Annotated in this window: 79 protein-coding genes, 6 tRNA genes, 1 rRNA gene, 2 other RNA genes and 1 pseudogene; 25 read left to right on the top strand and 64 right to left on the bottom strand. The window is 43.7% G+C overall.

What is annotated here, in order from left to right:
- The 10 genes from NT111_00700 to pheS form a co-directional block, all read right to left on the bottom strand.
- Window positions 1-1,418 (bottom strand): 16S ribosomal RNA (locus NT111_00700).
- 270 nt (window positions 1,419-1,688) lie between these two features.
- Window positions 1,689-2,528, bottom strand: coding sequence for a divergent PAP2 family protein (locus tag NT111_00695; protein MCX6804529.1), 840 nt, complete (start codon window positions 2,526-2,528; stop codon window positions 1,689-1,691).
- 59 nt (window positions 2,529-2,587) lie between these two features.
- Window positions 2,588-3,154, bottom strand: a complete 567-nt coding sequence (locus NT111_00690; protein MCX6804528.1) for a hypothetical protein — start codon at window positions 3,152-3,154, stop codon at window positions 2,588-2,590.
- Between the two features lie 92 nt (window positions 3,155-3,246).
- Window positions 3,247-5,769 carry a DNA gyrase subunit A gene (gene gyrA / locus NT111_00685; protein MCX6804527.1) on the bottom strand — a complete coding sequence of 841 codons (2,523 nt, stop codon included), beginning with the start codon at window positions 5,767-5,769 and terminating at the stop codon, window positions 3,247-3,249.
- Window positions 5,770-5,779: 10 nt separating this feature from the next.
- The gene (gene gyrB, locus NT111_00680) at window positions 5,780-7,843 is read right to left on the bottom strand and encodes a DNA topoisomerase (ATP-hydrolyzing) subunit B (GenBank protein ID MCX6804526.1); all 2,064 of its coding nucleotides are present in this window, start codon (window positions 7,841-7,843) and stop codon (window positions 5,780-5,782) included.
- 166 nt (window positions 7,844-8,009) lie between these two features.
- Window positions 8,010-10,493, bottom strand: a complete 2,484-nt coding sequence (locus NT111_00675; GenBank protein MCX6804525.1) for a type IV secretion system DNA-binding domain-containing protein — start codon at window positions 10,491-10,493, stop codon at window positions 8,010-8,012.
- Window positions 10,494-10,502: 9 nt separating this feature from the next.
- A complete protein-coding gene (locus tag NT111_00670) occupies window positions 10,503-10,919 on the bottom strand; it encodes a hypothetical protein (protein MCX6804524.1) in 417 nt (138 codons plus the stop codon).
- 45 nt (window positions 10,920-10,964) lie between these two features.
- Window positions 10,965-12,431 (bottom strand): peptidoglycan binding domain-containing protein, encoded by a 1,467-nt coding sequence (locus NT111_00665; protein MCX6804523.1) that lies wholly within the window; start codon window positions 12,429-12,431, stop codon window positions 10,965-10,967.
- A gap of 35 nt (window positions 12,432-12,466) precedes the next feature.
- A complete protein-coding gene (locus tag NT111_00660; GenBank protein MCX6804522.1) occupies window positions 12,467-15,115 on the bottom strand; it encodes a phenylalanine--tRNA ligase beta subunit-related protein in 2,649 nt (882 codons plus the stop codon).
- On the bottom strand, window positions 15,115-16,101 hold the full coding sequence (gene pheS, locus NT111_00655; protein ID MCX6804521.1) for a phenylalanine--tRNA ligase subunit alpha: 987 nt from the start codon (window positions 16,099-16,101) through the stop codon (window positions 15,115-15,117). The genes NT111_00660 and pheS overlap by 1 nt, the downstream gene beginning before the upstream one ends.
- Window positions 16,102-16,356: 255 nt before the next feature.
- Between pheS and NT111_00650 the strand changes: the two genes are divergently transcribed.
- Entirely contained in the window at window positions 16,357-16,506 is a 150-nt protein-coding gene (locus NT111_00650; GenBank protein MCX6804520.1) for a hypothetical protein, read from the top strand.
- Window positions 16,507-17,535: 1,029 nt separating this feature from the next.
- On the opposite strand, the gene trpS is transcribed toward NT111_00650, so the two are convergent.
- From trpS to NT111_00625, 5 genes are all read right to left on the bottom strand, one after another.
- Window positions 17,536-18,519: a tryptophan--tRNA ligase gene (trpS, locus tag NT111_00645; protein ID MCX6804519.1), complete on the bottom strand. Its 984-nt coding sequence runs from the start codon at window positions 18,517-18,519 to the stop codon at window positions 17,536-17,538.
- 24 nt (window positions 18,520-18,543) lie between these two features.
- Entirely contained in the window at window positions 18,544-19,614 is a 1,071-nt protein-coding gene (locus NT111_00640; GenBank protein MCX6804518.1) for a DNA recombination protein RmuC, read from the bottom strand.
- Between the two features lie 212 nt (window positions 19,615-19,826).
- On the bottom strand, window positions 19,827-20,171 hold the full coding sequence (locus NT111_00635; GenBank protein MCX6804517.1) for a hypothetical protein: 345 nt from the start codon (window positions 20,169-20,171) through the stop codon (window positions 19,827-19,829).
- A gap of 25 nt (window positions 20,172-20,196) precedes the next feature.
- On the bottom strand, window positions 20,197-20,679 hold the full coding sequence (locus NT111_00630; GenBank protein MCX6804516.1) for a hypothetical protein: 483 nt from the start codon (window positions 20,677-20,679) through the stop codon (window positions 20,197-20,199).
- Entirely contained in the window at window positions 20,676-23,522 is a 2,847-nt protein-coding gene (locus NT111_00625) for an ATP-dependent DNA helicase (GenBank protein ID MCX6804515.1), read from the bottom strand. Before NT111_00625 ends, NT111_00630 begins: the two co-directional genes overlap by 4 nt.
- Before the next feature lie 33 nt (window positions 23,523-23,555).
- Between NT111_00625 and NT111_00620 the strand changes: the two genes are divergently transcribed.
- A complete protein-coding gene (locus tag NT111_00620) occupies window positions 23,556-25,556 on the top strand; it encodes a hypothetical protein (protein MCX6804514.1) in 2,001 nt (666 codons plus the stop codon).
- A 12-nt stretch (window positions 25,557-25,568) separates the two neighbouring features.
- On the opposite strand, the gene argS is transcribed toward NT111_00620, so the two are convergent.
- Window positions 25,569-27,182: an arginine--tRNA ligase gene (gene argS / locus NT111_00615; protein ID MCX6804513.1), complete on the bottom strand. Its 1,614-nt coding sequence runs from the start codon at window positions 27,180-27,182 to the stop codon at window positions 25,569-25,571.
- Between the two features lie 49 nt (window positions 27,183-27,231).
- Between argS and smpB the strand changes: the two genes are divergently transcribed.
- The 3 genes from smpB (at window position 27,232) to NT111_00600 (ending at window position 35,082) form a co-directional block, all read left to right on the top strand.
- Window positions 27,232-27,678, top strand: a complete 447-nt coding sequence (gene smpB, locus NT111_00610; protein MCX6804512.1) for an SsrA-binding protein SmpB — start codon at window positions 27,232-27,234, stop codon at window positions 27,676-27,678.
- A gap of 139 nt (window positions 27,679-27,817) precedes the next feature.
- A complete protein-coding gene (locus tag NT111_00605) occupies window positions 27,818-28,813 on the top strand; it encodes a fructose-bisphosphate aldolase class I (protein MCX6804511.1) in 996 nt (331 codons plus the stop codon).
- A 320-nt stretch (window positions 28,814-29,133) separates the two neighbouring features.
- On the top strand, window positions 29,134-35,082 hold the full coding sequence (locus NT111_00600; protein ID MCX6804510.1) for a BspA family leucine-rich repeat surface protein: 5,949 nt from the start codon (window positions 29,134-29,136) through the stop codon (window positions 35,080-35,082).
- Window positions 35,083-35,318: 236 nt separating this feature from the next.
- On the opposite strand, the gene ssrA is transcribed toward NT111_00600, so the two are convergent.
- The 3 genes from ssrA to NT111_00585 form a co-directional block, all read right to left on the bottom strand.
- Window positions 35,319-35,712, bottom strand: a transfer-messenger RNA (tmRNA) gene (gene ssrA, locus NT111_00595).
- 45 nt (window positions 35,713-35,757) lie between these two features.
- Window positions 35,758-37,002 carry an MFS transporter gene (locus NT111_00590; protein MCX6804509.1) on the bottom strand — a complete coding sequence of 415 codons (1,245 nt, stop codon included), beginning with the start codon at window positions 37,000-37,002 and terminating at the stop codon, window positions 35,758-35,760.
- A gap of 53 nt (window positions 37,003-37,055) precedes the next feature.
- Window positions 37,056-37,847, bottom strand: a complete 792-nt coding sequence (locus NT111_00585) for an alpha/beta hydrolase (protein MCX6804508.1) — start codon at window positions 37,845-37,847, stop codon at window positions 37,056-37,058.
- A gap of 53 nt (window positions 37,848-37,900) precedes the next feature.
- Here NT111_00585 and NT111_00580 point away from each other — a divergent pair, with 53 nt between their 5' ends.
- The 6 genes from NT111_00580 (at window position 37,901) to NT111_00555 (ending at window position 45,348) form a co-directional block, all read left to right on the top strand.
- Complete coding sequence (locus tag NT111_00580; GenBank protein ID MCX6804507.1) at window positions 37,901-39,076, top strand: glycosyltransferase; 1,176 nt, start codon at window positions 37,901-37,903, stop codon at window positions 39,074-39,076.
- Between the two features lie 3 nt (window positions 39,077-39,079).
- Window positions 39,080-40,246: a glycosyltransferase gene (locus NT111_00575; GenBank protein MCX6804506.1), complete on the top strand. Its 1,167-nt coding sequence runs from the start codon at window positions 39,080-39,082 to the stop codon at window positions 40,244-40,246.
- Window positions 40,247-40,309: 63 nt separating this feature from the next.
- Window positions 40,310-41,338 (top strand): glycosyltransferase, encoded by a 1,029-nt coding sequence (locus NT111_00570; protein MCX6804505.1) that lies wholly within the window; start codon window positions 40,310-40,312, stop codon window positions 41,336-41,338.
- Window positions 41,335-42,579 (top strand): glycosyltransferase, encoded by a 1,245-nt coding sequence (locus NT111_00565; GenBank protein MCX6804504.1) that lies wholly within the window; start codon window positions 41,335-41,337, stop codon window positions 42,577-42,579. The genes NT111_00570 and NT111_00565 overlap by 4 nt, the downstream gene beginning before the upstream one ends.
- A 33-nt stretch (window positions 42,580-42,612) precedes the next feature.
- On the top strand, window positions 42,613-43,707 hold the full coding sequence (locus NT111_00560) for a hypothetical protein (GenBank protein MCX6804503.1): 1,095 nt from the start codon (window positions 42,613-42,615) through the stop codon (window positions 43,705-43,707).
- A 144-nt stretch (window positions 43,708-43,851) separates the two neighbouring features.
- On the top strand, window positions 43,852-45,348 hold the full coding sequence (locus NT111_00555) for a YifB family Mg chelatase-like AAA ATPase (protein MCX6804502.1): 1,497 nt from the start codon (window positions 43,852-43,854) through the stop codon (window positions 45,346-45,348).
- A gap of 5 nt (window positions 45,349-45,353) precedes the next feature.
- On the opposite strand, the gene NT111_00550 is transcribed toward NT111_00555, so the two are convergent.
- Window positions 45,354-45,665: a hypothetical protein gene (locus tag NT111_00550; protein MCX6804501.1), complete on the bottom strand. Its 312-nt coding sequence runs from the start codon at window positions 45,663-45,665 to the stop codon at window positions 45,354-45,356.
- A gap of 105 nt (window positions 45,666-45,770) precedes the next feature.
- On the opposite strand from NT111_00550, the gene NT111_00545 reads away from it, so the two are divergent.
- From NT111_00545 to rplT, 6 genes are all read left to right on the top strand, one after another.
- Window positions 45,771-46,232, top strand: a complete 462-nt coding sequence (locus tag NT111_00545) for a DUF4446 family protein (protein ID MCX6804500.1) — start codon at window positions 45,771-45,773, stop codon at window positions 46,230-46,232.
- Window positions 46,233-46,235: 3 nt separating this feature from the next.
- A complete protein-coding gene (locus tag NT111_00540; GenBank protein ID MCX6804499.1) occupies window positions 46,236-46,595 on the top strand; it encodes a polymer-forming cytoskeletal protein in 360 nt (119 codons plus the stop codon).
- Window positions 46,596-46,598: 3 nt separating this feature from the next.
- Complete coding sequence (locus NT111_00535) at window positions 46,599-47,393, top strand: hypothetical protein (protein ID MCX6804498.1); 795 nt, start codon at window positions 46,599-46,601, stop codon at window positions 47,391-47,393.
- 81 nt (window positions 47,394-47,474) lie between these two features.
- A complete protein-coding gene (gene infC / locus NT111_00530; protein MCX6804497.1) occupies window positions 47,475-48,044 on the top strand; it encodes a translation initiation factor IF-3 in 570 nt (189 codons plus the stop codon).
- Window positions 48,031-48,225 (top strand): 50S ribosomal protein L35, encoded by a 195-nt coding sequence (gene rpmI / locus NT111_00525; protein ID MCX6804496.1) that lies wholly within the window; start codon window positions 48,031-48,033, stop codon window positions 48,223-48,225. Before infC ends, rpmI begins: the two co-directional genes overlap by 14 nt.
- 1 nt (window position 48,226) lies before the next feature.
- The gene (gene rplT / locus NT111_00520) at window positions 48,227-48,568 is read left to right on the top strand and encodes a 50S ribosomal protein L20 (protein ID MCX6804495.1); all 342 of its coding nucleotides are present in this window, start codon (window positions 48,227-48,229) and stop codon (window positions 48,566-48,568) included.
- 30 nt (window positions 48,569-48,598) lie between these two features.
- On the opposite strand, the gene NT111_00515 is transcribed toward rplT, so the two are convergent.
- From NT111_00515 to NT111_00460, 12 genes are all read right to left on the bottom strand, one after another.
- Window positions 48,599-49,840 (bottom strand): ABC transporter permease, encoded by a 1,242-nt coding sequence (locus tag NT111_00515; protein ID MCX6804494.1) that lies wholly within the window; start codon window positions 49,838-49,840, stop codon window positions 48,599-48,601.
- Window positions 49,837-50,538 (bottom strand): ABC transporter ATP-binding protein, encoded by a 702-nt coding sequence (locus NT111_00510; protein MCX6804493.1) that lies wholly within the window; start codon window positions 50,536-50,538, stop codon window positions 49,837-49,839. The genes NT111_00515 and NT111_00510 overlap by 4 nt, the downstream gene beginning before the upstream one ends.
- On the bottom strand, window positions 50,525-51,691 hold the full coding sequence (locus NT111_00505; GenBank protein ID MCX6804492.1) for a DUF4012 domain-containing protein: 1,167 nt from the start codon (window positions 51,689-51,691) through the stop codon (window positions 50,525-50,527). The genes NT111_00510 and NT111_00505 overlap by 14 nt, the downstream gene beginning before the upstream one ends.
- Window positions 51,654-51,893, bottom strand: coding sequence for a hypothetical protein (locus NT111_00500; GenBank protein ID MCX6804491.1), 240 nt, complete (start codon window positions 51,891-51,893; stop codon window positions 51,654-51,656). Before NT111_00500 ends, NT111_00505 begins: the two co-directional genes overlap by 38 nt.
- Window positions 51,865-52,998 (bottom strand): glycosyltransferase, encoded by a 1,134-nt coding sequence (locus tag NT111_00495; GenBank protein ID MCX6804490.1) that lies wholly within the window; start codon window positions 52,996-52,998, stop codon window positions 51,865-51,867. Before NT111_00495 ends, NT111_00500 begins: the two co-directional genes overlap by 29 nt.
- Window positions 52,988-54,409: a sugar transferase gene (locus tag NT111_00490; protein MCX6804489.1), complete on the bottom strand. Its 1,422-nt coding sequence runs from the start codon at window positions 54,407-54,409 to the stop codon at window positions 52,988-52,990. The genes NT111_00495 and NT111_00490 overlap by 11 nt, the downstream gene beginning before the upstream one ends.
- A gap of 65 nt (window positions 54,410-54,474) precedes the next feature.
- Window positions 54,475-54,879, bottom strand: an RNA gene (gene rnpB / locus NT111_00485) — RNase P RNA component class A.
- A gap of 36 nt (window positions 54,880-54,915) precedes the next feature.
- Window positions 54,916-55,314 (bottom strand): ribonuclease HI family protein, encoded by a 399-nt coding sequence (locus tag NT111_00480; GenBank protein MCX6804488.1) that lies wholly within the window; start codon window positions 55,312-55,314, stop codon window positions 54,916-54,918.
- Between the two features lies 1 nt (window position 55,315).
- Window positions 55,316-56,104, bottom strand: coding sequence for an undecaprenyl-diphosphate phosphatase (locus NT111_00475; protein MCX6804487.1), 789 nt, complete (start codon window positions 56,102-56,104; stop codon window positions 55,316-55,318).
- Complete coding sequence (locus NT111_00470; protein ID MCX6804486.1) at window positions 56,101-56,517, bottom strand: HIT family protein; 417 nt, start codon at window positions 56,515-56,517, stop codon at window positions 56,101-56,103. The genes NT111_00475 and NT111_00470 overlap by 4 nt, the downstream gene beginning before the upstream one ends.
- Window positions 56,518-56,522: 5 nt before the next feature.
- Window positions 56,523-58,925, bottom strand: a complete 2,403-nt coding sequence (locus NT111_00465; protein ID MCX6804485.1) for an ATP-dependent Clp protease ATP-binding subunit — start codon at window positions 58,923-58,925, stop codon at window positions 56,523-56,525.
- Window positions 58,922-59,281 carry a hypothetical protein gene (locus NT111_00460; protein ID MCX6804484.1) on the bottom strand — a complete coding sequence of 120 codons (360 nt, stop codon included), beginning with the start codon at window positions 59,279-59,281 and terminating at the stop codon, window positions 58,922-58,924. Before NT111_00460 ends, NT111_00465 begins: the two co-directional genes overlap by 4 nt.
- 61 nt (window positions 59,282-59,342) lie before the next feature.
- Between NT111_00460 and NT111_00455 the strand changes: the two genes are divergently transcribed.
- Together NT111_00455 and NT111_00450 are read left to right on the top strand one after the other, a co-directional pair.
- Window positions 59,343-59,418, top strand: a tRNA-Pro gene (locus NT111_00455).
- A 261-nt stretch (window positions 59,419-59,679) separates the two neighbouring features.
- On the top strand, window positions 59,680-60,276 hold the full coding sequence (locus tag NT111_00450) for a hypothetical protein (protein ID MCX6804483.1): 597 nt from the start codon (window positions 59,680-59,682) through the stop codon (window positions 60,274-60,276).
- A 220-nt stretch (window positions 60,277-60,496) separates the two neighbouring features.
- Here the strand turns inward: NT111_00450 and NT111_00445 are convergent, their stop codons facing one another.
- Complete coding sequence (locus tag NT111_00445; GenBank protein MCX6804482.1) at window positions 60,497-61,126, bottom strand: site-2 protease family protein; 630 nt, start codon at window positions 61,124-61,126, stop codon at window positions 60,497-60,499.
- A 92-nt stretch (window positions 61,127-61,218) separates the two neighbouring features.
- Here NT111_00445 and rpmB point away from each other — a divergent pair, with 92 nt between their 5' ends.
- A complete protein-coding gene (gene rpmB, locus NT111_00440; protein ID MCX6804481.1) occupies window positions 61,219-61,443 on the top strand; it encodes a 50S ribosomal protein L28 in 225 nt (74 codons plus the stop codon).
- 86 nt (window positions 61,444-61,529) lie between these two features.
- On the opposite strand, the gene NT111_00435 is transcribed toward rpmB, so the two are convergent.
- The 12 genes from NT111_00435 to NT111_00380 form a co-directional block, all read right to left on the bottom strand.
- Complete coding sequence (locus tag NT111_00435) at window positions 61,530-62,057, bottom strand: MBL fold metallo-hydrolase (protein ID MCX6804480.1); 528 nt, start codon at window positions 62,055-62,057, stop codon at window positions 61,530-61,532.
- Between the two features lie 34 nt (window positions 62,058-62,091).
- Window positions 62,092-63,135 (bottom strand): AI-2E family transporter, encoded by a 1,044-nt coding sequence (locus tag NT111_00430; protein MCX6804479.1) that lies wholly within the window; start codon window positions 63,133-63,135, stop codon window positions 62,092-62,094.
- A gap of 62 nt (window positions 63,136-63,197) precedes the next feature.
- Window positions 63,198-63,854 (bottom strand): winged helix-turn-helix domain-containing protein, encoded by a 657-nt coding sequence (locus tag NT111_00425; protein ID MCX6804478.1) that lies wholly within the window; start codon window positions 63,852-63,854, stop codon window positions 63,198-63,200.
- Window positions 63,855-63,961: 107 nt separating this feature from the next.
- Window positions 63,962-64,678 carry a glutamine amidotransferase gene (locus NT111_00420; protein MCX6804477.1) on the bottom strand — a complete coding sequence of 239 codons (717 nt, stop codon included), beginning with the start codon at window positions 64,676-64,678 and terminating at the stop codon, window positions 63,962-63,964.
- Window positions 64,675-66,051, bottom strand: a complete 1,377-nt coding sequence (locus NT111_00415; protein MCX6804476.1) for a MurT ligase domain-containing protein — start codon at window positions 66,049-66,051, stop codon at window positions 64,675-64,677. The genes NT111_00420 and NT111_00415 overlap by 4 nt, the downstream gene beginning before the upstream one ends.
- A gap of 19 nt (window positions 66,052-66,070) precedes the next feature.
- Entirely contained in the window at window positions 66,071-66,931 is an 861-nt protein-coding gene (miaA, locus tag NT111_00410; GenBank protein MCX6804475.1) for a tRNA (adenosine(37)-N6)-dimethylallyltransferase MiaA, read from the bottom strand.
- A complete protein-coding gene (locus NT111_00405; protein ID MCX6804474.1) occupies window positions 66,932-67,207 on the bottom strand; it encodes a His/Gly/Thr/Pro-type tRNA ligase C-terminal domain-containing protein in 276 nt (91 codons plus the stop codon). It abuts the gene before it with no gap.
- 19 nt (window positions 67,208-67,226) lie between these two features.
- Window positions 67,227-68,696: a threonine--tRNA ligase gene (thrS, locus tag NT111_00400; protein ID MCX6804473.1), complete on the bottom strand. Its 1,470-nt coding sequence runs from the start codon at window positions 68,694-68,696 to the stop codon at window positions 67,227-67,229.
- 202 nt (window positions 68,697-68,898) lie between these two features.
- Window positions 68,899-69,630: a polyphenol oxidase family protein gene (locus tag NT111_00395; protein ID MCX6804472.1), complete on the bottom strand. Its 732-nt coding sequence runs from the start codon at window positions 69,628-69,630 to the stop codon at window positions 68,899-68,901.
- Window positions 69,623-70,504: a UTP--glucose-1-phosphate uridylyltransferase gene (locus tag NT111_00390; protein MCX6804471.1), complete on the bottom strand. Its 882-nt coding sequence runs from the start codon at window positions 70,502-70,504 to the stop codon at window positions 69,623-69,625. The genes NT111_00395 and NT111_00390 overlap by 8 nt, the downstream gene beginning before the upstream one ends.
- A gap of 18 nt (window positions 70,505-70,522) precedes the next feature.
- Window positions 70,523-70,599, bottom strand: a tRNA-Val gene (locus NT111_00385).
- 80 nt (window positions 70,600-70,679) lie between these two features.
- Complete coding sequence (locus tag NT111_00380) at window positions 70,680-71,957, bottom strand: hypothetical protein (GenBank protein ID MCX6804470.1); 1,278 nt, start codon at window positions 71,955-71,957, stop codon at window positions 70,680-70,682.
- Window positions 71,958-72,194: 237 nt separating this feature from the next.
- Between NT111_00380 and NT111_00375 the strand changes: the two genes are divergently transcribed.
- Window positions 72,195-72,548, top strand: coding sequence for a hypothetical protein (locus NT111_00375; protein ID MCX6804469.1), 354 nt, complete (start codon window positions 72,195-72,197; stop codon window positions 72,546-72,548).
- Between the two features lie 54 nt (window positions 72,549-72,602).
- Here NT111_00375 and NT111_00370 read toward each other — a convergent pair whose 3' ends face one another.
- The 8 genes from NT111_00370 to NT111_00335 all read right to left on the bottom strand — a co-directional run bounded on the left by NT111_00370 (window position 72,603) and on the right by NT111_00335 (window position 77,632).
- The gene (locus NT111_00370) at window positions 72,603-73,319 is read right to left on the bottom strand and encodes a 50S ribosomal protein L25 (GenBank protein MCX6804468.1); all 717 of its coding nucleotides are present in this window, start codon (window positions 73,317-73,319) and stop codon (window positions 72,603-72,605) included.
- A gap of 10 nt (window positions 73,320-73,329) precedes the next feature.
- Complete coding sequence (locus NT111_00365) at window positions 73,330-73,683, bottom strand: hypothetical protein (GenBank protein ID MCX6804467.1); 354 nt, start codon at window positions 73,681-73,683, stop codon at window positions 73,330-73,332.
- 82 nt (window positions 73,684-73,765) lie between these two features.
- Window positions 73,766-74,824: an MraY family glycosyltransferase gene (locus tag NT111_00360; GenBank protein ID MCX6804466.1), complete on the bottom strand. Its 1,059-nt coding sequence runs from the start codon at window positions 74,822-74,824 to the stop codon at window positions 73,766-73,768.
- Window positions 74,821-76,518: a glycosyltransferase family 2 protein gene (locus NT111_00355; protein ID MCX6804465.1), complete on the bottom strand. Its 1,698-nt coding sequence runs from the start codon at window positions 76,516-76,518 to the stop codon at window positions 74,821-74,823. The genes NT111_00360 and NT111_00355 overlap by 4 nt, the downstream gene beginning before the upstream one ends.
- Entirely contained in the window at window positions 76,505-76,891 is a 387-nt protein-coding gene (locus tag NT111_00350) for a hypothetical protein (GenBank protein ID MCX6804464.1), read from the bottom strand. The genes NT111_00355 and NT111_00350 overlap by 14 nt, the downstream gene beginning before the upstream one ends.
- A gap of 49 nt (window positions 76,892-76,940) precedes the next feature.
- Window positions 76,941-77,016 (bottom strand) — tRNA-Thr (locus tag NT111_00345).
- A 1-nt stretch (window position 77,017) separates the two neighbouring features.
- Window positions 77,018-77,091 (bottom strand) — tRNA-Gly (locus NT111_00340).
- A gap of 169 nt (window positions 77,092-77,260) precedes the next feature.
- Window positions 77,261-77,632, bottom strand: a complete 372-nt coding sequence (locus NT111_00335; protein ID MCX6804463.1) for a hypothetical protein — start codon at window positions 77,630-77,632, stop codon at window positions 77,261-77,263.
- Window positions 77,633-77,737: 105 nt separating this feature from the next.
- On the opposite strand from NT111_00335, the gene NT111_00330 reads away from it, so the two are divergent.
- Window positions 77,738-77,813: transfer RNA gene (locus NT111_00330), tRNA-Asp, on the top strand.
- A 60-nt stretch (window positions 77,814-77,873) separates the two neighbouring features.
- Here the strand turns inward: NT111_00330 and NT111_00325 are convergent.
- The 4 genes from NT111_00325 to NT111_00310 form a co-directional block, all read right to left on the bottom strand.
- On the bottom strand, window positions 77,874-78,485 hold the full coding sequence (locus tag NT111_00325) for a vitamin K epoxide reductase family protein (GenBank protein MCX6804462.1): 612 nt from the start codon (window positions 78,483-78,485) through the stop codon (window positions 77,874-77,876).
- A gap of 11 nt (window positions 78,486-78,496) precedes the next feature.
- The gene (locus NT111_00320) at window positions 78,497-79,585 is read right to left on the bottom strand and encodes a peptidylprolyl isomerase (GenBank protein ID MCX6804461.1); all 1,089 of its coding nucleotides are present in this window, start codon (window positions 79,583-79,585) and stop codon (window positions 78,497-78,499) included.
- A gap of 40 nt (window positions 79,586-79,625) precedes the next feature.
- Window positions 79,626-80,186, bottom strand: coding sequence for a PH domain-containing protein (locus tag NT111_00315; protein ID MCX6804460.1), 561 nt, complete (start codon window positions 80,184-80,186; stop codon window positions 79,626-79,628).
- An 89-nt stretch (window positions 80,187-80,275) separates the two neighbouring features.
- Entirely contained in the window at window positions 80,276-80,764 is a 489-nt protein-coding gene (locus NT111_00310) for a hypothetical protein (GenBank protein MCX6804459.1), read from the bottom strand.
- 31 nt (window positions 80,765-80,795) lie between these two features.
- On the opposite strand from NT111_00310, the gene NT111_00305 reads away from it, so the two are divergent.
- Both NT111_00305 and NT111_00300 read left to right on the top strand, forming a co-directional pair.
- A tRNA-Arg gene (locus tag NT111_00305) sits at window positions 80,796-80,871 on the top strand.
- A 377-nt stretch (window positions 80,872-81,248) separates the two neighbouring features.
- Window positions 81,249-81,458 carry a hypothetical protein gene (locus tag NT111_00300; protein ID MCX6804458.1) on the top strand — a complete coding sequence of 70 codons (210 nt, stop codon included), beginning with the start codon at window positions 81,249-81,251 and terminating at the stop codon, window positions 81,456-81,458.
- A 76-nt stretch (window positions 81,459-81,534) separates the two neighbouring features.
- On the opposite strand, the gene ndk is transcribed toward NT111_00300, so the two are convergent.
- From ndk to mnmG, 4 genes and pseudogenes are all read right to left on the bottom strand, one after another.
- Window positions 81,535-81,990 (bottom strand): nucleoside-diphosphate kinase, encoded by a 456-nt coding sequence (gene ndk / locus NT111_00295; protein MCX6804457.1) that lies wholly within the window; start codon window positions 81,988-81,990, stop codon window positions 81,535-81,537.
- A gap of 26 nt (window positions 81,991-82,016) precedes the next feature.
- Entirely contained in the window at window positions 82,017-83,306 is a 1,290-nt protein-coding gene (locus NT111_00290) for a pitrilysin family protein (protein ID MCX6804456.1), read from the bottom strand.
- Window positions 83,303-83,965, bottom strand: coding sequence for a VTT domain-containing protein (locus NT111_00285; protein MCX6804455.1), 663 nt, complete (start codon window positions 83,963-83,965; stop codon window positions 83,303-83,305). The genes NT111_00290 and NT111_00285 overlap by 4 nt, the downstream gene beginning before the upstream one ends.
- A gap of 18 nt (window positions 83,966-83,983) precedes the next feature.
- Window positions 83,984-85,833: pseudogene (gene mnmG, locus NT111_00280) on the bottom strand (tRNA uridine-5-carboxymethylaminomethyl(34) synthesis enzyme MnmG).
- 87 nt (window positions 85,834-85,920) lie between these two features.
- On the opposite strand from mnmG, the gene NT111_00275 reads away from it, so the two are divergent.
- A complete protein-coding gene (locus NT111_00275) occupies window positions 85,921-86,835 on the top strand; it encodes a tyrosine-type recombinase/integrase (GenBank protein ID MCX6804454.1) in 915 nt (304 codons plus the stop codon).
- Window positions 86,836-86,872: 37 nt separating this feature from the next.
- Here the strand turns inward: NT111_00275 and NT111_00270 are convergent, their stop codons facing one another.
- From NT111_00270 to NT111_00260, 3 genes are all read right to left on the bottom strand, one after another.
- The gene (locus NT111_00270; GenBank protein ID MCX6804453.1) at window positions 86,873-88,006 is read right to left on the bottom strand and encodes a hypothetical protein; all 1,134 of its coding nucleotides are present in this window, start codon (window positions 88,004-88,006) and stop codon (window positions 86,873-86,875) included.
- Between the two features lie 34 nt (window positions 88,007-88,040).
- Complete coding sequence (locus NT111_00265) at window positions 88,041-88,652, bottom strand: prepilin-type N-terminal cleavage/methylation domain-containing protein (GenBank protein MCX6804452.1); 612 nt, start codon at window positions 88,650-88,652, stop codon at window positions 88,041-88,043.
- Window positions 88,649-89,043, bottom strand: a 395-nt coding sequence (locus NT111_00260) for a hypothetical protein (protein MCX6804451.1), incomplete at its 5' end; no start/stop codon positions are given. The genes NT111_00265 and NT111_00260, both read right to left, overlap by 4 nt.

Below are 89,043 nucleotides of genomic sequence, written 5' to 3'. Positions count from 1 at the left end.
GGTGATCCATCCGCACCTTCCGGTACGGATACCTTGTTACGACTTAGCCCCAGTCGCTGGTCTCACCTTAGGGATCAATATTGATCACTTCGGGTGCTCCCAACTCCCGTGACTTGACGGGCGGTGTGTACAAGACCCGAGAACGTATTCACGGCGGCATTCTGATCCACCATTACTAGCAATTCCAACTTCATGAGGGCGAGTTTCAGCCCTCAATCCGAACTGAGGCCGCTTTTGATGCGATTCGCTCCGCCTTACGGCTTGGCAAGCGCGTTGTAACGGCCATTGTAGGACGTGTGTAGCCCGAGGTGTAAGGGCCATGCTGACCAGACGTCATCCCCACCTTCCTCCTGGTTAACCCAGGCGGTCTCGCAAGACATAATAACTTACGACGAGGGTTGCGCTCGTTGCGGGACTTAACCCAACATCTCACGACACGAGCTGACGACGGCCATGCAGCACCTGTCACCAGGTTCCCGAAGGCACATCTAGCTTTCGCTTGATTTCCTGGGATGTCAAACCTCGGTAAGGTTCTTCGCTTAGCGTCGAATTAAACCACATCCCCATACTGTTAGTGATCATCGTTTACGGCGTGGACTACCGGGGTATCTAATCCCGTTCGCTCCCCACGCTTTCGTTCCTGAGCGTCAGCAATAGCCCAGCAAGCTGCCTTCGCCATTGGTGTTCCTTCTGATATCTACGGATGTCACTCCTACACCAGAAATTCCACTTGCCTCTACTATGCTCTAGTCATGTAGTTTTGGACACAGTCCATGTGGTTGAGCCACAGGATTTCACATCCAACTTACAAAACCGCCTACGAACGCTTTACGCCCAGTAATTCCGAATAACGCTTGGACCCTACGTATTACCGCGGCTGCTGGCACGTAGTTAGCCGGTCCTTATTCTACAGGTACCGTCATAATCTTCCCTGTTAAAAGCAGTTTACACTCCGAAAAGCGTCTTCCTGCACGCGGCATCGCTCCATCAGGGTTGCCCCCATTGTGGAATATTCCTCACTGCTGCCTCCCGTAGGAGTCTGGGCCGTATCTCAGTCCCAGTGTGGCTGATCATCCTCTCAAACCAGCTAAACATCGTAGCCTTGGTGAGCTTTTACCTCACCAACAAGCTAATGTTACGCAGGCCCCTCCCGAAGCGCGAAAGCTTTCCTCCGAATAAATCGGAGTATATGGGGTATTAGCCACCCTTTCGGATAGTTATCCCCCTCTTCGGGGCAGGTTCCAACGTGTTACTCACCCGTCCGCCACTAAAAAGTAGAGATTAGACGATAGATGTTAGAGATTCGAATGAACCGAAATTCTAACATCTAAAATCTAAAAACTAAATTTCCGTTCGACTTGCATGTGTTAGGCGTGCCGCCAGCGTTCATCCTGAGCCAGGATCAAACTCTCCAAAAAAGAGTTGCTGACTTAAAAGCCAGTCGATACTCTCACTAAAGAGCTGTATCTTGGGTTGCTACATTTTTACAAAAACGTAGCCAAAAAGAAATTAACGAGTTGTTGTTCTAGCACTATTTACTTCTCAAGTTACTTTGCCCCTTAGCGTTAAAATAAAATCAGCTGACAAAATAACTGTCTGCTGTTTTTATTTAATAGCCCGCTATTGATAGAAAGCAAAAACTGTTTAGAATTTTACAGGTTATTAACAGCTATGTCAACAGTTCGACATCAGCGCTTTTTGCCTGCTTTCTTGAGCCAGGCATTTTTTCTATAGTTTATATTTTCTGAATCAAAACGAGCAACCCTGCCGACATTAAGCCAGCGCCAGGCGATGATCAATACTGCTATCAACCAGACAGATAGAATAGCACATACTAGCCAGCGTTGGCCATAGACAGCTATGGACTCCTTAGCAAGCAGGCCAGCAAGCATAATTAGCAGGCCAAAAAGTATATTTACACACAGTAAATACCTGGAAAGCTGAAGGGTATTTTTATTGCGCTTGAGTTTTTTACGTCGCGATATATATGCTATGGCTGTTAACGCGACCATGGATGCGCCAAGTGAATAGATGGCGTATATTTCGAATGTGGATGCGGTGGAGGTCAACCATTTTATTATTGGGTCTAGCTGGTCGAGGCTAAAGAGCATAGCAACTAGCCCGCCAAGGATTGCACCTACAATAACTTCAAGGGGCTGATGTCCTAATATCTCTCTAAGCCTGTTGTAGTCATCTGGCTTGCGAAGAGTCCCGTTATTGGTCATCTCTTCAATAAGCCTATTGATTGTCTTAGCCTGCTCGCCAGAGCTCCTACGCACGCCAAAACTATCATACATAACTATGCCGGCGAGTATAGCCGTGACACCGAATAGGGGGCTGCTTATACCCTGATGATAAAATGTATAGCCCGCCAATGAACAGACCACAGCTGAGTGCGCAGATGGCATACCACCTGACGCATAAAGATACTTAAAGTCGGCATCCCCTTTGATTATTTCGATAGAGACCTTAATACCCTGAGCTATAACCCAGGCTAGCAAGGGCACATAAAGATATGGTGTAATCAAGATATATTCCTCGTTTATTTAATATTAATTCTAAACTGATATTAGTTCAGCGTCCACTGCTAGTTGGGTTTAAAACTAAATACCATGCCATAATGATAGCCAGGCAGATTTAGAATTCTCTTAAAAACCATGCCGCAGCTATTCATTAGCTTTAGAGCATCTTCCTTAGTCACTCTACGCTCCATTTTGGGGCCAACTGACTGGAATTTACTATCCCAGTCTATTAGCACTATCTCGCTGTCGGCTTTAAGGTATTGGCCTAAGGCCAAGCAGAACGAATCAGGCTTTAGGGTATTGGATAGGAGATTGGTGAGCAAGATTGTGTCAATTGTTCCTGGGGGAATTGTGCCGCCACTTATCAAGTCAGCCAAGAGCTCAAACTTGATGTTTTTATTGTTCGAATACTGGGAAAATTTTTCGAAGGATTCATCATTGGGCCCCGCAATATACACAGTGCCGTTTGGCAGTACCTTTTTAAGTAAGCTGGGCGCAAAAAGACCAATCGGCATCCCGAGCTCTAAGACATTACTTCCAGGCCTTATATCTAAGCCATCGATTACCCGAGAAGGGCTCATGAAGTAATTAGCGACTTTTGAACGAAATTTTTTAGGTAAGGCTTGTAGCATTTAGACCCCTTTCTATTCAACTACATCATACTATATTTATGGCCCAAAATCCAAAAAAATAATGATTCACCTAGGTAGATTCGGGTCACATTTTAGCTGGTTTCATCTTCTTCGAGCTCTTGCTCTTTAGGCAATAAAGCAATCGAGGCGATTTGATCTCCTGAAGCCATGCGCATTATCCTTACTCCTTGTGTGGACCTGCCGATAACTGGTATTTGACTTAGCTTAAGTCTTATAACCTGGCCCTGCTTAGAAATCATTAGTACATCTCCTTCTCTATTCGGGATGATTCTGACATCCACTGCTCTACCAGTCTTAGCAGTAACTACCCCTGCCTTAATGCCGACGCCACCTCTGTTGTGTGGTGAAAACTGGCCACTTTTAGTTATCTTGCCGTAACCGTTCTCCATTATAACTAGCATCAAATTATTGTCTTCCGTAAGAACATCCATGCCCACCACGACATCCTCCTTCCGAAGCCTTATCCCTCTTACGCCCCTAGTGGCTCGCCCCATAGACCTGGCGTCGGACTCACTAAACCTTATCGCCTGAGCCATTGAAGTGGATATTATAATGTCATCCTCGCCTGTGGTTTTCTTAACCCAACTTAGCCTGTCCCCCTCATCGAGCTTTATAGCGACAATACCACTTTGGCGAATATTAGTTAGGTCCGCCAGGGCTGTTTTCTTGACTGTACCATTGATCGTAGTCATAAACAGATATTTCGCTGGGTCATCTTTGTGCATAGTCACTAGTGAGGTAACCCTTTCCTCAGGGCTTAGGCTCAGGACATTCATAATAGACTGGCCTTTTGCTATTCTGCTAGCTGGAGGTATCTCATAGCCCTTAATTTTAAAGACTCTACCTAGCGTCGTGAAGAATAGTAAGGTGTCGTGGGTCTGTGCCTGAACAACATGCTCCACGACATCTTCCTCCTTAGTGGTCATGCCCATCTTACCCTTGCCGCCTCTTCCTTGCGCTCGATACTCACTAGCGATTATTCGCTTGATATAATTACCTTTAGTTAATGTAACCACCACCTCTTCATCCGGGATAAGATCCTCATCGCTAAAGTTGCCGATGGCTTTTTTGATAATTTGAGTTCTTCGTTTGTCTCCATATTTTTCCTTTATCTCGACCAGTTCTTCACGGATAACTTTCAAAATATTAGCTTCATCGCTTAGGATCTTCTGGAGTTCTTTAATGAGTTTCTGAAGCTCATTATATTCATCTTCTATCCTCTTGCGCTCAAGCCCTGCCAGAGTTCGTAACTGCATGGAAAGAATCGCATTGGCCTGGATTTCGGTGAGCTTAAAGATGCTTATAAGGTTCTGGCGAGCCTCATCCTGCGTATCGGATTCTCTAATGGTAGAAATTACCTTGTCTATTTGATCTAAGGCGATCCTGAGCCCCTCGAGAATATGGGCTCGGTCCTTGGCGCGTTGCAATTCATATTCCGTTCGGCGTCGAACCACGACTCGCCTATGGTCCAAGTAGTGCCTCAGTACCATCTCTAGATTAAGTATTCGAGGCTGGATCCCTTCAACCAACGCCAGCATATTAACATGAAATGCTGTTTGCATAGGAGTTAGCTTATAAAGCTGGTTGAGGATCTTATTGGCGTAGGCATCCTTTTTTAGTTCTATAACTATTCTTACTTCCTCCTTGGCAGACTCATCCCGCAGGTCGGAAATACCAACCACTCGCTTATCTTTTACTAGATCTGCTATCTTCTCTACTAAGCTAGCCTTATTAGTCTGATAGGGGACTTCCGTGATTATAATCTTTTCGCGGCCCTTTTTATCCTCTTGTATCTCTGCTACAGCGCGCATTGTAATACTACCCCGGCCAGTACCATATGCTTGAGCTATGCTTCCGTCGTCGAATATAACTCCGCCCGTAGGGAAATCGGGACCCTTAACAATCTTGGTAAGGTCTGCTAGTACGGCCTCGGGATTATCAATAATGTATATAACTGCGTCAACAACTTCCACTAAATTATGAGTGGGGATGTTTGTGGCCATCCCTACGGCGATTCCCTGGACACCATTAAGCAAGAGATTTGGAACCTTAGCAGGCAATACCTTGGGCTCACGCTGAGAGCCATCATAATTGGGCATAAAATCTACCGTATTCTTATCTATATCAACCAGCATCTCCTCGGAAAATTTAGTCATTCTTGCTTCTGTATATCGCATGGCAGCAGCCCCATCGCCGTCCATACTACCGAAGTTTCCTTGGCCATCAACCAACTGGTAGCGCATGCTAAAATTCTGCGCCATTCTGACCATGGAATCATAAATTGCAACATCGCCATGGGGATGATACTTTCCTATTACTTCACCCACTACGGTTGCCGACTTACGGTATTTACCCGAAGGCTTAAGGCCGAGTGTATGCATAGAATAGAGGATTCGTCTATGGACAGGCTTGAGGCCGTCCCTGACATCTGGAAGCGCACGCGAGACTATTACACTCATAGCGTAATCAAGATAGCTCTGTTCCATTTCGGACTCTACCGTCTTAGGAGCAATTAGCCCAAATTCAGTTTTTTGGGGTGTGAAATTATTATCATCGAAATCTTTGATTGGTTCTGGTTTGATTGTATTATCCATGGCTTCCTTTTTATATATCCAAGTTACTTACGCTTTTAGCATGGGTCTGGATAAAGTTCTTGCGTGGGGCAACTTCCTCTCCCATCAGTTTATTAAATATTGCATCGGCTTTCTCGGCGTCTGCGACAGTAACCTTTAATAGTATTCTGTTTTCAGGGTCCATGGTCGTCTCCCAAAGCTGATCTGCATTCATCTCGCCGAGGCCTTTATACCTTTGGATATTGATTCCTGCTTTCTTGAGTGGATTCTCTGCTAATTCGTCCTGATTCTCATTCTCGGCACCTGTCACATCCTCGGCCAACCGCGCAAGATCTTGAGCTGTTTCGGCGCTGGGCTTTTGCTCTTTGGTGGCAAGCTTTTTGGCTTTGTCGTCAGATGCTTCCTTAATTGAAGCCATAATATCATTTATAAGTGAGTCGCGCTCTCGGTCGGAATAAGCATAGCTGGACTTCTTGCCCTTAGACACCTTAAATAGGGGAGGCTGAGCAATATAAATATGCCCGCCCTCTATTAGCTGTGGAAAGTGCCTAAAAAAGAGGGTTAAAAGTAGCGTCCTAATGTGTGCTCCATCCACATCTGCATCGGTCATGATTATAACCCTATTGTACCTAAGCCTGGATATATCAAAAGTTTCTCCGATACCTGTACCCAAGGCAATGATTAGATTCTTTACCTCGTTATTGGCGAGCATCCTATCCAGCCTTGCGCGTTCAACATTAAGTATCTTCCCCCTCAAGGGCAAGATCGCTTGAAAGTTGCGGTCTCTACCTTGCTTGGCAGAACCACCAGCCGAATCTCCCTCGACTATATAGACCTCGGTTTTTTTCATGTCTCTGCTACTACAATCCGATAGTTTGCCCGGAAGAGTCATACCTTCTAGAGCTCCTTTTCGGATGACACTATCCCTGGCTGCTCGAGCTGCCAATCTAGCCCTAGCACTCAATAGACCTTTACCAATTACTTTCTTGGCCTCATTTGGATTTTCTTCAAGGTAATAGCTAAGGTACTCATTTAAAACCTTCTCGACAATGGCACGCATTTCTGGATTACCTAGCTTGGCCTTAGTCTGGCCTTCGAATTGAGGATCGGGTAACTTTACGGAAACTATCGCCGTTAGCCCCTCACGAACATCATCCCCTGTAAGATTTTCGTCTTTCTCCTTAATTAAGCTGTTTTTACGGGCATACTCGTTGACCACTCTTGTTAGGGCCGACCTAAAGCCAATCAAGTGGGTGCCACCCTCTGGGTTAAATATATTATTAGCGAATGCTTTAAGTTGTTCGTTAAAGCTATTACAATACTGGATCGCAATCTCCACCACGACATCATCTACCTTTTTCTCTACATAGAAAGTGGGCTCATTAAGGACCTCTTTACCCTTATTGAGGTGCTCCACATAACTCCTAATTCCCCCTTCAAAATAAAACCCATAACTCTTGTCGGTTCGTTCATCCTTAATATTTACATGCACACCCTTGGTCAGGTAGGCCTGATGTCGCAGATAGTCCAAAACTGTTTTATAGCTAAACTCCGTTGTCTCAAATATACTATCGTCGGCTTTAAAACTTATAGAAGTACCTCGTTTGTCGGTCTTGCCTATCTTTTTAATACCCGACACTGGCACGCCAACTCTATACATCTGCTCATACTCGGTACCATCTTTCCATATAGTTGCCTTAAGATCGGTTGATAGGGCATTAACTACGCTGATTCCGACTCCATGCAAACCGCCCGAAACTTTATAGCCGCCGCCACCGAACTTGCCTCCAGCATGTAATACGGTTAGAACTGTTTCAAGAGCAGACTTGCCGGTTGTTTTATGCTTGTCTACGGGTATACCCCTTCCATCATCGGTTACTGTTACCCATCCATTCTCATGCAAAACCACCTCTACAGAAGTTGCCTCTCCTGCTAGCGCTTCATCGATTGAATTGTTCACGATTTCCCAAACTAAATGATGTAGGCCTTCTATCCCAGTGCCACCAATGTACATCCCAGGGCGCTTACGAACAGGCTCAAGGCCTTCTAGAACTTGTATCTGCTCTGCATTGTACTTCTGTTTACTAATGGCCATTTTACTTGTTGCAACCTCCGTTAGGGTAAATAAATAATAAGCCTTTATAAGCTCATTTAATACCTATTATAGGTGATTAAAAGTACACAATCAATCTATTTATTACGACTAGAGCTTTATCATGGTTCTAAGAATATTGCCGACGGACAAAAATCGGGTGAAGGATTTAACTAGATTTAGTTGATTGAAGGGGTTTACTGGCTTGAGGGTCTTTAGCTTCCTTCGAAGACAAGCTCTCCATTATTTCTTTATTGACTTGTTCGCGCGGCTTAGCATAGCGTTCTCTGGATATTTTCCTCATTTCATCGAGAAGCTCTGGCTTCGGCTTACCTAGAGGGGGCATTATCTCCTTCATTGAGAAAGGCACTGTGGGTACTCCTTTGGAAATAATTTTGGTGGCAGCGAAATGGTTGGGGATAGAGACTAAATCTGGAGCTTCGAAGGCGGGCGAGAACTGTTTTACTAAAAACTCTGCATCGTCAGGTCCAACCCTAAAACCTATCATTGATCCAACATTACCAAAAACTGAGTCCCGAACCTTCTCGTCGAGCTGCGATATAAATTGATTGGCCATAAACATATTGAGCCTGTACTTTCGAGCTTCTGACAAAATAGTTGCTATTGAGTCTGTTGAGTAATTTTGGAACTCATCGATGTATACGCTGAAGTCTTTCCTTTCGTTTTCAGGGATATCGGCCCTACTCATAGCTGCCATTTGGAACTTTATTATAAACATGATGCCAAGAAGCTGTGAGTTGATGTCGCCAAGCAAACCTTTGGAGAGATTTACAAATAGCAATTTCTGACTATCCATAATTTCCCTCAGATCGAAGGCGGATTTTTTTTGCCCAACTATATTACGCATAATCTCATTATTGGAAAAGGCGCCAAACTTAGACACAAACCAGCCCAACATTTCAGACTTAGAATGTGCATCAGTTTGGGCCATCTCCCCGAGCCAAAAATCCTGGATAACAGGGTCTTTTACATGTTTAAACTTTTTCTTTAAATATTCATCATCGGTAAAAACCTTGGGAACCTCAATAAATGTTCCACCTTCTGGGTCTGCCATTACTGTCAAAGCGGCATTCCTAAACCAAGCTTCAAATCTTGGCCCCATGAACCCCTGCTTATTGGGGTCGTATATTTTGTAAAGCATCGAGATTGCTTCCTGGACTAGAAAATCCTTCATCTCTGGATGCGCTGGGTCAAACTCCATAATATTCCAACCCATAGGGTACTTAGTATCGCCGGGGTTAAAATAAACAACATCTTTGGCTCTTTCGGGTGGTACCATAGCCATAAGCTCCTCTGCTGTGTCGCCGTGAGGGTCAATAAAGGCCACACCCTTACCTGCATGCATATCCTGCACTATACAATTTCTTAAAAATAAGGACTTACCTGTGCCGGTCTGCCCGATAATGTAAAAATGACGGCGGCGGTCCTCATCCGAGAGTCTTATGACCTCTTCATTGCCTTGATATATATTCGTACCCAATATCATGCCTTCAGTACTCATACCAGCGGGCGCGGGAATTTCCTTCATTCCTTTGCGCTCGATGTTGGCAGATATCTCTATTGTTTCGCTTGGTAGGTGGAATACTGTGGCAAGCTCTACGGAGTTTAGGACTGTTTTTTTATTATTAACAGGAAAATATCGAAAAATAAAATCTGTGGCAAGCTTTTCGGTATCTTTGGCTGATTTGTAGACAAAGGCGTTGGAGTTATTAAGAGCTAGCTGGGCAAAACCAAGCTTAATACTATCGATGATGACTCTTGAATTAGCCTCCGTATCAGAGCTAGCAATGACTCTAATGCATGTTTCAAATATTGGGAATTTAGATTTATCCTCAATTAATTCACTCTTTTTTTGATCGATCGAATCTGGTTGCTTGCTATCTGCAGACTTGGGATCCTGAGAAGTTCCGCTAAATGGTGCCTTGGCAATGTCGCCTGCAACAGCCATAAATTGCTCCCCGCCCTTCTTTTTATTTGGGTTTAGTAGCCTCTTAGATTCTCGCCGTGCTCTTTTTAGCCACTTTGAGCCCGACGGCCTAATGAGTATCTGGACACCAGCCCCTTCATTTTCGCCTAAACTCGATAGGCCAGACAGTAGACCCGCAAAAGAATCCTGCTCGCTCATTTGGTATGTATTGATAGGGTAGTAGCTAGACTTCCTAAGCTGGAACTCTCCACCGCTGCAGCCGCCTATCTTAGACGCTTTAGAGAAAAAATTAGCATCTTCCTTTTGCTCTATCTGTACACCGGGGTACCCAGAGGTAATGGCCTTTTTAACTGGGGTAAGTAAACTAGCTGGGACAGATAAATAAAAATAGACTTGCTTGCCGACAGCTATTATTTCAAAGCCTACATAGCGCTGACCATGCAATAAGGATTTTTTAGATGAAATACCCGAGAGCAAACGATATACCCCTTCTGCTTTTGATATATTCTCCTTAATGGCTTCCCTGTTATCCCGACTATCTTTGCTAAGCTCCTGAGGCGGGATATTTATTAAAAGAGGGACCAGCTTGAGGCTTCTTTCGACATCCTTTGATTTGCGCTCCTTGGTGACATATAATGCCAAGCCACCGGCGAGTAAGGATAATATAATTATTACTAAGGCAAGTATTACTAGCTCAAGTACCATGTTTTCTTTCTATTTAACATCCAGACCAAACCTCTTTTTAAGGTATGCCCTACTTAGGGCATGGTATGCTTCGTCTTGATAAAAAGGGTCGGAACTAGTTTTATCGACTATCTCATCGGCTTTTTCTACCCACCCTGGTTCGATTTTGTCGTTGTCTTCAGCAGGCATACTCAATAAAGAATCATTGAAGCTGCCAGATGAATCCTTAGTATCCACTGGCTTAGGATTCTGACTGTCTGTGGTGGCGTCGTCATCATCACTAGAAGTTGCCGGTAGAGATGAATGAGCCCTACTGCTGGCTGGCGGGGAAGCCGCCAGCTCTGGCGAGGTCGCATCATTTGCCTCGGTTGCCTTACCTGGCTGCTCGCTGGGTATGTTGGGTGCTTTTGCTTCCGCTGAGGATGGCGTTATTATATCTGGCTGCATGGTTTTATTATAGCAGTTATACTTATAGCTAACTAGGATATTTGGCTAGTTGTGAACTTGAACTGGGGTACCAATCTCCGACCAACCATACAAGAATGCCGCCGAACTCTTTGGCATGTTAACACAGCCGTGGCTCCCTCCGTAGTAATAATCCTGGCCACCAAAGCTATTTCGCCAGTCAGCGTCATGAAGGCCATACCCACCATAAAATGGCATCCAATAATCGACAAAAACATTATAATCCCAGCCGTAAGGCCGGCCATTAAGGTACCTACTCCGCTCCTTAGCATAAATGCTAAATAACCCTGTAACAGTCGGGAAGCCTTGCCCGGTGGCACCGCTTGTTATGTAGCTACTAAATACCACTTGGCTGCCCTGGTATGCCCAGAGTCTTTGGCTGGACAGGTTGACTTCAATATACTTACCTTGCCCGCTGTAAGTCCTATTAGTCTCGGTTTGGAAAGGGATCGCTTGGGATGTCAGATTCACACCAACTACAGCGTTGTCTAGCCCGGAAAATATTTGCTCCATAGCAATATCCATCGCAATTGTCTTACCATTAACCCCTTCTTGTTCTACCGTAGCTACACCGTTATTTATCTGGATCTTCTTATTTTTGGGAGCCAGATAGACCTGATCTGCTATAGACTGCAGGTAGCCCTTAATCTGGTCTTTTGAAACATCGATACTAATATTGAGGGTGCCATCTTCATTTTTTATAAGGCTAGGCACAAGCCAGTAGCCAATAGTTACTCGGTCGGGCGTAAATTCCTTACCTTCATACTGTAAAGATATTTTTCTAGACAATAAATCGTCGGCCCTAGCCTTGGCTGGCTGAGCATCACGAGCCAAGAAGGATGCCCTCACTAGCTTGGGATCAAGGTGCAGGTTTTGGTCCTTACCGTCTGCTACGGAATTTCTAATAAGTTCAGTGAGGGCTTTTTGGTCTACTTGGTACCCATCCACACTATCAACTACTTCCGCTTTACCTTCAACAACCTTTATTGATGCATTAATTGGCTCTTTGCCGGCTGAAGCAACGATATTAGAAGTAAATAACTTGAGCTGATCGTCATTTAGCTGGTACGAATAGCCTATTTGGCCTTCTTTGGTCGATTCAACTAGGCCTATAACGGGTAGGGGACTAGAGCGACCAATCCCGTAGGCGATATCCAGCGTCGCCTCAGAATCATACCTAGCTCCCAGTTCTGTCCCTGTGGCCCTAAACACCTTATCGCCAACTTTAATATCAAAACTTCTATCAGACTTTATATCTGAGAGCACCTTTCTGGCTTGTTGACGCGTCTTAAAGCTTAGATCTACCCCAGATACAGATACTCCAGGGAATATAACCCCCTCTGTAAAGGCCGATATTATAAGATTTGAGGCCACGAAAGATATAAAAAACCCTAAGGTAATAAACCATAGCCTAGATGCTGCAGAAGGTTTTTGGCCTGACTTCGATAAGCTCCTTGGAAGGCTTAGAAAGTGTGAATGGGGTTTTGGGTTCATACCATTTTATTATACCCGAATAAGCAGTGCTTTTACTATAGTACTTGTGCTTGGGGAATTTTACCCAATAATTTTATACAGGTGCTTAAATGCTGGGTAATTTCCTCGGAGCTGGGGTTTGGCCCGAGATCGAACTCGACGCCAATAGTGACCCTTTTTCGGGATTGAGATAGTAATATTTCATTCTGGAACTCCCCCTGGTACACTATTGAGTAAGCACTGTTATCGATGACATTTCTAATATCTGTATATAGAGTTTCGGCTTTGACCTCTACAGTTATGTCCTTTTTAACTAATTGATATGGGATTATTTCTTTAGCCAGAATATTCCGCCGATCCCCGATTAGTTTAGCCACCTCAATCTCGATAAATGAAACCTCCTTGCTAACCCCGAATAAGCTAGCGATTGCTGGTGATACCTGACCAAAACTGCCAAGACCCTTGGAAATCTTAGCCGCTCTACCGGAAATATAAATATCATTTTTGGGCATTCTAGATACTTTGTTACTCAACTTATACCAGCCCAATAAAGAGTCCAAAACACCTTTGATTCTAAGGGTGGTGGATTCCCCCCAAATACAAACAGCCAGCACCCACTTTTCATCAAACCCATTACTATGTTTTGTATAGACTCGGCTAATCTCGAATATTCCGCCAGTTTTATAAGCTGAGTTCTTAGCAACTGCTCGGAGATGGCTTGCCAATAGACCTGTCCTCAGATAATCTTGCTCGCTGCTTAGTGGGTTTTCAATTTGCAAGAACTCATCGCTATTAGAATTGGTATTTTTAATATCCATTTTTGAAACAAAGGAGTAAGTCATTACCTCATTGAGACCATAGGCAGCCAATTTTATTCTTAAGCTCATTAATTCAGGTAAAATTTGGTGACTGGAGCTGTCAGTGGGCGGTATATTTGGAAGGCTTTCAGGCATTGCTGAGTAACCCACGGATTTGGCTATTTCCTCGAAAATGTCTACTTCGCCAATGATATCATCACGCCACCAGGGCACCTGTATGCTAATAATATGATTAAAATTGTCCATGTACCTACGAGCACCGAGATAGTTTAGGGACTTAGTAATGCTAGATACCGGCACTATTGAAATCTCAGGCTTGCCGTCAGCTTGGCACAGAACTTTACCCCTACCCAAATAAATCCCGAGACTGCTCTTTTTAGGATCAGAATTATCCTTCGAGAAAAGCAAATCTCCTACCTTTAGCCCTACTGATGGTACCTCCATGCCTTCGGCCAAAATATTCTCTGATACTTCTCCTAGTATGAAACCAGCATCTCGGTAAATTGATTTAGCAATTTTTATAATACTAGTTTCTATGAGATTCTCGCTCTGAGAGTACTTACTAATCTGTTTCGCAAAAGAAAAGTGACGGGTAGCAAACCCCCTTTTGGTAAGAATATTCTCTACCTGCTTTCCATCTAGCTTATAGCCCAAAAAGATTTCCGCCTTCCTAAGCCTCATGCCCAGATGAGTGACAGTGGACTCTGACATAATCTGCTCGGAGATATCTCCAATTACTTCGGCCCCACAAATATCCTTCAGAAGCTGAACTATCCTAGAAAGAGCTAAGCGGGGGAGGGGGAGTGGAAGACCTTTTTCAAACCTAGAGGAAGCTTCTGTCCGAATTTTATGATTAAGCGCGCTCCTCCTAACTGCAGTTTTGTCTAAGCTGGCGACCTCAATTAAAAGCTCCTTGGAAGCATCCGTGGTTTCTGCTCTTTTGGCGCCCACTACACCAGCAAGGCCAATTACCCCCATTTCATCGGCGATTACAATATCGTTCTTGGATAATATAAATTCTTTTCCATCAAGAGTGGTGAGTGCCTCTTTACTTTTGGCTGATCTGATTTCAATTGACCCTACAATCTTGTTGGCATCGTAAGCATGTGATGGCTGACCATACTCTAGCATCACAAAATTTGTGATATCGACAGCTGGGTTGATACTTTTGATACCAGAAGACACCAAGTTATCCACAAGCCATTTAGGACTCTCGGTATTTGCTTTCACGGCTACCCTTGCAAGATACATCGCTTTGCACTCTACTTTTGTTTTGACTTTTAAGGATTTAATGTCTTGGCACACAATATCATCAAAATAAGGCTCCTTTAGTTCGTTATTTTCATCAACGGCCGATATTTCCCTTGCCAGGCCGATATATGACATATAGTCCCATCGGTTAGAAGGTGTCTTTATGTCCAGGATATCACCTAATTTGTCTATGTCGCACAATGACTTGCCAAGCGGTAGGCTAGGGTCGAGCGATATTATTCCGCTATGGTCATTTCCTCGTTCAAGTTCTAGCTCCGAGCAAAGCATCCCACTTGAAGCTTGGCCTCTTATCGCAGTTCGTTCTATCACATCTCCTGATGGCAATGTTGTACCGACCTGAGCCAGTGCGACTATCATGCCAATTTCTAGGTTATTTGCCCCACAGACGATTTCTACTATTCCGCTACCAATATCCACAGACACCAGGCTCAGCCTGTCCGCATTGGGATGTTTACTATAGCTGACTACACGAGCAGTTATAATTTTGTTATCCAGCGAATCGGCATACAATATCTCATCTACTTCAACCTCCGTACGGTCTAGTATACTAACCATGTCTTGAGTCTTAAGTGGTTTACCTAAGTATGAATTTATTAAATCAACGCTTACTTTCATCAGAACTGCTCCAAATATTCTAGTCGTGGCCGCCATAACTGTCGCAGGTCAGAGATCCCATATTTGATCGCTGCAATCCTTTCAACTCCCCAGCCAAATGCGAACCCGCTATACACCTCGGGATCAATACCACCGTTGCGAAGGATATTTGGGTGCACCATCCCAGCACCGCCGAGCTCTAGCCACTTGCCTCGATATTTAGCATCTACCTCGACTGACGGCTCAGTGTAAGGAAAGTAACTTGCCCTAAATCTGATTTCTGTTTCAGGGCCCAACTGGCGTTTAACTATCTGTAGCAGCGTACCTTTTAAGTCAGCCATACTTACATCCTTACCTACTACTAGACCCTCTATCTGGTTAAAGAGCCACGAATGCGTCGAATCCTCATTCTCGTTCCTAAAGACCTTCCCAGGAACGATTATCTTGAAAGGTGGCTTATTATCGTTCATGAACCTAACCTGCATACCAGAAGTATGGGTTCTTGGGAGTAACTTGCGATCGCTGTTTAATATATAGAATGTATCTTGCATCTCCCTGGCAGGATGTTCTTGTGGCATATTGAGGGCCTCGAAATTAAACCAGTCAGTTTCTATCTCTTGGCTATCTACTATCGCAAACCCCATATCAGAAAATATTTGATATGTCTCTGCGAGTACAAGAGATGATGGATGCAGGTGGCCAATACTTACGGAATCGGACAAGGCTAAGCCTGGGCGCGATATGTCAATTGGGTCATAGATGCTAGTAGACTTCATCTCCTTTTCCATTTTATCAAGTACCTGTTCAATACTTTTTTTAAGGGAGTTTAGCTCGGCGCCAGCACTGGCTCTGGCTTTAGGGTTTAGGCCAGGCAGTGAAGACATCCCGGCAGACAACGCACTGCCTTTGCCTAGATATTGTGATCTTAAGAGCTGTAGACTCGCAAGAGTCGTAATAGCTTTACAGTCGGAATCAAGGGCTTTTAATATTTCACTACTATCAAGCATTAGGTATTTGTCCTTCTAGTTCTAAAGTATATCTCGACTAGTGCTATGGTTAGTAAAAATAAGATTATATCTCTCCAAGAAAGACTACGCAAGCTAGAAAGCGCCAACAGAATTGTCACTGAAAAACCCACCAAAAACCCTGTCCGAATACTAGAATAAAGGCTCTTTAGAATATTGCCAGAATACTTAGCCCTCCTGGATGCTATTGCATAAGAGGAGATTGATACCGCAGAGGAAACCAGCAAGAGTACATTTATGAACCAAAAGGTGACACCACCTGGCCCAAGACTGGTGGGGTTAGTTTTAACTAAAGAAATCACAAATATTACAGAAGTTGTGATGAGTAACAAAACTAGTAATGACCTTAATATAGTAGACTGTGTTTTTGAATTCATAAATACTTAATTAGATAGATAACATTATCTCATAGCTGGTTTTTATCGTACAGGGTATAAATATATTATCCAAAATAGAACACAAAATAAAAATATGTGAATACATTTTTCAAGAGGGCCCTCTTGAACTCTGAATCGAACAACTATTTTATACCAATTCTTCGAACAAAATAATTATAGAATGTTGGCCGTATAAAAGTTATCCACAGTAGGGATATTTATTCACTTAAAACTCTTATGCCGTTGCGCTGGATGCTTTATAACGCAAACCCCGCACTCACCGGCCCTAAATACTCTACTTTTGGGCTTATGTTGTATTTGCTACATTAAAAGGCAGTAATATACTGCTACTTAAGTTCTTAAGAGTCCACTAACCTATTTAACTATCAATAATGCATGCTTAGCTTTAGTATCTGCAAAAAACCTTACTCCTATTTGCTTATATATAAAAAACCACCTCCCTGAGTGGGTGGCGGCATGTATGGCGAATAAATCAAATGGTTACGGGCCGATTCAAATGCCCTTAGAGTTTAGAAACAAAATTGGCATGTATCGGCCCGAGGTGCGTCCTTAGCCGGAGGCTAAAGGCGCTGAAAAGTTACAATCGTGTCTTTTTTATTGGTTACTTGGTACGAATTTACGATTGTGGCTCCCCAACCATCACTACGGTGCCCAATCAGGACTTTATTCTTAGCTTGTAAGTGCAAAGTCCTGACTGGGTTCCTTCGGTTACTGGCCTACCTCCTTTTTTACCTTAATATCTGACGGTAGACTAACCCTGTGACAGTAAGGAAGTTCTGGTACAAAAAACAAGGGGGTTGCCCTTTGTATCCAGAATTTCCTTACCGTGTAATGCTTGTGGCTCTAAAAACGAGAACTGGCTCACAAGCTATGGTGGTTTGGTTATGTTGTGTGGCATATTTAACTTTTTTGTTTTTAATGAACTAGAATAACTCTAGTATAGCATGCTGCTTATGCTTATGTCAACGATAATATCTAAGTTCCTGTCTTTCTACTCTGTTGAAAGATGTTATAATTATTACAACAAGCCTATTTTACTTTTAACTTCATCTAGTTTTTTATTGGCTATTTTAGAAGCTTTTGTGTTTCCGGCACCCACTATAGCCATCAAGCCGGCTTCATCAGATCTATACTTTCTGAATTTAGACTGGAGGTCAACTAAATTATCACGGACAAGCTCCCCTAGATCTTTTTTGAACTCTCCATAGCCTTTAGACGCATAACGCTTCTCTACATCAGCTATATTTGCATCTGTGAATCCTACATAGATATCTATCAGATTAGAAATTCCTGGCTTGCTCTTAGGATCGTACTTTATTTTATCGTCTGAGTCTGTAACTGCCCTCATAAACTTCTTTATTACTGATTTTGGGTCCTCTGATAAGGCTATAGTGCTATCTGGGTGCTCACTCTTACTCATTTTATAGCGTGGGTCATCAAGGCCTTTAATCCTATTGCCGGAGCTCTGTACTATGGCCTTTGGCACAACAAATGTATCTCCATAAATATTATTAAATCTACTGGCTATATGCCTAGTTAGCTCGATATGCTGGGTTTGGTCTTCCCCTACGGGGACTTCATCCGTACTGTATAGCAATATATCTGCTGCCATGAGCACTGGATAATTTAGTAGCCCGGCCAGCTGCCCCTCGGGTCCTAGCTTGGTTGATTTGTCCTTATACTCAGTCATACGGCCTAGCTCCCCCATTGTCACGAAGTTTTCTAGTATCCAGAAGAGCTCAGCGTGAGCTGACACCATAGATTGGACTAGGATAATTGAATGCTTTGGATCTACACCAACAGCCAGTAGCCAAGCAACCAAGTCCAGAGTTCTAACTTTTAGCTGGGCGGGGTCCTGCCTAACCGTTAAGGCATGTAAATTAGGGATAAAAAATATACTTCTGTTGACTTCTTGATCTTTTGGCCAATGTTTCATGGCGCCAATATAGTTGCCAATTGTCATTTCCCCGGTTGGTTTAAGCCCTGATAGTACTGTCTTCATAATTGCATTATACAACACTACGGTCTAATCATCGATATTTGGCTTGTCTAGCATGGCTGGCTCAACTACATCCTGGGTGCCCGCAATATTCACTACATCCTTGTCTACCTTCTTTAGTTCCTTGTGAGCGTTATTGTAATGGTTGACTGTTGTCCCAAGTGAATTGCCTATTTTGTGCATGAACTGCTCATAGCTCTTGATATGTCTTCCGAGCATCCCAACCCGCTTTTGTATTTCTTTAGCCTGATCCTCTATCTGTAAGCTCCTGAGCCCCTGGAGGACGGTCTGAAGATACGCCATAAAGGTTGTTGGGCTCACGATGATAACTTTTTTGTCCTGAAAAGCATACTCGATGAGGTCTCTGGCAGCGGTATCAGCACTACCAATCTTATTTATTAGCAGATCGTTGTAGATTGCCTCCGAAGGAATGAACATAAAAGCGAAATCCATTGTGTTCTCGGATGGCCTAATGTATTTACTTGTTTCATCTATTCTAGCTTTAAGATCATGCTTAAACCGCTTTATCAGAAGCTCCTTACGCTCTTTGTTCTTCTCCTCTATCAAGCGATTATAGTTTTCTAGGCTGAATTTTGAATCTATGGGCAACATCTTATCTTTTTCAAGGAATATTACCGCATCCACGATATCACCATCTTTGAATTTGTACTGCAGCTTATAGCGCCCAGCAGGCAGTACATTATCTAGGACAGTTTGCAAATAATACTCGCCGAGTACCCCCCTTTGCTTAGGGTTTTGCAGGACATTTTGCAGCGTCTTTAGTTCATCGGCTACATCTACGACGCGCTTGTTGGTTTCATCAAGCTTAGTGAGCCTCTCGGTTACATCAGCGATAATCTTGTGAGATTCAGTCATCTGCTTTTGCACACTCTGCTGCATAGCTGAATTATTCTTGTCTATCCTGTCGTTAAGGTGTGATTGGGATTGGTTGATCAGCTGCGAAATACCCTGTATATCTTGCTTGAGCATGCCAACGGTGTCGGAGCTTATGCCATTATTTTTTGTAATAAGTAAGTATATAACAGCTCCGATAGCGAGCAAAAGCACAATAAACATAATTATCAGTAGTGTGGTCATGTTGTCCTCCTTTAATAATATTATAGCATAGGAACTTTTACGAACACAATACGAAAAGGCTATAAGAAATATTGGTGTGTTCAACTAAGTAGTTCATTAATTATGTCTATTTACTGATCTTATATCCCTGGTAAATAATGCTCTGCTGATCGAGTAGACAAGCCTAACGATGCATAGAATCAATGCTATAGCATGGGTGGTATGTAAGGATCTTATTTTTTGATACCGCGAAGGTAGGACACTGCTGCTGCTGCCAAAAACCCAATACTACCAAACATCAGCCCGGTTTGCGCATATATAATAATCAAAAAAGCGTTATCACTAGGGGTTTCGGTGCCAACATATATAAATTTATATACAAAGAAGCGAATTAGTTGCATAAGAGCGAGACATAAAAGTGAATAAGCTATATATTTTCGGGTTTTGGTTCTAATTAGGCCCTGCAAAGTAGAGATCAATATCTGCTTGCTAGGCCTCTTTGCTAGTCCGGTGCGAGTCTTGGCTATGTTGACCCTACCGGATCTTCTTACCACTTTTCTGGATGTTTTTTTGCTCATGGCTACTATTCTACTCTTTTTTAAGCTATATTCTAGTTAACCACCAGGCTAATCTCTTAGTTCTTTTAGCGCGAACTGGCCTAGGCTCGAAGTATCTTGTGAGTATTTCCGCCCAATTAGCCTTAAGCCATTTCTTTTGCATTAAATACATCTCTTCTAGGCCCCTTTCTGCAAATTCCTTGCGAATAATTCCTCCGCTATGTGGATGCAGGTGCTTTTGTTCGTGTGGGGAGTTAAATCCGTGAGCATAATGAGTCAGCTCGTGGACAATAGTGGCTATAATTACATATTCTGGTACATCTAGATCCATAAATATACGATTAACTATTATTACTGATGTTTTTGGGTCTTGCCTATCTAACCCTATCGATCCGAGTCTTCGTCTAGCTATCCTGCCATACTTGATATGCACATTATTGATTCTCTGGACATCGCTAAAGTAATTAGCCCATATATTATCTAGTAAGCTCTCTAGCCATTGTTGATCTCTAGGGCTATCTAAGATCATAGTAACAGTTTGTTAAAATCAATTGAACTCTGACCTTTATCTTCAAAATGCATATTTTTTATGCCATTAACAGCCTGGGTAATCAGCCCAATGGTCTTTTCGTGATCAATTTTATCAGTCTTTGCTACGACCAGATCTTCCACAAACTCCAAACTGACTGAAGATACAGGCTTTTGTTGTAATTTTTCCCACGATAGGGCGTATATTCCCAGCTGCACGCTGTCTTTTAGCTTTTTATCCGCAGATTTCTGATCCTTGACCCTTGATGTTTTAAAATCTCTGATCTCTAGGCCCGATGGAGTATTTAAGACAATATCGTAGCGGCCAGATATTACCGTCTTGATGTCTGTCAGCTGTAGTTCAAATGGCTGCTCTATAGCTATTGGCATGAGTTTATCACTCTTATGATGTTCAATGTAATTAGTAATGGCAGTCCGGCCAGTCTCATAGAGTGTTGCCTCGTGATCAGCCGACACAAAACCCTCGCTCTTCCAGGCCAGACGATATACATCAAGCACATCTGCAATCGATATTTTACGAGATTTTAGCCTAAATTTATAATAATGCTCGAGTGCGGCATGCACGCTGGACCCATATACCAGCGTATGAAATGGCCCCTTGGGTAGTTGCAGTACATGAAACAACCAAAACTCCTTTGGGGACCTTAGGTAGTCATGCACTTGGTTAGTCGTTAAATACAGCCAATCGCCCTTGTAAAAGCGGCCTAACATGGAATCTTTGTTAACGACCTTATTTATTGGCTCAAATGAGTTAATCAATTCGGCCATTTCTATCTGAGCCCCAACCTTAATTAGCCCAAGTTGCCAGTTTGGGCCATGGGACTCTGCTATGAATCGTGAAGGCTTCCTGGGGCGCTTACCGCCGCCATCAGTTGCAAAACTCATCTCAACCCCCATCCTTGCCCTTGTTAGGCCTACATAGAACAGCCTGCGCTCTTCATCATAATGATCCCCGTCTGCCTTAGGGAGTATAGAATCGGGGAACTTAACTGCTTCTGGCTTGCGATATGTCGGGAATGATTGCTCGACGAGCTCTGGCATAAACACATGATCAAACTCCAGTCCCTTTGCTTTATGTATAGTCATGACCTGAACTCCTTGAGTATCGAGAGGCGAGATATCACTCATAACATCTGCCGAAGAAGACTTTATCTCTTCTAGGTAGCTGCACAATTCCACCAAACTCGGATTGGCTGATGCTAGCTCGAATTGCTTAATTAGCTTAAAAAAATCTGTCATATATTGGATGCCTAATGCCGAATCTACCGATTCTTCGGCGTCTTTTATTAAATCTCTAAGGAAGCCGTCTGATTTTACGGCAATAAAAAGTACCTCGCCGGCACTATATTCAGACAAAAGCTCCCGCCATTGTGTTATTTTATCAATAACACTAATAGCCCAGGGTGTATCTTCTGATTCAGTCAGCACCTCTAGAAGGGTCTTATTTTGTCTTCTGGCAACTGCAGCTAAATCAATAATTTCGTGCTTATTTGGAGCCTTAAAGAACCCACTTATCAATAACTGGAACAGAGAAGAACTATCGTTAGGGTCGCAGATGGTGTTGGTTAGAGCGACCAATATTTTAACTTTTTGCTGATCAAAAAGCTCTACATCTTGATGGACATAATAAGGGATATTTTTCTTTTGAAGCCCCAATATGTAAGCTTTAAGCTGAGTATTTGTTCTTAATAATATCGCAATATTATTTTGTTCGGAGGAGGTCTTTATGAGATTCTCGATATTATTTACAACACCCTCTACTTCTAGCATCTTATTGCTATACTGATGCACTCTAACGGTTGCATCAGGATGATTATGGCCTCTGAGCTGCTTATTAATATTCTCTGTCACTTCTAGCCTACGAGGATTGTTATTTTGAATTAGCCTATAGCCTGAATCGAGGATGTTTTGCCCACTTCTGAAGTTGTCCTTAAGGACCACTAGCTCACTATCTGGATACTTAGTTCTGAAATTGAGGATATTTTTGACTGTTGCCCCTCTGAAGCTATAAATCGCCTGGTCGTCGTCCCCTACGGCCATGATATTATTATGAGTCGACAATATACTACTTATTATCTCCATCTGAATGATGTTTGTATCTTGAAATTCATCTACCAGAATGTATTTATACCTCTTGGCTAGTTCATTTTTAATCTCAGGCTTAGAATCTAATAAATGTTGTAGTTTTATCAATAAATCACCGAAATCTAAGCTGTTCTTGACCTCGCAAAGCATACTATATTTACTATATATTTCAGCTAGATCAGCTAGGGCTTCGCCCTTATTTAGCTCGCCGTCGTCGGTCAATTTTTCAATCATTAATTTAAAACTTTTAGCGCTAATACCTTCATCTTTTAATCTCGAAATAGAACTCTTGATAGCCTTTATGAACGCAAACGGATGGTATTGAGGGCTAAAGTAGCTATACTCCACGCTGGATAAAACCTCTTGAAAGATTATGGTCTGCTGGAAATCACTGAGCACCTGAAATTCTGGGCTGACCCCGGCGTCTAATGCGAATTCTCGCATAATTCTTTCGGCAAGGGCGTGAAAAGTCATTATTTGAGTATCGATATAGCCATAAGGTAGAAGCTCATCGACTCTTTGCTGCATTTCGCTAGAAGCCTTCTCGGTAAAAGTCAGTGCCAGCACCTCCTCCGCTTTGGCATTTCCTGACAATATTAGCCTGGCAATCCTTTGCGTGATGACGGCCGTCTTGCCTGTCCCTGCACCTGCCACAACAAGTATTGGCCCCTTTTCATGGTTAATTGCCTGAAGCTGTTCGGGCGTAAATTTAATTGGTAGTTGCTCGTTGCTTTTCATTATGTGCCTTTATCATACCTTAAGCCCTGCAAAATGGTACAATATTATCATAAAAAGAGAGCCATCATTAAGCCCACCGAAATCTCCAGTCAGCACATACAGTACAATTACCTACCAAAGAAGATGAACAGATCTATTGGAGAGTCTTTTGTGATTGGATTTGAGCCAAGCGAGGAAATGGCATCTAGCTTTGGGAGTCTTTATCTTTCATTCGAATACAACCCCAATGACAAGCGAGTTAACCTCGAAAGCATCGTTCAGGGATTAGGTAAGGCATTTTACGAGAGCGGTATTCAAACCAGCTTCGAAAGGCGCTTTAGAATGTGCCTACGAGCTCTTAACGAGCTAATTACCGAGTCTAAGGGGGAATACAATATTGGCATTATCGCTACTCATAACGGCCGCGTGCTATTCGCTAATGCCGGTAAAATGCTCATGCTACTCTTTAGAAAGTCAGTTGCGACCAGCTTAGGGCTTAAAATACCAGAGAGGCTGTTCGGCCAGGTTGGAGAGGGCTCAATAAGGTCTGGCGACACCCTGCTGATGGCCAGTAGTGCAATATCTAAAAGCCTGGATAAAAAACAGCTTGCTTCTTTTTCGTCGCAGCAAAAAATCAACAACTCTAAGGAATCGATCCTGCAGGCGTTAGATTTAGCTGAAGATATTTGCTACAGCTTCATACTAATCAGGGTTAACGGAACAGACCCAAAAGAAGAGCTTACGCCGCCAAATGTAGCAACGATCTCAAAAGACAAGCTTAGTTCGGCCTTTTTTGGATTAGCTAATGGCCTCAAGTCTGGCAGAAACTATGCCAAGAAGTCTATCAATAAAACGGCAGCTTCGACAAGACATCAAGTAGTACCTGCTATTTCGGGTAAGGTCAAAAAAGGCTGGACAGCTATATGGACTAAATACATAAATCCAAACCCGAAACAAGCATTTATCGTTGTATCTATTACTATAATAACTCTCTGCCTTCTTGGTCTGGGGGCTTCGTCCATGCTCAAAACAGCCGACTCATCTGGCAAGGTACTTGAGGACGCTATAGTAGTTATCTCGTCAGCTGAGGCTGAATTAGCTAAGAACAATCGAGGTTCTGCAAAAAGTACTTCCAATAAGGCTAAGGAGTTGCTTGATTCCATTAGCGACACCGACAGGTCGAAAATAGATTCTCGAGCCTCGGTCGATAAAAACCAGCCGAGCTTTAGCTTGGTAGCTCTAAGGTTAGAGAGTTTGATCGACAAAATAGATAGCATTACCAGGATTCCCACAGATAACGGCTTCCCAATCCCCCAGCGGCAGCTATCCTCCATAACTTGGGCTTCATCGGCTCTAACTGGGATAGACCCATCAGTGGGCTCTGTGGTAGAAATAAACCCGCTTTTAGGCGACCCTGCTGTACGGGCCAGCGAACGGGATCTTATTGGGTCTTCTGCCGCGGACAGCATGGGTGGAGTCGGCATTATAATGCTCGGTAAATCTAGCCTATGGCAATACGCTTTTGCTGACGGCCTGCAGCAGCTTAAGTCTGACTCTCTGCCAAATTCAGTTGATGTCGCCAGCTACCTTGGCAACTTATACCTACTTAGCCCCGAAGAGAACCAAGTTATCAGATACACCAAATCTGGGACTAAGCTGGCCGCCAAAACAAGCTTGCTAAAGAATCTACCATCTGGCAGCCTGAATAATGCCAGCTCTTTTATCGTTAATGGCAACATTTTTATCACGCAAGGAGACCGCATAAGGCTCTTTGAACAAGGCTCGGAGCGTGATTTTAAGATTAACAATCTACCGGAAGGCTTCGGGGAACTTAACAGTATCTATTACAATCAAGAGGCCGGCTATTTCTTAGTACTAGGTTCATCAAGAGACAAGATAGCACTGCTATCAGCCGACTCAGATTCGGCAAGTTTTGTCAGATCCTACGCACTTTCAGGTAATCTACCAATCAATTCGTTTACTATGGGCCCCAATAGCTCCCAATTATTTATAAATACTGATAACAAAATATTGACTTATAAGATAGAAAAATAGTAGTTTTTTTTACTACATCTTTTCCAGTAGGTCTACCCCAAGGATAGAGAATATAGATTCATAAGCTCGTTTGAATCTAGCTATTATGAATAGTTTTTGAGCAGCCTTAGTAGAGCTCAGTACTCTATCCTGCTCATAGTACTCATGGAATGATTTGGCTATTTCTACGGTGTGATGCAGAAGCTGATGGACTTTGTGGGAGCTAGTTATTTCCAGTAGTATTTCTGGCAACTTAGAAAGCTCAACTGCTATATGCTTCTCGCAGTCAGTTAGCGAGTAACCTTTTAGTGATGTAGCAACCTCAACACCCTCTTTTTGGGCTTTTTCTTCAATAGAGCAGGCTCTAGCGTATGCGTAAAGCGAATAATACACAGGGTTTTTGGAGCTATGTTGGCTTATGAGATCAATATCAAAATCCATGTGAGTATTAGTGTCTCGCATAGCAAAATAGAATCTAGCGGCCTCTGTCGGAACTGTATCGAGAAAGTCATCCAATAAAACATAATTGCCTTTTCTTTTACTCATCTTAAATTCTTTACCGGCCCTAATAAGTCTGATTGTCTGGGTCGATAGCTCACTAAAACCGCTATGGCCAAGAGCTTTAAGGGTATTAAGTAGCCTAATTGATTGGCCGTGGTGATCGGGGCCGACTATTGTTATGGTCTCATTGAACCCTCTTTCCTCTAGCCTTTCAAGTTGGTAGGCGATGTCTTTTAGGAAATAGCTATGGCCGTCGTCGTATGACCTAACCAGTACTTCATCCTGCTTAAGGCCAACCTTGGAGCCATCAAGCCATAATGCTCCATCCTTGTGTTTGCTTAGGCCTGCGTCTTCAAGTCGGTTAAGTGTTTTTTGTATGTCTGGCCTGCCCTCAGAATAGATAGAATCGAATTTAACCCCTAATCGAGCCAAATCAGGCTTAATATACTGTTCTAGGATTAGTTTGGCTGCTTTTAGGCCTATTTGGCTGGGCTCCGCAGTCGTTACTAGATCAGGGCTACCTATTTCTGTTGTAATAATATCAGCAATAATACTGATATACTCACCTCGGTATAGCTCACTAGCGATCTCTTCGGAGAACTTCTTGCCTAATGACTGTTGCACTGCTCTGCCTAGTGAAACTATCTGGTTACCACCGTCATTTAGATAATATTCTCTTGAGACCAAGTAGCCCTGAGATGAGAATATATTAGAAAGTATATCGCCGTAGTAACCTTGCCAGGCATTTGTAAGTACTAGAGGCCCTGTAGGGTTAGCGGAGATAAATTCCAGCTGAATTTTTGAACCATGGCCCTTCTTGGAAAAGCCAAAGTCTTTACCTATACTTGCAAGGTAATCTACCCATATTTCCTGCTTTAATGTGGCATTTATAAAGCCCGGCGGCAGATACTCGGCGCTAACAATATCTTTACAGTTTGAGAGGGCGGCTACGATAGGTGCTGCAGCCACTTCTGGGCTAATCCCTTCGTCTTTTGCCAGTCTGAAGGCTACATTGGTACTAAAATCGCCAAACTTTGGACTACAACGGCTAACGCTGAGTTCTACATCCGACTTACCATAGGACTTATAGCTAGCCCCCATAGCTACAATCAGCGCTTCAGTAAACTTATCTTGTGGATTGTTCATAATGCTAGCTATTATATCCTATGGCCGCTCTTTGAGCTATAATCTAGCTATGAAGGTATTAGCAACCAATCGTCGGGCTCGCCACGACTACGAACTTAAAGAAAGATTTGAGGCTGGCTTAGTGTTGTCGGGGGCTGAAGTAAAAAGCATTAAGGCTGGCCATATCGACCTAAAGGGCAGCTATATAAGCTTTAAATCAGGTGAAGCTTACCTGGTGAACGCCCATGTAAGCCCTTACAAGCAGGCTGGCAATGACGAGAACTATAATCCTTTGGTTGATCGTAAGCTGCTTCTCCATAAGAAGGAAATCGAAAAAATCATTGAAGATGCTCGCTCACAGCACCTAAGCGTCGTTCCCACTGCAATTGGTATAGTTAGGGGCCGAATTAAGCTTGAAATTGCCATGGCTAGAGGCAAAAAGCTCTATGACAAACGCGAGACTAAAAAGCGTCAGTCTATGCTCCGAGATGCAAAACTAGACGGCCCTAAGCAATAATATATTTGTTCAATAATTTTTTTACGATCTGTTGAGCTGATGATATAGTACATACTAAAGGTGCTTAAGCATTGAACTTATGTAGTGTTTTTTGCCTTTTACTATTGCATGAAAAGGCTAATAGTCTTATGCTTTAACTATGAAGCAATCGTTACAACTTATAACCTCACAGCTAATGGCCAGCCCTAAGGGCCTTCTGGCAGCCGATGAAAGCACTAGTTCTTGCTGTAAGCGTTTCGATAGCGTTAAGATTGACTGCACAGATGAGTCTAGGCGCCAGTGGCGCGAATTATTGTGCATGTCGCCCAATGTTGGGCACTACATTTCTGGTGTAATACTCTACGACGAGACCATAAGGCAGTCTACGGATAATGGGGTCAAGATAACCCAGCTACTTGCTGATAACGGCGTTATTCCAGGTATAAAGGTGGACACGGGACTCGTTTTGATGAATAATTTTGAACCCGAAACTATCACCGAGGGTCTAGATGGGTTAGCTGCTCGGCTTGCAGAATATTACGCCATGGGTGCCAGATTCACTAAGTGGCGTAGCGCGTTTACGATTGATAGCAAACTCCCTACCCTGCCCGCGATTAGGGCCAATATGACGATAATGGCTAGATATGCATCAATTGTTCAGGCGGCCGGGATGGTGCCTATCGTGGAGCCTGAAGTGATGTATGCAGGTAAGCATTCCATAGCAGATTCTGCCAAAACTCTCGAGACAGTCCTTAGGATACTGTTTGAGCAACTAGAGTCTTTTAGGGTGGATCTATCTGGTTTGATACTCAAAACTAGCATGGTGCTGGCTGGTAGTGAAAGTAAAGTCAGCCGTCCAGAAGAAGTTGCTGCCTATACCTTAAAAGTTCTCAACACGGTGGTCCCGCAAGCCGTTGCTGGGATAGTATTCTTATCTGGAGGCCAAGAACCCGAGCAAGCCACCAAGAACCTTAACGCTATTGGACTTTCTGGCGAGCAACCTTGGCCTATCTCCTATAGCTACTCTAGGGCGGTCCAAGACCCAGTCATCAGGATCTGGAGAGGCAAGTCTGAAAATACTAAAAAGGCTCAGGCTAAATTCTCTCAATTGCTAGCGCAAAATAGTGCAGCTCGTAATGGCGAATACGCGCAGTAGTACTTTTTCTACAATAAAAATAAAAAAAGTCTAAAAAAGCTGTTGACAGCACCCAAGCGCAAGCGTTATTATAGTATCAGTGCTGCACACATAAATTACTCAAAAACAAAAACAAAGACTTCCGAACAGGTTAGCAAGCGCCCAGGGCCCATGCTAGCCTGTTTTTTTATGTAAAAATATTTCGTTAATATTGGTCTGAGTTTAATAATGATTAATATTATTTGTATCCACTTACCTACTCTTTATTAATATCCCCTATAAACACTTGTGCTTGATAGCCTCTTGATGATAATATATTAACTAATTAGTAAAAAATAAAAATGCTCACCAAAATCAAAAAACATTCAGATAGCCTCACCAGACCATTAGCAATAATTGCTCTGTTTTTAGTCTTTATAGCCCTTTTGGCAGATGGCTTGTTTTATACTAAGCTGGCTCAAGCTGCACCTAGCGATCATTTTGTCATATCCTGGAAAACAGATAACCCTGGAACTTCAGGGCCAGACACAATTGAGATACCGACTGTTGGTGGTGGCTACAACTATGATATTGATTGGGATAATGATGGGGTTTTTGACCAGTTTGGCCAGGTGGGCAATGTATCTCACACTTTTGGGGCCCCGGGCAGCTACACTATTCGCATAAAAGGCAATTTCCCAGCAATATTTTTTAATGGTGGTGGCGATGCGCAAAAACTACTATCCGTCGACCAATGGGGAACAATAGCTTGGGGCTCTATGTCAAATGCGTTTCAGGGTGCCAGTAACCTCCAGATCAATGCTGCAGACTCCCCCGACCTATCTGCAGTCAGCTCCACCTCAAACATGTTCCGAGATGCTACTAGCTTAAACCAACCACTTGCAAGCTGGAATGTGGCAAATATTACGGATATGAGCGATATGTTTACTAATGCCAGTATTTTTAATCAGCCCCTAGGCAGCTGGAATGTAGCCAATGTTACAAATATGAATGGAATGTTTAATGGAGCCGTTAATTTTAATCAGCCTCTAGGCGGCTGGAATGTGGCCAATGTTACAGATATGAGTGGAATGTTTGGGGGTGATCTACTAAGTGTCGTTAATTACGACTCGATTCTTACATCCTGGAGTGCCCAAATCTTGCAGCTCAGCGTACCGCTAGATGCTGGCTTTAGCAAATACTGCGCAGCTACCGCTAGAGCCAGCATCGTATCTAGCTACAGCTGGTCTATTGCAGATAGCGGGCTAGACAGCAGCTGCCCGAGTATGTCGCTTACAACGACGCCCCCGACTGGCGTAACTAGCAGCTATGGCGTACTAAACGGTGCCATAAACTCCAGCTCCAACCCAATCACCAACCGAGGATTTGAGATTGGTACAGATACCAGCTATGGCACCACTATTAATGTAGTTGCAGATATTATATTCTCAGCAAAGTTTGGCATAAATGGCTCAGCCCCCGGACAATTTGACAACCCTTCTGGTTCGGCGACAGATGCTGCTGGAAACATCTATGTGGCAGATAACGGGAATAATAGGATCCAGGTATTTAATAGTGCTGGGGCCTATCTCAGCAGCTTCGGAAGCTTCGGCTCAGCCGACGGACTACTTAACTCACCTACTGGGGTTGCCCTGGATTCTGCAGGAAATATCTATGTGGTAGATAGTGGTAATAACCGAATCCAAGAGTTCGATTCCTTAGGGTCTTATGTAGCAAAGGTTGGTATATTTGGATCAGCAGATGGCCAGTTCGACAGCCCAAGATCAATAGCCTATGACAATTCATCTGGCAATGTCTTTGTAACCGACACTGGCAATAATCGAGTTCAGGCCTTTGATACTTCTGGCAGTCTGGCGTTCCAGGGTAAATTTGGCTCACTCGGTTTTAATAATGGTCAATTCAATACTCCCCTTGGCATTACTTCGAGCGGGAGCAGCCTATTTATAGCTGACAGTGGCAACAATAGAGTTCAGGTATTTGATCCCGTAACCCTGCTATTTGTATCTACATGGGGGGTATTTGGCAACAACCCTAGCCAGCTTAACTCTCCCAAAGAAATAGCCTTCGAACTCCCAAACTCTGTTTATGTCTCAGACTCTAACGATCGAGTCCAAAAGTTCTCAATCGATGGCATTTACAATACTACCTTTGGCGCGAATGGGACTAACGATGGTGAATTTAATGACCCTGGCGGCATTGTAGTTGGCAACAGCGGAATGCTATATATTGCAGACTCGGGCAATGACAGGGTTCAAATTTTTAGTACATCATCCGCCATCACGGCTAGTAGCTTTAGCCTGCCTGGGCCACTGAACTGTTCTACGGAGTACCATTTTAGAGTTTATGGTACCAATTTTGATGGGACATTTTACGGTGGGGATCAAAGCTTTACGACTGATGAGTGCTTAATTATTAGCACTGACCCAGCGAGTAGCATAGGAGGTAATTCGGCCCAACTTAATGGCACCATCAGCCCCTCGGCCAGTCCAGCCAAGTTTAGAGGTTTTGTATATGGCCTCACGACCAGCTATGGTGACTATGCTATAGATTCTTTTGAAACTGGCAATTACCAGTCACAGTTCGGCTCATCTGGAAGCGGCGACGGGCAGCTATCCTCCCCAGGAGGTGCCAACATAGATTCCAATGGGAATATCTATATAGCTGATACAGCCAACAATAGGATTCAAATATTTAATTCTTCCGGTAACTATCTTTCGCAATTTGGGAGCCTAGGTAGTGCCAATGGCCAGTTCAATGCGCCGTTAGATGTCTCGGTGCAGCCCACAAGTGGGAATATTATGGTATCGGATACTGGCAATAATAGGATCCAAATATTTAATTCTTCGGGTACCTACCTTTCGCAATTTGGAAGCCTTGGTAGTGCCGATGGGCAGTTCAATGCACCATCCGGACTACAGGCCCTGGATACTCAAATTATAGTCGCTGATACCAATAATAATCGTTTACAGTTTTTTGATGGCTCCACCTTCGTACACCTTGTAAGTTATGGGGTATTTGGTTCTGGTGATGGACAATTTAATTCCCCCAGAGATGTATTAATCTCGGAAGGAGATTTAGGTCTGCCATTTATTTATGTTTTGGATAGCGGCAACAGTCGAGTCCAGATTATTGGCTTTAATTCATCAGGCCTAATTTATGTGTCTGATTTTGGCTCGCCAGGCTCTGGAGACGGCCAACTTAACTCCCCTAGCTCGCTGGCATTTGTTTCGGGGGCGTCATTTAATCTATTCGCTGGCGGTATAGCAGTGGCAGACACGGGCAATAATCGGGTCCAGAGATTCGATTATTTTGGCAGATACACCAGCCAGTTCGGATCAATAGGGTCTGGATTGGGGCAACTAGATGCACCTTCTGGAATATTAGGATACGACGAGAACACCAATGGTGGTGATATTTTTGTAATTGATAGAAACAACGACCGTGTAGAAAGCTTTAGCTCATTTGGGGACTACCCAGCGGGCCCTTATTCTCAGCAGCTTGTGAATCTCCCCTGCAACACCACTTACCATTATGCCGCTTCAGCCTCTACCGGCACAGGTACCAGCTTCGGCCAAGACAGAACCTTCACCACAAGTAGTTGTGACATGAACATAATGACAGACCCAGCCAGCAACACCACAGTCAGCTCCTCGGATTTAAATGGGACTATATCCTATTCGGGGGATGCTATCACGGCCAGAGGCTTCCAGTGGGGCACTAGCTCGAGCTATGGCAATGTGTTATCCAGCCCGGCGCCTTCAAATATTACTCCTAGCAACTTAACCCAGTGGGGCGAACAAGGTACTAATGACGGCCAGTTCAATGGGCCCGTCAAGATTGGCACCGATTCTATAGGTAACACCTATGTGGCTGATGCCGGTAATAATAGAATACAAAAATTCAATAGTAACGGAGGCTACCTGACACAATGGGGTGTAAATGGATCCTTGCCAGGAGAATTCGATATACCAATTGGGGTGGCGGTTGATTCCAGTGATAATGTCTATGTAGTCGATAGCGGAAATTACAGAATACAAAAATTCAATAGTAGCGGAGTATTCATATCCACCTGGGGCATACAAGGGGTCAACCCTAGTGAGTTCGAGGAACCAATAAATATCACCATAGATAGCCTCGACAACATATATATCTTAGATCTCGGATCAGCCACCCCAAGGATACAAAAATTTAGTAATACGGGAGTTTATATCACCGAGTGGTCTGCCCAGTTCGGCATCGGTATCACTTCTGATTCATCAAATAACATCTATACCTCTTCCATAGTGGACTCCGCCATTTACAAATATAGTAGTAGCGGCGTACTTTTGAGCCAATTTGGCAGCTTTGGAACTGCTAATGGGCAATTTATAGTCCCATTAGGCATTAGCGTTGATAATACTGGGCGGCTGTATGTATTAGATTTGCTTCGCAACGATATCCAAGTATTTGATGGTAGTGGTAACTATATTAGTAAATTCACTACAAGTAATAACCCACTCATATTTAGTGAGCAGCTAATATTATCGCCAATTACTCTACATATATCAGATAATAATGATCTTTACCTGTCTCAGTCATTTATAAACAGGGTACAAAAATTAAATCTACTAAGCTCATTCCAGACCTCCCCATATTCCCTGCCTATTTCTGGGTTATCGGGATGCACTATCTACCACTACCGCGCCTATGGCATTAACCCCACCGGTACCTTCTTCGGCTCTGATCAGGCCCTTACCACAGGTAACTGTCCGCCTGATCCGGGGCCAGGGCCGGGACCAGGACCAGGACCGGGACCAGGACCAGGGCCAGGGCCGGGGCCAGGGCCAGGGCCGGGGCCAGCCACCACTACCGGGGGCTTGGCGATAATACCAGGTATCACGACAGAGACAGACGCGGCTCTGCCGGTAGAGCCAGAATCTACAGATAGACTTCTCAAGATATTGCGCGGTGTGCCCCGCGGCCTAGTTATTGCTATCCCCTATTTGCTGATATTACTACTACTTCTTTTAGCAATACTTTACGCCATCCAGGCCTACAGAGAATATAGATCAACAGAGCGCTATAATAAACTAATACTTAAGATTCAAAATATCCAATTTGCTAGCAAGAACTTTGTAGCCCTAACAAGCCACTACCTAAATACCCCACTCGGAATAATGCAGCTTAGTGCCGAACTACTCGTATCGGTAAAGGCTATAAGTTTAGCTAAGTCTGAGGCAATAGATAGCCTACTTAATAAAGTCTCTGGGAGCATACACCAGCTCCTCTCCAGTAATAACCAAGAAAATGAGAGGCTAATGAGCACTATTAGCTCGGCTCGGCTCGGCGCCGAGGTTAGGTCTGCTAGCTTTAACCCACTTGTTTGGGTTCCGATAATAATTTCCGGGCTGCTTATTGTTGCTCAGTACCTGCTATTTAGCAGGGCCAATATCTACCAAGTAGAGATAGGTAGTTTAGCGGTACAAATTGGTCTTTTTGCCATTTGCATACTACTGATATTGCTGGCCTGGCGCAGCCTCGTACGCAACAAATACGCACGCATTAATCGAGCTAAACTGTTAGAAGCCGAGCAGCATTTAGCGAAAATAAAGTCTGATTTTATCACCAAAACGATAGATATTCTTGATGGAGAGATAGCGCAGCTGAAATCACTTTCTTCCGATTTTACCCATTCTAAGCAAGCCGAGCCTTTCTTAAGAGGCTTAGTGATGCTATCAGATGTCGAAAAGTCGCTTATACTTCTTAGTCAATATACTAATGTTAAAAGCAATGATGTCATAAAAAGCGCTGGTGTTGAGGAGATCATTGCTAATGTCCTATCAAGGCAAGCCGATGCAATTAGATCTAGCAACATCACAATTAGCAAGCAGGTCTCTGATGGATTAATGGCAAATATAGATAAATCGGCGCTAATCCTGCTTATCGGATCGGCCTTAAATAATGCGATTAAATTTAGCAAGACTGATGGTAAGGTATCCATCCAAGCAACAGCTAAAGCTGGTGGTATCAAGATTACGGTATCGGATAATGGTGCTGGAATTGCCAAGGACAAAATAGATCAGCTAATGATGCCTTTTGCACGCGCAACAGATGCTCTTCATTACGACTATGAAGGTTTGGGGCTAGGGCTATATTTAGACAGAATAATTCTTGATCAGATAAATGGTTCTATTAATATTTCGTCAAACTTGAACAAAGGGACTAAGGTTGTAATGTATATCCCCCGCGGAGATCTGAAAGATGATGCAAATTACCCAGTCAGCACTTTAGCCAATAAGCAGCCCCAATAGTGCTAACCCTGTAGCCAAATAGACTCCAATTGGCTTGCATGAAGAAAGTCCACCTTAACCTAAGAAGCAATCTTTACTCAGAGTAGTGTGTTGGCCCCCTAAAGTGTTTTTAATTACAAAAGGTAACTATAAAGCCCCTAGCACCGAAGATGTGCCAATAAGGCTGTTGATACATCATAATCCTTGTTGATTAATGCATATCAAAAAAGACCTCCGAATTATTCGAAAGTCCCTTTTGGTGGAGCTGGAGGGAATCGCACCCTCGTCCGCCAAACTTTTATAATATGATATCTACGAGTGTAGCTAATCTGAATATTGTTTTTAAAGTTCCAGGGCATCAAGATTAGCACAATAAACCTGGCGCTTATCCTACTGTTTAGTCTTAGGTAGTACCAGTAAGGAATACTACTGCAGCCCGGTAAATGGCATCGAAATCCCCCTACCAGGCATTGAGGGTTCGATGGCTAATGACAATTAAGCATAAGCTGGAGCGAGAGATGGTGCAGAAACTGCATTCACCAAACGCGATACAAACGATTTTGCATTTGTAGTTTCGAGAACAGCTAACGTGTATTCTCAACCCGACTCGCAATCATATTTCAAGATTCAACGTCGAAGCTTGTCAGCCCCAAGTAAAATAATTATAACATATTTACTAGTAAAGTACTAGTGCTACTACCTGTCTACCAGCTCGTGCTTCTTAAGGGCTGAGAACTGATATACTCCAAATAAAGCTATAAACCCTGCTGCGAATATCATAACTGAAGCAGGGCTAACTAGATCTGCGGTGATCCCTGCTAACAGCACTGGTAATGAGGCCGCCAGATTCATCATCATATTGAGTGTGCCAAATATCTTACCTCGCTCCTCATCTGTAGAATGGACTTGCAATAGAGTCTGAGCCGAAACTCCTACCAGGGCATTCGCAAACCCCAAGCCGAGTGATAGAGTCACCACAATCCCAGTATAAAAAGGTATCCCCTTGAATCGACCGATCAAACCTATCCCAGCAAGTGATATGACTGCCAGAACTATACCAAAATTTATTAGCTTGGCTTTATGGACCTTACCCAGCACCTGCCCCACCAATACTGCCCCTACCACCATACCAACGGCCGCTGGGACAATTAATTTATAGCTAACACTGGCTAGGCTTTGATCGAAAAGTATTATGGCCAAGCCGGGGGCAACCACAGCTATAATCCCAATCATCATTTGGCCTATCGTAAGGTTGCCAATTGGGAACAACAAACCAGGTGTTCGCAAAATCTTGTCAGCTGTCTGCCTGATGGTAATAAAGACCTCGTGGTTTATTGAGCTAAAGTTGAGGCCTTTTTGCTTAGCTTTTAGCTTCGGAAGGCCTAGACTTAGAAGACCCGAAAACACAAAGGCTATTGATGTGACCCAATACACCGAGTTTGCTCCCCAGGCTGAAATAATTGGGCCTGCTAAGCTATAGCCGAGTATAAAAGAACTATAAAGCGTAAACAAAAATAGAGAATTTGCGGATACCAAATCCGACTTCTTTACTAGCCTGGGTAGTGCGGCTGCTTCAGCAGGGGTGAAGAACTGTGAGAAGGTAGAAATGGCAAAGACCGTTAGATATACGAATATCAAATTTGACTCAAACATCAGGAAGAATAGAACCAAGATAGCCCTAGCTATGTTGGTAACCACCATTACTTTCTTTCGGTCTAGGTGATCTACATAGGCCCCAGCCAAAACAGCAAAAATTATAGATGGCACCCCAAAAGCCAAAATCAGCAGGCTAACTGAAATATTTGCAAAATTAGTATTAGCCGACAGCTCGTAAACCCTAATAATCAGTGCAAAGTTAAGCAAATTGGCAGCTAGCTGAGATGTCAGCTGAGCCAGCCAGATTTTAACAAAGTTAATGTTTTTAAATAATGATGAATACATAATGGTATGGTTGACTACAATCTTATCACTATCTTAGTGAATTGGCATAAAGCTTAAGGCTCTATCCACCCCCTTACCAATGCGCTAACTCTTTCTGGATACTCGAGGGGGATCAAGTGCCCTCCTCCTTTATAGGGCACCACGGATATTTTGCTATTTTTAATCTCCGATTCAATACCATTGAGCTTGGCAAAGGAGTCGATATCCCCATAAACTAAAAGGGTTGGCTGCTTGAGCTCATTAAGGCGGCTGCGCAGATCGAATTCTCGCAAACTCTCCACGGCTTCTACCATCACTCGCTTCTCAAAACTGGTCTCTTCATGGTAGCCTTGCTTCTGCAATGCCTTTACGCGCTCACGATCTGAGGTCTTATAAAGCACTAAGCCCGTAACAAATACTGCAATCTTTCCAAGCAGAAAGAAATTTACGATTGGCCTCGGGAAGTATTTAATAAAAGCGTACATCGATCCAAAAGCTAGGTTTGTCGGGGTGTTTTTGTAGCCGGGGTATGGGGCTATAGTGACCATCTTGGGGACAACCTTAGGGCCCGCCAGCCTAGCTAGCTCGACGGCTACATTGCCGCCGTAAGAATGGCCTACCACCAAGAACTTATTGATATCTCGCTTGTGCATAAAATCTAAAAGAGCCTTGGCATATGTTTCGATCCCATGAAGATTCATTAAATCACTTTGTCCATGACCAGGCATGTCTGGCAGAAACCAGTGATAGTCACTCATACTACGAGCGATATCTATCATCCCTCTATGGGTTCCCTTTAGGCCGTGTATGAATAATATCGGCAGCTTTCGTTGGTTTTTGATTTTATTTTCTTTGTAATAAATCATACTTTTGAGATTATGTTTTAATTATTTATCTGACATTTGATATAATATCACAAATGAAGATTCTAATTGTATCGGAGACATACCATCCTCGTAAAGATGGTATTGCCACTTTCATAAAGCACCTGGCGGAAGGCCTGGCCCAGAAAGGCCATAAGGTCTATATTTGGGTGCCTGGCAAAAAAATTACATCATATCTCGAGAGTAATGGCAATCTGACAATTTACAGAGAAAAATCCTTAGAACTACTATTCTATCCTGGCCTAAGGGTCAGCTACTGGCCCTTCCAGAATGCCGAAAAACTGATTCGCACCATAAACCCAGACTTGATACATATCCAGGATCCCTTTCTTCTAGGAGTAACAGCCCTATTTATCGCTAATAAATACAAGGTGCCTGTGGTAACCACCAGCCATATTATGCCCGAAAACATCCTAATGAACATCAGGCTACCTAAGAAAGTTAGTAGCAAAATGGAAAAGTTTTTCTGGCAATACTTGATTTGGTTCCACAATAAAGCAGATATAGTTACCGCCCCCACGCTGACGGCTCTTAACCTGCTTGAAGACCGAAATCTTAAAAAACTTGGCAGCCCGATAACCAATGGCGTAAACACCAAAATATTTAACCCAAGCAAAAAAAGGCCATCGATACTAAATAAATTTAGAATACCAAAAGATAGGGTAAAACTAATATTCATCGGCAGGATAGATGGTGAAAAACGCATCGATGTTATCGTCAGGGGCTTTGCAGAATCTCTTAGGCAGCAGCATAATGTCCATTTGATAATAGCCGGAACTGGTAAGTACCTAAATGAATTACAGGCCCTAAGTGTTCAACTCGGTATAGAAGATAACCTAACCTTTACGGGTTTTGTAAAAGAGTCCGATAAGCCCCACCTGCTTGCTAGCTGCGATATATTTGTAATTGCCTCTCCGGCAGAGCTCCAGAGCATCGCCACTCTCGAGGCTATGAGCAGTGGGCTTCCTGTTGTGGCGGTAGATAAAATAGCCTTAAGAGAGCTTTGCGATGATGGGGTTAATGGGTATATGTTCAAGGAGAATGACCATATTGATCTATCCAGGCAGCTCTTAAAGCTAATCAAAAATAGGCCTAAGCGTGTTAAATACGGTGCTAAGAGCCGCGAAATAGTAGAACAGAATCATGATATCAACACTAGTTTAAATAGCTACCTAGAAATATATAAAAAAATTCAGATTGGTAAAGAATAATTTATGAGGGTTCTGCTAGTTACAGAGTCTTATTGGCCTAACCCTGATGGGGGTGCGCAATTTACCCGTAGACTTGTGCAGGGGCTATGTAGTGATGGTAATTCTGTTTCGGTCTGGGCACCAGGCCGCAAACTCCATAGCTTCAAACAAAAAGACAAAATATCTATAATATACCGAGAGAAATCTATACCGTTTCTGCTGCACCTAGAATCTAGAATGAGCTTTTTCCCATTTTTTAGATCTAGGAGAATATTTGAGGAAAGCAAACCAGATGTGATCCATATTCATTTCCCCACCCTAATGGGCCTGCTGAGTATTGGGGCAGCCCGGAGAAGAGGTATCCCGATCATCGCTACAAACCACTTTATGCCTGAGAACTTGTTATATAATCTAGGCTTAAAGCCTAGGCACTTTGCCTATAAATCGCTCGATGCAATTTGCTGGCAATACATCCGATGGTACTACAAAAAAGTAGACTTCCTAACTTCACCGACCCCTACAGCTATCAATCTTCTGCGCAAACATAATGTAAAAGGCCCTATGCGGGCTATAAGTAACGGCGTAGATGTGGCTAGCTACTCCAAGGCCACTGCAAGTAAAGCCAGGATTAGATACAATATACCGTCGAACCGGCCAGTAGTTCTCTATTTTGGAAGAGTCGATAAGGAAAAGAATATAGATGTGATAGTAAGGGCTGCAGCGGAGGCAATGCTCAATTCAGATCTACATTTAGTGATTGCGGGACGAGGCAATGATGAATCAAGACTTAAGAAGCTAGCCAAAAAGCTCAACATTTACGAAAAATCTACTTTTACTGGATATGTCCCAGATTTAATAAAAGCTAGCCTTATTAAGGCTGGCAGCGTATTTGTTATAAGCTCCCCATCGGAGTTACAAAGCATTGTATCCCTAGAAGCTATGAGCTGCTCTAAGCCAATTATAGCGGCTAATAGCACCGCCCTACCGGAGCTGGTTGACTCTGGTGTAAATGGCTACTTGTTTAAGCCTGGAAATAGCCATGACTTGGCTGTAAAAATATCCAAGCTAACATCCAGCCAGGCGCGAATGGATAAATTTGGCCGAGCTAGCTTGCTCAAGGTAACCTCCAGGCACTCTAACCGAGCAACATTAGACCAATTCGAGGAAATTTACAGATTAGTTATAAAGTAATTTATAAATAAATTCGTTTAGGTAGTGCCCGATGAGGATAAAAATGTAATAATAGACTGTATTATGAATAAAAAATACACCATTAATGTAATTTCCGACAGTGCATTCACAGTGCAGGGGCATGGCGTCCACACAGCTTATACCGAACACCTCGCAGGCCTGAAAAAGTACACGCCAGAGTTCGAGGTACATACCAACCAAAAAAACTTTAAGGCCGATATAATACATGTACACACTGTCGGTTTTTATGGAATAAGATTCTTGCTATCAAGGGGCAGCATCAAGTTTGTTTCTGCACATGTTGTGCCTGATTCTTTTATTGGTAGCCTAGTCGGTGCCAGGTTATGGTACCCCTTAGCTAAACTATACCTCCGGTGGTTCTATAACCGTGCCGATGGAATATTCGCCGTTAGCCAAGAAGTAGAAGACCAGCTCAAAAAATTGGGCGTTAAAAAACCCACCTATGTTGTGCCCAACATGATTGAAACTTCTGATTATGCCAATACTCCGGCCAAAAAAGCTGCTGCTCGCAAACTTCTAAAGATTAGCAAGGATAAATTTGTAATAGTCTGTAATGGCCAAGTCCAGCCCCGAAAAAGAGTCGACAGCTTCATGGCTTGCGCAAAGAGCTTGCCGAATATGGAATTTATTTGGGTCGGTGGCATACCTTTTAAGCACGCTGCCGCTAACTACTCTGAAATGCAAAAAATGATGAGTAATGCTCCCGCTAATGTTCACTTTACAGGAGTTATTAAGCACGAGGATGTTACAGCATACTATCAGGCTTCTGATTTATTTTTCCTTCCCTCAGAACAAGAAACTTTTGGAATCGTAATTATTGAAGGTGCAGCCGCAGGCCTGCCTGTACTTTTAAGAAATAACGATCAATACCGCCTCACCTTCAAAGACTGGTATGAAGAGGCCTCTAATGATAGCGGATTTGTGCGAACCATCAAAAAACTCGCCAGCGACAAGGTATTCTATAGTAGATCTCAAGACAAGGCCAAACACATTGCTCAGGCCTATGACACCAAAACAGTTATGAAAAATATAGAAAAAATATACCTCAGCTTCCTGGATAAAAATATATGAAGATAGGGTTTTTTACTGACAGGTACTACCCACAAGTAGATGGAGTAGCTGTATCGGTGGATCTCTTCGCCAGAGAACTAATTAAGCTGGGCCATGAAGTGGTAATATTTTGCCCTGAATCCCCGAATCGCGATAAGCCAGACCCAGATTATATAGTGCGTTTCAGATCATTCCCTAGTATCTGGTATGAAGACCACCGCGACACCATGCCCTTCACCTCGACAATAATCAAAGAGGTCAAATCTCATAATCTCGATATAATCCATATACACACCCCTGCTCAAGTCGGGATGCTTGGTATGAGAATTGCAAAAGACGATGATATCCCTACCGTCGTAACCCACCATACAGACATAGACCAGTACGCTAAGATTTACAAGAAAATAATGCTAGGTATTCTCGTTGGAATACTATTAGCGCCTGCGCTCATGAAGTCAGCCGATAAATATAAAGAATTAATCCCGAGCCTTAAGCCTAGCAAGTCCCTCAAGAAATGGAACCGAAAGTTAATCGTGGAGAGTGTTGGATTGTTTTATAAAAACTGCAGCATGGTGATAGTCCCCTCAGAAAAGATGGAAAAATCTCTTAACGATTACGGTAAATTCGACAGTGTACATGTGCTACCAACGGGCATAGATCTGGAAGAGACTAAAATTGAAACAAATTTTAAACCTAGGAAAGTCTTTAATGTTGAGGATGACGACCCTCTACTACTTTTTGTTGGTCGCCTGGGTAAAGAGAAGAATATTCAGCTAATAATCAAGAGTATGCCCAAGATTATTGACAAAAATCCCAATGCAAAGCTGATGGTGGTTGGTGATGGCCCCTACAGTGGCGATCTGAAGGACCTGGCTTCAGAACTTAATCTAACTGAAAATATAATATTCACCGGGATGCTTGATCGCGACAAGACATTTGCCTGCTTTAAGGCAGCTGACATATTCTGTTTTGCATCCATGACCGACACTCAGGGCTTAGTCCTAAATGAAGCCGCGATAGAGCGTAAGCCGATAATATTCATTGATGCGGATATATCTCCTCTGGCCAAGGACAAAATTACAGGAATCCAGGCCAAAAACACCATTAGAAGCTTTTCAGAATCATGCACTAAGCTAATTAATAGCCCTGTCCTGGCAAGAAAATACGGCCAGACGGCTCATAAGCTAGCGATGTCTATGACTATAGAAAAACAGACAAAAAAGCTAGTAGCTTTATACAGCCAACTTTATCGATTAATATAGCCTTTACACTCAAAGATTGATAACATAAGAGGTATGAATAAAGCTAAAAGTAGCCCTAAATCGGCCCAACACCTACATAGGCCCGTCAAGGCCCCTGCTCAACCCCTGAAGTCCGGCTACGATGATTCATTCGTAGACTATGTTACTTGCGAGATTAACACCGATAAAATCAACCCCGGTGACGCATGGCAGTGCAAACCTATGTTTTTGGATATAGGGGGAATCCAGACTGAAATCAGGCGCGACTACCTGTTTGATGAATATGTCATAATATCGCCCGGAAGAGGCAAGCGACCATACGATACTAAGAAAAATCGCCATCCGCTGATCGAGACTGCCGAAAGCCCTAGACTAGATCTTGAAAAGGAGGTCTATACTCTCAAGGGTGGGCAAGACTGGCTGGTGAAGGTGGTTGCCAATCGCTTCCCAGCGCTTACTAAGGATAACTCTGGCGCATATGGCTCCCAAGAGATAGTAGTCGACACCCCTCTGGCCAATGTAGCTTTTGCTCACCTGTCTTTAGCCCAAATTAAAAGAGTCCTCCAGGTCTATCAGCTTCGGATAACAGAGTTAATGCAAGACAAAGATATTGCCTATGTTCTAGTATTTAAAAACGATGGCTTTGAAGCAGGGGCAAGTCTTGCTCATGCCCACTCTCAAATATTTGCCCTACCGATTGTGCCTAAAAGATACATTGAGCGCTCCAGAGAAATCGAGCAGTACTATACTGATAAAAAAAAGCAACCTATTGAAGATATAATTAGCTATGAAAAAGCCCAGAACAAACGCATTGTTGCGGAGGATGAGCACTTTATTGTAATTTGCCCCTATGCATCGCAGTACCCCTTCGAGGTATGGCTAATTCCTAAGCAACATGCCACTACTTTTGATCAGCTGAATACTTCTCAAATCGAGTCTTGCGCTAAATACTTAAAAACTTTAACATCCAAGCTGACCGATTCGCAAATAAGTTATAACTTATTCATAGAAAATGGAACTAGCCCTCACTACCGGTGTGCAATCAAAATATATGGACGAAGTAGCATATGGGGTGGTCTGGAGGTCTCCACGGGCATAGTTATTAACACCGTACCGCCAGAGTCTGCTGCCAAGTGGTACGCTAGCTAAGCGCAGCCTATTTACTGAACGCTTTGGCTCTATACCCAGCCTAACAACTCCTAATCTCTGACTAATAATTACCAAAAATGTATATTAGGCTTGATTTTCGCTTTTTGTTTGTATAATATGGTTATAAACAAGGGGGTTTAAATTATGTTAGCTAAGGTAAATACTGTTTCAAATATCGGATTAGATAGCCAATTAATTCAAGTGGAGGCGGATATGAGCAACGGTCTACCCGGCTTTATAGTCGTTGGTCTGGCAAACAAGGCTGTCGACGAAGCAAAAGAGCGAGTTCGCTCAGCAATAAAGAATTCCAATCTTAATTTGCCGCCAAGGAAAATTACTTTAAACTTGGCACCTGCCGATATGCCTAAAAATGGCTCGGGCTTTGATTTAGCCATGGCGGTAAGTCTTTTGTGGGCTAGCAAGCAGGTAGCGACCATAGCGCAGTCCTCGGCCTTTCTTGGAGAGCTCGGGTTAGATGGCTCAACTAGAGCCATACCGGGAGCCTTGGCGGCTTCTCAGGCCTGTCAGGCCAATGGAATAACTGAGCTGTATGTGTCGGCAGATGTCGCTACCCAGGCGGCGCTAGTAGAAGGGATTACCATCTATCCAGTAAGTTCACTCCATGAGCTCTACAGGCACCTAATCGGCGAATCAACCATCACTCCATTGCCAACTACCAAAATCTGCTCCTCTACGACAACCGCAGAGGTTGATTTATCAGAAATCTATGGCCAATACCAGGCAAAGCGAGCTGTCGAAATCGCAGCAAGCGGTAATCATAATATCCTAATGAGTGGGCCTCCAGGGTCCGGCAAGTCGATGCTAGCCAAGGCACTAGTTGGTTTGCTACCCGCGCCTAGCTATGAAGAATCTATTGAGATCACCAAGATTCACAGCGTTGCTGGTCAATCTTGTGACGATATCGTGTCTTCTAGGCCCTATCGAAACCCACACCATACTGCCAGCAATATTGCACTTATAGGTGGTGGCCAATGGCCAAGACCCGGCGAAATTAGCCTAGCCCACCGTGGCGTTCTGTTTCTAGATGAGCTGCCAGAATTTGCCCGTAATGTACTAGAAGTTCTTAGGCAGCCGCTAGAGGAAGGCAAGGTAACTATCTCTAGAGCCGCCACCTCCCAAAGCTACCCCGCCAGGTTCTTGCTAGTGGCCGCCCAAAATCCCTGCCCCTGTGGTTATGCGGGCGATCAAGACATGAGTTGTACTTGCAGCCCATCTCAGGTTCAGAGATATGGCAGCAAAATATCTGGGCCGCTCCTAGACAGGCTAGACCTCGTGGTAAATTTAGTAAGAGTAAAAAAGTCACAACTCCTAGAGGCCCCTGTAGCTGAATCTTCCTCGGATGTCGCAAAAAGGGTGTCCAGAGCCAGAGATCTGCAATCGAAGCGATTTGAATCAGAAAAAATAACCACTAATAACGAGATGAATAATAAGCAAATCCTGAAGTTCTGCCAGCTCGACACTAAAGCTATAGGCCTGCTTGACCAAGCAATAAACAACCTCAAATTATCGGCGCGTGCCTACATGAGAGTGCTTAAGGTCGGGCGCACTATTGCAGATCTAGATGCGTCTAACGATATCGGTGCGAGGCACATTGCAGAAGCCCTACAGTATCGGGTCTAGAGCCTCTAGATGTTGATCTTGATTATGCCATAAAATGATTTTGCCACCGATTCATTGCGCATCGCCAAAAATAGCACAATAAAAATTGCGAATATTAGCCCCGTGAGAAACAGACTGTACTTCACATCCGCCATTATAGGATTGTCGCTATAGGCTTCTAATTTTTTAGGCACTTCGGCTTTTTGGACAGCTGGTACTGTATCGGATTTAGATGATATCGATGTATCGCCAGAGCTAGCCTTGGCTTGTGTTGTATTATTTACTACGAGCTTACTATGCTTACGGGCTTTCTTAGTGTGTTTCTTGCGTTTAGACATTATATTTTGCCTCCTTGTCTTAGGATATATTGTAATCCCAGAATGATAAGTTGCCAAGTGCTGGCTGTCGATCTATAATCGGTACTAAGAAGGAAAGAGCTAAATATGCAATATATTTTTATACTGTTTTTTATATCCGCTGGGCTGTCTGGCTACACTCTATGGCAGCAGATTGAGCTAAGAAACAAATATGGGCAGTTTCTTAAGGGGGCTGAAGCCAAGCAAATTGAAGAGCTTATCAAAAACTACTCCTCTGATGTAGATAAATCTTTATCCCAAATAGATGAGTTGGCGGGCTTTGCCGCTAAGCTACATAAAACTCAGCAGCTTGCACTCTCTAGGGTTGCATTAGTACGCTTCAACCCATTTGGAGATACCGGCGGAGACCAAAGCTTCTGTATTGCTCTTTTGGATCACTCCAATAGCGGGCTAGTTATTTCAGCAGTCCATGCCAGATCAGGAACAAGGGTATACGCCAAAGATGTTGTAAGTGGTGAGTCTCAGCACCATCTCTCCAAAGAAGAGAATGAGGCGTTAAGGCAGGCATCAATTAAGAAGATTAAATAGCATATGTTCGGTAGATTAAAAAAGGGTCATATTTCCGATTTAGTAGGCTACGCTGGCTTTATGATTGGGGCTGGGATAGATGCTGTTGGAGATATCAAGACTGATGAAGATGTTTATATAGATGGCAACTTCAAAGGCTCAATTGTAACAATTGGGGTTGTAGAGCTCGATAAAAACTCGACTTTTACAGGTACTATAAGTAGTCGAGCTACCAATATTGAAGGCCGAGCTAAGGCAGATATCTTGGCGAGTGATAACATCTATATATCAGGTTGCGGTCAGCTATCTGGTAGCGCTAAATCTAAAAATATCAGCGTTGACAGTGGTGCACTTTTAGATGCCAAATTAACGGCTGGAAATTAGCCAGTGTATTTATATCTTAAAAACACCAGTTCCGGCTCCCCCATCTCCGAGGAAGTAGATAAGGATATCGCAGATGAGCTTAAAAGGCTTCATATTGCCGCCCCGATAAAGACTTTTACGAGCGAGGCCGAACTTAGCCAGATCTTATCTGGGATAGATAAATTAGCCACTAATACTATCGCGATTATTGGTAGCGATTCAGATTTCGAAACTTTAATCGGACAAATTGGCCAAGTTCCGCATGATGTTGCGATAGGATATATCCCCACAGGCGCCTCGAATATAGGCCATAAGCTACTAATTAAAAGCTGGAAATCTGGGATCGAGGCCTTAGCCCAAAGGAAAATAAATGAAGTTACTATCTATTCGCTTGGCAACAGGTATTTCTTCGATAATATTACCCTATCATTTGAACCTAATACAGCCATCGCCAAGCCAATAGGCCTATCTGTAGACGCATCTCTGGATCTAAGATTGCCCGACTGCACACTGGAGTTTGAAAATATATCGGATAATCAATACCTAATTAAAAAGCCGATCCAACTCAGGGCGAGTTCTTCTGTCGCCCAAGATCCTAAATCTAAAAAGGACCTCCTGGCTGGGTTAATCAAGAGAATCTCTATTAAAGCGCCAACTAGCTCTAGGGTAATAGCTAGCTTACACGGCAAGGTTTTTAAGGTGCAAGCCATTGGCCAAATCACTGATAACTACGGCAGAATCTACAAGAATTCTGTAACTATCGGCAAATCTACTAAAAAGATCCGACTAATTTCCAGAAAAATCAATCAAACTGACTGATAAATAAGTGCCCGATGCTATTGCTTGCCAACCGAGAACTTTCATGCTACTATTATTCGGAGCTTTTATGGAGATATCTAAATAAAAAAACGACTTCGACTTAATCATCAGATATCAGCGTCAACCGTTAGGTTGCTAGACGCAGAATCTGAACTAATTGGAGTAGTGCCAATTTCTGAAGCCCTAAATATAGCTAGGGATCAGGGCTATGATCTAGCCGAGATATCACCCCATGCGGACCCACCTGTTTGTAAGCTCCTCGATTGGGGTAAGTACCTTTATGAGCAAGATAAGCAGGCCGCCAAAAACCGTAAAAAGCAGCGCAATATAGAGGTCAAGCAAGTTCGTATGGGACTAAAGATAGGCCAGCACGATATAGAGGTGAAGCAAAGAGCAGCCCGAAAATTTCTTGAAGCCGGCAATAAGGTCAAGATTACCGCTCGCTTCAAAGGCCGCGAAATGGCTCGCCCAGCTCTAGGGGAAGCGGTAATCATGAAGTTCTTCGAAGGCCTCAATGAAATTGCCATAATAGAGCAAAGGCCAATAATGACAGGCCGTGATATGTCGATAGTAGTTAATATGTCGAAGCAAGCAGGAACCAAATCAAGCCAGCCAGTGGCTACAAAGGATAAAGACAATGCCAAAGATTAAAACAAGTAAAACCACAGCCAAAAGATTCAAAATTACAGCCAGCGGCAAAGTGATGCGACTTAAGGCTACCCGTGGGCACCTTAAGACTAAAAAGTCTGCCAGCCGCAAGCGAGCCTACTCGATGGATATGCCTGCGTCCGAATCTGATGTAAGAAATATTAAAAGGGCCCTAGGAGTTTAGCATGAGAGTAAAAAGAGGCGTTACAGCCCACAAACGACACAAGAAGATACTAAAGCTCACGAAGGGCTATTCCAAAATAAGACGAAGCTCCTATAGGAAAGCCAATGAAGCTGTAATTAAGGCACTAAGTTACCAGTACCGAGATCGACGCAATAAAAAGCGTGATTTCAGAAGCCTATGGATAACAAGGATATCAGCTGCCGCTAAGATCAACGAGACTACTTACTCGATCTTTATAGCTGACCTTAAAAAGTCAAATATTTCTATAAACCGCAAAATACTCTCCGAGCTAGCAGTGAGCCAACCTAAGGCCTTTGCAGAAATTGTAAAAGCTAGTAAGTAGTTCGCGAAGCATTTCTATTTATTTTAATAGCTAGAGGGACTTAAGAGCCTGTATGGGGCTCTTTCTGGCCGCCTTAACGGCAGGGGCTGTTCCAAACACTATCCCGATGGTTAAACTTACCCCTAAGGCCACCACTAGCGCTTTAAGGCTATACACTGGTGTGATGTCAGCTAGCTCTTTGATGACAAACCCGGCTAAATAGGATAGCAGGAGCCCGAGCAGACCTCCGATCAGAGATATAATAATTGACTCCATTAAAAACTGACCCATAATATTTCCAAAAGTTGCACCCAGAGCCTTGCGAATACCGATTTCCCTGGTCCTCTCCGTCACAGTCACCAACATAATATTCATTATGCCTATACCCCCTACTAGTAGGCTGATCGCTGCTATAGCTACTACGAATGTAGTCAAGACATCTAGGATACTATTAAATGTGCTTAGTAGGTCTTCTTGGGTAAGGACACTAAAATCGTTACTTCCTGAATGATTCTGTGTTATCGACTGCTCCAGTGATGCCTTAACAGAGTCGACATTGTCAGCGTCATTTACCTGAGCGATAATTCTGTAAATATCTAGCTTACCGAGCAGCAACTCTGCAGAAGTCGAAGGAAGTAAAATAATATCGTCAGAGCTAGAGCCAATACTTACGCCACCATCAGATTTGGCAGTGACACCCACTACCTCATAATCCTTTCCTCTCAAGCTAATGCTCTGGCCGATCGGATCCTGGTCTCCAAAGAGGTTAGATTTGGTATCAGGCCCAATAACTACAACCTGATTTGACCGCTCCATATCTTCGTCACTTATAGCTCTACCCTGGGACAGCTTGATACTCCTGATATCAAAATAGTTTGGATCGGTGGCTACCACCACTGCTGTACTACTGCTAAGATTGGCTCTCGAGACAGAAGTTGAAATAATACTAAAGCTAGATACTTTTACAACATCTTTAGTTTCCTCGACAGTTCGTAAATCAATGCTCGTAAGCGTACTCGCGCCTAAAGCACTCGATAAATTAAGACCCGAGGATTTCTGCTGCTGGCCATTCTTTGCAGTGCTGGACTGGCCGACTTTACCCGATGTGATAGTTAGCACATTAGTTCCCAGGCTAGATACCTGGCCGCCTATCTGAGCCTTTACCCCATCTCCGGCTGCGACCATAACTAAAACTGCAAAAACGCCAATGACCACGCCCATCACGGTCAAAAACGATCTAAGCTTGGCAGACCTAATAGATATTAGGGCATTTTTGATATTCTGCCAGATCATTCTACAGCTCCCCCTGCTTTTATAAGGCCATCCCGCACCACTATGGTTCGATCCGCAAAATGGCTTACCTCGGGGTTATGAGTCACGAGTATGATTGTTGCCCCTTTGTTGTTAAGCGACTTTATTATATTCATAATTTCTTTGCCAGTTTTGGTATCCAGATTACCAGTTGGCTCATCTGCCAAAATAATACTTGGGTCATTAATAAGGGCCCTGGCGATTGCAGCTCTTTGAATCTGACCTCCACTCATCCTATTGGGCCTATTGTTGATCTTATCTAATAGGCCGACACTCGAAAGGGCTTTAATAACCTTATCCTCACGCTCTTTAGCCGCTACCCGCTTATAAATCAACGGCATTTCTACATTTTGCCTGATATTTAGTCTGGGCAATAAATTAAAGTTTTGAAATACGAAACCGATCTTATCTCTGCGCAGCTTGGCAAGATCCTGATTGCTGAGGGAGTTAGTGTCTACGCCATCAAGCAAATAGGTCCCCTGAGTCGGCCGATCCAATAAGCCTATTATATTCATTAGGGTCGATTTACCCGATCCTGATGGGCCCATGATTGCCACAAACTCACCTTTATGTACAGTTAAGTCGATACCCTTCAAGGCATCATATATACCGGCCTCGTCATCGAAGCGCTTGCTAAGATCCCCTAGCGTTATGGCATCTGTTGGTTTATTTTTTAACATATATGTAACTCATGTATAAGTCTCTATCAATAATACTATCATACACAACCGATCCTTGGTCATAAAATAGGTCTTTCTTGTTTGATGCGCTTAATTGCCACTCCTTTGGCACCACGACACTGTTTCTTATTTGGTATGGCCAGCCACCATTCTGAAGCTGGATAAATGAATTCAAGGTCATAGTGTCGTCATCGGCTAAGATATATGGTAATTTGTAGCTGAAAGTATACTCTGAAGGTTCCAGCGGTACTAGCTCGCTATTAAAGCCATAAACATCATACCCTCGTTCTTTACCCTTGTACTCTATATCTATATTTGACTTTGTTGAATCCAGCTTGGAGCCAGCTGGGACGGCAAACTTCATGTAACTCTTATTACTCTTAACCAAGAATGTGGTGCCTTGATCAACTGGGTCGACATAAGGGAATGATTGCTCCAAGTTCTGGGTCCGTGTCAGTTTGACATCTACAGTCACGCTGCCATCTGGGTCGATAGCTAGCTTACGGTCAAGCTGTCTAGTTATAAAAGCGTTACTTTTGTCGACGCTATAATTATTCTCTGTTAGCAAGAAGTAATCTGATTCAAATGCCACCAAGGACCCATCATACCCAAGCCTGGATAAGCTTTCAGCTAGATCATAATTACTACCATAGACCAATATCTGCCTCTGCTTTGCCTGGTCTCTTAGGCTGGAACCAATTTTTGTTAGATCATTGACTGACTTTTCACTTAGTCTCTTTATTAGCTCATTTGCTACGCTAGATAGGACCGTTTTGGGGTCCTTCCTTTCCACCTTATCCTGGCCGGACTCAACTTCTAGCTGAAGGGTCTGAGTAATATTATCAGCGGTTACGGTTAGGCCATAACCTTCAAGAACAATAGGGCCCGTATCTGAAATTAGCTGCTTAAGTATTTCTGGTGTAATTGCGACAACTATATCAACTTCCAGTCCGGATTCACGGCTAAATATAGTCTTTGCTCGCTTTGCATTGGCTGGCCAATCTAGGCTCTGGCCACTGTCTCGTAGGGTATAAAGCATTGGTTCGCCCTTGGCGTCCGGAGCAGGCTCTACATAGTTTACCTCTTTAAACTTGTAGTCGTAATAATAAACCGATCTAACGGGCTCTGGTTTTATCTTCAGCGTTATTCTCAAAAAGCAAAAGTATGTTTACGGGCTTATCAAGGCCTAACAAATTGTTGGATATAACTCTGTAGTCGTTTATTTTAGTTGTATTAATCACAACTTTATCTATCACAGATGGCACTAAAGAAGCCAGCACCAACAGAGTAACTACCATTAGCCCAGACAATACTAACTTGACGGCTCTATGGTTTTTTTGAGATCTTATCGGCAATGTATCCTCCTAACTCGTCTAAAAACCTGCTCTCTGAGAACATCTTTGCTCTTTTAACTATCGTGCCGCGATCAAACTTGGTAGCTTCGAATTTACCTATCGCCTCGACAAGGCTAGCGACGGTCTGATTGGCATGATAAACCCCAGTAGCCCCATCAATGACCGTCTCTGTGGCGCCAGCCTCGCCAAAGCAAATCACCGGTAGTCCAGCTGACATCGCCTCGACAGGAGTAATCCCGAAGTCTTCTTCAGCAGAGAATATGAAGCCACGGGCACCTAAATACAGCTTGGTTATCTGGCTATCAGACGGGCTCTCCACAAAGCTAACCGTACTACCAGCAAGCTTTTTAAGCCTAGAGAGCTCTGGCCCTCGGCCAGCTACAATTAGCTTTAAGCCTAATTTATTACAGGCCTTGACGGCCAAATCAACCCTCTTATAGGGCACTAGCCTGGATACAACCAATAGATAATCCCCTTGCTGATTCTCCCTGTCGTTCCTGAAGCGATCTGTGTCTACAGGAGGCCTGATCGTTTGGCTTGGGCGATTATAATACTCACTAATCCTGGCCGAGACAACATTAGAATTTGCCACCAAATAATCAGGCCTCTGCGCGGCGGCAAAGTCCCATTTACGGAGTCGGCGAACTAAACTAGGCATGAGTAACCTTACTATCGGATTTAACACTCCAAAGCCCGGCTCTGCCAAATAATCACTATACCCGCTCCAATAGTACCTTGTAGGGGTATGAATATAGCTTATATGGAGTGTCGAGGTGGGGGTGATCACTCCTTTAGATTCTGCGCTTGAGCTAGATAAGACTAGGTCGTAATTGCTTAAATCTAAACTCTCGAATGCGAGAGGCCTAAGGGCTGAGAATAGCTGATGTTTGCTCCGTGACAAAGGCCAATTCTGCAGAAATGTCGTATTGATCTTGTGGCCAGCAAATAACTGCAGCTTATCTGGTGAGTACACGCTAGTATAGATGTCGGCCTGTGGCAATAGCTTCAGCATACTTCCTACAACTCTTTCGGCGCCACCTAAGCCCACCATCCAGTCGTGTACTATAGCTACCTTCAGGCCTGAAAGACTTTTTTTATACTCCATTACTGCCTATTACCGCCTGCCAAATCGTCTTGAATATTATCTTGATATCTAGCCACAAAGACCAGTTATCAATGTAATATAAATTCAGTTTTACTCGTTCATAATATTCAAGATCATTTCTACCAGAGACTTGCCAGAGGCCGGTAATACCTGGCCTTATGGCTACAATTCTAGCCAGATTTTGCTTGCCCCCCAGCAAACCCAGCTCAGATTCGGGTAAAGGCCTAGGGCCTACTAGGCTTAGATCCCCCTTGAGAACATTAAAAAGTTGCGGGAGTTCATCAAGGCTAGTTCGGCGCAAGAACCGGCCGAATCGGCCAACCCTTGGATCGTCTTTAATTTTGGCTGTGGCCCTATATTCATCGGCCTTGTCCTTGGGTAAAAGCTTCAATACCTCCTGAATGGTACGCCCAGCAAATTTTGGCCCAATACTGAATTCTGCCTTCATTGTCCTCAATTTGTATACATTAATCTTGTTGCCAGTTCTGCCAAAACATTCGTGGGAATAAATTGCTGGACCAGGGTCAGTGGCCTTTATAATCAGATAAAGCAAGGCCAATACCGGTAGAACTGGAATTATAATTATCAAAGTGACAATTAAATCGAATAATCTTTTTAGAATCCTGCCCCATCCCTCCAAGGGTGTGGGCCTAAGCTCAAGGATTGGGATCGAACCAATCTGGGTGGAGAGGATATTGGAGGTGTAAAGCCCTGATATCGTTGGTGAAAACTGATAGCCGATGTGATTTTGCTGACAAAAAGCCAGAATTTCTAATAGGTTTTCTTCGTTGGTCGAGGGATCAGCCACCATGATAATATCTACATGCTTAAGGCTGATAATATTTGAAAGTTTCGAGGTACTGACCTCTGATAATGATGAAATACTAGATACTACCTGATATCGCCTCTTAAACTGCTTCAGTGTGGATTTTAACTCTACTGCATTTCTTCCACTACCTATAAAAAGAACTCTGTATACTCCGATCCCTCGCAGCGCCAGGGTCCGTTGAATCAAAGTCATTATGAGCCTTCCTAAGCTCACTAGAACTACAGAGAGCACGAAGCCATAGATTGGTACGATTTTAGCTGGGAATATGGGAGAGGGGCTTAGAAAGTCGATTACAATAAGTACCATAACGCCTGCAGCACAAGCCACGAATATCTTACCTATATCCACCCAATTGCCTCGATCTGAGCGTATCCTGTAAAGCCCTGCGCCGGCGAATATAATTAGCCATATGGGTAAAAACAACATCACTAGGTCTAAATATGCATAACCACTAATAATCCCCGAGAATGGCTTGCCGCTACCCTGCCTCAAGAAGTAAGCCAAAGTAAAGCTAACTACCAGCATAATGTAGTCAACTGGTATCTGAATTAATGATATCAATAATTCACTGCGTTTTCTCATAGTTGTTATTGTACCATTTTTAACAAATATCATTCGCCTAGATTAACCATGCGAATGATATTTGTTACTGCAAGCTAGCTATAAGCCGAATTTTGTACCCCTCATCTTGATGCTGGGACTCCAGAATCAAGATGAGGGGTGATGACCATCTATCTTGGGCTGGCTAAAAGCCAGCAAACCTGTGTTGCCACATGGCGCGATATACCCATAAGAAGACAAGCAGTCTTTCCGACAAGCGGAAGGGCCCATAATCTTGCAGCCGGTAGGGTTTACCTCTACAGATAATCACTTATCTGTACTGTGGGCTCTTACCCCACTCTTTTCACCCTTACCCCAATAAAAAATTGAGGCGGAATAGTCTCTGTGGCACTTTCCCGAGGATCACTCCCGGTCGCAGTTAACGACTACCGTTGCTGTATGCTGTTCGGACTTTCCTCTCGCTATAAACGAGCAGCCATCCACTAACTTGCAGTGTATAATATTATACGATATTTATAAGTAAATGTCTATTTAATACTATCTAAAACATCATTAACGACGGCATCAGCTTGCTTGTTATCTTGGCGGTAAACATGAGTAAAAGTGGTATCCATGCCACTACATAACTCAACAACCCTACTGTTGAGGGGTTTTATATTGGCATTCTTGACCTTATAGATACCATTTAATTGCCTAACTATTAGCTCGCTATCCAAGAAAAAATCAGCCTCCAAGACCTTCATCTCATTTAGCCTCTCAAGGGCTCTTACTACTGCACTATATTCGGCAAAATTATTGGTCTGTACACCCAGATACTCACCTATCTCTTCGATTATTTCACCCTTTGATGTTTTTATGACAACACCTAGAGCCGATGGGCCAGGATTACCTCTTGAACCGCCATCGCAGTATACTATTAAGCGCATATTAACCCTTTACCAGCCATAGAGCTATCACTGCGGATCCTAAAGCGAAACGGTATAAAACGAAGACCAAGAGAGAATGGCTTTTGAGGTATTCCAGTAGCCACTTAATTACTACCAGGCCAGTAAAGAAAGCCACTACGATACCTAAAACCGTCAGCCATATCGAAACTCCGCCACTGGGCTGAGACACAATCTGGCCGAATTTGTATAGCCCCGCTCCCATAGATATCGGAGTCGCCAATAGAAAGCTAAATCGAGCAGCTGACTCGCGGTTCAGACCAAGGAACTCACCTGCAGATATTGTAATACCAGAACGCGATGTTCCGGGGATAAGTGCCAGAACTTGGGCAAAGCCAATAATTAAGGCCTTTTTACCGCCGACACTGCTTATGTCGTCCTTCAGTTTTGCATTTCGATCGATAACATACATAACTATTCCATAAAAAATTAGTCCAATTCCGATAACAAGCGGCGCCGTACTAGACTGATATAAGTACTTCTCGATGTATTTATCTCCCAGAAACCCAACTATCGCTGCTGGGATAGAGGCAACTAATATATAAATTATTAGCTTATCTCGCTTTTTGACAAGATTATAGAAATCTTTCCAGAAAAATATCAGTAGTGCTAGGGCTGTGCCGATATGTATCGCGGCGTCAAAGGATAGCCCTGGATTAGGCAGGTTAAAGGCCCAGGGGAGCAGGAACAAGTGACCAGAGCTCGATATCGGCAAGAACTCTGTAAGGCCCTGGAGTATAGCTAGTGTTACAACCACCAATACGGCCATCATAAGACCTTACCTTTGGTCTTCTTTAGATATTTTTCGAACTTTAGGGCTTCTTTGCTAAGTTCTTCCATATTAGCGGCGCTGGCCTTAGTATGATCAGCACCAGACACCCCAAATAAGGAAAATATGTGAATATGCACATGGGGGACCTCAAAACCAATGGCCACCAAACTAACTTTCGGTGGGCTATAGATCTCTTTGGTGGCCCTGCCGAAGTATTGAGCGACTTCCATTAAGTGCAAGAAACTTTTGGTATCAAGGTCCTGCCAACTATCCATCTCCTCGACCGGTATTACCAATAAGTGACCTGGGGCATGGGGCATATTCGAAAGAATCACAAAGCATTTACCGTCGTCATAAAGGATCACGCCAGGCACCTCTTTGTTCTTAATTTTAGTGAATACTGATTGGGGCATAGTCTCTATACTACAACTTCTAGGTCACCTACATCAAGTGTAAGGGTCGAACCAGGCGAGAGTTCACCACTCAAAAGCTTTTGAGCCACCTTGTTTTCAACCAACCTAGATATCACTCTACGCATTGGCCTTGCTCCTAAACGAGGGTCATATCCGAGATCTACTAGCGTAAGCATGGCTGGGTCGGTTAACACTACTGTCACTTTTTTGGCTTCCAGCTGCTTATTTACTCCTTTAATAATCAATTTCGCCACCTGCAAAAGTTCCTCCTTATTAAGCGGCCTAAATAGCACTATCTCATCGAAACGATTGATTAATTCTGGCCTAAATACATTTTGATCAATTAATTTATCTGTCAGCTCTTCCTCAAATTCCTCGAGCTTTTTACCAGCTGATATCTGAGCCCTGATATCGTTAGCTCCAGCATTTGATGTACATATAATTATCGCTTCCTTAAAGCTTATCTTGTGGCCAGCAGTGTCTGTGAGCATACCCTCGTCAAGCATTTGAAGGAGAAGATTAAGGATATCTGGATGAGCCTTTTCAATTTCATCTAGCAAAACGACGCTAAATGGGTTCTGATTGATCTTTTGTAAAAAGCTACTACCGCTAGATGTCTTGCCGGCTGATTCAAGCAAGCGCTTAATATCACTTTTGTTTTGGTACTCACTCATATCTAGTCTGTTCATGCTGGCTTCACTACCGTAGTACACAGCTGCTAGGGCCTTAGTAAGTTCTGTCTTACCCACTCCGGTGGGGCCCAGGAACAAAAAGCTACCGACTGGCCGATTAGTGTTTCGGACACCGGCCCTAGACCTTCTTAAGGCGTCAGATACCACCTTGACAGCCTGACTCTGATTAATCATTCTTTCATGGATTAAATCTTCCAGATTCAATAGTTGTGTTTTTTCGGCTTCCGATGCCTGGCTGACCTTGGTATTAGTGATTATTTCGGTAGCTCGGGCAACTGACTCTGCGGTAACCAGCCCCCCAGAAGCATAGCTCATGCTATCACTAAGCAAATCTATCGCCCTTGCCGGCATAGCCTTATTGCGCAAGTAACGCTCTGAAAGATCATAGGCCGACTGCAAAGCCTTAAAGGTCACAGTGGCCTTATTCTTGGCTTCGAGCTGGATTGAAATATCCTGAAGTATGCCGATAGTTTGCTCTCTATCAGAAGGCTCGACATCTACCCTGGCAAACAAACTAGCTAGGTTGGGGTTGGATGAGCTAAGTCGACTCCAGTCGTCCAGCGAAAAGCTAGCTATTAAACTGATTCCCGTAGCCTTTATGGCGGGTAGTAGTATGCTTGATATATCTACTGAGCCAGACCCCGTACCGAAAAATAACTGGGCTTCATCTAGATAAATCATTATATTCCCAGCCCTAGATACATTGCTTATTATTTCCTTAAATATCAGCTCTAGGCTCAAATTCTTACTTACGGAAGCTGTCACGGTACCTGAATCCATTTGGAAAATTTGCTTATACTTGAGTTGGTCAGGTACATCTTCGCCGTCTATCAGCTTTTCTGCTAAGGCATACACCAGAGCGGTCTTGCCGACTCCGACCTCACCCACCATGGCAATGTTGTTCCTATCGGCCTTGGCCAAGTTGGTGAGTATTTGCTCTATCACATTGCCTCTGTGAACACTCGAGAAGTCCTGCTTGCCATCCATTATTGCAATACTAATATTCTGGCCATAATGGTCCAATATTGGCGTATACCCAGATGACCAGTCGCGCCCAATACCGCCGTAGTTATTTTGAGCCTTTGGGCTGATTATCCTCTTCCATAATGATTCCTCCCACATTAAACCGCCAATTACATCCTGAACATCCATACCATTTTTTAGCAGCCAATCTTTCATTATTGGATTTTCAATAAACATCGCTACTAATAAAACCCCGGAGGATATCTCTTTTATAGGAACCTGGCCAGCAATCATAAAGGCCCGATTCCATAGAGCCTGGGACTGGCCTGGGTCATTAGACACCGAACTTGCCAATAAAGCTATATCTACCTGATACCTAGTGAGTATAAATGCTACCTGCCAATTACTAGATATTGCCGATAATACCTGCCTTGGGCTTTGTTTATCGTTTACGAGGAATACGATGTCCTCGGTCGCAACATCATCAATTAGTATTTCTGACGAATCAGGGTTATAGACTGCCCTTACCGATCCCAAATCCCATCTTGCCCATACCGAGAATATTAGACCTACAATACCCAAGCTAGCTAGCAGTATGGCTGGTTTCACCGGAGAGGTGATGTATAGGGTTACCCCCAGGGCGATAAGTAGCCACGAAAACAGCAAAATGGACTTAGTGAACCCATCCTTAAGATGGCTCGCCAATCTGGCCTTTGAAACTCTTATAGAATTCGAGTAGGATACTGGCCTCATGTTACCGCCAATACAAATGGCAATATGATGAGCACTGGTGCTAGCGGCCAAGCTACAGCCAGTAGCAGGCCTACCACGAATAGCAAAGCTATAGATATAAATGCCGATATGATAACTATAACTCTAATTGTGAATCCGACTACCCTAGAGACAGCATTATCCAAAATAGCCCTAGACTTATCTTGCAGGGATTTCCCAGGATCAGTCACTATTCTTCGCCAGGGATCAACCAAGGTCTTGACTAGCGTAGCCACCGAAAACTTTTGCCATATCGAAATAATCAAAGCCTGCAACTTCTTAAAGAGTAGCATGTAGCCTCGGCCGTACCACCAAGAGATAAACTCGATTAATAGCATAACCATATTGTAGCAAGCCTTGAGCTCCTGTGCCATATCAGATAGTATTAATCTAGTCTGACGGGGTGTGGCGCAGTTGGTAGCGCGTACGGCTGGGGGCCGTGAGGTCGCAGGTTCAAGTCCTGTCACCCCGACCAAGTTTAAGATCAAGTTTAGTATTAATTACTAAACTTTTTTAATTGTAAGAAATAATACCGCTTAAGGTACCTACTTTTTATTGAAAATTTCGTTCACCTATTCCTGGGTAACTGGGGCGTTGCTGGGCAGCATTGCTTTCAAGAATCAGCTATTATAATTTAAAGTTAATTAAAAAATCGTAAAGCCTAATAGTGAATCGTCAACAGATATAAAATACACAAAATTTAAAAAAGTATTGAAAAGGTATTTACATAATAGTTATGCTAAGGCATAATGTTTATGTAGTAAGTAATTTATGTGTGCCAAAACTCCAGATGAGTAACAACTCTAACAAAACAGCCATAGTCTTAAGGCTAATTCAGACCAAAAAAGTCGCCACCCTGGGCGACTTGAGTTCTAATAAGGCATTATTAGAACTTTTCATAAACTCCAATAAAACAACCCCCCGGCGCAGGATAATTGACACCGTGGCCCTTTTGGCTAGGCAGGGATATATTAGTGTAGGAGTCCTTGATAGCGAAAAGGTCTATAAAATAACCTTAAAGGGCAAAGACAGATTAAAAGCTCATCAGGTGGCAGAAGATGCCTTCACTATTCCTGAAAGATGGGACGGGCGATGGTACTTGATTACATTCGATGTCCCAGAGGCTAAAAAAGTGATGCGTAATCAGCTAATCCTAACCCTCAAGCGCCATGGGTTTGTTAACTATGCTAAGGGTCTCTGGCTATGCCCATACAATCCTGCGAAGCTGGTCGCCAGCTTGCGCAAACAGTTAGGTTTAAAATCAGAAATAAAACTCATCATAGCCCAGACAATTGATGGTGAAAATAAATATCGAAAGTATTGGAAATTATAATAAATATAGAGCCCAACTGGGCTCTATATTTATTATAATTGAGCAATCCACAGACACCGCTAGCGTGGATAACCTTTCCCGCCAATTTGCAGGTGGGTGTCCGCAGCATCTACCGATTAATCGGAGAGCAATCTAAGACTCCCTAAAGTTAAAAGTAACCGGAAAAAGTTACTACGCCTTAAATACGCGAGTGCCGTAGAAAGCGATATAATTATATCATCTAGTAGACTGGTTTACCCAGAATAAACGAAGCTATAAGGAATATAATATTACTAAAAGCCGGGCCGGTGATCTGGAATAGTATAAAGACCATCGCAAATACAGCTACTAAGCCAAACTGCTCTATTCGGTCCATGATATCCTGTAGGCCAGGGGGTGCCACTGCATAAAGCAATCTGCTGCCGTCTAGAGGTGGAAAAGGAATCATATTAAAGACAAAAAACGCCACATTTACGAGTACAAACTGAATTAAGAATTCCCCACCGAGGCCACCAATAGCTACAAACCTCAGATAAAGCCCCACAACTAAGGCCATTAATAGATTGCTAGCCGGGCCAGCAAAAGCGACTAAGGCTGCACCCCACTTACCGTACCGTACCGCATATGGGTTAAAAGGTACTGGCTTAGCTGCTCCAAACACCACAGGGCTGCCAAGTAGTATCAGACCTAGGGGCAATAGTAGTGTCATGAACGGATCTATGTGGGAGGCTGGGTTTAGGGTCAAACGACCTTCTCTTTTGGCTGTAACATCACCGAGCATGTGGCTGGCCCAAGCATGGCTGAATTCGTGCACAGTCAGCACTATCACCAAAATTATTACATAAAATACTATAGTAATTAACATTTCCATACATACTATTTTAGCACGATCGAGCGATTTTTATTAATGACCCCTACAAGGATATTGATTGTGATGTTCAAATGTGCTAGAATACTGAGATTATGTCATACAGATGCGATCTAACAGGAAAAGGTAAGCAATTCGGCAACCATGTGAGCCACTCACAGCGGCATGTTAAGCGTACCTGGAAACCAAACTTACAGCCTAAAACCCTTATAATCGATGGCAAGAAGGTAAAACTTCGCCTAGCTGCCAGTACTATTCGAACTCTCAACAAGTACCAGAAGCAGATAGATGCAAAAGAACTAGAAAACGCTAATAAATAAACCCTCAATAACGAGGGCTTATTTATTAGTGGTAGGATTTTTATAAATTATTCAGTAAGTGAAGCATTTTCCTACCAGATAACTTACTATTTGAGCAATACTAGCTCTTGGGTCTCTAAAGGTAGATCCTTTTTGGTGATTTTGTAGCGCTCCATTGGTTCAATATCCTTACCAAATTCTGCCTTAATCTTAGCTATCTCCGATTCATCGATCATAATTGGGATCAATACGCTTGGCTCCACCTGGCTAATAACCTTATTTAATAAATCGGCTTTGTCGTCCTTGACGGCGATAATTAAGATATCTACGCCGTCCATACTCTCCAGCTGGGTGTTACTAAGTGGAGCCAATAGATCTACTATATAGGTGATGTGAATGTCGTCTGACACCACACTATAAGCAGTGTTGCCCTTGTCGATCTCGATCCCATCGACCATAGCCCCCAGAACCTCATACTCACCCGGTCCATAAAAGGACTTCTGCTCTAGCCTGCTTGCAGAAGGGTCGGTGAAAAGAAGAAGATCAGCTTTTACTGCCGATGTTGGATTTATTATAATACTAGAGCTTTTGCCAGATATTTTTATCGTATTATTGTTAGAGAATGTAATGTCCATAAAAACTATTGTAACAGATTAAGGCATACCGAGGCTAGGATTTTGTAGCATCAAATATCTTATCCTTAACATAGTCAGGTCCTAGACTATCGAAAACTACATCAACCACTGCCGCTATTGGCACAGCAAGTATCACACCTACAGGTCCAAGCAAGCTGAAGCCGATTAAGGCCGCAATTAATATTACAACTGGTGAGACCCCTATGGCTTTGTTGAATAGCTGGGGGGCTATTACATTGGCAAGTAGCATTTGCACAATTAGCACCGAGGCGGAATATATGAGCGCATTTAGCGGGGATATAACAAGAGCTGCTAGCAAAGCTGGAGCTGCCCCCAGTAGAGGCCCCACGAAGGGCACGAACTGTAAAAGTCCCGCAAAAAGAGCCAGAGAAAGGCTAAATTCAACTCCTATTATACTTAATACTAAATATGTTGTCAAAAAAACAATAATCGACATGATCACCTGCGACCTAATCCAGTGCCCTAGCTTTACAGAACTCTCCTTGCCGATGGCTATAATCTCCTTCTGGCTCTTTCTTGAAGGTACATATTTTACCATTGCCGAGGATATCTCTCTACCACTCATTAAAAAGTAAAATGTCAAAACTAAGAATGTAATAAAGCCAAACAAACTGCCAATAATTCCGGTGGCTGCCGCACCCACTTGATTTGCCACTATTTCTGGCCGAGATCTGACTGAGTCCGTGACTCTGTCAAATGCTTCCTGTAGTAAAGGCTGGCTATCTAGGCTGGCCCCTACCCTAGCTCGATGGGCAGGGAAATTCTTAAATATATCGTTAGCTTGCTCGCTGATTGTTGGGGCAATCAGGAATATTAAGTACCCCAAGATAGAAAATACCATTACATATATCACCGAAACTGCCAGCCAGCGTGGAAACTTTATCTTTTCTAGTCTCTTAACAGAGGGGTTAAGCCCAGCTGCAAATATTACACTAGCCACGACGATAATTACTACCCCAGATAAATACCAAACTGCCGCCACTGCTGCAGCGACAACTGCTAAATAGACAAATGAAGCGGGAGATATTGTTACTGTTAGCTTGTCTTTACTGCTCATGCTTACTATTATCTCATACCTATAGGCTAATTGGATAGTACCGAGTCTCGATATTTAGGGGCTTACACCTTAGGCTTAACTTCAAGCTTGGTAGTTTCGTCAGAATCTGTCTCTTGGACCTCTGGATCTTTAGTGAATACGCTGATTCTATCGGCTAATACTATCTTATTTTCGTCCAGGATGTCATTTAGGAATCGATCGTTAAGGTTCCTACGATAATCGAAGTCCTCTACGGTCATAGCAGCATAATTGAGTTCTCTGTTCATTTCTTTTTCCATATCCCCTACCACTCTGGCTAGCTGTGACTTATTCATGTCGCCTACGATAAAGATATCAATTTGCTGATTACTACCCCTTACGAATGCGCCGGTCAAAAAGGCCATACGGACATTTCCAGATTTTTGGAGGGCTTTTAGTACTTGATCCTCCTCCTTAGTCTGCTTTATGTCTTTTGTTTTAGCTGGAATCCTTTGGAATATTGATTCTAGCTCCTTATGGAACTTATATTTGGCATTTATTTCATAATAGAGCCTATTGCTCTGGCTTACGGATCTTACAATACCGATATTAAGAAGATTTTGGAGCTCCCGACGAACAGAGTTTATCTGTTCATCTATCTTGCGGGTTATTTCTCTGACATAGAAAGGGCGATCGGGGTTGTTATAAAACAAACTCAAAAGCTTTACTCGCGTCTTCGATCCAAACAATTGTTCAAACATATCAACACTCCTAGTCTGAAAAATACTGTATTCTACCTGTATTTTTCAGGTTAACTAAAACTATTATACGAGTAAAAGCATAATAAATCTATAACATTCAAGCATATTTATTGAGGCCGCTTTGAAGCTTTTTTGCGTGCCAATAATTCAATGTCATCATTTATTTCCTCTAGTCCAGTAGGTCGATTAGCCCGCAAGAGGGCTTTTTGTATCAGCCAGTCGCAGACCATGGGGTTTTTAGGCAAAAAGGACCCGTGCATATAAGTACCTATGGCGTTTTTATAAATTGCCCCCTCGAGCTTGTCGCTGTGATTGTTGCCAAAGCCCTTTCTTACCTCCCCAAGGGGGTGAGCTCTGCCTACGAACTCTGTAGCCCCGCTGTGATTTTCGAAGCCGATTAGTTGACCGAACTTATCGGACTTTACAACAATATTCCCGATCATTCTCTCAGTTGTAGCTCTTGATATAATGTTGAAAATTCCAATCCCTTTTATCTCCCCATAATCATTGCTTATAAAGTACTCACCAAGGAGCTGATACCCCCCACAAACGGCCAGTAAGGGGCCGCCAGACTCTACAAAATTATGAATTTCTTCAGATTTACTAGCTAAATCCTCTGCCACTATCACCTGTCCCTTATCCTGGCCACCACCTATAAATAATATATCAAAGTCTTTGGGCAGAGGCTGACCTACCTCCACCTGAATTGTAGTATTGTTAATGCCGCGCCAATTCATCCTTTGGCTGAGTGCGATTATATTTCCATAATCGCCATAAATACTCATTCTCTCAGAATAAAGATGGACTATTTTGATCGCCTTCATTGCCAAAACTCCTTTGCTTTTTCATCTTCCGATACTATAGAGCTTCTTATTGCCAACATGGCGGTATATGTAGGTAGGATAAACACCTTACTTCGCTTGGAGGAATTAAGCTTGATCTGCTCTAGGAGTTTTGAGCTATCATCTACTACCATAATATCCTCCAGGCCAGCGTACTTAAGCCTCAAGGCCATATCCCTGGCTCTTGAACCAGAGACCATAATCTTTCCTTTGTAGGTCGCCAGGTCCTCGATTGCTGCGTCCCAGAGCCAACTAACATCTCGGCCATCGGCGTAGTTATCATTAATAACAAATACCAGCAAGCGATCCGATTCGTTTAGTAAGTAAGTTTGGATTACTTGGTTGAGGCCAGTTGGGTTCTTAATTAACAGCATTAAAATATCGCGACCCTCATAAGAAAGCTTCTCGGAACGCCCAAAAGCCGCAAGTGAGCCACTTATAGCCCTAACTAGCTCTCTATCCTCTAGGTTAAAAGCAACCTTACTTAGAGCAAATGCAGCAATCGCGTTATAGACATTAAAAAGCCCCGGTATACTTAGTTTTACATAATCTGTAGACTTATTTACAACAAATTCAACTGAATCAATGCCAATTTGCTTTACACTGTTTGCCGAATACTCAGGCTTAGGTCGGGTGAATTCGCCTGGCTTTCCTCTGTAGCGCCCAATATGGCCAAAGTATTTTTGAGTGTAATGCAGCTTCTCTTGAGTGAAAGGGTCAAATATACTATCTGCGGTTCTATCGTGTGATAGTTTTGGGCCAATATAGTCGCCGATGCCAAAATATTCAGCTTTTGACCTACCATCATGCTTATAGCCAAGGCTAGCTACCAGCGGATCATCGGCGTTTAAAACCAGCTTTGTATCTGGGAGTTCTTCAAAAAGGTTGCGAAAGTTCCTGGCTATTTTGTCTAGCTCCCCGTATCTATCTAGCTGATCCCTGAAAAGGTTTGTAACTACAACCCAGTCTGGCCGAATTGCCCTGCACACTTTCGGCATATAAGCCTCATCGACCTCGAATAAGCCCACATCGGCCAGAATTTTGCCATCAAGCCCAGAGGACTCCACTATCGTCGAAATCAGACCCCTCTCCATATTAGAACCCGACCTATTATGAATAAAACTAATGCCGCTTTCTTCGAGTACATTTGCTACCATACTAGCTGTGGTTGTCTTGCCGTTGGTGCCAGTTATCACTATTATTCCCTTGGGGAAGTTATTGATGACCAGCTTGCGGAGAATATCTTTATCCAGCCTCTTGGCTATCATGCCAGGTAATGAAGACCCTCCGGTTCCAGTCAGCCGATTCACCTTTAGAGCTGCTTTAGCAGCTAATATAGCAATTAAACTACGCATAATATACATTGTATCAAATCTAATTAAGATATTCTGCTATTAACAGCTCTGACTTATCACCCGAATCAAACCAGTTTATATGCTTATTACGCCTGAACCAGGTGAACTGCTTTTTGGCCAGTTTGTTAGAGGCTTTAATGATAGAGGCTAGTAGCTCGCTTTCCTGCAACTCTCCATCAAGCATCATGCTCACTTGCCGATAGCCCGTAGAGCTAAGCCCGGGGGCATCAGGGCCATACTTGGCTCTCAGAAACTCCACCTCGTGAACAAAGTTATTGTTCAACATCTGGCTCGCTCTAAGTTCAATATTATGCTTTAGCATAAGCTCTTTAGGGGATAGCCCAACTATCAAACAGTCAAGCTTAAGGCTTTCTCTGTCTTCCTCTCCCGCTGGGCCATACATTAGTAGCTGATCGAGCCTGCGGACATTGTTTCCTTGGATATTATTATAGTCATTGGGATATAAAATCTTGGCCTGGGCTTTTTTAGCTTCAATCGATAGTCCATCTATGTTTTTGCCCAATTTATGCCCCCTAAACTGGTAATCAAAGAGCAACGAATCTATATACATTCCACTGCCACCCACGATTATAGGAAGCTTACTATTGCGCTTAATTTGGCTGATTGCTTCGAGAGCTTGCTGTTTATATTTTACAACACTGAAGGATTGGTTCGGCTCAACTATGCCCAGCATGTAATGCTTTATAAGTTTTTGATCCAACTTTGAAGGTTTGGCAGTTCCAATGTCCATACCGCTATAGATTGTCCTGGAGTCTGCGCAAATTATCTCTCCGTTGAACCTCTTTGCCAAATCTATGGCAAGCGATGTTTTGCCTGAAGCTGTTGGGCCGACAATTACTAAAATCTTAGCCTGTTGCATCTACAATTTCCGATTTGAAATCTCGTCTTCAATCATAGAGATTGCCTGTTCAAGGCTGCTTGAGCCCAAATCCCCTTTGCCATGCCTGCGAATTGAGACCGAATCAGATTCTTGCTCCTTCTCGCCGACTACCATAATCACAGGTACCTTAAGCTTTTCGGCGTTTCTAATGCGTTTTGCCAATGATTCTGAATCATCATCCAGTTTTACCCTGACGCCTACCTTATGAAGCTTCTCATGGACACTCTTGGCATATTCACCAAACTTATCAGACACTGGAATGACACGAACTTGCTCAGGTGCTATCAAATGATCCAAGTATAGCTCGGTGTATCATAACAGGACTTTTATCTGAGCCATCCTTATCTGTATAGGTCAGCTCAAATCTCTTTGGCATGGCAAAATCTAGTTGTATGGTAGCCAGCTGGGTTTCTCTACCCAAGGCGTCTTTGAACATAAAATCTAGCTTTGGACCATAAAGTGCCGCCTCGCCTTCCATTCGCTTGGCGCCAAGGCCCCTATCATCAGAAACCTTCTGCAGCATTTCTTCGGCCAGCTGCCAATCATCTGGGTCGCCTATATAAGCTTCTGGAGTTTTAGGGTCTCTTACCGAGAGCGACACCCAGTGATCCCCCCACAAGCCGAGATTTTGATAAAACTTCTCGATAACCTCTGCAATCAAGTCTGCTTCTTTTTGAATTTGATCTACAGTACAGAAAGTGTGGCCATCGTCTACTGTAAAGCCTCTGGTTCTTTGCAGGCCGCCTATTTGTCCGGGCTTCTCATCACGATATTGCATGGTCTGCTCGATGTAGCGAATTGGCAAATCCTTATAGCTCCTAGGCCTAGAAGAATATATTTGGGTGTGATGAGGACAGTTTACGGGTTTTAGAATAAATTCTTGCTTGTAGTGACTTTGAACCCTAAATAATTCATCTTCAAATTTGTCTGCATGGCCAGAGGTCTTATAGAGGTCGAGTTTTGCCAAATGGGGCGTACTAACCGACTCCATATCGTTGTCTCTGCCAATTTCATTCAAGGCTTCTTTGAGCTGATTCATTATTACTGTGCCGCGAGGCGTGTACATTGGAAGTCCAGGGCCAACCATATCTGAGAACACAAACAAATCTAGCTCCTGGCCAAGCTTGCGATGATCACGCTTTTCAGCTTCGACTAGCATCTGCAGGTAGTCACTAAGTTTTTCTTTGGTCTCAAAAGCCAAGCCATACACACGCTGCATCTGAGGGTTTTCTTCTTTGCCTCTCCAGTAAACACCGCTGGTTCGATTCAACTTAAAGCTATCAGCTTGAATTTCGGAAGTGTTATCTACATGAGGACCGCGACATAAATCCATAAAATCACCAGTTCTATAGATACTGACCTCTTTAATTTCTCCTTCAGAGCCTTTGGCTAAATCATCATCGCCGGCATCAGCAACTGCTGTTGTTCCTTTGGTCTTAAGATCATTAAGCAATTCAACCTTAAACTTCTGATTCTTGGAATCAAAATACTCGATAGCCTTATCAATAGGCCAATTTTCTTGTTCAAAAGGGATATTTTTATTAATAATCGAACGCATTTCCTTTTCGATTGACTTAAGCTCGGCTTCTGTAAAGTTTTCATCCACCAAGAAATCATAGTAAAAGCCGTTATCGATTGCCGGACCCACACCAAAGCTAGCTTCTGGCTTAATCTTTTGGACGGCCGAGGCCATTATATGCGCCAAGCTGTGTCTTATCTTATGAGATTGTTCTGAAATTTCCATTTTTACCTTTCTTTTAAACAAAAACCACCCGTCTATGCCAAGTTCCGACTCTGTCGGAAGGTTCCACTTGGCTTATCCTGGTGGATCTCTTTTTTGCCCTGTACGCCCAGGCTTCGGAACTTGCAAAAGATGGTTAGGCTTAAGCTCAAACGCTCTATTTATACTGAATATATTAGCTTAATAATACCCTTTTTTCAAGTTTTTAGGGCTTGATATAGGCTAGCGCCGCGAACCTACCCTCCTTTTCGTTTATTGCGGTGCTCCTTCTATGAGAAAAATAATTGGTATTTGTGTAGGTATCTATGGGGCTAATATCAATATTTTGTGTGGCAACCCCAGCTGCTAATAATTGAGACTCGAATTTAGACTTTATATCCATATGATACTTGCCGTCATCACCAATCACGAAGTCATCTGCCCAGAAATCCATATCAACCCCTTGAGGTGAATCAAAAACATAAGATTTAGCAGATATTGCAGGCCCGGCTAAGACCATAATATCTTCAATATCAATATTCCCTAGCTTCTTCATTTCAATTATGGCTTGTTTTGCAATGTTTAATTCAACCCCCATTCTGCCGGCGTGAACCAGGACCAAAAGGTGATTTTTAGGCTCATAAAAGACTGCAGGAATACAATCTGCCACAACTAGCATTAAGCCAATACCAGATGACAAAGTTATCAAACCATCAGCTTCAAAGTGGCTGGCGTTTTCTTGGTCCATGCCCAAGCCAGCATTGCCTTCATCAATCCTAACTATTTTGCTGCCATGCTCAAGAGATACAGACGAAACATCATCAATAGTTATTCCCATTTTATTACAAAACCGTTCTCTTGATTGCCTAACCTCAGCCTTATCACCCCATCGATAGCTCATATTGCCTTCCGACACTTTGGAAATGGCGAACACTAGCTCACTGTGCCTATTATCCATTTGATTTCCCTCTGTACTTTTCAATATAACTATATATAACACCAGCAAGCTTAGGATCGGCTAACGCAACATCCATAATTGCCTCTAGGTATTTCTCTTTATTACCCGTATCGTGCCAGTTCCCGTCTATCTTTAGGCCATATAGCTCATTATTCTGAGCGTATTCCTGAAGCGCCGATGATAGATATATCTCGCCACTACTATCTGGCTTTTGACGATCTAGATAGGTCAAGATATCTGGCGTCAATATATACCCCCCAACAGATGCTAGGTTACTGGGAGCCTGCTCAACTGTTGGTTTTTCTACAATGTTTTTTAATTTAAGTATTTTGCTGTCTATTGCCGACTCCACTTCGACTATTCCGTATTTACTAACATCTTGCTCAGGCACCTCTACCAGACTAATCACTGGCTTTTGGAGTCTTTCATAGGCGTCCACAAGCTGCTTAGCCCTCGATACCTCTCCCACTACGAAATCATCTGCCCAAAGCACTAAAAATGGCTCATCCCCTATGAGGCGGGAGGCATTGAGTATTGGAGTGCCATTACCATATATGCCTTTTTGGCGAACATACACAAAGTTAGCCATATCGCCTATCTGATGGATTTTTTCCGCCATATCCTGCTTCCCTGTTTCGCGCAATCTATCTTCTAATTCCGAATTATGGTCAAAATGATCTTCTAGCGAACGCTTATGCATGCCAGTAACAATGATTATATCCGTTATCCCAGCCGATACGGCCTCCTCGACCACATACTGAATAATAGGCTTATCGACTATTGGTAGCATCTCCTTAGGCATAGCCTTGGTCTGAGGCAGGAATCTGGTACCTAAGCCAGCGGCCGGTATAATCGCTTTTGTAATTTTCTTCATAACCCTCCTTATAAATACTGGTGGGTCCTAGGGGACTCGAACCTCTGACCTCTTCCACGTCAAGGAAGCGCTCTAGCCAACTGAGCTAAGGACCCACAATAACTTGATTTTAACGCATATAACCGTCTTTTTCAATTTTAAATATACTCAAGCAGCTATTGTTGTATAATATACACTATATGTAGTTATCAGCAGCTTTGAGGCTAGGCTGCTCTCTGATTATGTCGCCTGCGAAGCCAACTCTATCTAGCCTTATATGGCTGGCCGAATGGCTCCTTAGGGGCATTATAGTATTAGGGCCATACCTGCGGTTGATTTCATCCATAGCTATCGACAATGATAAATTCTTGCCATCATATCCTGCTATAGCCATTGTAATCTGCCTATCTGCGGCTAAATTAAGCAGCGTGACCCCTATCCTACTTGCTGGGGATGGCATAAAAGTTAGTTTTTCTAACAACATTTTTAGTAATGCTAATATTTCAGAGTTAGATCTGAACATTGAAGTCTTTTTGAAGCTACTCGCCCACCATTCGCCGTTATCAAATCTGATATATAGTACTAGGCCACTAGCTGCCAGGGACTTGCTCCTAAGCCTCGAACCAAGAGTAGTAGACATTTTATTGATATATGTTGTTATTTCTCCAACAGTACCCGCTAGGCTTGGTGCAGTCGTAACCTGGTGTCCGATAGATTTATTTGGCCTATCAGCTCTGATGTCCACCTCGAAGCCTCGCATTCTTAGGTACCATTTACCTCCATTGACGCCTAATTTAGAATTAAGTAGCCTCCAGCTAGCGCTATAGAGCTGGAGCGGCGTCTCTATCCCTATTTGGTATAACCTTTTTGCCATAGCTGTGCTTATTCCGGTAAAGTCAGTCAGGACTAGGCCTCCATAAAAGCTGGCCAAGTCGTCGCTAGACACAAACACCAAGCCATTAGGCTTCTGGCTGTTCCCCGCCATCTTTGCAAGCCATACATTATGGGATACACCGACAGAGCACAACACAGAGCTACCATAGATGCTATGTAGGCTGGCTTTTATAGACTCCACTAGCTCGATTACCTGATCTCGACTCTGCATATAGCTTGGTACCTTCAGGTAGGCTTCATCTATACTCTTGGCCTGAACATGGCAAACGGTGCTATGAAGTATTTTCATTATCTGCCGATGCGCCGTCCTGTAGAGCTCGGGTCTATCGCCTACCACTACTAATTGTGGGCACATAGCGATAGCCTGCCCCACTCTAGTACCAGTTTTTATGCCATAAAGCTTGGCCTCTATAGAAGCGGCGATAATACTACCCCCCACAGGAGAAGTAGAAACTGCTACTGGTCTACGCCGAAGTGCTGGGTTATAGAACTGCTCAACAGATGCAAAGAATGAATTCATATCTACATATAAAACACTATACTGCCCGGGTTTTATAGTAATAAATTGCTCAGCTTTCATATTTGTATAGTACAGTTTTATCAGAGTAAAAGCAAACATAATACGAACAAAACTGGCTAGGTGAACTAGGGGAAAATGGATAAATCCACAGCCTAAAATAGTTTTCCACTATTATTTTATACTGAGGTATGTCAATATATATACATGAATTGCCCTATTTGTGGCTCGAAAAGCCTTAAGACAACCAACACTCGCCCTACTAAGAGCGGTGCTCAAACCTGGAGACGCAAGGAGTGTATGACCTGCCATTGTGCGATTACTACTTATGAGAAGCCAGATATGGGCTGGCTAAGTGTAAGACAAGCCGCAAAAAATAAAACAACGCTCTACCGGAAATCAATACTGCTCAGAAGCCTGATCAACGCATTTAGCGATGAAGAACTCGCCGAAATAGATATCGATTCCATGCTCGATACTATTGAACTAAAAATTGTTTCGAATCGCACAACTATAATCGACGATTCGGCTCTGCTTAAAATTGTACTCAATACTATAAAACCAATCAGCCTGTCGGCGTACATGAGGTACCTAGCAGAACACAGTTCGCCTCAAAACCAGCGTCAGCTGAATAGCCTCATAAAATCCATATAAACTAAACTAAAAAGAGGCCCGAAGGCCTCTTTTGGTGGTAAAAAGCGTGAGTCTTTACTCTTTAGTCTTATCTTTGGCTTCGCCCTCGGGCTTAGCATCACTTTCTTCTCCCTTTTCGGCATCTTTGGAGTCTGCGTCAGCTGACTCAGCGTCCTCTGCGCCTTCTGGGATAGCATCTCCTATTTCTTCATCCAGGGCAGCCATTTCTTCTTCACTACGAGGTGGCTCGACCTTACAAATAAGCTGGCTGGATTCAGTTAGGACCTGTACGCCCTCATCGAATTTCAGATCAGAAACATGGATAGATTTATCGAAATCGTCTAATACAGATATATCTACATTGATATGCGGGGGCAAAGTAGCTGGGAGAGTTTCTACCTCAACTTCTTCGATGTTCTTAAATAGTGTCCCCTCCAGCTGGAATACGGCTGCCGATTCGCCCATGAAGTGTAATGGGATTTCTGTCCGTATAAGCTTATTCATGTTTACTCTATAAAAATCAACATGCGTGATGTTGCTTGTGATAGGGTCTAGGGAAATATCGTGAATAAGAACATTTTCGCTAGCATCATCGCCGAGCTTAAGTTCTACAATAGTACTATGGCCGGCCTCAGTAAAAGCCTTTGAAAACGACTTAGCGTCTAATAGCACAGATTTATTATCTTTTTTATTGCCGTAAACTACACCGGGTATTTGGCCGTTTTTGCGGGTATTAGCTAGCTTTTTGCCGAATACATCGCGTATAGTTGCTGATATAACAATTGTTTCCATATTATCCTTGTTATTTAATTTTATAGTTTTTTAAGGGCTGTGTTAAGCGTAGATGAAAATCTGCGATCTCTAGGGAGCTAATAGCTCCTCTGTCTATAAACTTTGATCGTTCCTTATAGCCAAGATCTGCTTTACGACCTAGTCGAGACGAATACTTTTTGGTTGCTTGCTCTAGCTCTGACTGCAGGAACACTGTAGCAAGTACGGGTAAAGAGCAATCATGGCAGGTCAGCTGCATAAAACAGTGGCCTTCAACCCTACCTAAAAAGGCAATATCGTCATGTATGTAGCTAGAGCCACAGGAAGGACACTTGTAAAAAACTTGCAAGTTCTTGATTAAATCCTGTAGATTTTTACTTTTCACGTTTTAATGTATTCCCTCTTGAGAACGATAATACCATATCTGGAATAAGTGGTCAATCGATGCTGGCACAATATATAGGTGATTATTTCTGGCTCCTGATTCGTTTCAGGTATGCCAGCCCCACAAGCAAGGCTGCCATCACAATAAATAATAATATAATGCCTAATATCTTCTGTTGCGAAGACCCGACTATTCCGATAAGTCCGAAGGCTAGACAAAGAACATATATAGTCATGACTGCTTGGCGCTGGCTAAACCCAGCGTCAAGAAACAAGTAGTGCAGATGGCCTCTGTCGGCAGTAAATGGGGATTTACGATGAGCAAGGCGCCTTAGCACCGACCAGGTGGCGTCCAGAATCGGCAAACCCAAAACCAGTGCGGCTGTGGCTAATTTGGCGCCAGAAAATATGGCCAGGATACCCAGTGTCATACCTAGGAAGTAAGCCCCCGAGTCGCCATTAAATATCTTAGCTGGATAAAAATTGTATACTAAGAATCCCAGACACCCCCCTGCCAGTATAATCGAAACTAGAGCTGTGGCTGGCTGGTTGACCTTATCGGTCATGGCTAACAAGAATATAATACCGGCTGCTATAGCCGATACACCACCAGAAAGCCCGTCGATACCATCTAAAAAATTAATTGTGTTTGTCATACCCACCAACCATAGCACCGATAATGCTACGGCGATCCAATTAAAGCTAATGGATACCCCCCATAAAGCCATGGAGACGGTAGGTTCTACAAAAACCAAGGTGTTGCCAAACGGGTTTGTGATGTTATCGATTGTAATCCCAAAGCCGATACTGGCAATTAGCGCTGCCAGCAACTGAACTAAAAGCTTGACCCAAGGGCTGAGCCTACGAACATCATCTACCAGACCTATGGCTAAAACCATACTCCCAGCTACTAAGAGCCCAATGAACTGCTTGGGGAAAGTACCTAGTAGCATTAGACACACAACCACGAAGGATATATAGATAGCTACCCCTCCTCCTCTGGCCATTACTTTTTTATGTATCTTGCGACTAGCCTCCTTGGGGTTATCGACGGCCCCAATCATGATGGCCAGTTTCCTTACCTCTGGAACCAATAAGGCGGAAATCAGAAAGGACAGTACTAGGCCGATTGCGAATATCATTTCTTAACAGCCTTGTCTGTTACATCAAAGGCCTTAGGATAGCGCCCAAGCATCAGTCTGGTTTGGGCATCCAGGGCAGCGGCGGATCCAAAAAATATCGATGTTATCGGGACCAAGAACCATTGCGCGATCATAAATATAAACTTAGATTTCTTATAGTGGCTAGGACGAGGCGGGAGCATTAACAGGCTAAGTAGGATGGTAATAAACTGTCCCAGTAGAGCGATTGTCAGTATCCTGGAGGCTACCACCGGTAGTTGATGTGCTAATACTTGGCGATTAAATTCTGAATTGAGTACAAGAGGTATCCAGGCTGCGAAGGTTAGTATTAAGGCTGCTGTGGCCCAGCTGATATGTCCTTCAAATAATCTGTAGAACTGCAGCCATTTATTCACAAAGGGTATATGCTTGTTCCTAATGTTGTTTGTGACAACAAAGGGAATATCGCTGGCTCCATAAGCCCATCTGCGAAGCTGCTTATACTGGTTTAGGAATGTTTTTCGGTAGTTATGAGCTAGCACGGCATCCTGGTAAATGGGTATATAGAGTGGCTCCACTAGGTGGTCTCCATCGTAGGCAAAGAAAGTCCGCCAGTACTGATGACCGTCTTCCACTATAGAAGTAACCGACCAAAAATCTGTGTCTATCAAAGTTTTCATACTCTGGGCGTGCGCAGCAAAGTTGCGCAACCTATAATGCCTAACACTCTCCATCATTAGCCAAAAAGAATTTCCCGTGGCGATAACGCGCATCGGTGCTGGAGCGTCCCAGATATTGTTGAAAAACATGGCCATGGGCTGAAAACTAAAGTGAGTACGATTAGGATTTATACAATATTCGTATGCCAGGTAGGGTAAATATTTAGGATCAGGCCGATGGTCACTATCTAGGGTGGTGACAATTACATTAAGAGGATCGATTTTTCTCTCCTCCAGGTAGGTCTTCAATATCTTACCCGCGAAGCTGATATTAGCGCCTTTGCCCTTCATCTCGCCGCTGAGCCCATCTGGATGGCAAATACTCAGATAGCCGTCGAATTTGGCAGAGTATTCAGATTCTAATAGTTTGGCATTCTGGGCTGTCTGATCGCCTCCACGCTCTTCATAAGCGAGCACAAATATTACCTTTTTAGGATCATATTCGGACTTCAGGATAGCTTCTAGCGAAGGTCTTAATACATCCAGCGATTCATTATAAACAGCGGTTATTATTACATGATATATTTCGCTCGGCATTATCAGCGTAGACTTTTGCTCAGAAACCCTGCTCAGCCTAGATACTTCCGACACTGCTTTTTGGTACTTAGATCTACTGCTACTAATACGAATCAAGCCGAATAATCCCGGACGAGAAAGCTTAGCCAGGCTCGATTCGGCTTTGCGCAAGGAAGAGTCTATATCCATAAGCTGATTAAGCCTGGCGGGCCAATCTATTTTTTCGGCTCGCTTAAGAGCCTGGTAGCCTTGGATCAGACCAACACTCATGCGCATGGATTTAAGCAGCCACAAAAGATCAAAAGCAATGATAAAGTAAGCCACGGCTATTGGGTAGACCAAGCTAAGCACTACTGGTATTATCAGAACCGACCAGCTTGTAAGGCCTGGTATTATCTCCCAGAGCCTAAAAAACCATCTCTTATCAGAGATTCCAAGTGGTATCTGATTCGGATTTTTAGATAGCCTAAGTTGTGCCATAATTGACCACCGTAAAGCCCATGAGTATGGCCAGTGCTAGAACTGAGCACATCAGAGCCTGCATCATTAAAAATACACTTATTAATCTATTGCGCCTATGTAGCAAATTGGCAAGGGCGAAATTCGCCGCTGCTATCATGGCTGCGATGATAGGGATTTCGTATAGTTGATACCAATTCCCCAACTGATCAAAATTAGTTAGGCTAGAGAACCTCACCGGAATCTGGATTTGGGTCTGCTTGATATTTATCAAGGCGAAAATGACACTAAAAAAAACCACTCCGAAAGTGAGCGCACATAGGCTCAAAAACCAGCCATCCTTATAGATAGATTGGTTAGCGATAGCTGTAGATTGTTTTGGGGATTTTTCCATAATATCTAAGGTTAATTATACCAGAAATAAGAACATTGGGATAAAGTACTGGAGCCGATGAGCGGGGTCGAACCGCTGACCTTTGCTTTACGAAAGCACTGCTCTGCCAGCTGAGCTACATCGGCTTGGAGCGGGTAACGGGAGTCGAACCCGTGTCTCAACCTTGGGAAGGTCGCATACTACCGCTGTACTATACCCGCTTATCAAACAGCCTCTTTTGGGCCCGAATCTATGTTCGCTGCCCCACCTTCACTATATTTTAGGGTGGTGAGTTTTATTTTTTCTAAAACAAAAAGTGCGCCATAATTGTAGCACACTTTTTGGGGATTATAAGATATGATCGGCTGATACTGGCAGCCGAAGTAAGCCCTAGATAAGCAGTTTTCTAAGCTTACGATTCAGCTTTTGCCATTTATCGTACTCAGTTAGCTGGGTATCATGCGAGCTAGCGAAGAATGTAGCGCCAAAGCTAATCTTTTTCTGTAATTTACGGGTGTCTATGACATTTCCAGAACCCAAATAAGGCACATGGGCATGCGCCTTGACCACCCTCACTTTTATTTTTCGTGGTCTTGATACTTGATAATATGTTAACATTTGAGTACTCGAATACATTTTAGCTCCTTTTGTTTTTTTATTTGTTTTAGTTAAACAGTTAAACTCACCACCGATCCTAAAAGGAATGATGGCAATCTCTGATTGGCCTCCACCTACCAGATAAGCGTATATAATAGCAAACATAAGCTTTTATGTCAAGGATAAGTGGGATACCTAGCCGGCTACAGATTGAAATATTTGCGTTTATTTGGTAGAATAATCAGGTTCAAATTAGTTTTAACCGAATACGGGCCCGTAGTGAAGTGGTTATCACGCCTCCCTGTCACGGAGGAGATCGCCGGTTCAAATCCGGTCGGGCCCGCCATAGAAAAAGCCTCAACCCTACTGATTGAGGCTTTTTCTATGATCTAATTTCCTTAAACCCCTAAAACAGTGTCTTCCAGTAGTACCAGAAATTTGTCAGGATAGCTACGATTATTGCTAAATACCATAAAGCCACGATAAACCATGCATTGTGAGTGAGCCACTTGATAGCAGAAGATAGTTGCTTAGGGGTTTTAATATTACCCTCAGCAAAATTAAAGCAGGTGGTATATACAAAAAGCCCAATAACAACCGCCCAGACAACTATGCAGAAAGGACAAAGTGCTTGTATGACATATACACTCTGGTAGAACAGCCAATGTGCAAAAATAACACCTAGTATCGTGCCGGCTTGCAGCCCCAGCCAGAACCACTTCTTGTACTTGGCGCCAGCCAGCATGCCTACGCAGATGGTTATTATAACGCTGAATCCAGCAAGCCCGATTAGAGAGTTCGTAAATCCAAAGGCTTCTGCTTGGCCCGACTCAATAACAGAGCCGCAGCTTACTATGGGGTTAAGATTGCAGCTAAGCGGGCTGGAAGGATATTTTAGTAGGTTTATTTTCTCGACTGTTAATATGAATGAAGCCATCAGCCCAATCACGCTTAGTATTACTAGTATTAGGGCAAACTTTCTGTAGCTATCGAGGAAGGGCTTTTTGGCTTTAGTCATAGCTTATATATCTACGGGTAGAAGTACTGTCGGATCTGACTTTTGGCGCGTTGGTCTCTCAGCCAGGTCTGGATATCTACGCCTTTTATGAGAATGTGGCTAGCCCTGACTTGATCTCCCTCTTTGCCAGTAACTTTTATAATATGGTATCCGAATTGAGTTTTAATTACCGCGCTTACCTGCCCTGGCTCTAAAGCATAGGCCGCAGCTTCGAACTCTGGTACGGTTTGGCCCTTAATGATTAGGCCGAGATCCCCATTATTGCTGGCGCTGCCTTCATCACCCGAGAATTTCTTGGCAAGTTCGGCAAAATCAGCGCCTGCATCGATCTGCTTCTTAAGATCCTCTGCTTGAGATTTTGCAGTATCGTTGAGCTTATCATCAGCAAGTATTTTTTCGGCTAGCTTCTTTTGGATAATACTTTGATTAATTTTTGCCTTAAAGTCCTCCACTGTCCAGCCATAAAGCTTGTCCAGTGTTGTCTTTACCTTCTCTATTCCGCCGGCCTCCTTTACCAAAGTATCAAATTGCTCCTGAACCTCCTTGCTACTTACCTTAATTCCATACTTAGCAGCTTGCTGGTTTATGATCTCATTGTCCTCTAGCTGGGTTATTATATCGTTCTTTAGTTGGGCTAACTTTACCTTGCCTTCCTCAGTTGTTAAATCTTGACCCTGAGATTGATAGAACTTTTGGATTGAAGCCAGCTCAAATAGGTACTCGTTGTAGCTAGCGGTGTTGAAAATATAATTCCCATTAACACTTGCCACAGGGTATGGTATCACTTTACTGGCTATCTTAACCGCTCTATTGGCGGACTTGTATTTGTATATCATTACACCAAATACTGCTATTGTCAGCACTAGTGCTACCAGTGAACCTACGCCAACAGCCGTAATAGTCTTCTTACTGGGCCCCTTTTTAACGCCTATCTTACTGAGCTTATCCTTAAAGCTAAGCTGCTTCGCAGATGGCTTGGCAGAAGCCTTGAGCTTACTTTCGGGTGCCGATTTGGCGCCAGCTTTTTGTTTGTTGTTAGCTACGGTTGCGGCTTTGGCGGGTGTCTTGGAGTTGGATTTGATGTCTGGGTCTTTAGGCACGATTTAAAACCTTTCTGTTAATAGTTAATATGTTACACGGCTATGGGCTTTTTGTCACCTGCTCCTTGGTATTGGCAGGTCCGTACTTATGTACTTCGTTCATAATTTGCTTTTGTAGCTTGGCTGGCTTGTGGACATACCTTAGCTCTAGGCCACCGGCCCCCGATAGCGTATCAATACTCAGGCTGCCAAAACCAAACAGCGATCCCTGGAACCCCTTGATAGAATAATTAACATTTTGAATATTATGAAGTGCTAAGTCGGCTACTTCTCTGGTGAAGAAACCGTTTTGCTTTACTACCAATAATCGTTGGTTGGTCAGAACATATATACTATAGTGCCAACCCACCCAGGCTCGTAGCCAATAAGCAAAGAGAATTGCCGCGCAGACACCCATCCATGCGTAACTGAGGCCAAGCCAGCTAGTGCTGAGCCCGAATGCAAATACCCAAGGTACGAAGCCTATAAGCACCACCAACATCCCTAAAATTAGTGGCAGGCGCAACACTATCGGAAACTGCCTTGTGACAGCTACGACATCTTCTTCGTCGCCCGTTATGGCGATCCTTTTTTTAACTCTGTCTCGTTTGTGTTCTTGCATAAGTTTTATTGTAACTTAATTTTAGCAATAATAGAAAGACCCTCCCCAATCACTCCTTTGTGATCGGGAAGGGTCTATGGTCAAACGAATCACTTCCGCATAACGACTATTTTATCGTCACCACTCCCCTGCCAGACTAAATATCCTGAATATCCTGGTCTTTTTCGGACTTCTTCTTCTGTCATAGTCTTTTCGTTGCAATGAATAGAATATTTTGTAACCCCTGTTTGTATGTAGAAATTCCGTAAAGCTCCCTTTGCGTCGGCAGATGATACTGCTTTAGCATGATAAACAATGGCATTTACCGTTAATTTATCTTTTAGCTCGAAAAAGTACATTATTGGGGTTTCCTCTGCGGGTTCAGCGGCAGTTTGAGTTTGAGTTTGAGTTTGAGCGGATGCAGGCAACTCTGGGGTCTCCCCAATGGTTGCATCGCAGTTGGGGCAATTAATAAGCGCTGCCCCCGTCCATTCGTAAGTGCACAGGCTTGGCATTCCATATTTACCCTTCCAGGGTCCGGAGCTCGCAGGGTGCGGGCTAAGAACTAGAACTACACAACTTATGCTGTATTTTGTCAATCTTATAGAAGATGGGTTATAATATAAACATGCCCTGGTAGCTCAGTGGATAGAGCGTCTCCGTCCTAAGGAGAGCGTCGGGGGTTCGATTCCCTCCCAGGGTACCAATATTATTGGCTGTCGCAGATAGCAAATGATATTGGTACAATGAGAAAGAACCCAGGGTTCGGTGCAGTAAAGCGCGCAGACAAATAACAAACTTGTTTGATTATTTAGCGAGCACTTAACGAAAAAGGCTTTAGCCGCCTTCCCTCCCAGGGTACCAAAGTCTATTAGCCTTCATGGCTTGTAGGCTTTGTTAGTTTGCCTGGGATCGAACACAGGGTTCGGCTAGTCCGCTGGCTAGCGGAGGGAATCTAGCCTGGCGCCTAGGCTTGCACTACCCCATTAGGCTGTGATAATGTATAGCAACCTTAATTCAAGGTTGCTGTCGTATCGACAGCTTGTCTACAGGGGGAGAGTAACGGATTTGTCAGTAGTAGGAATGCCAAAAAAGGTGAGGCCTCCTCGAAAGAGGAAATCACGCCGCAAGAAGCAGGGGCATGTCGCGAAGAGGAAGAGTAGGTACAGCATACCCAACCGAAAGAAAGGCGCTAAGCGCCCCAATGAGCACTCGCCGTGGAAAGATTTTGTGTTCACAGAAGACAATTTTGTGATCAATCTTCACGATCAGCGCACTATCAACACCCCATAACTGAGAAAAAATCTCAGAATTTAACCCCGTCTGCAATATTGGACGGGGTTAAAACTTGCAAATTTTTTTAAGCTAATTACTTGCCATAGACATGCTGTAAATCAGTCTTGGTGTATTCAAACAGCTCATCGCTACCAAAAAACCTATCTACCTCTGTCCGGCCGGTCTCTACGCTGTCTGAGGCATGAACAAGGTTGCTCGAGCCAGACAACCCGAAGTCACCACGGATTGTGCCTGCTGGAGCCTCTTGCCCTTTAGTAGGTCCGACTAGAGTTCTAATGGCGGCTACTGCACCTTCCCCGCCCTCTAGGGCGATGGCTACAAGTGGTGAACTTTTCATAAAAACCTTAATATCGGCAAAAAATGGCTTATCGGCAATATGCTCGTAGTGCTGCTCTAATGTGGCATCCTCGATACTAAGCATCTTTAGGCCAATAATCTTTAGCCCCTTACGCTCAAAGCGCGAAATTATCTCGCCTACCAAACCCCTTTGCAGGCCGTCTGGCTTAACTAAAATTAAAGATTTTTCCATTATTTATCCTCCTTTACTTAAAATATTTATTTGGTCCGTAAAAGTTGCTCGATGTTTTGAAGTATTTCGGGTTCTATTGGCCCGATAGCTGCAAAGTGCAAATCCCCCGGCTGCAAGTATTTATTAGCTACTTTGAGTACGGAATCTGTGCTCACGGCGTCTATTTTAGATATCATCTCAGCTAATGTCCAGACCTTACCGCTAATGATTAGGTCGCTACCCATTGCATCGGCCACAGAGGAGTTGCTTTCTAGGCCCATCACCATCCTACCCCTAACTTGCTCTTTGGCTTTATCTAGCTCTCGCTTTCCAACACCATCGGCACGAACCTTAATAAGCTCCTCGGCAATTGCACCGACAGCCTCCTCTACCTTGTCATTATTAACCCCCGCGTAGATCTCGAATTTGCCACTATCTACATAATTACCGTAGCCCATATAAATGCTATATGCCAGAGCCTTCCGTTCGCGAACATTTAAAAATAGCCTCGAGCTCATTCCGGATCCGAGCAATGTGCTTAGTATCTTCATAGATGCTTCATCCTCGGCGTCTATCTGGGGTGCTCGGCCAGCTACGATCATATGAGTCTGATTGGTATCTTGGTGAATAATACTAGATATCTGTTCTGATTGGCCATGCTTTATCTTTTCATAGCCTCTTCTGGTTTTGCTACTAAAGCCGGCTAGCTGGTCCTCTGCGAGTTCTAATATCTTGGCATGGCTAACATTGCCCGCAACGGAAATAACTAGGTTATCCATGCAATACAAGCTTTTAAAATAATCAATAATCAACTGCCGGGGCATCTTGGAAATTATATCTGCAGTGCCGATAATATTGGTTCTAAGGTTATCTCTGGGCCACAGCAAGTCTCCTACCAAATCATAGACATACCTGCCTGGATCATCCTTATAAACATTCATTTCCTCTAGGATAACTCCTCGCTCACGCTCCACCTCTTCGGGCTTAAATAGTGGGTCCGTGATGATATCGGCCAGGATATTAAATGCCAAGCCCACATAATTTTTGGGGAGTTTAATATAATAGCAGGTGTGATCTTCGGCCGTGTAGGCGTTCATATAGCCGCCCACCGAATCCACTTCTTCGGATATAATTCTTGCCTCTGGCCGCTTGGTGGTACCTTTAAATAGCAAGTGCTCTAGGAAATGCGCCGCGCCATATTCGGTCTTCATATTCTCGTAGCGGCCCCCTGCGCCCAAAAAAAACGACACCGTTACGCTCTCAGTATCCTCCATAGTGCGAGTTACGATCTTTGCGCCATTTTGTAGAGTACTTATTTTATGCAAACTAGCACTCATTTGCTGGATCTCCTGCCAGTGGAAGATTTAATTTTGCTAGCAGACTGCTTGATCCGTTTCAGATATTCTGCACGCTTTTCTTGGTCTTTTAAGAGATGCCATAAGGCTGGGGCTATGGAAACCAATATAATAAGTGCGGCTATGGGCAGTAGGTATTTATCGACATCAGGAATGATATTGCCTAGGAAATATCCTAGCGCAGTTACACCAACAGCCCATATCAACCCACCCAAAACATTAAAAAGCAGGAACTTTTTATAGTCCATTTTACCTACGCCTGCGATGACTGGGGCAAAAGTCCTTACTACAGGAATAAATCTGGCCAAAACAATAGTCTTACCGCCGTGTTTTTCATAAAATGCCGTGGACTTATCAATATTAGATTTGCTAAACACTAGGGAATCTTCCTTTTTAAATACTTTAGGTCCTGCTCTGCGTCCGAAAAGGTAACCTACATTGTCCCCCACCACAGCTGCGACAAAGGTTATGATGCAAAGTATGAAGATATCAAAAAATCCTTGAGATGCTAAAAAGCCAGCCGTAAAAAGCAGACTATCACCTGGCAAAAAGAACCCTACCAGTAGTCCTGATTCGGCAAATACTATCGCGAATATCCCTGCGTATCCGACTGTTCTAAGTAAGCTATCTAGGTCAAACATGTTCAATATTATAGCAGACTATCTGGCAGTCTTGCTAAGCTTGTGTGCAGCAATGAGTATTATTGTCAGGTCCGCTGGGGTCACGCCTTGTATCTGGCTTGCCTGGGCTAAGTTTACAGGTGCCACCTCCAAAAGCCTGGCTCGTGCTTCGTTTCGGAGGCCTGGTAATACGCTATAGTCGAGCTCCGCCGGGAGCTCTTGGGCTTGGCGATCCCGAAGCTTTTCGGCCTGGCGCTTTTGCTTTTCAAAATACCCGCTATACTTCACCTCCGAAACCACCTGCTCGGCTATGCCACCACTTACCTCAACCCCCAGCTCGGATGCCAGAGTGCTAATTGTGTTTTCGGGCCTGGCAAGATAATTGTAGGCCGAAATAGTTTTGTCATTTAATACTACCCTATGCTTTTTTAGTAGTGCGATAGAGCTATCTATGGCACGCTGCTTATTATTTACTCGGGCCATCTGCTTATCTGAAAGCAAGCCAATGCTATGGCCCTTGGCACTGAGCCTAAGATCGGCATTGTCATTGCGAAGCAGCAAACGGTACTCAGCCCTGCTAGTGAACATGCGGTATGGCTCGACATGAACCTTGGTCACTAGATCCTCAATAAGTACACCAATATAGGCCTGGCTGCGATCTATTATGAAAGGCTCCTTGGATTGAACTTTTTGGGCGGCATTAATGCCTGCCATCAAGCCCTGTGCGGCAGCCTCCTCGTAGCCTGTAGTGCCATTTAGCTGGCCTGCTAAATACAGCCCCGAGACAAGTTTGGTTTCTAAAGTTAGCTTTAGCTGGTGAGGCAAAAAATAATCATATACTACGGCATAACCGTATCTTATAAATACTGCGTTCTCGAGGCCCGGAATAGTTCGGATTATAGACTCCTGGAGCGCCTCTGGGAATGCCAACGAGGCACCCTGGATGTACATCCACTCGCCAAATGGACCATCCAGCCTTCCAACTGGCTCGATGAATATTGGATGACGCTGTCTATCTGGGAAATTAGATATCTTACGATCTAGGCTAGGACAGCTTCGTGGCGAACGCTCAGTTATTTTTCCTGAAAACACTGGCGACTCGCTAAGGTTATCAAGAACCAGCTTGTGGGTCTCGGGGGTAGTGTAGGTTAGCCAGCATGGCACTTGCTGATCCATTGGCATTAGCCTTGTGTTGGGGTGCGAGAAGCTGACATCGCCATCGGTACCATTAGATACCGTAAGCTTCGTATAATCGATGCTACTCCTGGCTATTCTTGGGGGTGTGCCGGTCTTGAGCCGGGCACGCTTGAGCCCTAGTGAGATCAAAGAATCACTCAGACAAATTGAGGAATCTTCATCGATCCTGCCGCCCTTGCGAATCACATCGTCTCCGACCAATATCTCGCCATTTAGAAAAGTCCCACTACAAACTATCGCCGAGCTAGTAGGCACTACGCCATTGTGCTTTGTGGACACACCTGCCACCTGCTTGGCATCTAGTTCTATGCCAATAGCCTCGTCTTCTAAAAAATCAAGATTATCACACTCGGCTAGCTGTTTGATCATGTTTTGGTTATAAAGATCCATATCTACTTGGGCGCGATAGGCTCGTACGGCAGGGCCCTTACTGGTATTGAGCTCTTTAATTTGAATACTGCTGGCATCGGTTATTTTACCCATAGCTCCCCCCAGAGCGTCTATTTCCCGTACCAGGTGTCCTTTGCCATCGAGGGGTTGCAAGGCAAAGCAGCCACCTTGGAGAGGCTCGTGGATATAAGCAGTGTCTTGGCTCCTAGCCTTGATGAAGCTATCGCGGCTTCGCAGCCAGCATGGCCAGCCCCCACCACCACTACATCATAATATTTTATGTCGGTTATGGATCTTAGCATTAGTTGCCTATTTTACACCTGTAGGGCAATATTCTCAAGCTATTTAAGTAGGTTGACTGGTGGCCGAATAAGGCTTACGCTAAGGCTATGTTTTCAGATTACTTAGCAGAATTTTTAGAATATATGGAGATCGAAAAAGGCCGTAGCCTTAAGACTATCGAAAACTACTCTCTGTACCTGAACCGATTCTACGAATTCAAGGGGGATATTAAGGCCCGAGAGATAGATATCGATACCATAACTAAGTGGCGAAAATGGCTTAATCGCTATAAAGGAGTCGATGGACGAGAGCTATCCAAAACTACCCAAAACTACCATTTGATCGCACTAAGATCAATGCTAAAGTACTTGGCTCGCCGCGACATCAAGACCCTCGCCCCCGAAAAAATCGAGCTGGCCTCTAGCGCTCGGCCTCAAGTCAGCTTCCTTACCGAAGACGAGATCATAGCCCTCTTTGAGGCCACAAAGAGTGATAATATCATTGGCCTTAGAGACCGAGCAATACTGGAACTTCTGTTTTCGACTGGGTTGCGGGTGTCGGAGCTTGTTAGCCTAAATATCGATAGTATTAATCTAGATAAAGGCGAATTTAGCATCAGAGGTAAGGGACAAAAGGACCGGCCTGTATACATAAGTAGCTCGGCGAAATCAGCGCTTATAAGCTACCTTCAGGAACGCAAAGACGGCCAAGAAGCACTGTTCGTACAAGCCCCTAACCGGCGCGATCCCGAGGCCACAAATATAAATCGTCTTACGGCCCGAACAATCCAGCGAATCGTCGAGCGCTACGCTCGCAGGGCAGGCATCACCAAGCATGTCACTCCCCACACATTACGCCATAGCTTTGCTACGGATTTACTCGGCAATGGTGCCGATTTGCGCAGTGTGCAGAGCCTACTTGGCCACGCCAATATTGCCACTACCCAGATATACACGCATGTCACGGACCCACAATTAAAAGAAATACACCAGCGATTCCACTCGCGCGAGCATAAAAACTAGAGCTTTTTTTAAGATTAGATTCGAGCTAGGCTAGGTACTAATTACAGGCTGGTTGATTGGGCGCAAGAGTGTTGTCTTTAAGTACTACTATGGTCTTGCATATGCCAGCGTTAGAGCCCAAAGTTCCGGTTGAAGCCGAATAAATGGTGGATTCGAATATGTTTTCGACTGCTGAAGGAATTATTACTTTTTCAGCCTTTACTCGACGATACAAATTATTTGTTTTAGCGGTGACATCTATCTGGGCTTTGCTACTCTGAATAGGCACTGTATTAGTGCTGCTATCGATAAGGGCAGTTGCCTCGAAATGGGTGTCGGCATAGTAAGGCTTGATTCTTATAGCGAAGTTATAATTTTCACCCGCTAAAGGTAGGCCGAGTGTATCTTTGAGATTTATACCCAGGTTCCCACCTATTCCACATCTGTAATTACCGTTTTTTGTGCTATTGGCAGCGCAGTCTGTTACTAGAGGAGTCCTGCCAGCGGCGGCTGAGTAGCCCGAATCGGTTTGGCCTGGCACGAAAAACACAGTAGCCGACTTAACTTGGGTAAAATTACCAGCCCGAGGCCAGTATATGAAGGTCATTTCTATTGATGCAGCGCTTTTATAGCCTTCGACCACTGGGTAGGTAGCAGCATTGGTGTAATCGGCAAGGGTTTGATCTAGGGTCTTGCTGTGCCAGCGAAATTGAAAATTATTAGCCCCCTTATTAGCTACAACTACGCCTCCAGTGCAACTGCCATCAAGATTCTGGCCTGTCGGGCAAGCCTGGCCGCCAATAAACACCTGAGTGGCTTTATCGCGCTCTATCTTGCCCTCGTATGATCCTGTGAAGACATTTTTTACTTCGATACAAGTTATCTCGCTATTACTACCAACATTGGTACTATTTGAGATACCTAGATCTTCAAGCTTCTTGCAGGTGTTTGCGGGAGTCGAAAAGCTGGGGTTGTCATTTAATTTTTGCAGGGCCAGCTTTATGCCAGATTCAGCTGCCTGCAAAGCCTTATTGCTTAGCTCTGTATTGCTAGCTTGCTGCTGTTCTCTAATACTTAGGGCCGATATGCCAGCGATCATCACCGTGAGTGTTAGGCCTATGGCCAAAACCAATAAAAGCGATGTGACACCAGGCTGTTTGCGGCTAAACCCCTTTTGCATAAGATCTTTCATATTTATATTATAACAGCCGGCTGTATATTATCCACTATTTTGTCCCTGCTCGAAGATTTATGGCTGTATTTAGGGTAAGGCCACTACAATAAATATTGCCCGTGGCACATTTGCCATCGGTTTCGGGCAGCCCAGTGGTATAGGAGAGGCCGATAGTTACGGCGCTGGCCTTATCGTTTCCACCCCTTGCCCCGGAGGTCCTAACGACACTAAAATTGCTGACCTTCATCTTATCTAGGTTGATAGGTCCGCTGGTAATAATCTTGGTTAGTTTGGCAGAAGTTGTATCCTCGTCGCAATTCAAAAAGCCTGGGCTATAGCTAAGGGTGGTGCGAAGCAGATCAGTGCCGTATAGCTTGTAGTCGATAAGCTGCTTGTTGGTATCATCCATGATACAGATTCTCGACGAGGGTGAACCCGTAGCTGAGGGTATCACGAGCTCACCAAACCTCAGCTCTCGGGTCATGGTATCCACGATATTGCGGCCGTTTTCTTGATTTTGGCGAACTTGGTTTGAAAATACATAAAATCGCAGCGTGCCGATCACCACGACCATCGCAATAGCTAGCATGCTCCCCATGATCGTGATGGCGAAGATCAGCTCCACAAAGGTAAACCCAGATTGATGTTTCCGTAGGATCTTCATCTTGTTTTGGTTAGTATTAGTGTATTCACGACAGCTTCTCGGGTACTAGAATTGCGTGGCAGCCAGCTGACTGTCACGGTTGCAGTCTGCTCGGCTGCTACTCCCCCAGTAAGATCAATCCGAGTGGTAAGGGCTTCCATATTTGGGGCTAGCGCGCTAGCCTGAACGCTACATTGTCCAGTGGGCGAATCGGCATTTTGCACGACTACCCAATTGGCAGTATCCGAAACTACCATGCAGAAGTTCTTATTATTATTGATCTCTTTCATCGCTGGCAAGTATCCCCCGACCCCACTGCTACCGTTCAGAAACGATGGCAGGCCACCTGTTTCGTCATCCCACTCCAGCGAATCGCGGTAGGTTTTTAAGCCATCGGCCTGGTACTGAGCCA

It is taken from the genome of Patescibacteria group bacterium (assembly GCA_026397045.1).
Classification (GTDB): domain Bacteria; phylum Patescibacteriota; class Saccharimonadia; order CAILAD01; family BJGX01; genus JAPLVO01.
Note: the sequence above shows the minus strand (reverse complement) of the source record. Positions and strands in the feature narration are given on the sequence as shown.

Excerpts from the sequence above, each read along its gene's own strand:
- NT111_00690 (MCX6804528.1), bottom strand. The coding sequence starts at position 3,154 with ATGCTACAAGCCTTACCTAAAAAATTTCGTTCAAAAGTCGCTAATTAC.
- gyrA (MCX6804527.1), bottom strand. The coding sequence starts at position 5,769 with ATGGATAATACAATCAAACCAGAACCAATCAAAGATTTCGATGATAAT.
- gyrB (MCX6804526.1), bottom strand. The coding sequence starts at position 7,843 with ATGGCCATTAGTAAACAGAAGTACAATGCAGAGCAGATACAAGTTCTA.
- NT111_00675 (MCX6804525.1), bottom strand. The coding sequence starts at position 10,493 with ATGGTACTTGAGCTAGTAATACTTGCCTTAGTAATAATTATATTATCC.
- NT111_00670 (MCX6804524.1), bottom strand. The coding sequence starts at position 10,919 with ATGCAGCCAGATATAATAACGCCATCCTCAGCGGAAGCAAAAGCACCC.
- NT111_00665 (MCX6804523.1), bottom strand. The coding sequence starts at position 12,431 with ATGAACCCAAAACCCCATTCACACTTTCTAAGCCTTCCAAGGAGCTTA.
- NT111_00660 (MCX6804522.1), bottom strand. The coding sequence starts at position 15,115 with ATGAAAGTAAGCGTTGATTTAATAAATTCATACTTAGGTAAACCACTT.
- pheS (MCX6804521.1), bottom strand. The coding sequence starts at position 16,101 with ATGCTTGATAGTAGTGAAATATTAAAAGCCCTTGATTCCGACTGTAAA.
- NT111_00650 (MCX6804520.1), top strand. The coding sequence starts at position 16,357 with ATGAACCAAAAGGTGACACCACCTGGCCCAAGACTGGTGGGGTTAGTT.
- trpS (MCX6804519.1), bottom strand. The coding sequence starts at position 18,519 with ATGAAGACAGTACTATCAGGGCTTAAACCAACCGGGGAAATGACAATT.
- NT111_00640 (MCX6804518.1), bottom strand. The coding sequence starts at position 19,614 with ATGACCACACTACTGATAATTATGTTTATTGTGCTTTTGCTCGCTATC.
- NT111_00635 (MCX6804517.1), bottom strand. The coding sequence starts at position 20,171 with ATGAGCAAAAAAACATCCAGAAAAGTGGTAAGAAGATCCGGTAGGGTC.
- NT111_00630 (MCX6804516.1), bottom strand. The coding sequence starts at position 20,679 with ATGATCTTAGATAGCCCTAGAGATCAACAATGGCTAGAGAGCTTACTA.
- NT111_00625 (MCX6804515.1), bottom strand. The coding sequence starts at position 23,522 with ATGAAAAGCAACGAGCAACTACCAATTAAATTTACGCCCGAACAGCTT.
- NT111_00620 (MCX6804514.1), top strand. The coding sequence starts at position 23,556 with ATGGTACAATATTATCATAAAAAGAGAGCCATCATTAAGCCCACCGAA.
- argS (MCX6804513.1), bottom strand. The coding sequence starts at position 27,182 with ATGAACAATCCACAAGATAAGTTTACTGAAGCGCTGATTGTAGCTATG.
- smpB (MCX6804512.1), top strand. The coding sequence starts at position 27,232 with ATGAAGGTATTAGCAACCAATCGTCGGGCTCGCCACGACTACGAACTT.
- NT111_00605 (MCX6804511.1), top strand. The coding sequence starts at position 27,818 with ATGAAGCAATCGTTACAACTTATAACCTCACAGCTAATGGCCAGCCCT.
- NT111_00600 (MCX6804510.1), top strand. The coding sequence starts at position 29,134 with ATGCTCACCAAAATCAAAAAACATTCAGATAGCCTCACCAGACCATTA.
- NT111_00590 (MCX6804509.1), bottom strand. The coding sequence starts at position 37,002 with ATGTATTCATCATTATTTAAAAACATTAACTTTGTTAAAATCTGGCTG.
- NT111_00585 (MCX6804508.1), bottom strand. The coding sequence starts at position 37,847 with ATGATTTATTACAAAGAAAATAAAATCAAAAACCAACGAAAGCTGCCG.
- NT111_00580 (MCX6804507.1), top strand. The coding sequence starts at position 37,901 with ATGAAGATTCTAATTGTATCGGAGACATACCATCCTCGTAAAGATGGT.
- NT111_00575 (MCX6804506.1), top strand. The coding sequence starts at position 39,080 with ATGAGGGTTCTGCTAGTTACAGAGTCTTATTGGCCTAACCCTGATGGG.
- NT111_00570 (MCX6804505.1), top strand. The coding sequence starts at position 40,310 with ATGAATAAAAAATACACCATTAATGTAATTTCCGACAGTGCATTCACA.
- NT111_00565 (MCX6804504.1), top strand. The coding sequence starts at position 41,335 with ATGAAGATAGGGTTTTTTACTGACAGGTACTACCCACAAGTAGATGGA.
- NT111_00560 (MCX6804503.1), top strand. The coding sequence starts at position 42,613 with ATGAATAAAGCTAAAAGTAGCCCTAAATCGGCCCAACACCTACATAGG.
- NT111_00555 (MCX6804502.1), top strand. The coding sequence starts at position 43,852 with ATGTTAGCTAAGGTAAATACTGTTTCAAATATCGGATTAGATAGCCAA.
- NT111_00550 (MCX6804501.1), bottom strand. The coding sequence starts at position 45,665 with ATGTCTAAACGCAAGAAACACACTAAGAAAGCCCGTAAGCATAGTAAG.
- NT111_00545 (MCX6804500.1), top strand. The coding sequence starts at position 45,771 with ATGCAATATATTTTTATACTGTTTTTTATATCCGCTGGGCTGTCTGGC.
- NT111_00540 (MCX6804499.1), top strand. The coding sequence starts at position 46,236 with ATGTTCGGTAGATTAAAAAAGGGTCATATTTCCGATTTAGTAGGCTAC.
- rpmI (MCX6804496.1), top strand. The coding sequence starts at position 48,031 with ATGCCAAAGATTAAAACAAGTAAAACCACAGCCAAAAGATTCAAAATT.
- rplT (MCX6804495.1), top strand. The coding sequence starts at position 48,227 with ATGAGAGTAAAAAGAGGCGTTACAGCCCACAAACGACACAAGAAGATA.
- NT111_00515 (MCX6804494.1), bottom strand. The coding sequence starts at position 49,840 with ATGATCTGGCAGAATATCAAAAATGCCCTAATATCTATTAGGTCTGCC.
- NT111_00510 (MCX6804493.1), bottom strand. The coding sequence starts at position 50,538 with ATGTTAAAAAATAAACCAACAGATGCCATAACGCTAGGGGATCTTAGC.
- NT111_00495 (MCX6804490.1), bottom strand. The coding sequence starts at position 52,998 with ATGGAGTATAAAAAAAGTCTTTCAGGCCTGAAGGTAGCTATAGTACAC.
- NT111_00490 (MCX6804489.1), bottom strand. The coding sequence starts at position 54,409 with ATGAGAAAACGCAGTGAATTATTGATATCATTAATTCAGATACCAGTT.
- NT111_00480 (MCX6804488.1), bottom strand. The coding sequence starts at position 55,314 with ATGCGCTTAATAGTATACTGCGATGGCGGTTCAAGAGGTAATCCTGGC.
- NT111_00475 (MCX6804487.1), bottom strand. The coding sequence starts at position 56,104 with ATGATGGCCGTATTGGTGGTTGTAACACTAGCTATACTCCAGGGCCTT.
- NT111_00470 (MCX6804486.1), bottom strand. The coding sequence starts at position 56,517 with ATGCCCCAATCAGTATTCACTAAAATTAAGAACAAAGAGGTGCCTGGC.
- NT111_00465 (MCX6804485.1), bottom strand. The coding sequence starts at position 58,925 with ATGAGGCCAGTATCCTACTCGAATTCTATAAGAGTTTCAAAGGCCAGA.
- NT111_00460 (MCX6804484.1), bottom strand. The coding sequence starts at position 59,281 with ATGCTATTAATCGAGTTTATCTCTTGGTGGTACGGCCGAGGCTACATG.
- NT111_00450 (MCX6804483.1), top strand. The coding sequence starts at position 59,680 with ATGCTAAGGCATAATGTTTATGTAGTAAGTAATTTATGTGTGCCAAAA.
- NT111_00445 (MCX6804482.1), bottom strand. The coding sequence starts at position 61,126 with ATGGAAATGTTAATTACTATAGTATTTTATGTAATAATTTTGGTGATA.
- rpmB (MCX6804481.1), top strand. The coding sequence starts at position 61,219 with ATGTCATACAGATGCGATCTAACAGGAAAAGGTAAGCAATTCGGCAAC.
- NT111_00435 (MCX6804480.1), bottom strand. The coding sequence starts at position 62,057 with ATGGACATTACATTCTCTAACAATAATACGATAAAAATATCTGGCAAA.
- NT111_00430 (MCX6804479.1), bottom strand. The coding sequence starts at position 63,135 with ATGAGCAGTAAAGACAAGCTAACAGTAACAATATCTCCCGCTTCATTT.
- NT111_00425 (MCX6804478.1), bottom strand. The coding sequence starts at position 63,854 with ATGTTTGAACAATTGTTTGGATCGAAGACGCGAGTAAAGCTTTTGAGT.
- NT111_00420 (MCX6804477.1), bottom strand. The coding sequence starts at position 64,678 with ATGAAGGCGATCAAAATAGTCCATCTTTATTCTGAGAGAATGAGTATT.
- NT111_00415 (MCX6804476.1), bottom strand. The coding sequence starts at position 66,051 with ATGCGTAGTTTAATTGCTATATTAGCTGCTAAAGCAGCTCTAAAGGTG.
- miaA (MCX6804475.1), bottom strand. The coding sequence starts at position 66,931 with ATGCAACAGGCTAAGATTTTAGTAATTGTCGGCCCAACAGCTTCAGGC.
- thrS (MCX6804473.1), bottom strand. The coding sequence starts at position 68,696 with ATGGAAATTTCAGAACAATCTCATAAGATAAGACACAGCTTGGCGCAT.
- NT111_00395 (MCX6804472.1), bottom strand. The coding sequence starts at position 69,630 with ATGGATAATAGGCACAGTGAGCTAGTGTTCGCCATTTCCAAAGTGTCG.
- NT111_00390 (MCX6804471.1), bottom strand. The coding sequence starts at position 70,504 with ATGAAGAAAATTACAAAAGCGATTATACCGGCCGCTGGCTTAGGTACC.
- NT111_00380 (MCX6804470.1), bottom strand. The coding sequence starts at position 71,957 with ATGAAAGCTGAGCAATTTATTACTATAAAACCCGGGCAGTATAGTGTT.
- NT111_00375 (MCX6804469.1), top strand. The coding sequence starts at position 72,195 with ATGACCTGCCATTGTGCGATTACTACTTATGAGAAGCCAGATATGGGC.
- NT111_00370 (MCX6804468.1), bottom strand. The coding sequence starts at position 73,319 with ATGGAAACAATTGTTATATCAGCAACTATACGCGATGTATTCGGCAAA.
- NT111_00360 (MCX6804466.1), bottom strand. The coding sequence starts at position 74,824 with ATGATATTCGCAATCGGCCTAGTACTGTCCTTTCTGATTTCCGCCTTA.
- NT111_00355 (MCX6804465.1), bottom strand. The coding sequence starts at position 76,518 with ATGGCACAACTTAGGCTATCTAAAAATCCGAATCAGATACCACTTGGA.
- NT111_00350 (MCX6804464.1), bottom strand. The coding sequence starts at position 76,891 with ATGGAAAAATCCCCAAAACAATCTACAGCTATCGCTAACCAATCTATC.
- NT111_00335 (MCX6804463.1), bottom strand. The coding sequence starts at position 77,632 with ATGTTTGCTATTATATACGCTTATCTGGTAGGTGGAGGCCAATCAGAG.
- NT111_00325 (MCX6804462.1), bottom strand. The coding sequence starts at position 78,485 with ATGACTAAAGCCAAAAAGCCCTTCCTCGATAGCTACAGAAAGTTTGCC.
- NT111_00315 (MCX6804460.1), bottom strand. The coding sequence starts at position 80,186 with ATGCAAGAACACAAACGAGACAGAGTTAAAAAAAGGATCGCCATAACG.
- NT111_00300 (MCX6804458.1), top strand. The coding sequence starts at position 81,249 with ATGCCAAAAAAGGTGAGGCCTCCTCGAAAGAGGAAATCACGCCGCAAG.
- ndk (MCX6804457.1), bottom strand. The coding sequence starts at position 81,990 with ATGGAAAAATCTTTAATTTTAGTTAAGCCAGACGGCCTGCAAAGGGGT.
- NT111_00290 (MCX6804456.1), bottom strand. The coding sequence starts at position 83,306 with ATGAGTGCTAGTTTGCATAAAATAAGTACTCTACAAAATGGCGCAAAG.
- NT111_00285 (MCX6804455.1), bottom strand. The coding sequence starts at position 83,965 with ATGTTTGACCTAGATAGCTTACTTAGAACAGTCGGATACGCAGGGATA.
- NT111_00275 (MCX6804454.1), top strand. The coding sequence starts at position 85,921 with ATGTTTTCAGATTACTTAGCAGAATTTTTAGAATATATGGAGATCGAA.
- NT111_00270 (MCX6804453.1), bottom strand. The coding sequence starts at position 88,006 with ATGAAAGATCTTATGCAAAAGGGGTTTAGCCGCAAACAGCCTGGTGTC.
- NT111_00265 (MCX6804452.1), bottom strand. The coding sequence starts at position 88,652 with ATGAAGATCCTACGGAAACATCAATCTGGGTTTACCTTTGTGGAGCTG.